Annotated in this window: 74 protein-coding genes (1 of these 74 cut by a window edge); 41 read left to right on the top strand and 33 right to left on the bottom strand. The window is 64.1% G+C overall.

The annotated features are described in order from the left end of the window. Nucleotides 1-218: 218 nt before the first annotated feature. Nucleotides 219-1991 (bottom strand): acyl-CoA dehydrogenase C-terminal domain-containing protein, encoded by a 1773-nt coding sequence (locus ISP15_RS09715; protein ID WP_404547067.1) that lies wholly within the window; start codon nucleotides 1989-1991, stop codon nucleotides 219-221. A 36-nt stretch (nucleotides 1992-2027) separates the two neighbouring features. Then, nucleotides 2028-2525, bottom strand: coding sequence for a hypothetical protein (locus ISP15_RS09710; protein WP_404547066.1), 498 nt, complete (start codon nucleotides 2523-2525; stop codon nucleotides 2028-2030). Between the two features lie 218 nt (nucleotides 2526-2743). Here ISP15_RS09710 and ISP15_RS09705 point away from each other — a divergent pair, with 218 nt between their 5' ends. Next, nucleotides 2744-3211, top strand: coding sequence for an SET domain-containing protein (locus ISP15_RS09705; protein WP_404547065.1), 468 nt, complete (start codon nucleotides 2744-2746; stop codon nucleotides 3209-3211). 82 nt (nucleotides 3212-3293) lie between these two features. Beyond that, a complete protein-coding gene (locus ISP15_RS09700) occupies nucleotides 3294-3842 on the top strand; it encodes a type 1 glutamine amidotransferase domain-containing protein (protein ID WP_404547064.1) in 549 nt (182 codons plus the stop codon). 87 nt (nucleotides 3843-3929) lie between these two features. Here ISP15_RS09700 and ISP15_RS09695 read toward each other — a convergent pair whose 3' ends face one another. Then, nucleotides 3930-4442 carry a GreA/GreB family elongation factor gene (locus tag ISP15_RS09695; protein WP_404547063.1) on the bottom strand — a complete coding sequence of 171 codons (513 nt, stop codon included), beginning with the start codon at nucleotides 4440-4442 and terminating at the stop codon, nucleotides 3930-3932. A 137-nt stretch (nucleotides 4443-4579) separates the two neighbouring features. Beyond that, the gene (gene fusA, locus ISP15_RS09690; RefSeq protein ID WP_404547062.1) at nucleotides 4580-6619 is read right to left on the bottom strand and encodes an elongation factor G; all 2040 of its coding nucleotides are present in this window, start codon (nucleotides 6617-6619) and stop codon (nucleotides 4580-4582) included. A gap of 424 nt (nucleotides 6620-7043) precedes the next feature. Between fusA and ISP15_RS09685 the strand changes: the two genes are divergently transcribed. Together ISP15_RS09685 and ISP15_RS09680 are read left to right on the top strand one after the other, a co-directional pair. Next, on the top strand, nucleotides 7044-7916 hold the full coding sequence (locus ISP15_RS09685) for a hypothetical protein (protein WP_404547061.1): 873 nt from the start codon (nucleotides 7044-7046) through the stop codon (nucleotides 7914-7916). 535 nt (nucleotides 7917-8451) lie between these two features. Continuing rightward, a complete protein-coding gene (locus ISP15_RS09680) occupies nucleotides 8452-10386 on the top strand; it encodes a hypothetical protein (RefSeq protein ID WP_404547060.1) in 1935 nt (644 codons plus the stop codon). A 132-nt stretch (nucleotides 10387-10518) separates the two neighbouring features. On the opposite strand, the gene ISP15_RS09675 is transcribed toward ISP15_RS09680, so the two are convergent. The 3 genes from ISP15_RS09675 to ISP15_RS09665 are packed head-to-tail and all read right to left on the bottom strand — an operon-like array spanning nucleotide 10519 to nucleotide 14683. Further along, a complete protein-coding gene (locus ISP15_RS09675; protein WP_404547059.1) occupies nucleotides 10519-12774 on the bottom strand; it encodes a xanthine dehydrogenase family protein molybdopterin-binding subunit in 2256 nt (751 codons plus the stop codon). Beyond that, the gene (locus ISP15_RS09670) at nucleotides 12771-13304 is read right to left on the bottom strand and encodes a (2Fe-2S)-binding protein (RefSeq protein WP_404547058.1); all 534 of its coding nucleotides are present in this window, start codon (nucleotides 13302-13304) and stop codon (nucleotides 12771-12773) included. Before ISP15_RS09670 ends, ISP15_RS09675 begins: the two co-directional genes overlap by 4 nt. 53 nt (nucleotides 13305-13357) lie before the next feature. Further along, complete coding sequence (locus tag ISP15_RS09665) at nucleotides 13358-14683, bottom strand: APC family permease (RefSeq protein ID WP_404547057.1); 1326 nt, start codon at nucleotides 14681-14683, stop codon at nucleotides 13358-13360. A gap of 722 nt (nucleotides 14684-15405) precedes the next feature. Between ISP15_RS09665 and ISP15_RS09660 the strand changes: the two genes are divergently transcribed. Continuing rightward, nucleotides 15406-16026 carry an outer membrane protein gene (locus ISP15_RS09660; RefSeq protein ID WP_404547056.1) on the top strand — a complete coding sequence of 207 codons (621 nt, stop codon included), beginning with the start codon at nucleotides 15406-15408 and terminating at the stop codon, nucleotides 16024-16026. Nucleotides 16027-16081: 55 nt separating this feature from the next. Here ISP15_RS09660 and ISP15_RS09655 read toward each other — a convergent pair whose 3' ends face one another. Together ISP15_RS09655 and ISP15_RS09650 are read right to left on the bottom strand one after the other, a co-directional pair. Further along, nucleotides 16082-16957: a PhzF family phenazine biosynthesis protein gene (locus tag ISP15_RS09655; RefSeq protein ID WP_404547055.1), complete on the bottom strand. Its 876-nt coding sequence runs from the start codon at nucleotides 16955-16957 to the stop codon at nucleotides 16082-16084. Nucleotides 16958-17083: 126 nt separating this feature from the next. Continuing rightward, nucleotides 17084-19012 (bottom strand): S53 family peptidase, encoded by a 1929-nt coding sequence (locus tag ISP15_RS09650; protein WP_404547054.1) that lies wholly within the window; start codon nucleotides 19010-19012, stop codon nucleotides 17084-17086. Nucleotides 19013-19520: 508 nt separating this feature from the next. On the opposite strand from ISP15_RS09650, the gene ISP15_RS09645 reads away from it, so the two are divergent. From ISP15_RS09645 to ISP15_RS09605, 9 genes are all read left to right on the top strand, one after another. Further along, nucleotides 19521-20144 carry an outer membrane protein gene (locus ISP15_RS09645; RefSeq protein ID WP_404547053.1) on the top strand — a complete coding sequence of 208 codons (624 nt, stop codon included), beginning with the start codon at nucleotides 19521-19523 and terminating at the stop codon, nucleotides 20142-20144. 143 nt (nucleotides 20145-20287) lie between these two features. Continuing rightward, nucleotides 20288-21802 (top strand): fumarate hydratase, encoded by a 1515-nt coding sequence (locus ISP15_RS09640; protein ID WP_404547052.1) that lies wholly within the window; start codon nucleotides 20288-20290, stop codon nucleotides 21800-21802. Nucleotides 21803-22164: 362 nt separating this feature from the next. Next, on the top strand, nucleotides 22165-24777 hold the full coding sequence (locus tag ISP15_RS09635; protein ID WP_404547051.1) for a bifunctional aspartate kinase/diaminopimelate decarboxylase: 2613 nt from the start codon (nucleotides 22165-22167) through the stop codon (nucleotides 24775-24777). A 637-nt stretch (nucleotides 24778-25414) separates the two neighbouring features. Continuing rightward, nucleotides 25415-25885, top strand: a complete 471-nt coding sequence (locus ISP15_RS09630) for an endonuclease domain-containing protein (protein ID WP_404547050.1) — start codon at nucleotides 25415-25417, stop codon at nucleotides 25883-25885. Between the two features lie 23 nt (nucleotides 25886-25908). After that, nucleotides 25909-27273, top strand: a complete 1365-nt coding sequence (murL, locus tag ISP15_RS09625) for a UDP-N-acetyl-alpha-D-muramoyl-L-alanyl-L-glutamate epimerase (RefSeq protein ID WP_404547049.1) — start codon at nucleotides 25909-25911, stop codon at nucleotides 27271-27273. Further along, nucleotides 27273-28631, top strand: coding sequence for a UDP-N-acetylmuramoyl-L-alanine--D-glutamate ligase (gene murD, locus ISP15_RS09620; RefSeq protein WP_404547048.1), 1359 nt, complete (start codon nucleotides 27273-27275; stop codon nucleotides 28629-28631). The genes murL and murD overlap by 1 nt, the downstream gene beginning before the upstream one ends. Before the next feature lie 520 nt (nucleotides 28632-29151). Next, nucleotides 29152-31095 (top strand): ATP-dependent DNA helicase, encoded by a 1944-nt coding sequence (locus tag ISP15_RS09615; RefSeq protein ID WP_404547047.1) that lies wholly within the window; start codon nucleotides 29152-29154, stop codon nucleotides 31093-31095. Between the two features lie 145 nt (nucleotides 31096-31240). Next, entirely contained in the window at nucleotides 31241-32677 is a 1437-nt protein-coding gene (locus ISP15_RS09610) for a sugar porter family MFS transporter (protein ID WP_404547046.1), read from the top strand. A gap of 305 nt (nucleotides 32678-32982) precedes the next feature. Then, nucleotides 32983-34596 carry a S15 peptidase family protein gene (locus tag ISP15_RS09605; RefSeq protein ID WP_404547045.1) on the top strand — a complete coding sequence of 538 codons (1614 nt, stop codon included), beginning with the start codon at nucleotides 32983-32985 and terminating at the stop codon, nucleotides 34594-34596. 51 nt (nucleotides 34597-34647) lie between these two features. Here ISP15_RS09605 and hemE read toward each other — a convergent pair whose 3' ends face one another. The 4 genes from hemE to ISP15_RS09585 form a co-directional block, all read right to left on the bottom strand. Next, on the bottom strand, nucleotides 34648-35718 hold the full coding sequence (gene hemE, locus ISP15_RS09600; protein ID WP_404547044.1) for a uroporphyrinogen decarboxylase: 1071 nt from the start codon (nucleotides 35716-35718) through the stop codon (nucleotides 34648-34650). Beyond that, a complete protein-coding gene (locus tag ISP15_RS09595) occupies nucleotides 35719-35982 on the bottom strand; it encodes a hypothetical protein (RefSeq protein WP_404547043.1) in 264 nt (87 codons plus the stop codon). A 175-nt stretch (nucleotides 35983-36157) separates the two neighbouring features. Then, nucleotides 36158-37261, bottom strand: coding sequence for a 3-dehydroquinate synthase (gene aroB, locus ISP15_RS09590; RefSeq protein ID WP_404547042.1), 1104 nt, complete (start codon nucleotides 37259-37261; stop codon nucleotides 36158-36160). Further along, nucleotides 37258-37800 carry a shikimate kinase gene (locus ISP15_RS09585; protein ID WP_404547041.1) on the bottom strand — a complete coding sequence of 181 codons (543 nt, stop codon included), beginning with the start codon at nucleotides 37798-37800 and terminating at the stop codon, nucleotides 37258-37260. Before ISP15_RS09585 ends, aroB begins: the two co-directional genes overlap by 4 nt. 28 nt (nucleotides 37801-37828) lie before the next feature. Between ISP15_RS09585 and ISP15_RS09580 the strand changes: the two genes are divergently transcribed. Beyond that, nucleotides 37829-38671 (top strand): SDR family oxidoreductase, encoded by an 843-nt coding sequence (locus tag ISP15_RS09580; RefSeq protein ID WP_404547040.1) that lies wholly within the window; start codon nucleotides 37829-37831, stop codon nucleotides 38669-38671. A 95-nt stretch (nucleotides 38672-38766) separates the two neighbouring features. Here the strand turns inward: ISP15_RS09580 and ISP15_RS09575 are convergent, their stop codons facing one another. Together ISP15_RS09575 and ISP15_RS09570 are read right to left on the bottom strand one after the other, a co-directional pair. Then, the gene (locus tag ISP15_RS09575; RefSeq protein ID WP_404547039.1) at nucleotides 38767-39462 is read right to left on the bottom strand and encodes a response regulator; all 696 of its coding nucleotides are present in this window, start codon (nucleotides 39460-39462) and stop codon (nucleotides 38767-38769) included. Nucleotides 39463-39929: 467 nt separating this feature from the next. Next, on the bottom strand, nucleotides 39930-40760 hold the full coding sequence (locus ISP15_RS09570) for a kinase (RefSeq protein WP_404547038.1): 831 nt from the start codon (nucleotides 40758-40760) through the stop codon (nucleotides 39930-39932). A 287-nt stretch (nucleotides 40761-41047) separates the two neighbouring features. On the opposite strand from ISP15_RS09570, the gene pdxH reads away from it, so the two are divergent. The 3 genes from pdxH to ISP15_RS09555 all read left to right on the top strand — a co-directional run bounded on the left by pdxH (nucleotide 41048) and on the right by ISP15_RS09555 (nucleotide 42982). Beyond that, nucleotides 41048-41635: a pyridoxamine 5'-phosphate oxidase gene (gene pdxH / locus ISP15_RS09565; RefSeq protein ID WP_404547037.1), complete on the top strand. Its 588-nt coding sequence runs from the start codon at nucleotides 41048-41050 to the stop codon at nucleotides 41633-41635. Nucleotides 41636-41643: 8 nt separating this feature from the next. Further along, entirely contained in the window at nucleotides 41644-42084 is a 441-nt protein-coding gene (locus tag ISP15_RS09560) for a secondary thiamine-phosphate synthase enzyme YjbQ (protein ID WP_404547036.1), read from the top strand. A gap of 88 nt (nucleotides 42085-42172) precedes the next feature. Beyond that, nucleotides 42173-42982 (top strand): ABC transporter substrate-binding protein, encoded by an 810-nt coding sequence (locus tag ISP15_RS09555; RefSeq protein ID WP_404547035.1) that lies wholly within the window; start codon nucleotides 42173-42175, stop codon nucleotides 42980-42982. A gap of 249 nt (nucleotides 42983-43231) precedes the next feature. Here ISP15_RS09555 and ISP15_RS09550 read toward each other — a convergent pair whose 3' ends face one another. Both ISP15_RS09550 and proC read right to left on the bottom strand, forming a co-directional pair. Continuing rightward, nucleotides 43232-43807 carry a YggT family protein gene (locus ISP15_RS09550; RefSeq protein ID WP_404547034.1) on the bottom strand — a complete coding sequence of 192 codons (576 nt, stop codon included), beginning with the start codon at nucleotides 43805-43807 and terminating at the stop codon, nucleotides 43232-43234. Nucleotides 43808-43819: 12 nt separating this feature from the next. Beyond that, complete coding sequence (proC, locus tag ISP15_RS09545) at nucleotides 43820-44641, bottom strand: pyrroline-5-carboxylate reductase (protein ID WP_404547033.1); 822 nt, start codon at nucleotides 44639-44641, stop codon at nucleotides 43820-43822. Nucleotides 44642-45071: 430 nt separating this feature from the next. On the opposite strand from proC, the gene ISP15_RS09540 reads away from it, so the two are divergent. Both ISP15_RS09540 and ISP15_RS09535 read left to right on the top strand, forming a co-directional pair. Then, nucleotides 45072-46109, top strand: a complete 1038-nt coding sequence (locus ISP15_RS09540; RefSeq protein ID WP_404547032.1) for a type IV pilus twitching motility protein PilT — start codon at nucleotides 45072-45074, stop codon at nucleotides 46107-46109. A gap of 107 nt (nucleotides 46110-46216) precedes the next feature. After that, nucleotides 46217-47386, top strand: a complete 1170-nt coding sequence (locus ISP15_RS09535; RefSeq protein ID WP_404547031.1) for a PilT/PilU family type 4a pilus ATPase — start codon at nucleotides 46217-46219, stop codon at nucleotides 47384-47386. A gap of 126 nt (nucleotides 47387-47512) precedes the next feature. Here ISP15_RS09535 and ISP15_RS09530 read toward each other — a convergent pair whose 3' ends face one another. The 4 genes from ISP15_RS09530 to ISP15_RS09515 form a co-directional block, all read right to left on the bottom strand. Further along, nucleotides 47513-49285, bottom strand: coding sequence for a hypothetical protein (locus tag ISP15_RS09530; RefSeq protein ID WP_404547030.1), 1773 nt, complete (start codon nucleotides 49283-49285; stop codon nucleotides 47513-47515). A 164-nt stretch (nucleotides 49286-49449) separates the two neighbouring features. After that, on the bottom strand, nucleotides 49450-50376 hold the full coding sequence (locus tag ISP15_RS09525; protein WP_404547029.1) for an aspartate carbamoyltransferase catalytic subunit: 927 nt from the start codon (nucleotides 50374-50376) through the stop codon (nucleotides 49450-49452). A gap of 36 nt (nucleotides 50377-50412) precedes the next feature. Beyond that, on the bottom strand, nucleotides 50413-50844 hold the full coding sequence (gene ruvX / locus ISP15_RS09520) for a Holliday junction resolvase RuvX (RefSeq protein ID WP_404547028.1): 432 nt from the start codon (nucleotides 50842-50844) through the stop codon (nucleotides 50413-50415). After that, on the bottom strand, nucleotides 50841-51398 hold the full coding sequence (locus ISP15_RS09515; protein WP_404547027.1) for a YqgE/AlgH family protein: 558 nt from the start codon (nucleotides 51396-51398) through the stop codon (nucleotides 50841-50843). Before ISP15_RS09515 ends, ruvX begins: the two co-directional genes overlap by 4 nt. A 164-nt stretch (nucleotides 51399-51562) precedes the next feature. Between ISP15_RS09515 and ISP15_RS09510 the strand changes: the two genes are divergently transcribed. Then, nucleotides 51563-52153, top strand: a complete 591-nt coding sequence (locus ISP15_RS09510; protein WP_404547026.1) for a flagellar basal body-associated protein FliL — start codon at nucleotides 51563-51565, stop codon at nucleotides 52151-52153. A gap of 15 nt (nucleotides 52154-52168) precedes the next feature. On the opposite strand, the gene ISP15_RS09505 is transcribed toward ISP15_RS09510, so the two are convergent. Further along, complete coding sequence (locus ISP15_RS09505; protein ID WP_404547025.1) at nucleotides 52169-53029, bottom strand: energy transducer TonB; 861 nt, start codon at nucleotides 53027-53029, stop codon at nucleotides 52169-52171. Between the two features lie 384 nt (nucleotides 53030-53413). Next, nucleotides 53414-54370 carry a glutathione synthase gene (gene gshB, locus ISP15_RS09500; protein ID WP_404547024.1) on the bottom strand — a complete coding sequence of 319 codons (957 nt, stop codon included), beginning with the start codon at nucleotides 54368-54370 and terminating at the stop codon, nucleotides 53414-53416. 370 nt (nucleotides 54371-54740) lie between these two features. On the opposite strand from gshB, the gene pilG reads away from it, so the two are divergent. The 7 genes from pilG to ISP15_RS09465 all read left to right on the top strand — a co-directional run bounded on the left by pilG (nucleotide 54741) and on the right by ISP15_RS09465 (nucleotide 66659). Continuing rightward, on the top strand, nucleotides 54741-55097 hold the full coding sequence (gene pilG, locus ISP15_RS09495; RefSeq protein WP_115477719.1) for a twitching motility response regulator PilG: 357 nt from the start codon (nucleotides 54741-54743) through the stop codon (nucleotides 55095-55097). A gap of 286 nt (nucleotides 55098-55383) precedes the next feature. Beyond that, a complete protein-coding gene (locus ISP15_RS09490; protein WP_404547023.1) occupies nucleotides 55384-55755 on the top strand; it encodes a response regulator in 372 nt (123 codons plus the stop codon). Nucleotides 55756-55762: 7 nt separating this feature from the next. Beyond that, on the top strand, nucleotides 55763-56308 hold the full coding sequence (locus ISP15_RS09485) for a chemotaxis protein CheW (RefSeq protein WP_404547022.1): 546 nt from the start codon (nucleotides 55763-55765) through the stop codon (nucleotides 56306-56308). A gap of 107 nt (nucleotides 56309-56415) precedes the next feature. Then, nucleotides 56416-58449, top strand: coding sequence for a methyl-accepting chemotaxis protein (locus ISP15_RS09480; protein ID WP_404547021.1), 2034 nt, complete (start codon nucleotides 56416-56418; stop codon nucleotides 58447-58449). A gap of 83 nt (nucleotides 58450-58532) precedes the next feature. Next, the gene (locus tag ISP15_RS09475; RefSeq protein WP_404547020.1) at nucleotides 58533-64496 is read left to right on the top strand and encodes an Hpt domain-containing protein; all 5964 of its coding nucleotides are present in this window, start codon (nucleotides 58533-58535) and stop codon (nucleotides 64494-64496) included. After that, nucleotides 64489-66186: a chemotaxis protein CheB gene (locus tag ISP15_RS09470; RefSeq protein WP_404547019.1), complete on the top strand. Its 1698-nt coding sequence runs from the start codon at nucleotides 64489-64491 to the stop codon at nucleotides 66184-66186. The genes ISP15_RS09475 and ISP15_RS09470 overlap by 8 nt, the downstream gene beginning before the upstream one ends. Continuing rightward, the gene (locus ISP15_RS09465; RefSeq protein ID WP_404547018.1) at nucleotides 66183-66659 is read left to right on the top strand and encodes a chemotaxis protein CheW; all 477 of its coding nucleotides are present in this window, start codon (nucleotides 66183-66185) and stop codon (nucleotides 66657-66659) included. The genes ISP15_RS09470 and ISP15_RS09465 overlap by 4 nt, the downstream gene beginning before the upstream one ends. Before the next feature lie 63 nt (nucleotides 66660-66722). On the opposite strand, the gene ISP15_RS09460 is transcribed toward ISP15_RS09465, so the two are convergent. Continuing rightward, nucleotides 66723-67457, bottom strand: a complete 735-nt coding sequence (locus ISP15_RS09460; RefSeq protein WP_404547017.1) for a 16S rRNA (uracil(1498)-N(3))-methyltransferase — start codon at nucleotides 67455-67457, stop codon at nucleotides 66723-66725. 136 nt (nucleotides 67458-67593) lie between these two features. Continuing rightward, nucleotides 67594-68958 carry an adenosylmethionine--8-amino-7-oxononanoate transaminase gene (locus tag ISP15_RS09455; protein WP_404547016.1) on the bottom strand — a complete coding sequence of 455 codons (1365 nt, stop codon included), beginning with the start codon at nucleotides 68956-68958 and terminating at the stop codon, nucleotides 67594-67596. A gap of 122 nt (nucleotides 68959-69080) precedes the next feature. On the opposite strand from ISP15_RS09455, the gene ISP15_RS09450 reads away from it, so the two are divergent. The 6 genes from ISP15_RS09450 to ISP15_RS09425 all read left to right on the top strand — a co-directional run bounded on the left by ISP15_RS09450 (nucleotide 69081) and on the right by ISP15_RS09425 (nucleotide 73823). Further along, nucleotides 69081-69857 carry a type II secretion system protein N gene (locus ISP15_RS09450; RefSeq protein WP_404547015.1) on the top strand — a complete coding sequence of 259 codons (777 nt, stop codon included), beginning with the start codon at nucleotides 69081-69083 and terminating at the stop codon, nucleotides 69855-69857. Beyond that, nucleotides 69854-70636 carry an inositol monophosphatase family protein gene (locus ISP15_RS09445; protein WP_404547014.1) on the top strand — a complete coding sequence of 261 codons (783 nt, stop codon included), beginning with the start codon at nucleotides 69854-69856 and terminating at the stop codon, nucleotides 70634-70636. The genes ISP15_RS09450 and ISP15_RS09445 overlap by 4 nt, the downstream gene beginning before the upstream one ends. A 34-nt stretch (nucleotides 70637-70670) precedes the next feature. Next, complete coding sequence (gene nudE / locus ISP15_RS09440; protein WP_404547013.1) at nucleotides 70671-71228, top strand: ADP compounds hydrolase NudE; 558 nt, start codon at nucleotides 70671-70673, stop codon at nucleotides 71226-71228. Beyond that, a complete protein-coding gene (gene cysQ, locus ISP15_RS09435; RefSeq protein ID WP_404547012.1) occupies nucleotides 71225-72046 on the top strand; it encodes a 3'(2'),5'-bisphosphate nucleotidase CysQ in 822 nt (273 codons plus the stop codon). The genes nudE and cysQ overlap by 4 nt, the downstream gene beginning before the upstream one ends. After that, on the top strand, nucleotides 72043-72849 hold the full coding sequence (gene mazG / locus ISP15_RS09430) for a nucleoside triphosphate pyrophosphohydrolase (RefSeq protein ID WP_404547011.1): 807 nt from the start codon (nucleotides 72043-72045) through the stop codon (nucleotides 72847-72849). The genes cysQ and mazG overlap by 4 nt, the downstream gene beginning before the upstream one ends. A gap of 185 nt (nucleotides 72850-73034) precedes the next feature. Further along, complete coding sequence (locus ISP15_RS09425) at nucleotides 73035-73823, top strand: DUF4097 family beta strand repeat-containing protein (protein ID WP_404547010.1); 789 nt, start codon at nucleotides 73035-73037, stop codon at nucleotides 73821-73823. On the opposite strand, the gene ISP15_RS09420 is transcribed toward ISP15_RS09425, so the two are convergent. The 4 genes from ISP15_RS09420 to ISP15_RS09405 all read right to left on the bottom strand — a co-directional run bounded on the left by ISP15_RS09420 (nucleotide 73824) and on the right by ISP15_RS09405 (nucleotide 78863). Further along, nucleotides 73824-74948, bottom strand: coding sequence for an SLC13 family permease (locus ISP15_RS09420; RefSeq protein ID WP_404547009.1), 1125 nt, complete (start codon nucleotides 74946-74948; stop codon nucleotides 73824-73826). Between the two features lie 31 nt (nucleotides 74949-74979). Continuing rightward, complete coding sequence (locus ISP15_RS09415) at nucleotides 74980-75612, bottom strand: glutathione S-transferase family protein (protein ID WP_404547008.1); 633 nt, start codon at nucleotides 75610-75612, stop codon at nucleotides 74980-74982. Nucleotides 75613-75702: 90 nt separating this feature from the next. Continuing rightward, the gene (locus ISP15_RS09410; protein ID WP_404547007.1) at nucleotides 75703-78186 is read right to left on the bottom strand and encodes an ABC transporter permease; all 2484 of its coding nucleotides are present in this window, start codon (nucleotides 78184-78186) and stop codon (nucleotides 75703-75705) included. Further along, nucleotides 78183-78863: an ABC transporter ATP-binding protein gene (locus ISP15_RS09405; RefSeq protein ID WP_404547006.1), complete on the bottom strand. Its 681-nt coding sequence runs from the start codon at nucleotides 78861-78863 to the stop codon at nucleotides 78183-78185. Before ISP15_RS09405 ends, ISP15_RS09410 begins: the two co-directional genes overlap by 4 nt. Here ISP15_RS09405 and ISP15_RS09400 point away from each other — a divergent pair. The 3 genes from ISP15_RS09400 to ISP15_RS09390 all read left to right on the top strand — a co-directional run bounded on the left by ISP15_RS09400 (nucleotide 78862) and on the right by ISP15_RS09390 (nucleotide 81320). Further along, a complete protein-coding gene (locus ISP15_RS09400; protein ID WP_404547005.1) occupies nucleotides 78862-79485 on the top strand; it encodes an arylesterase in 624 nt (207 codons plus the stop codon). The two genes, ISP15_RS09405 and ISP15_RS09400, sit on opposite strands and share 2 nt — an antisense overlap. A 97-nt stretch (nucleotides 79486-79582) precedes the next feature. Further along, the gene (locus ISP15_RS09395; protein WP_404547004.1) at nucleotides 79583-80314 is read left to right on the top strand and encodes a response regulator transcription factor; all 732 of its coding nucleotides are present in this window, start codon (nucleotides 79583-79585) and stop codon (nucleotides 80312-80314) included. A gap of 19 nt (nucleotides 80315-80333) precedes the next feature. Further along, nucleotides 80334-81320: a sensor histidine kinase gene (locus tag ISP15_RS09390; protein ID WP_404547003.1), complete on the top strand. Its 987-nt coding sequence runs from the start codon at nucleotides 80334-80336 to the stop codon at nucleotides 81318-81320. 200 nt (nucleotides 81321-81520) lie between these two features. Here the strand turns inward: ISP15_RS09390 and ISP15_RS09385 are convergent, their stop codons facing one another. Then, on the bottom strand, nucleotides 81521-82876 hold the full coding sequence (locus ISP15_RS09385; RefSeq protein WP_404547002.1) for a 3-oxoacid CoA-transferase subunit B: 1356 nt from the start codon (nucleotides 82874-82876) through the stop codon (nucleotides 81521-81523). Between the two features lie 170 nt (nucleotides 82877-83046). On the opposite strand from ISP15_RS09385, the gene ISP15_RS09380 reads away from it, so the two are divergent. Beyond that, nucleotides 83047-84090, top strand: a complete 1044-nt coding sequence (locus ISP15_RS09380; RefSeq protein ID WP_404547001.1) for an isoaspartyl peptidase/L-asparaginase family protein — start codon at nucleotides 83047-83049, stop codon at nucleotides 84088-84090. A gap of 161 nt (nucleotides 84091-84251) precedes the next feature. Here the strand turns inward: ISP15_RS09380 and ISP15_RS09375 are convergent, their stop codons facing one another. The 3 genes from ISP15_RS09375 to ISP15_RS09365 all read right to left on the bottom strand — a co-directional run bounded on the left by ISP15_RS09375 (nucleotide 84252) and on the right by ISP15_RS09365 (nucleotide 87868). Further along, nucleotides 84252-84839 carry a response regulator transcription factor gene (locus ISP15_RS09375; protein ID WP_404547000.1) on the bottom strand — a complete coding sequence of 196 codons (588 nt, stop codon included), beginning with the start codon at nucleotides 84837-84839 and terminating at the stop codon, nucleotides 84252-84254. A 116-nt stretch (nucleotides 84840-84955) separates the two neighbouring features. Beyond that, the gene (locus tag ISP15_RS09370; RefSeq protein WP_404546999.1) at nucleotides 84956-86233 is read right to left on the bottom strand and encodes an ATP-binding protein; all 1278 of its coding nucleotides are present in this window, start codon (nucleotides 86231-86233) and stop codon (nucleotides 84956-84958) included. 84 nt (nucleotides 86234-86317) lie between these two features. Then, complete coding sequence (locus tag ISP15_RS09365; protein ID WP_404546998.1) at nucleotides 86318-87868, bottom strand: peptide MFS transporter; 1551 nt, start codon at nucleotides 87866-87868, stop codon at nucleotides 86318-86320. 250 nt (nucleotides 87869-88118) lie between these two features. Between ISP15_RS09365 and ISP15_RS09360 the strand changes: the two genes are divergently transcribed. The 3 genes from ISP15_RS09360 to ISP15_RS09350 all read left to right on the top strand — a co-directional run. Next, a complete protein-coding gene (locus ISP15_RS09360; RefSeq protein ID WP_404546997.1) occupies nucleotides 88119-88493 on the top strand; it encodes a diacylglycerol kinase in 375 nt (124 codons plus the stop codon). A 118-nt stretch (nucleotides 88494-88611) separates the two neighbouring features. After that, on the top strand, nucleotides 88612-89256 hold the full coding sequence (locus ISP15_RS09355) for a LemA family protein (protein WP_404546996.1): 645 nt from the start codon (nucleotides 88612-88614) through the stop codon (nucleotides 89254-89256). A gap of 1 nt (nucleotide 89257) precedes the next feature. Next, nucleotides 89258-89292: the 5' portion of a TPM domain-containing protein gene (locus ISP15_RS09350; protein ID WP_404546995.1), read on the top strand. 838 nt of this gene lie beyond the right edge of the window; the window shows 35 of its 873 coding nt (coding positions 1-35); it begins with the start codon at nucleotides 89258-89260; its stop codon lies off the right edge, out of view.

Raw genomic sequence — 89292 nt, 5'->3', positions numbered from 1 at the left:
TTGAGGAGCGAGGAAGGGATGCGGACAGACAGAGCTGGCCCCAACATGTTGAATTTAAAGCGATGGGGTGATGACCAGAAGGCTCGCAGAGTGCGCCGCGCGGCTTGGCAAGACGGCCAGTCTTCCCGGCGCCGCACAACCCACTCTGCGAGCCTTCTGGACATCATGCCGCCTGCGTAGCATTGATCAGAGCATCCCCAGGAAGAAAACCTTCCCGCCTACGCCATCGCCGGCAAGGTTTCAACGCCCGCCTCGATCGCCGCCTTATGCATCTGCGTGCGCGGCAGGATGCGTGCGAAATAGAACGCGGCGGTGTCGCGCTTGGCCTGCTTGAACGACGGCTGCTGCGAACTGCCTGCGGTAGCGGCGGCGGCGCGCGCCCAGAAATAGGCGAGGGTGATGTAGCCGCTGTAGTAGAGATAATCGTTGGCCGCCGCGCCGAGTTCTTCCGGATTGGCCTGCGTGCGCTGCGCCAGCTTGAGTGTGAGCTCGCCCCATTCCTTCGCCAGCGTGCCCAGCGGACCGAGGTAGGCACGCAGCGTTTCATCGCCCGCATGCTGCTTGCAGAACGCGCCGATCTCGGCAAGGAAATGCTGCAGGCCCACGCCCTTGAGCTGGAGGATCTTGCGGCCGAGAAGATCGGCGGCCTGGATGCCGGTGGTGCCCTCGTATAGCGTGATGATGCGGGCATCGCGCACGAACTGTTCCACGCCGTTCTCCACGATGAAGCCATGGCCGCCGTATACCTGCAGCGCTTCCTTGGTGCATTCCTGCGCCAGCTCGGTGACCAGGCCCTTGGCGATCGGGATCAGGAAAGCGAGCAGTTCGCTGGCTTTCCGGCGAGTAGCTTCATCGCCGCCGCGCGCTTCGATGTCGGTCTGCAATGCGGCGTACAGCACCAGCATGCGCGAGCCTTCCACGAAGGCGCGCTGGGTCAGCAACATGCGGCGCACGTCCGGTTGCACCAGCAGGTTATCGGCCGGTTTATCGGGGAATTTCGGACCGGAGAGCGAGCGCGACTGCAAACGCTCGCGCGCGTAGTGGAGGCTGTTCTGCAGCGCGCGCTCGGACAGCGCGAGTCCTTGCACGCCCACCGACAGGCGCGCGGCATTCATCATGGTGAACATCGCGGCCAGGCCTTTGTGCGGCTGTCCGATCAGGTAGCCTTCGGCGCCGTCGAAATTCATCACGCAAGTGGCCGAGCCACGGATGCCCATCTTGTGCTCGATCGCACCGGCATAGACATTGTTGCGCTCGCCGAGCTGGCCGTCCTTCAGCGTGAACTTCGGCACGATGAACATGGAGATGCCACGGCTGCCGGCGGGCGCGTCCGGCAGCCGCGCCAGCACCAGGTGAATGATGTTTTCCGCCAGGTCGTGTTCGCCGGCGCTGATGAAGATCTTGGTGCCGGTGATCGTGTAGCTGCCGTTTTCGCCGGGTTCGGCGCGGGTCTTCAGCAGGCCCAGGTCCGATCCGGCCTGCGGTTCGGTCAGGCACATGGTGCCGGTCCACCGTCCGGCGACGATCGGCTTGAGGTAAGTGTGTTTCTGCTCGTCGGTGCCGTGTATTTCCAGCGCATGGCAGGCACCTTCCGACAGCAACGGATACAGGCTCCACGAAAGATTGCCCGACTGGAACATTTCGGTGGTGGCGATGCCCATCACCGAAGGAAGCGCCTGGCCGCCGAAGGCTTCGTCCATGGTCAGGCCGGCCCAGCCACCATCGGCGAACTGGCGGAAGGCTTCCTTGAAGCCCTTGGGCGTGGTGACGGTGCGGGTGGCTTTGTCGTAATGGCAACCTTCCTCGTCGCCTGGTGCGTTGGTCGGCGCCAGTACCTGCTCGCTCAGCTTGCCGGCTTCTTCCAGCACCGCGTCCAGCAGGTCGCGGGTGTGGCCTTCGCCTGCCTGCAACTGGGTGAGAACGGCTTCGGCGCCGAGCACGTCGAAAAGTGCGAAGCGCTGGTCGTCGAGAGGGGCCTTATAGAGCGTCATGGCTAAATCCTTCGTGGGACATGTGCGGTAATGCGGTCAGCGGTAGGTGTTGGCGATGCCGGGGACCGGTGAAAGAAAATCGTCGTGCTTGAACGGGAAGTCGCGCGGGTTCTTGTCGTCCGGATGGTCTTCCAGGTTTGGCGTGCAATGCACGATGCCGCTCAGCGCGTAGCCCAGCGAACCGGCGCTGCCCTTGGCGGCCACGGCCTGCAGTGCCTTGCTCATCGCTGGCGTCGGCAGCACGTCCACGTCCAGTACATCGCCGGCAAAAGACGGGATCTGCAGGTCGAACGCAGCATGCACGCGCACCGGAATGCCCTGCGCAACCTGCAGCTGCCCTTCGATCGATTGATAATCCATGCCGGTGTAGCTGTTGTTCTGGATGCGCAGGGTGAGTTTCCAGGCGCCGTCCGGCTGCACGCGCATCTGCTGGATGGTGATGTTGGGGGGGAATACGCTCTGGCGCTGGGGCCCGCAGGCAACCAGTACGCAAGCCAGCATGGTCAGGGCCAATCCGTGCAGCAGTCGTTTCATGACGTCACCTCAAACGATTGTTTGAATATAGCAGGGCAGGGAATCGAAGGGTAAAGCGGGGAAGCGATCGGGGCCTTCCTGCCTTTGGGCCATGTCGTTTCCGCTATCCCGTTTCTGGCCTGTGCAAATGCGTGGCGTTGGCCTCCGTCATTTCCGATTCCCTATTCACGCTCCCGCAGGCATCATTAGGAATTGCCTAACTTCCTATCCGGTTGCCCATGACCCGTCGCATCGTCGCCCGCCGCTCTCCCATCCACGGCAATGGCGTGTTCGCCACCGCTCCGATCAAGAAGGGCGAGGAAATCATCGAGTACAAGGGCACGCTGATGACCCATGACGAAGCCGACGAGATGTACGGCGACGGCGGGGAAACCGGACATACCTTCCTGTTCACGCTCAACGACGACTACATCATCGACGCCAACCGCAAGGGCAACGTCGCGCGCTGGATCAACCATAGCTGCGATCCCAATTGCCAGGCCTTCGTCGAGGAAAACGAAAGCGGCAACTCGCGCAAGGACCGGGTGATCATCGAAGCACGCCGCAACATCAAGCCGGGCGAGGAGCTTACCTACGACTATGGCATCGTGCTGGAGGTTCCGCATACTGCGCGCCTGAAAAAGCTATGGGTATGCCTGTGCGGATCGCCCAAGTGCACGGGCACGTTGCTCAAGCCCAAGCGCTGATCACGTCGCGCTCACTGCGGACATACGCCGCGTGTATCGCGGCCCGTGCAGACTGCTGGCTCCCGCATCCTGGAGTCAGCGCATGAACGGTAACAAGTCCCTGGCCGGCAAGAAAATCGCGGCCCTTGCCACCGACGGTTTCGAATACGCCGAACTCACCGAGCCCAAGCGAATGCTGGAAGAAGCCGGCGCGACGGTCGAAGTGATCGCTCCTGGCGACGTCAAGCAGATCAAGGGTTGGAAGGATGGCGACTGGGCCGATGCGGTCAAGGTGGATCGCTCGCTGGAACAGGCCGATGCCAATGACTACGAAGCGCTGCTGCTGCCCGGCGGCGTGATGAATCCGGACAAGCTGCGCGGCAAGGCCGAGGCCATCTCGCTGGTACGTGCCTTTGGCGAAGCGGGCAAGCCGATTGCGGCGATCTGCCATGGCCCATGGACCTTGATCAATGCCGGACAGGTCAAGGGCCGCACCATGACCTCCTGGCCAACGCTGCAAAAAGACCTGGAAAACGCGGGCGCGCATTGGGAAGACCGCGAAGTGGTGCGCGACGGCAACCTGATCACCAGCCGCAAGCCCGACGACATTCCGGCGTTCGGCAAGGCTTTCATCGCATTGCTGGCCGCCTGAGCGATTGCGTCGCAGCTAATGATTTTTTTCGGCTGCGGGAACTTGCCCTGCAGCCGGAGCGGCCTGATCCACATCCGGCAGCAATCATCAGCGGTGTGCGCCATTGCCATATTCGATGCGCACTACCTCGATCGTCATGTCACCTGCCGGACGTTGCCAGCGCACTTCGTCGCCCACGCGCGCGCCGATCAGTGCACTGGCCAGGGGCGACACGTAGCTCACCCGTCCATGTTCGGCATCGGCCTCGTCTTCGCCGACAATCTGCCAGCGCTGTTCGCCTTCGCCGCCGTCCACGGTAACGATGGCGCCGAACGCGACGCGGTCGCGCGGCTGTTTGGATAAATCCACCTCGATGGCGCTCGCGGCACGGGCGTTGAGATAGTGCAGCTCGCGTTCGAGCGTGGCCCGTGCGCTCTGCCGGGCCGGCGCATCGCTCTCTTCACCAGTTGCCAGCTCGTCGTGCTGTGCTTGCATGGCGGCCAACCGTTCGCGTAACTGCTGCATGCCGTGTGGCGTCACGTAATTGGGATGATCGGATGGCCATGCGGGCAATGCGTGCTCGGCGTCGCCATCATGTTCGTTAACGAAGGCGCGGTTCATGCGGCCCTCCTGCATCGTTGTAGTGGCTGTCCGCATGTCGGCCTGTGGCACACATACGCGGCGCAGGCTGGCAGGCATATGGAAAAAGCCGGGCGAGGGTCATGCCGCCCGGCCTTTTCGGTGACTGGGCAGGACCATCAGTCGTCGTCCAGTTTGGGCTTCCATGCCTCGCTGAGCTGCCGTTGCACGGGAGGCGGCACCGGCTCGTAGTGGCTGAGGTCCAGGCTGTAGCGGCCGCGGCCGCCGGTCATGGCTTTCAGCTCGGTGGGATAGTCGGTGAGTTCGGCCAATGGCGCCTGCGCCTTGATCACCCGCTCGCCGCCGCGCCTGGCGTCGGTGCCCATGATGCGTGCGCGCTTGCCGGCCAGGCCGCCGGTGACATCGCCTACATTCGGTTCGGGAATAGACACTTCGACGTCCACGATAGGTTCCAGGACGATCGGCCGCGCCTTGTTGATGGCGTCGAGAAATGCCTTCTTGCCGGCGCTGACAAAGGCGACCTCTTTCGAATCGACAGGATGGTATTTGCCGTCGTAGACGGTCACGCGCAAGTCTTGCAGCGGATAGCCGGCCACCGCGCCGGTTTCCATCGCCTGCCGCACGCCTTTCTCGATCGCGGGCAGGAACTGGCCGGGAATCACGCCACCCTTGACCGCGTCGACGAATTCAAACCCCGCGCCGCGTTCGAGCGGATCGACGCGCAGGAATACTTCGCCGAATTGCCCCGCGCCGCCAGTCTGCTTCTTGTGGCGGTGGTGCCCTTCGGCGGAACCGGCGATGGTTTCCCGATAGGCGATGCGCGGCGGATGGGTGAGCACTTCCATGCCGTAGCGCTCCCTCATGCGTTCCAGCATGATCTTCAGGTGCAGGTCGGACAGGCCGCGCACCACTGTTTCGTTGAGTTCCTTGTGATGTTCCACGCGGAAGCACGGGTCTTCTTCCGACAATCGCGCCAGCGCGTGCGAAAGCTTCTGTTCCTGGCCCTTGTGCCGGGGCTCCAGCGCCAGGCCGAACATTGGTGGCGGAAACGGCAGGGGCGCGAGATGGATAAGGTCTTCGTCGTGCGAATCGTGCAGCACCGCATCGAAATGAATGTCTTCTATCTTGGCAATGGCAGCGATGTCGCCGGGAATGGCCTGTTCCATTTCCACGTGTGTTCTGCCATTCAGGCGGAACAGGTGGCCTACCTTGAACGCCTTGCGGTTGTCGTCGATGAATAGCTGGCTGTCGCGGCGGAGGGTGCCCTGCCACATGCGAAAAACGCTCAGCTTGCCCACGAACGGATCGTTGATGACCTTGAAGACGTCGGCGATGACGTGCGATTGCGGATTCGGATCGATCGCGATCTGCCGGTTCTGTGCGTTGCGGAACGGCGGTGGATTGGCTTCGGCGGGATTGGGCAGCAGGTGATCGAAGATGTCCAGCAATTCGCCCACGCCCACGCCCGCCCGCGCGCTGACGAAACAGATCGGCACCAAGTGCCCTTCGCGCAGGCATTGCTCGAACGCATCGTGCAACTGTTGTGGCGTGAGTGCTTCTTCGCCGGCATCAAGGTACGCGCCCATGGTGGATTCGCTGATTTCCACCACTTGATCGAGAATCTGGCGGTGCGCGTCGGCGAGCGAAGAGAAATCGGTCGCGCCATCACGATGAAAAAAGCAGTCGAGCACCTTGCCGGCGCGGTCGGCGGGCAGGTTCACGGGCAGGCATTCGTTGCCGAATTCTTCGCGCAAGCTATCCACCAGTTTTTGCAGGTCTACGCTTTCAGTGTCGATCTTGTTGATCACGAGCAGGCGGGCGAGACCGCGTTCGCGCGCGTGTTCCATCATGCGGCGCGTACCGTGCTCGATGCCATTGGCGGCATTCACCACCACGGCGACGGTTTCCACCGCGGCGAAGGTGCAGAGCGTAGCGCCGCGGAAATCCTCGTGGCCGGCGGTGTCGATCAGATTGATGTGGCAATTGCCCCGATCGATGCCGGCGACGCAGCTATCGATGGAGTGGCCGCGCGCCTTCTCCTGTGCGTCGGTGTCCGACTGCGTGCTGCCGCGCTCTACCGCTCCCATGTTCTGGATAACGCCACCGGCATGCAGCAAGGCCTCGAACAAAGTGGTCTTGCCGACGCCAGCGTGACCGGCGAGCGCGACGTTGCGGATGTTTTCCGTGCGGTAGGACACGATGCGACCCTCCTTTGAAAGAGGCGCGGAGTCGTGCGTATGAAAACTGTCGCATGAGGCCGCGCGTTAGCGGGCCGTCATGGTCGTCCTTTGCGGGCGGGACGCGGGGCGGTCATGGCGGGAGCGGCGGGTGCCGCCGGCATAGCCTTCTCTGATTACTGGGGAGGGTCAAGTTGCAGTGCGAAGACGGCGCATGCATGGACGTTAACGCGGTGTGATTCGCCGCGGCGCCTGCCCAGGAACCTGCGGCCACACATAAGGTCTGTGTGGCATCGTGCCTGCACAACGGCCACCGGGCGGTGGCCGGCCATGACACCGAGGACGGCTTATCGAACGCCCTGATCAGGTCGAACATCACCGCTGGTTCTCGCCATCTCCCGAACGGGATCGCGGACTGGCGCCGTTCGACGGCCCCACGCGCGCCATGCTGCACGAAGTACGCTGGCGCAAGTCACCGCGCGATCGTCGCCTGCTGTGGACAGGGCTGGCGATGACGCTGGTTCTGCATGTCTTTTTCGCGGTAGCGGTGTGGTACGAGATGAGGCCCGGCAGCCATGCACAAGAGGCGGTAAGAGTGCAGGTGGATAACGCGATCCAGGTGCGCTTCATCACGCGCCGCACTGGATCGTTGCCTGCGGCGCCACCGCCGATAGCTCCGCCGCCGTTGCCGCATCCCGCGCGCGAGGCGGTTTCGAAAAACGCGATGACGCTGCATTTGCCCGCATCGCGGCCATCGGTTGCCACGCCGCCGCCTGCGCCGGCAAGTTCCGCTCGTCCGCCGGTGCTGTTCGATCGCACCGGACGCATCATCCTGCCTGCAAACGCTGCCAGCGCTGCGGCCGCGCCGACACCGGATTATGTACAACGCGCGCCGCAGGGCGATACGCAGATCATGCATGACCAAAGCCCGGTCAAGTACCGACCGACGGCGCTGGATCCGTATTGGCGCAAGAACACCAATGCGATCGATGACGCGCTACAGAAAGTGGTCGAAAAGACCACCGTGAAGAAAACCATCCAACTGCCCAAAGGCATCCGCATCCACTGCGGCATTTCGCTGGCGGCTCTCGCCGGTGGGTGCGGTGGCGATCCGCCGCCACCGCCGCCATCCAACGACGGCGACGAACGCCTGAACATGGCGCCGCCGCCACTGGTAAAGGGCGCGCCTGCCGCGCCGAAACCGGATGTCGCCACCTGCATTGCGGATTACAAAGCGGGCAAGCCATTGCCGTATGGCTGTCCGGTGGATACGCCAGCGCGTTCGGTGAAGATCCAGCAGTCGGCACCGCGGCATTGATTAGGCGAAAGCGCACCTCGCTTTTCCTCCTCTGCCCTGTTGGGCCCGCGGGGGAGAGCACATGGATGTGCTCGGGTTTGAGGAGCGGGGAGAGGATCGAGGTGAGGGGGACAATCTTGCGGCATTGAAACGAAGCGCGCTCTGGCTGGGTTCAACGCAAGAGCCGCCCCTCACCCCAGCCCTCTCCCCGGAGGGGAGAGGGAGCCAACCCGCAAGCACGCTGCTTTTCTCCACTGCGAAAGCGCCTCGCTTTTCCTCCTCTGTGGGGCACGCGGGGAGAGCACATGGATGTGCTCGGGTTTGAGGAGCGAGGAGAGGATCGAGATGAGGGGCAATCTTGCGAAGGGGTTGAAGCGAAGCGCGCTCCGGACTGGGTTCAACGCAAGAGCCGCCCCTCACCCCGGCCCTCTCCCCGGAGGGGAAAGGGAGTCACCCGCAAGCGCACTGCTTTTCGTTCTCTTTCCGGAAGCAAAGCGAGCAGCGCCAGGAAGCGCGCGCATCAAGAAATTCCGCCACGCCGTTACACTGGCGCCATATGCCGCCATCGCCCCCGGATAAGCCTGCATCCTCCTCACCGGTCGTTTCGATCAAGTCGCCGCGCGACGCGACGACCTGGGCACTGGTGTATCGGCGGCGCATCCGCGAAAAGCCGCGCGACCGTCTGTTGAAACTGGCAGGTGTGCTCGGTGCCCTGTTGGTGCATCTGGTATTCCTGCTCGGGGCGATCCTCGGTTCGCCTTACGAGTTGCCGCCACCGCCGCCCGAGCCCCAAGGCAATTCGCTGCTGGTGCGCCTGATCCAGAACAAGCCGCAACCGCCGCCGCCGCCACCGATTCGCGGGGTGCCGCCGAAAAAACATGGACCAACGCATCGTGGCAACACTGCGCAGATCGTGCACGCCACCCATGAAGCATCCACGGCGGCACCGGTGGTGGCCGTGGCGCGGCCCGTTCCGGCACCCAGACAATTGCCGGTGGTGGCGCAGACCAACCAGGTCGCCGCGGAAAAACCGCGGCCGGTCGCTGCGCCGTTGCCGCCGATCACCTTGCCGAAACCATCCGCACCGCCGATCGAGCAGCCAGTATCGAGCGGATTGCCGCCGCCGGCGCTTTCCCTGCAGGCCGTGCCGGCGCCGCAGCCGGTTCCGCCAGCGTTCCAGCCTGAGCCCGTGCGCAAGGCGCAGCCGGAAGGCACGCAACCGATGCCGCCGCTGCCTTCGTTGGCACTGCCGACGCAGCCGGCGCAATCGGCATTGACCATCACGCCTCCGCAGATGGCGGTGGAAAAACCTACGCTTGCGCCCATGCCATTGCCCAGCGTGGCGGCTGTCCAGCCGAGTCCGTCGACTGCCGCGCCGCCTTCGCCTTCCTTGCAGTCCGTACCCTTGCCGGCCCTGGCAGCGCCAACGGTCAACTTGCAATCCTCGGTGACGCCGTTGGCTGTGCCGAGCGTGCCGCGCACGGCGCAGCAGGTGCTTGGACCCACTTTGCGCGCCCAGCCACCGCAGTTGGCAGCCATCGCGGTGACACCGGCCATCGCGCCGGCTATAACGCCATCCGCGCCTGCCCTGACCATTTCCGCACCCAAGCTGGCCGTACCCGACTTATCGCTACGGCCGCAATCGAGTCCTGCGCCGTCGGCAACGCCTTCCGCAGCGCCAGCACCCAGCAAGCCATCGGAATCGCCGGGCAAGGACGAGACATCGGCATCGTCCCCTCCGGCGACCAGCGCATCGCCATCGAGCGCGTCGTCGAACGAAGGCAGCGCAAGCGTCAGCAGCGCGTCCAATGCAACGCCCGAGGGAAGCGACAGCGCCACTCCGGGACAGCCTCACGGCGTTATCCAGCCTTCCGAAAACAACGGCCAGGGCACGCAAGCGTCGCCTTCCATAGGTACCGGCAGTACGGCAGGTGCGCAGGGCGGCGGCACGCCGGGTACGCCAAATGGCACTTATATCCAGCTCAAGCCGCGCGGCGATACCGCGATCATGTCGCACAACATCAACTTGCCCAAATACCGGGCGACCGTATTCGATAAATATTGGACGCCCGAAGGCGAAAGCTCAGTCGACACGGCGTTGCGCCACGCAGTCGAAAAAACCACGGTAAGCCATACCTTCAATCTGCCGCAGGGCGTGCGCATCAAATGCACGGTGATGCCATTGCTGCCCTCTGCGCTGTTCGGATGCAGCAATCCCGATCCGCCGGCGGCGCCGTTGCCGCAGAAGACCTACGATCGCCTGAACCTGCCGACCGCCAATGCCTCCGTGCCCAAGCTGCCGGCGGTTGCCGCCAGCACCTCTGCGGCGGCCGCGCCGGTGACGCTGGACAACAGCGCCGAGTGTGCGGCGGCGCGCATCAGCGGTGGGCCGATGCCGCCGAATTGCGGGCCTTCGGCGCCGGTGAAATCCTTGCGCCCGCCGGTTCCGTCATCGAACTCGTGGGTGCCGGCCAGCGATCAATTCCATTGAACGCCAAGCGCTCCCCGCGAGGGAGACAGGGCGAGCAAGCTTGTTGTGGAGTGATACCCACAAAGTGGACTTCGATGCCGCTTTTTTCGCGATGCGGGTGCTGCCCCTCCTGGCGCGGAAGCACGCCGCGGCTCACAACAGCCGCAGCAGTTCCTTCATCAGCGGCAAGCGCCGCACGCGCACCGCGCTGACGCGGAATACCGCATTGGCGAGCGCTGGCGCCGCGGTCGGCATGGCGAGGAAGCTCGCTCCGGCGGGATCGCCTTCGCCCGGCACGGTGATCACTTCCACCGCATGCGGCAATTGGGCCATGCTGGCGAGCGGGTAATCCTTCCAGCTGTTCTGCTGCACCTTGCCGTCCTTGACGGTGATCGCGAGGTTGAGCGCGGTGGACAGCGCATCCAGTGTCGCTCCCGCCACCTGGCCCTCCAGGCCCTTCGGATTGATGACGCGGCCCACGTCCACCGCGCAGACGGCACGTTCGATAGTCAGCTTTTCGCCCTGCATGGATACTTCGATCGCGTGTGCGACGTAGGCGCCATCCGTATGCCAGCAGGCCAGGCCAAGCCCGTTCACCGAGCGCAGCCAATCGCTCCAGCCGATGCGGTCGGTAACCATTTTCAACACGTTGGCAAGGCGTGCCGTATCGATCGCGCCAGCGCCCTGCAACGGCACCAGTCGCGGTTCGCCGATCAGGCGCAGGTGCGTGACCAGCGGATCTTCCTTGAGCGAATGCGCGATCTCGTCGATGAAACTGCCGACGGCGAAGGCATTGCTGACATCGGGCATGCCGCGATGCGGGCCGCGCGGGATGGACGAGGTGAGGCTGAACCAGTCGCTGCGATAGTTGGGTACCAAGCCGGCCGGAAACTGGTTCACGCCCACTTCGGAGGTCCACAGGTGATCGCTCGGCACGCCGCGGCCGGTCAGTGCCGACGCGCTGGCAAGCCGCTGGTTCCATGCGATGAGGTGGCGCTTGGCATCGATGATCGCGTTGAACTTGTGCACGCAGCCGGAGCGGTAGAAATCGTGCGTGAGGTCTTCGTCGCGTGGCCAGAAAAGTTGCAGCGGCTTGTCGACTTCCTTGGCCAGCAACACCGCCTCGGCCACGTAGTCATGATCCAGGCGCCGGCCATAACCGCCGCCGATGCGCGGCACGCGGATGTCGATCTGGTCCGGCGCCAGGCCGGTCAGCCGCTGCACCACGGTCCATGCCTGCTGCGGCGATTGCGTCGGCACGTAGAGCGTGGCGCTGGTCTTGTCCAGCCGCACCAGGCAGTTCATCGGTTCGCTGGTGGCGTGCGCCAGCCAGGGCTGGTAGTAAATGGCTTCGACACGGCGCGCGGCCTTGCGACGAGCTTTATCGATATCGCCATCGTCGCGCACGCGCGTGGTGGGCGCGCTGTCGCTGTTGAGCAGCGAGGTGGCTTGTTGCTCCAGCGCGGCCGTGCTTTCGCTGCCGCTGGCGCCGGGTTTCCAGGTCAGCTTCAGCGCGCGCCGCGCTTGCAATGCCAGCCAGGTCGATTCGGCAATCACCGCCACGGCGGGCGCGATCACGGTCTGTCCTGGCGGCAGCTTGGGATCCGGCTTGAGTTCGACGACCTTGAGTACGCCCTTGATGGCCAACGCCGCCGTACTGTCCAGCCCGGTGAGCTGACCGTCCGGCCAGGGGCAGTGCGAGAGCACCGCGACTACCGTGTCGCCAAAATGCTGGTCGAGCGAATAGGGCGTCTGGCCGGTCACGATGGCACGCGCGTCGACATCGCCCGCAGGCTGGCCGATCAACGTGTAGCGATCCGGGGATTTCAGGGCGACGGGACTTTGCGGCGGGGCGATTTTCGCGGCGGCCGCGGCCAGCGCGCCATAGCCGGCACGGCGGCCATCCGCAGCGATGACCGAGCCTTTTTCCGTGCGCAGGCGGTCGGCTGGCACGCCGAACTGCTGCGCCGCGGCCTGCATCAGCAGCCAGCGCGCCAGCGCGCCGGCCGAGCGCAGGTCGCGCCAGGCGCGCGGTATCGAATTGCCGGTGCCGCCCACCTGCTGGCCATAAAGCCAGCGCGGTCTGCCGTTGTTGTTGGCGACGCCGAGTCCCAGCGGCAGCACGCGCACGTGTTGCCAATCGGCATCCATTTCGTCGGCGATGATCCGCGGCAACGATGTGGCGACACCGGTGCCGGTGTCCGGATCGCGCGCGCCGATCAGCACGCTGCCATCGGCATCGACACGTACATACAGGCCCAGGCCGAACAGCGCGTCGCCGAGCATGTCCGGCGGTACCGTGGCATCGACGGCGGCGCGCGCGGTGCGGATGCCCACGATGAGCGCGCCGGCGCTGCCGGCGAGTACCTGCAGGAAGCGGCGGCGAGAAAGCCTCACGGTGCCGCTCATGCCTTCGCTCCCTGCTTCATGGCGGCGGCGGCACGCTTGATGGCGCTGCGCACGCGCGTCTGGCAACCACAGCGACAAAGGTTGGGCAAACTGTCGATATCGCCATCGGAAGGATCCTTGCGGCGGTTCAGGAGATCCATCGACGCGATCAGCCAGCCCGGTGTGCAATAGCCGCAGCCGATCGCATCCTCATCGATGAAAGCCTGCTGCAGCGGATGCAAAGTGCCTTCGGTGCTGGCCAGGCCCTCGACCGTGGTGACCTGCTTGCCGTCCAGCTTGCTCATCGGCATGCCCATGGCCGAGGTGGCTTTGCCATTTACCAGCACCAGGTCCGCACCGCCTTCGCCGTGCTCGCCGCCGTACTTGGTGCCATCCAGTTGCAGCACATCGCGCAGGTACCACAGCAGGGGCATTTGCGGGTCGCCGGTATGGCGGTAATGCTCGCCGTTGATCTGCAGCCCGATGCCAGGGCGGATCGCGACCGGGGTAACCTCCCCCTTGGTTGCCAGCGCGGCGTGGTCTTGCGCCATCGGATGGTCTCTCCTGACTAATTACCGGCGCATTGTGGCATTGCCGTAAGAATTTAGGAGCGTAGCGGGCTGAACAGGCGCCGCCAGATCAGGTAGACCGGAATTCCCGCCGCCATGATCGCCAGGCCGATGCCGGTGTTCACGAGGCTTGTACGCAGGCTCTGTACCACCACCAACGCAATGGTGGCGATGAAAATCAACGGCAGCAGCGGATAGCCGGGTACCCGGAACGATGCGTCGCCTGGCTGGGCATGCCGATACCAGAACAACGTGCTGACGCCGACCGCGCAGGCAAGCCAGTCGCCGAAGGTGGCGTAGTCGAGCAACTGGCCGTAGCTGCCCGACAACACCAGCACGATCGACCAGCCGGTAAGCAGCAGCAGCGCCAGATTGGGCGTGCGGTGGCGCGGGTGCAGGCGCCCCACGCTGGCGAAAAACAGACCATCCGCGCCCATCACCTGCAATACGCGCGCGCCTGCGACCAGCGTGATGTTGCAAAAGCCGAAAGTGGAAATGGCGATGCCCACGGCGATCAGCTTGGCGCCCGCCGAACCGAACACCTTGCCCATCACGTCGGCAGCAGGCGTGTGGCTGAGCGCCAGGCCGCCGTGACCGAGCACGGCGAGATAGGCCACGTTGACCAGCGCATAGATGGCGATCACGCCGAGCATGCCCAGCATCAGCGCGCGGGGCAGCGTGCACTGGGGCTCGCGCACTTCGCCGGCCAGGTTGTTGAGGTAGGTAAAGCCAGAGTAGGCGAACAGCACCGGCAGTGCGGCGCTCATGAAACCGACGCCGCTGCGCGAGGAATCGTCCGCCAACAGCGCCGCACCACCGGCACCGGAGCCGGCAAGGTACAGCCCGCACACCACTAGCACCGCGACCGCCAGCAGCTTTAGCAGGGTAAACAGGTTCTGCATCTGCACGCCGAATTTGAGGCCGAACAGATTGATGCCGGCGACCAGCACCAGCGCGCCGGCCGCCAGCGGTGTCGCCATGCCCGGCGGCAGTCCGAATACGGAGGCCGCGTAGCTGGCGAAGATAGTAGCCACCGCCGCGCTGGAGCCCGAGTAGATCACCAGCAGCATGGTCCAGCCGAACAGGAAGCCGGCCAGCGGACCGAATGCTTCGCGCAGGTAGACATAGCTGCCGCCGGCATGCGGGCGGCGCGCGCCCAGCTCCGCATAGCACAGCGCGCCGATCAGGGTCAGCACGCCTGCGCCCACCCACATCAGCAGCAGCGCCAGGCCGGATTCGGTGCGCTGCGCGGCAATGCCGGGATTGAGGAAGATGCCACCGCCGATAATGCCGCCGACCACGACCAGCGCCGCATCGCGCAGGCCGATGCTGCGCTGGTAACCGGTATTCGGTGACGTCATGGGAAAGCCCTGGAAGAAAAGCCAGAGCATGGCAACGGAGTTGCGATCCGGCAAGTATGGGGTGTTCTTCAGCCGGAAAGCCATCCTTGCAGGCACTTCGCTTTTCCTCCACTCCCCTGCGGGGCACGCGGGGAGAGCACAGGGATGTGCTCGGGTTTGAGGAGCGAGGAGAGGATCGAGGTGAGGGGGACAATCTTGCGAAGGCATTGAAACGAAGCGCGCTCTGGCTGGGTTCAATGCAAGAGCCGCCCCTCACCCCAGCCTTCTCCCCGGAGGGGAGAGGGAGTCAAACCGGCCAGCACGCTGCTTTTTCTCAATCTTGCGGAAAAGCACCTCGCTTTTCCTCCTCTCCCCCTGCGGGGCACGCGGGGAGAGCACAGGAATGTGCTCGGGTTTGAGGAGCGAGGAGAGGATCGAGGTGAGGGGGCAATCTTGCGAAGGCACTGAAACGAAGCGCGCTCTGGCTGGGGTTCAACGCAAGAGCCGCCCCTTACCCCAGCCCTCTCCCCGGAGCGGAGAGGGAGTCAAACCCGCTAGCACGCTGCGGGCGCCAACGCGCAGGCGTTGCGGACTCCGTCACAGTATCTACAATGTCGCGCGGCCTTCGCTCGATGCGCTGGTTGCAAGAGTTTGCGTTAGCGCATTAGCGCGCGCATCTCAGGGAACGGTTCGATCGTTGTGTTTTTTTATCAACATCACCCAATAATCTATCAGGGGCTTCAATGAACAAATGGATTTCCAAGGCGGCCGTCGGTGCCGCGCTGGTTGTTGCATCCAGTGCGGCGATGGCAGTGGATGGCAATTTCTTCGTCAACGGGGAGGCCGCGGGTTCTGATGTGAACATCAGCAACTTGCAGGGTCGGGATCAAACGAGTGCGGCCGGGGCTTTGCGCCTTGGCTACCTTTGGAATGCCGGCGCGGTTTCCTGGGGCGTGGAAGGCGGCTATGTGGACCTCGGCAAAGTAAACGGCAATGACAATTACGCCGTAGAGAATCTCGGCGGCCCGTATGATCCCGTGCATGTCAGCATCAAGACGCACGGCGAGATATTGGGCGGCAATTTCAAGTTGCACTACGGCGATTACGGCTGGTTCCTGTCCGCACGTGGCGGCTGGTTCCATTCGCAGACCAGCGGGCGGGCAAACGACCAGCTTGGCTATGCGTCAGTTTCGAGCAGCAGCACGGGCGATGGCGTTTACGCGGGGGTTGGCCTGGGCTACGACTTCAACCGGCATATCGGGATCAGCCTGAATTACGACTTTTTCCAGAGTCGCGCGAATGGCATCTACGACGGCCATTTCAACACCAGCATGTACGGCGGCACGTTCGAATACCGGTTCTAGCCGATACGGTAAGCGTCGATCGCAGCAACGGCCGCCAGCGTGCGGCCGTTGTGTTCTACAGTTCAAGCTCGCCACGAATCAGCACGACGCATTGCCCGCCGATGGTGACGGCCCCCGTCGCCGGATCGTGCGCGACGTCGACATAACCGTCGCGCTCCACCTCGCGTCCCTGGCTGGCGCGATAGTGCGTGCCAAATGTGGTGTCGCCGCTATCGACCAGAAAGGCCATGATTCCGGCATTGACGCTGCCGGTTACCGGATCTTCGGGTATACCGTCGGCCGGACAGAACGCACGCACCGCCATCGCGGTTGCGCCCGCCGACTCGCGGCCGAACACGCTGACGCCAATGGCGCCGTGGCGTTCGCATAGCGCGGCAATGGCATGCAGGTCGGGCTGCAAGGCGCGCACGTGGGTGGCATCGGGCAAGCGGCAAACCCACCAGCGCGGGCCGTTATCTACCAGCCGTAGCTGCGTTTCGTCCAGCCCGGTGTGCAAGGTCGTGCCGAGAGCGTCACGCAGGGCCGCTTCCACACGCTGCACTTGCGCGCGTGGCGCCTGCACATGGATGGTTCGCGCCGGGCCGTAACCGTCAACACGGACCGGCAGCAAACCGGCGGCGCATTGCTGCACCAGCGAGGCCTTGCCCGCTGCGACCCGTCCGGCTTCCACGGCGACATACGCACTGCCGACGCTGGGATGCCCGGCGAATGGCAGCTCCTGGCGCGGCGTGAAAATGCGCACGCGATAGTCCGCGCCGGGTTCGGTCGGCGTGAGCAGGAACGCGGTCTCGGAAAGATTCGTCCAGCGTGCGAAGGCACGCATGGTGACTTCGTCGAGGCCATCGCCATCGATGACCACTGCCAGCGGATTGCCTTGCATCGGCTGGTGCGAAAAGACATCGAGCTGCATGAAACGGCGTGTCGATGGCATGGGGATGCCTGCGTGGGAATGATCGGGCATCGTATCCGCTACGCGGTGCGCGTATCAAAGCGAGCATCCAGAAAAAAAGGCCCGCGCGCGAACGCACGGGCCGATTTTTGGAACGATGCTGCCTGCTCAGAATCCGCTGCGCAGGAAAGCATCCAGGTTGCTTACGTCCAGCGAGCCGATGCCCGCACCCTGGTTGTAGCGCGGCGCGCCATCGTAGAACCAGTTGTCGCCGGCACGCACACTGTTGAAGGCCGAGAAGCGACCATAGCCGAACACGTTCTGGATCGCGTAGACCTGCGGATTCCACAAGCCGATGCGATGGCCGGTGCTCTGTCGCAGCAGGGCGGTAATGCCATTGAGCTGCGGCGCCACGAAGCTGGTGCCGCCTTCGCCGCTGTTCAAACCGCCATCGTAGGTGGATACGAAGATGTAGCCCGTTTCGGGATCGGCATTGAGCGCAATATCCGGCACATTGCGTCCGGCAAACCGGCTGGGCAACTTCAGCAACGTGGTCGGGCCGGCGCTGGGATCGTTGTAGACCAGCGACTGGTTCTTCTCGCTGACGCGAATGCCATTGGTGAACACCTGGTAGAACGGCGTATGCCAGTACACACTCACGCCGCCGCCGCCGCCGGTTGAAAACAGGTCCACCACGTTCGGGCCGATATAGGTGTCGAAGTAGTTCTGGATATAGTCCCAGCCCCACACGCTTTCCTGCTTGATGGATTTGGTCGGGCCGGTGCCAAAGGCGTAGCTGTAAGGCAGGGTGGTGCCGCCCGCGGCGGTGATGTAGGGATCCGACGCCGGCGAATCGACGGTAAGCGGTGCGGTGTAATCGCCCACGTCCGTGCCGGCGCCAAGGTCGCGCACGGTGTCGTAAGCGCCGGAGTCGCCGGACGCGGCAAACAGCGATTGGCCTTGCACCGCCGCTTCCAGGAAGATGTCGTGGAACGCGCGCAGGTCGCCGGCGTCGCTGGTGTCGGTATCGCTGGCTCCATCCACGTTCAGCGCGGCGAAATTGAAGATTTCCGGCGAACCCCAGCTGGTGGAAATGCTGTCTGCGATGTTGTCCGATACAGCCTGCGCGAAGGCATCGACATAGCCATTGCCCGCATTCGGTGCGTCGTACACGATGATGTTGGCATCCGGCGCAACGCCGCCGGACTGCTCGACGTCGATCGAGGTTTCGCCGCTGCCGTCGTCGATCGCGCCGCCGCCATCCACGTGTACTTGCTTGATGCGGTTGGGCTTGGTGGCCAGGCCGATATCCGACCAGTACGTGGTGGCATCGCTGGGATAGAAGTTCGACAGCGTCACGATGGCGACCGTCGCGCCCTTGCCGAGCACGCCACGCTTGTACAGCGGATTGATGTCGTAGAAATTGGCGACATCGCCCACGGTGTAGCTGCCCGGCACGCCCGATGCAGTGGGATTGCCGCTGGAACCGGTGGTCGTCGCGCTCAATGCGTCGGCCTTCGCAGGCGGATGGTTGAGCGAGGCAAAGCTCGGCGCGGTCAGATGATGCGGGCGATAAGTACGCTCATTGCTCAAGCCACTGGCGGCATCGACCACGTCGGCGATAGCCGACGGAATCTGCGGCGCGGAGGCTGGCTTATGGAACCGGCGGCCACTCTGGCGAGATACATAATTATGGATCGAAGTCTGGAACAGCGCGCCAACCTGGGCCGCGGTGCCGGTGGCACGGATCGCCAGGTTGCTGGGTAGCACCTCGCTGCTCAGCCCCTGCTTCTGCAGGTAGGACTGTACCCGCGCGATCGCGTCGCTGGTGGCGCCATACTGCTGCGCAAACTGGCTGGTGGTCAGGAACTGCTGGAAGTGCGCACTGCCAGGCGTCACGGTCTGCTTGATGTAATCCTCCAGCGCCGCCTGGTTGCGCAGCTTCAATACCAGCGTCACCTGGATGGTCTGGTTGGCCGGCGCAGCACCGGCATCGACGGCAGGGGTGGCATTGGCCGCCAGCGCGCCGGTGCTCAGGCCGGCCAGCAGCAGGCCAAGGGATAACGGAAGCGACTTGCGTTGCAGCTTCGCGAACATGGTGTTCCTCCGGATAGGCACAGCGACCCGCACGCATGCACGGCGAGGGCGATGGAATGCCATGCCTTGCGCATCCGGACGAAGCCGTTGGGCATTTGGCTGAAAAACTCTTCTTCCCCGCGACGTCGTCCGTCTCCCCTGACGACTGGCGTTGCGCCGCTCAGTGAGCCTATAGCGCTCCAGGGTATCTATGGAAGTGCCTGCGCGGAATGTAGGTGATCTCTAATTTCATGTCAGCGAAAAAGCTGAGCGGTCTGTTGCGGGAATCAACCGGCAAGGCGCTGGCGGGGTTTCCGCTGTAGTCCTTGGCGATTGTTGCGCGTGCGCGGGCGTCATGCTCGATAGATAAGGGGAATTTGTGTGGGTCTATTCCTACATGCTCGCTGGATATGTCTTTAGGCAGCGGCGATTTGATTGGATACATTTCGCGAAATATTCACACCAGTGGCATGCGGAACACAGCATGCAGCTCGATGGATACGTCATCACATCAACAAGGAGTACGCTCATGCGCAAGTTTGCAACGGTCGCCGTCGCGCTGGTTCTCGGTTCGGCTTCGGCTGCGGCCTTCGCGGACGGTAATGCCTTCGTCAACGCCGACGCTGGCGCTTCCAATTACCAGATCAGCAATCCGTTCACCGGTTACGACAACAAGTTCAGCAAGCACGACACCGCCGGTGCATTGCGCGTGGGCTATCGCTGGAAGAGCGTGGTCGACTATGGCGTGGAAGTGGGTTATGGCTTCCTGGGCAAGGCCAGTGCCCGCGGCTTCGACGACGGTGTCGGCGGCGAGCGCCAGACCGTGAAAACCCGCGGCTGGCTGCTTGGCGGCAACCTCAACTACAACATCACCGAGCAATGGTACGTTTCCGGCCGCGCCGGCTGGTTCCGCGCCCATAGCGGCTATACGGATACCTTCAATGCGTCCTCGCCCGCGTTTGCTTCGGCCAGCCACGAGCTTCGCGCGCATAGCACCGACACTGGCGAATACCTCGGCTTCGGCGTCGGCTACAACATCAACCAGGCTTTCAGCGTCGGCCTGGCCTATGACGACTACCACATCCCGGCCAACGCCTTCTACAAGAGCACCCGCATCGGGATGTACACGGTGCAGGGCGAATACCGCTTCTGACCGGTCCTGGCAAACGCTTGCTTCCTCCGGCCGCCTTGTGCGGCCGTCTTTTTATGTCGGGGACCGATTGCGGCACAATAGGGCGGTTGTGTCCCGCGAGTGCAAGGCTCGCCGGGCCTTTCCTCCCAGTCGAAGCAGCCGCCATGACCACCATCAAGCAAGACGATCTGATCCAGTCCGTCGCCGATGCGCTCCAATACATCAGCTACTACCATCCGGTCGACTACATCACCAACCTCGCCCAGGCCTACGAGCGCGAGGCATCGCCCGCCGCCAAGGACGCGATGGCGCAGATCCTGATCAATTCGCGCATGGCCGCCGAAGGCCACCGCCCGCTGTGCCAGGACACCGGCATTGTCACCGTGTTCCTGAAGGTGGGCATGAACGTGCGCTGGGACGCCACGATGTCGTTGGAAGACATGGTCAACGAAGGCGTGCGCCGCGCCTACAACGATCCGGACAACAAGCTGCGTGCCAGCGTGCTGGCCGATCCGGCCGGCAAGCGCAGCAATACCAAGGACAACACGCCGGCCGTCATCAACGTCTCGATCGTGCCGGGCGACACCGTGGATGTGATCGTGGCGGCGAAGGGCGGCGGCTCGGAGGCCAAATCCAAGTTCGTGATGCTCAACCCGTCCGACTCCATCGTCGATTGGGTGCTCAAGACCGTGCCGACCATGGGCGCCGGCTGGTGTCCGCCCGGCATGCTGGGCATCGGCATCGGCGGCACCGCCGAGAAAGCGATGCTGTTGGCGAAGGAAGCGTTGATGGAGCCGATCGACATCCAGGAACTGATCGCGCGCGGACCCGGCAATCGCGCGGAAGAATTACGACTGGAGCTGTACGAGAAGGTCAACGCCCTGGGCATCGGCGCCCAGGGACTGGGCGGCCTCACCACCGTGCTCGACGTTAAAGTGAAGGATTACCCCACCCACGCGGCCAACCTGCCGGTGGCGTTGATTCCCAACTGCGCCGCCACCCGCCATGCCCATTTCACCCTGGACGGATCCGGCCCGGTGGCACTCGATCCGCCCTCGCTGGAAGACTGGCCGAAATTGACCTATGACGCCTCCAAAGGTCGCCGCGTAAATCTCGACACCGTGACGCGCGAGGAAGTCACGAGCTGGAAACCAGGCGAAGTGCTGCTGCTCAACGGCAAGCTGCTGACTGGCCGCGACGCCGCGCACAAGCGCATGGTCGAGATGCTGAACAAAGGCGAGAAGCTGCCCGTCGATTTCAACGGACGCTTCATCTACTACGTCGGCCCGGTCGACCCGGTGCGTGACGAAGTGGTCGGCCCGGCCGGTCCGACCACCGCCACCCGCATGGACAAGTTCACCGAGCAGGTGCTGGCGCAGACTGGCCTGCTCGGCATGGTCGGCAAGGCCGAGCGCGGCCCGGCCGCGATCGAGGCGATCAAGCAGCACCAATCGGTATACCTGATGGCGGTAGGCGGTGCGGCCTATCTCGTTTCCAAGGCGATCAAGGCCTCGCGCGTGGTCGGCTTCGCGGACCTCGGCATGGAAGCGATCTACGAATTCGAGGTCCAGGACATGCCGGTGACGGTGGCGGTGGATTCGGCGGGCACTTCCGTACACAAGACCGGCCCGCGCGAGTGGCAGGCGAAGATCGGGAAAATCCCTGTCCTTGTCGAATAACTAATGCTTCCTGTCCTCCTGCCCCCCTCTTCCCGGAGGGGAGAGGGAGAAAGCGGAAGCACTTCCTGCGCCTTCTCCCCTCCGGGGAGAAGGCGGGGATGAGGGGCCAACCTTGCCGCCATCCCGCCATGCTAAAAACGCTTCGATTTTATTTACCGCAAGTGGTCGCCTCACCACGACCTTCTCCTCGCTTCTCAATGTCGGGCATATCCGTGTGCGCTCCCTGCATGTCCCAAGGGAAAGGGTGCAGATCGCGCGGGCATTTAGCCGTCCAAATCCTTATGCCTCATCGCCGGTTGCATTCAAGCTGATGCGGCGCAACACTGGCAGGATTGTGCTCCCGCAACCCTGACAGAGAAACCGTGACCTCGAATGCCTCCGCGCCGCTGACCGCCGGCGCTCCCTGGATCGTGATGAAGTTCGGCGGCACCAGTGTCGCCACCCTGCCGCGCTGGCAGAACATCCGTGAGCTTATCGCCAGCCGTCGTGCCGAAGGCGCGCGCGTGCTGGTGGTCGTGTCCGCGCTCACCGGCATCACCGACGCACTCAAACAGGTATGCGTGGAGGAAGAGAAAGGCAAACGCATCGCGGCGGCCCGTGCGATCACGCAGCGCCATTACGACCTGCTCGACCATATGCAACTGGCGGTTCCCGAGGCACTCGGCGCACGGCTGGCGGAACTGGCGAGGTTGGCCGAAGAAGGCCCGGCGCTGCTCGGCGAACTGGCCTGGTCGGCGCTGGTGCAGGCGCATGGCGAATTGCTGTCCAGCGCTCTGGGCGCGGCATTTCTCAGTCACAGCGGCTTGCCCACCCGCTGGATCGATGCGCGCGACTGCCTGGCCGCGGTGGCGTTGCCCAACCAGAACGAGCGCACCAGGCTGCTTTCGGCCATGGTGGAGGCCAGGCCCGATCCGGCCTTGAGCGAACGTCTGGCGGCATGGGGCGAGGTGTTCATCACGCAAGGGTTTATCGCCCGCGAAGCGCAGGGGCGCACGGTGCTGCTGGGCCGTGGCGGCTCGGATACCTCGGCGTCGTATTTCGGCGCGCTGCTCAAAGCCCGGCGCGTGGAAATCTGGACCGACGTCGCCGGCATGTTCACCGCCAATCCGCGCCAGGTTCCCAGCGCACGCCTGCTGCAGAAGCTGGATTACGAAGAAGCGCAGGAAATCGCCTCCACCGGGGCCAAGGTGCTGCATCCGCGCTGCCTGTCGCCGCTGCGCGAACCGCGCGTGCCGATGCTGATCAAAGACACCAACCGGCCCGAGCTGGAAGGCACGGTGATCGGTCCGGAAGTGCGCGAGCACGCGCCGAGCGTGAAAGCGATCAGCGCGCGCAAGGGCCTCACGCTGGTATCGATGGAATCGGTCGGCATGTGGCAAGAGGTCGGCTTCCTCGCCGACGTGTTCGCGCAATTCAAGCAGCACGGATTATCGGTGGACCTGATCGGTTCGGCTGAAACGAACGTCACCGTGTCGCTGGACCCCACCGAAAACCTGCTCGATTCCGATGCGGTCGCGGCACTGGCGAGCGATCTTGCCAAGGTCTGCCGCGTCAAGGTGATCGCCCCCTGTGCGGCCATCACGCTGGTCGGGCGCGGCATGCGCTCGATGCTGCACACGCTTTCCGGTGTGCTGGCGGAGTTTGGCCAGTTGCGGGTGCATCTGATTTCGCAATCGTCGAACAACCTCAACCTCACCTTCGTGGTAGACGAAAGCGTGGTCGACGAACTCATACCGCGCCTGCACGAGATGCTGATCGCTGCCGGTGCCTTGCGCACCGATGACAGTAGCCTGTTCGGGTCGAGCTGGCAGAACCTTTACGGTCGCGGCGAAACTGCTGCCGTGGGGGATGCCTGGTGGCGCCAGCAAAGCCGCGATCGCTTGCTGGCGCTTGGCGCGCAAGCTACGCCACGTTATGTCTATCACCTTCCGACCGTGCGTCAGCAGGCGCGCCAGCTGACGGCGTTGACCGCGGTAGACCGACTGCATTACGCCGTCAAGGCGAACACGCATCCAGCCATCCTGCGCGCGCTGGCCGAGGAAGGCTTCGGTTTCGAATGCGTGTCGCCGGGCGAATTGAAAGCGGTGATGGCGGCAGTGCCGGAGACGGCACCCGTGTTGTTCACGCCGAACTTCGCGCCGCGCGAGGATTACGCCTGGGCACTGGCTACGCGCGCGACCGTCTCGCTCGATTCGCTCTATCCGTTGGAACATTGGGGCGAAGTTTTCCGCGGACGTGAGATCGTGTTGCGTATCGATCTTGGTCGCGGACTGGGCCACCACGAGAAAGTGCGTACTGGTGGCAGCGGCAGCAAATTCGGCCTGCCAGTCGATCAAATCGATGCGTTCCTGCGCTTGGCCGATGCGCACCACGTCACCGTGCGCGGACTGCACGCGCACCTGGGTTCGGGCATCCTCGACAGCAAGCATTGGGGCGAGGTCTATAGCCAGCTCGCCAGCCTGGCCGAACGCATCGGCAGCATCACTTTCCTGGATATTGGCGGTGGCCTGGGCGTGCCGTCGCATCCCGGCGAAGCACGGCTGGACATGGCTGCGTTGGAAGAGACGCTGCGCAACGTCAAATCGGCCTATCCGCACTACCAGCTATGGATGGAGCCGGGCCGTTACCTGGTGGCGGATGCCGGCGTGCTGATCACGCGCGTCACCCAGCAAAAGGGCAAGGGTTCGTGGCGCTATCTCGGCGTGGATACCGGCATGAACAGCCTGATCCGTCCCGCGCTGTACGACGCCTGGCACGAAATCGTGAATCTCACGCGCCTGGAGGAGGCTGCCACGGCGCTGTACCAGGTGGTCGGCCCGATCTGTGAAAGCGGCGACGTGATCGGTTCCGACCGCCGGTTGCCGGAGGCGCAGGAGGGCGATGTCATGCTCATTGCGCAAGCGGGTGCTTACGGCAAGGTCATGTCCTCGCCCTACAACCTGCGGGATGAGGCGGAAGAGATCATCCTGGAATGACCTTCGCTTTCTTTCCCAAGTGGGAGGAACGCCCGGAGCTTCCCGCTTTTCTCCCTCTCCCCGCTGTGGGGAGAGGGGCCAACCTCGCGTTGAATAAACATCGAAGCAAGGCTTTGCTTGTGGCCTTTCGCAAGATTGGCCCCTCATCCCAACCTTCTCCCCGGAGGGGAGAAGGGGCAGGCACCTTTTCCTTGCAGGGAAAACGGCCGGAGCCTTCCCGCCTTTCTCCCTCTCCCCTTTGGGGAGAGGGTCGGGGTGAGGGGGCAACCTCGCGTTGAATAAACATCGAAGCAACGCTTTAGCTTGTGGCTTTTCGCAAGATTAGCCCCTCATCCCAACCTTCTCCCCGGAGGGGAGAAGGGGCAGGCGCCTTCTCCTTGCAGGGAAAACGGCCGGAGCCTTCCCGCCTTTCTCCCTCTCCCCTCTGGGGAGAGGGTCGGGGTGAGGGGACAATCTTGCGATGAATGAAAATCGGAGCGTGTTCTCTTCTGCCAAACCTTGGCGAGAGCCGCTCCTCATCCCAACCTTTTCCCCGGAGGGGAGGAGGGGCGAAGGTTTGCCGCCTTTCGCTCTCTCCCTGTCGCAGAGGGCCGGGAAGAAGGTGCGGTCTAAGTCAAGTAAGGAGCAACACTTCAGGATGAAGCGCATGTATGTCGATCGAGCGCGCCGATTGCGCCGCACTATGACGGATGCCGAACGGTGTTTATGGCGGCATCTGCGCAACCGGCATTTCTCGGGCTGGAAGTTTCGCCGCCAGCACGAAATCGACCGCTACATCGTCGACTTCGTCTGCCCGGACGCTTTCCTGGTTGTGGAGCTGGACGGCGGGCAACATGCCGAAACGGTGGCGGCAGATGCCGAGCGCACCAGGCGGCTCCAAGGCATGGGTTACCACGTGCTGCGTTTCTGGAACAATGACGTGCTGATGAATACCGAGGCGGTGCTTGGGGTGGTTCTGGAGGCTTTGGCTAGAGCGGCCCCTCACCCAACCCTCTCCCCGCAGGGGAGAGGGAGTAAAAGAGCACATGGTCACTCTTGCCCTAAAACTGCTCTTCCCCCTCCCTTCGGGGAGAGGGCCGGGGTGAAAGGCCAACCTCGCGCCATGTGAGACATAAACCCGGAGCTTTTCGCGTGACCAACCCGATCCAACCCCGCCTGACCCAGGCCTTCCGCTTCGTCCGCTGCAGCTATGCCGAGGGTGTGGCCGAGCTGGTGTATGCCTTCGATCAAGGCGAGGAACTGATCGAGCGAATCCGCTTCCCCGCCGCCCCCGCGCTGCCGGCCGAGCGCAAAGAGGCTTTCGATGCCGCGCTCAAGCTGCTGCACTTGTTCGCCGGTGTCAGCTATTACAAAGCAGGCGTACCGCCGAAGATCGAAGTGGCCGATGGTCCGCTCGATTCCGCTACCGCCGAGCTGCTGGATGCGCTGTATCTGCATGGCCTTGCCGAATTCGCGTATCGCAATGGGCTCGATCTGCGTGGACGCATTCACTTCCCTCGCAGCGCTTCTTCCTCTTCTGCGCAAAGCGGGGAGCGCGCGCTCGCGAAAACATTGCACCTTCCTCCACGGACCCTCGTCCCCATCGGCGGCGGCAAGGATTCGCTCGTTGCCGTCGAAGCTATCAAGCAGATCGGCGGCGAAGCCACCGCGGTATGGGTCGGCAATTCTCCGCTGATTGCCGCCTGCGCCGAACGCACTGGCCTGCCAACCCTCAACCTCCAGCGCGAACTCGCTCCCGGCTTGTTCGAATTGAATCGCCTGGGCGCGTGGAACGGCCACATCCCGGTTACCGCAGTGAATTCGGCGATCCTCGCGGTCGCCGCCGTCTTGTATGGTTACGACAGCATCGCTTTCGCCAACGAACGCTCCGCTTCCGCCGCCACGCTGGAATACGAAGGCCAGCAGGTGAATCATCAATGGAGCAAGGGCTACGCATTCGAGCAAATGCTCGGCGACTGGCTGCACACGCATATCGCGACCGATCTCGATTATTGCTCGCTGCTGCGCCCGTATTCAGAGCTGGCGATCACCCGTGCCTTTGCCAGGCTCACGCCATATTTCGACGTGTTCTCCAGTTGCAATCGCAACTTCAAGATACTGGGGCCGAAACCGGCCGATCGCTGGTGCGGGCAATGCCCCAAATGCCATTTCGTGTTCCTCGCGCTCGCGCCGTTTTTGCCCAAGCCACGGTTGCTTGGCATTTTCGGACGCAACCTGCTCGACGACGAAAGCCAGGCGGCCGGATTCGATGCGCTGCTCGAATACCACGATCACAAGCCATTCGAATGCGTAGGCGAGGGTGCCGAGGCGCGTGCGGCGATGTATTCATTGAGCCAGCGGCCCGAGTGGCAGGAAGATGCGCTCGTCGCGCGCTTCCGCGCTGAAATCCTGCCGCAGCTGGACGTGGGCGAACTCGCATTGGAACCATGGCTGCAAGCTTCCAGCGACCATCGCGTGGCTGCGCGCCTGCGCGCCGCGCTCGCGGCCATCGGCTGATGCGTATCGCTGAACTTGCCGCAAAGCGCGTCGCGGTCTGGGGTTTCGGACGCGAGGGACGCGCCGCCATTCGTGCCTTGCGCCGGCGCGCGCCGCAACTGGCGCTGGCGCTCTATTGCAGCGAAGCCGAAGCAGCCCAGGCGCAGGCATTCGACGCCGCCGTGCGTGTCTATCCGCTTGAGCCCGATGCCGTCGCGCTCAGCGCCTATGATGTGGTGATCAAGTCGCCCGGTATCTCCGCCTATAAGCCCGCGCTGGTCACCGCGCAGGCGCAAGGCACGCGCTTCACCTCCGGTACGGCGATCTGGTTTGCGGAAAATCCGCAGGCGCGTGTCGCCGCGGTGACCGGCACCAAAGGCAAGAGCACCACCGTCGCATTGCTCGCGCATCTGGCCCGCGCACTGGGAATGCGCACCGCCTTGGCCGGCAATATCGGCTTGCCGTTGCTCGAACTGCTGGACCAACACGCCGAACTATGGGCGGTTGAACTATCCAGTTTTCAGACCGGCGAAGCCGGCCCGCTGGAGCTGGGTGTGATCACCAGCCTGTACGAAGAACATCTCGACTGGCATGGCTCGCGCGAACGCTACGTAGCCGACAAACTCAAGCTCGCCGACGTATCGCGCCGCTTGCTGGTGAATGCAGGGCAGCCCGCGTTGCTGGAAAAAACCTCCAGCCATCCGCATCGCTTGTTGTTCGGTCAAGCCGAAGGCTGGCATGTAGCGGAAAACGTCATCCGTCGCGGTAACGCCGATATCTTTCCCTTGCAGCGCATGACCGCGCCCGGCACGCACAACGCGCTCAATGCCTGCGCCGCGCTGGCCGCGCTGGAAGCGATGGACTTCGACGCGATCGAAGCCGCCGCGGCACTCGCCAGCTTCCGTCCGCTGCCGCATCGCCTGCAGGCATTGGGCGAAAGCGCTGGCCTGCAATGGATCAACGATTCGATCAGTACCACGCCGCAAGCCACGCTTGCCGCTTTGGATAGCCTGCGCGAGCGCGAAGTCACCGTGATCGTGGGCGGCCATGATCGCGGCCTCGATTGGAGCACCTTTGTCGGTGCAGTGGCATCGCGCACAGCGTTACGCATCGTGGCCCAGGGCGAGAACGGTCCACGCATCGCCAGCGCCCTGCGTTCGGCGAAATCAGGCGTGCCGCTTGGCGACGTCGACAAACTCGCCGATGCAGTCGAGATGGCGCGCACGATCACCCCGCCAGGCGGCACGGTATTGCTTTCGCCGGGCGCGCCGAGTTTCGATCAGTACCGCGACTATGCCGAGCGTGGACGGTGCTTTGCTGACATGGCGGGATTCGACGGGAAAGCGATCGCGGACATCGAAGGGCTGGGGATTGGTTGAGCTATTGCTTTCACTCCCTCTCCCTGCGGGGAGATGAGAAAAGCGTCGCTCCCGCCTTGCTTTCACGCCCTCTCCCCTTCGGAGAGAGGGCTGGGGTGAGGGGCCAACCTCGCCCGAAGAGTCATTCAAAACATCGCTCCGATATGCAGCGAGGCCAGATTGTCCCCTCACCTCGATCCTCTCCTCGCTCCTCAAACCCGAGCACCTCCGTGTGCTCTCCCCGCGTACCGCGAAGGGGAGAGGAAGAAGAGCACCACTCTCCACTCTCTTTCCCCTCTTGGAAGAGGGCTGGGGTTTGCATCGCGTGCACTGGCGGCCCGGCCCAGGCCGCGCTGGCCGACGAAGCCGCTCGTGGCGAGGACGATCTGCACCAGGCCAGGCACGATGCTCCAGGCCAGCATCTGCAGTTCGATGGCATGGCGTTTCTCCGTGATCGTACTGATGTGAATGGGATGACGCGCTTTCGCTGGTTGCGCGTGAATCGGTATCGCACATGACGGCCCTGCGCGATACTGCGACTATGACCGAATCCGATGATATCGGCGCGCTGCTCGGTGCCGATGGCCCGTTTGCCCGCGAACTGCCGAATTTCGCGCCGCGTGCCGCACAGCAGGCGATGGCGCGGGCCGTCCAGCACGCCATGGCCGAATGCGAGACACTGATTGCCGAGGCCGGCACCGGCACCGGAAAAACCTATGCCTACCTGGTGCCCGCCATGTTGTCGGGTGAACGGGTGATCGTTTCCACCGGCACCAAGGCGCTGCAGGACCAGCTGTTCTTCCGGGACGTACCCAAGGTGCGTTCGGTGCTCGGCGCGCGCGTGAAGGTGGCCTTGCTCAAGGGACGCGCCAATTACCTGTGCCTGTATCGCCTCGACCAGACCGTGCGCGAGGGGTCCGGTTTCGACCGCAACCAGGCGACGCAGCTGGCGGCGATCCGCGCGTGGTCCGCACGCACGCGGCGCGGCGATCGCATGGAACTGGCCGAGGTGCCGGAAGATTCGCCGCTGTGGCTGCGCGTAACCTCCACGCCGGAAAATTGCCTTGGCGTGGAGTGTCCCTTCTACGACGACTGCCATGTGATCGCCGCCCGTCGCGAGGCGCAGGAGGCGGATCTGGTGGTGGTCAATCATCACTTGCTGTTTGCCGACCTTGCGTTGAAGCAGGAGGGTTTCGGCGAAATCCTGCCTGGTGCGCAGGCGTTTATTCTCGACGAGGCACACCAGATCCCGGAGCTGGCCGGCCAATTTTTTTCGCAGAGCATCAGCGCGCGCCAGCTTACCGAGCTGGCGCAGGATGCATTGGCCGAATGCGCAGGTGTCACCGGCGCGATCGGCCTGCTGCTGGAACCGATCGAAGCCTTGCAGGAAGCCGTGCGCAAGCTTCGCCTGAGGTTGGAATCGCTGCCCGCGCGAGGTGCGTTCCACGATCTGCTCAAGGGCGATGGCGTGCCGCCGGCGCTGCGTGACCTGGGTGAATTGCTGGCTGCGTTGACCGACGTGCTTGCCTCGCAAGCGGAGCGTTCGCGCGGTTTCATGAACGTGCATGATCGCGCCGCCGGCCTGAGCGAACGCCTGGACCGCATCACGGAAGAACATTCCGAGCAGGATGTGCGCTGGTATGAACTGTTTCCACGCGGTTTTGCGCTGCATGCGACGCCGCTGGACCTGGCCGCGCCGTTGCGCGCGATGCGCGAGCGCACGCATGCGGCGTGGATCCACACCTCGGCTACCCTGTCGGTAGCCGGGCATTTCGATCACTTCGCCCGCCAGCTTGGCCTCGATGATCCGCAGGCATTGAGCCTGGAGAGCCCGTTCGACTATGCGCGCCAGGCGCTGTGCTACATCCCGGAAAAGTTGCCCGATCCGGCCGCGCGCGATTACACCGACCGCGTGATCGATGCGGCGATGCCGGTGCTGGAAGCTTCCGATGGCCGCGCATTTCTTTTGTTCACCTCGCATCGTGCCTTGCGTCGCGCCGCCGAATTATTGGCCGACCGGGTGCCATGGCCGCTGTTCGTGCAGGGCAGTGCACCGCGGCATCAGTTGCTGGAGGAATTTCGCGCCAGCGGCCATGGCGTGCTGCTCGGCGCGGCCAGCTTCTGGGAGGGCGTGGATGTGGCCGGCGAAGCATTGTCGGTAGTGGTGATCGACAAGCTGCCGTTCGCCGCGCCGGACGATCCGGTATTGCAGGCGCGCCTGGAAGCGCTGGAGCAGATGGGCGTGAATCCTTTCATGGGTTGGCAGGTACCTTCGGCGGTGATCGCGCTCAAGCAAGGCGCGGGCCGGCTGATCCGCGACGTGCACGATCGTGGCGTGCTGGTGCTTTGCGATCCGCGCCTCACCAGCAAGGGATATGGCAAATTGTTCCTGGCCAGCCTGCCGCCGATGCCACGCACGCGGGAGCTCGCGCAGGTGCGACGCTTCTTCGATGAACATCAGTCATGCGGGGCCGTGCAGTCTTAGGCCAAGCCTGGGCGGTTTGGATGATCCGGCATTCCCGTCTACGATGCCCAGGTCAGGGATGCATACGTATTCAGGCGGACAGCTTTCGTGCCTGCACGCAGAATCGGCCACCATTCGACACCATCATGCGGGGAGCATGATCCCAATGAACCTAGATACCAGTACGCAGGCAAGCGCGTCGCAAGGGGAAGAGGCGCGCACCACGGCGAGAGTCGTGCTGATTGCCGCCGCCGCCGCCATCGGCGGATTCCTGTTCGGCTTCGATACGGCGGTCATCAACGGCGCCGTGGACGCGGTGCGCCATGGCTTTGGCCTCGGCGCGGGCCAGATCGGTTTCGCGGTGTCGTGCGCCTTGCTCGGTTCGGCATTGGGCGCGTGGTACGCCGGTCCGCTGGCCGATCGCCTGGGCCGCGTGCGCACCATGCAGGTCGCCGCGTTGTTCCTGGTGCTGAGCGCGATCGGCTCGGGGCTGGTGCACGGTGTGTGGGATCTGGTTCTCTGGCGCGTTGTCGGCGGCATCGGCGTGGGCATGGCATCGGTGATTGCGCCGGCCTATATCGCCGAGGTGTCGCCGGCGCACGTGCGCGGACGCCTGGGCTCGATGCAGCAGCTGGCGATTGTGCTCGGCATCTTCGTGGCCCTGCTCAGCGATGCGTGGCTGGCGAGCACGGCCGGCGGCGCATCGCACCTGCTGTGGCTTGGCCTGGAAGCGTGGCGCTGGATGTTCCTGCTTGCTGCATTGCCGGCGCTGATTTACGGCGTGCTGGTACTGGGTGTGCCCGAATCGCCGCGGTACCTGGTGGCGCGTGGCCGCCTGCCGGAGGCACGCACGGTATTGGCGAAAGTGCTGGACTTGCATAGCGACAGCGCGCTCGAAGCCAAGGTCAGCGACATCGCGCACAGCTTGCGCGCGGAATACCGGCCCAGCTTGCGCGACCTGCGCGGCCCGCGCGCCGGCCTGTTGCCGATCGTATGGACTGGCATCCTGTTGTCGGTGTTCCAGCAGTTCGTCGGCATCAACGTGATTTTCTATTACTCCTCCACGCTGTGGCACTCGGTGGGTTTCAGCGAGGCCGATTCGTTTTCGCTCACCGTGGCAACGTCGGTGGTGAATGTATTGGTGACATTGGTGGCCATCGCACTGGTGGACAAGATCGGACGCAAGCCATTGCTGTTGATTGGTTCGGCCGGCATGACGCTTACGCTGGGCTTGATGGCGTGGTGTTTCTCGCAAGCCACCGGCAGCGGCGCGGCGCTGAGTTTGCCGGCGCCATGGGGAGTCACCGCGCTGGTTGCGGCCAACGCCTATGTGGTGTGCTTCGGTTTGAGCTGGGGACCGATGGTATGGGTACTGCTGGGCGAGATGTTTCCCAACAGCATCCGTGCGATTGCCTTGGCGGTGGCCGCGGCAGCGCAGTGGATCGCCAATTTCGCCATAACCAGCACTTTTCCGTGGCTGGCACAGATCGGATTGGCGTTCGCGTATGGCTTGTATGCGCTGTTCGCGTTGGTGTCGCTGCTGTTTGTCATGCGTGCGGTGCGCGAGACGCGCGGCATCGAACTGGAAGATATGCGCGCCTGATCGTTGGCATACGTGCCACGCTCCGCATGACGGCGGATGCGCGAGTCATCATCGCTTACGCGCGCGATAAGTAATAAAAAAACAGGGACAGGTACGTTGCCGTGTCATGCGCCCGCATGGCGCATAACACGGTTGCGACGCTTAATTTTCAAGTCCTGCTTTGACTTCCATCAAATCCTGATGCGCCAAGTCACGACTGTTCACGCAAGCATCACCTGGGTGAGCGCACATGTGCGCGTCGCCATGCATACGTGTGCGCATGTGCGGGGGATCACATCTGTCTCAAAACATCAGCGGAGGGTGTTATGCGAGCTATAGCGACCTTGTTGAGCGTTCTGGTAGCGGCGATGGCGGCAACCGCACCGGTGGCGGCCCAGAGTCTTCCCGGCACGGTGACATCGATTCCAACACCGGATGGCTATCAACTCAATGCGTATGTTTCGGTGCCTGCAGGGCAGGGAAACGGACCATTTCCCTTGGTGGTGATGCCTTCCAGCTGGGGCTTTTCATATACGGAATACGTGGGCGAAGCCAATCTGTTGGCGAGTAACGGATACGTCGTGATCAGCTACAGCTCGCGCGGCTTTGGTACCGGTTGCGCGTTGAATCCCGAGTGCGGCTACATCGATATCGCAGCGCCGCTGACGGTGGGCGATGTCAGCACGGTCATTACCTGGGCGTTGAATCACACGCCTTCCAATCCCCAGGCGATCGGCGTGTCCGGTATTTCCTATGGCGCGGGAACCAGCCTGCTGGCGGCCGAGAACGATCCGCGGATCAAGGCGGTGGCTTCCATGAGCACCTGGGCGGACTTGGCCGCATCGCTCGACGCCAACCAGACGCCGAGCCAGCAAGGCATCGCGCTGTTGTCTTTTTCCAGTTACATGGGCAAGCCCGGAACACTCATATCGCAGGTGAACCAGGATGTGCTTGCGGACAATTACCAGGCAGCGGTGAGCGCGGTGTTGGCCGATCCTTACACGCCAGGACGTTCGCCCATCACCAACATCGCAAAGATCAACGCCAACGGCCCGGCCGTTTTCGTCGCCAATGATTTCGAAGACAGCCTGTTCGTGCCAAGTCAGCTGATCAATTTCTATAACCAGCTTACCGTGCCGAAAAGGTTGATGTTCTCGCATGGCGATCACACCACTGCCGAATTGCTGGGCGCGGCAGGACTTCCCAACGAGGTCTACAGTGCCGTCAATTCGTGGTTCGATCATTACCTCAAGGGCATCAACAACGGCATCGATGCCCAGCCGCCAGTGCAGCTGAAATCGCAGACCGGTGTATGGAGCGACTTCGCGAACTGGAACGCGGTGCAACAGGGCGCGGTGACATATAACCTGACCAAGCCGGCTTCGTGCGGCCTGCTGTACCAATGCACGGGCAGCCTGTCGAGCGGTTCCGGCGGCAACTGGCAATACAACGTTACCGGTGGCTATCTGACCGCCGCTACCACGGGCGTGGTCTTGCTCAGCGGTGCGCTGACCGGTTATCTGGATCTGCCTCCCCCTGTGGCCCTCTCGCTGGTCAACCGCTGGAATGCAGGGGTATGGGTGGGGCCGGTGGCGACGCAAACCGAAAACCTGCTGGGCATGCCGTCGCTGCAGGTGACGGTGACGCCTGCAAGCAATCAATTCACCCTGGTGGCGTACCTCTACAGCGTCAACGCATCGGGTATCGGTCAGCTGATCACCTGGAAGCCCTATACGCTGGCTAACGCGGCGGTTGGCGTGCCGCAAACCATCGACATGAACCTGGAAGCGACCAACTGGGAGATCGACCCGGGCGATCAACTCGCGCTGGTGATTGCCACGGACGATCTGCGTTATGCCGGCGTAACGCCGTTCAACAGCAGCTTGACGTTCAGCGCTTCGGCGGAGACGCCTTCGACGTTGACGGTGTCCTTGCACTAATGTCCTGCGCTCCATTCCCTCTCTCTCCAGAGAGGGAATGGAGCAGCTGCGTTAGGGATCGCGCAACTGGCGGCCATAAGCGTGCACTTCATCCACCAGCACCTTGACGTGCTCGGGGTCGACTTCCGGCGTGATGCCATGGCCGAGATTGAAGACATGGCCCGGATGGTTGCCATAGCTGTCGAGCACGTTGCGCACTTCGCGGCGGATGGTATCCGGACTGGCGCGCAGCACGGCCGGGTCGAGATTGCCTTGCAGCGCCACCTTGCCATTGACGGCGCGGCGCGCATCGGCGAGTTCGATGGTCCAGTCCACGCCCAATGCGGCGCAGCCCGTATCGGCCATGGCGGAAAGATGCGCCTGCGCGCCTTTCGAGAACAGGATCACCGGCAGTTCGCGCGCGTGCGGGTCCGCCGCCAGCGCGTCGACGACCTGAGCCATATAACGCAGCGAGAATTCGCGGAACGCGGCCGGACCCAGCAGGCCGCCCCAGGTGTCGAACACCATCAGCACCTGCGCACCGGCTGCTGCTTGCGCAGCCAGATATGCGGCCACGGATTGTGCCAGCGTGTCGAGCAGCGTGTGCGCGAGGGACGGATCGTTCCAGCACATCGCCTTGGCGCTGGCGAAATCACGTGAACCGTGGCCTTCCACCATGTAGCAGGCCAGCGTCCACGGGCTGCCGGAGAAGCCGATCAGCGGCACGCTGCCGTCGAGTTCCCGGCGGATCACCCGCACCGCATCCATCACATAGCGCAACTCGGTTTCCATGTCCGGTACGCCGAGTTTGTCGACCTCGGCGCGAGTGCGTACCGGACGGGCGAATTGCGGTCCTTCGCCTTGTGCGAACGAAAGGCCCAGGCCCATCGCGTCGGGAATGGTCAGGATGTCGGAGAACAGGATCGCCGCATCCAGTTCGAAGCGCCGCAGCGGCTGCAACGTCACTTCGCAGGCCAGTTCGGGACTTTGCGCCAGCGCCATGAAACTGCCGGCCTTGGCGCGGGTGGCACGGTATTCGGGCAGGTAGCGGCCGGCCTGGCGCATGACCCATACGGGAGTGGTATCGACGGGCTCGCGGCGCAGGGCACGCAGCAAGCGATCGTTCTTCAAGGCAGTGTGCATTTATCGGCGTCCATAGGGGCCGTCCAGCCCCTGGGCAAACATTACGCGGAAGCCGCGCTTGAGTTGGGCATCGCGCATTTTCTCGAAGGCGGCGATGGCCTCATCGCGTTCCAGGTATTGATCGCGCTTGAGCGTGGAGCGCCCGCCCTGGGTGCCGGATTCACGGTATAGCGTCCAGCCGCCAAGCAGATCCTGCTCCAGCACGATCTGTACATAGCGCGGCGCTTCGGCCGAGGCAGGCATGGTTTGCAAATAGAGGCGCATGGCGTCCATGTATGACGGTACGGCTACGACACCGCAGGTGCGCCATTCTAGGGCCTGTTCGCGCCCTTCGCGTAGCCCGCGTCAGCGTTGCGTGGCGATCATGCGGCAGCGTGCGGTGCAGGCCTGGCTGGTTGTCAGGGCAAGCCGCACGCTGCCGCATGGCGGCCACGCAACGTTAATCCGATGCGATGGCTTCGCGCAGGACTGCCAGCACGTCTGCTTCGTCAACGCCGGAAACGATCTCTGCACGCCCAATGCCCCGCCACAGGATCAGGCGTAGCGCGCCGGCCGTGTTCTTCTTGTCCAGCCGCATCAGCGCCAGCAACCGCTCGGCTTCGAAGCCGGGCGGAACGCCGGTGGGCAAGCCTGCCGCCTTGAGCAATCCTTGCAGGCGCAGCGTGTCGGCCTGCGCGCTCATGCCCAATCGCTCGGACAGCCGCGCCGCCAACAGCATCCCCACGGCGACGCCCTCGCCATGCAACAGGGTGGTGTAGCGGCCGGCGGTTTCCAGCGCATGGCCGAAGGTATGGCCGAGGTTGAGCAATGCGCGCTCGCCTTGTTCGGTCTCATCACGAGCAACCACGCCAGCCTTGTAGCGCACCTTGGCGGCAATGGCCTGGATAAGGGTGCTTTCGTCGCGCCGCGCCAGGGCCTGCGCCTGCCGTTCCAGCCATTCGAAGAACACCGCGTCGCCGATCGCAGCCCCTTTGATGACTTCTGCCAGGCCGGCGCGATATTCGCGCTCGGGCAAGCTGTCCAGGGTACCGATATCGGCGACCACGGCGCGCGGCTGATGGAAGGCACCTACCAGGTTCTTGCCGGCAGGAAGATTGACACCGGTTTTACCGCCGACCGAAGAATCGACCATCGCCAGCAGCGTGGTAGGCATCTGTATGAAATCGATGCCGCGCATCCAGCATGCCGCGGTGAAGCCGGCCAGATCGCCGACCACGCCGCCGCCGAGCGCGATCACGCAGGCATCGCGCGTGGCACCAAGCATCGCCAGCGCCTCGAGCGCGTTGCCGACATGGGCGAAAGTCTTATGTGTTTCGCCGTCCTCGAGCAGGAAGGATGACCACTGCAAGTCGCCAAGCCCCTGCGCAACGCGCTCCAGGTAAAGCGGCGCGACGGTGCGGTTGCTGATCACCAGCGCATGCCGCCCGCGCAAAGCGGCACGCCAGCGGGCGCGGTCGTCGAGCAAGCCGCGGCCGATCCATACCGGATAGCTGCGCTCGCCCAGCGTGACATCGATGGTTTCGCGTGCAACGTTGCTGGTCATGCTGCTTGCCGGTTCCAATGTTGATCGATCAGGGCGATGCAGCGCTCGCTTGCCGCGACAACGCCTTCGTGTTCGCCGCCCGGTGGAATAATCAGGTCGGCGATGCCCTCGTACAGTGCGGTACGCGCGATCGCCATCGCTTCGAGCTTGCGATGGCGATCGGCATCGGCGAGCAGCGGGCGGGTGGTGTCGTGGGCAAGGCGCTGCAGTTGCAACGGCACCGTGGCCTGCAGCCACACCACATAACCACGCTCGGCCAGATGGCGGCGATTGGCCGGGTCGAGCACGACGCCCGCGCCACTGGCGAGCAGCACGCCATGGCGGCGGCTACACTCGTCCAGTATTGCGTGTTCCCGGCGACGGAAGCCGTTCTCGCCCTCGATGTCGAAGATAGTGCCGACGGAAACGCCGGTAAGGCGTTCGATTTCCTGGTCGAGATCGAGAAACGGCATGGCGTAGCGCGCGGCAAGCTGGCGGCCGATCGAGGTCTTGCCGGCGCCGGTCGGACCGACCAGGAACAGGTTGCACGAGGGATTCATGCGTGGATTTTAGCAAGCGGGTGGATAGATGTCCGAACGGGTATTGATCGCCGGCTGCGGCGACCTGGGTTATCGGGTGGCCCGGTTGCTGCTGGCACGCGGCGAGAAGGTCTATGCATTGCGCCGTCATCCGCCCAGGCAGGACGATGGCTCGCTGTGCTGGCTGAAAGCCGATCTGGGTCGTCCGGAAACCCTTGGCGCGCTTCCGGCAGGTATCACTCAGCTGGTTTACCTGCCGGCACCCGATGCGCGGGCGCAGGAAGCCTATCGAACGGTCTTCGTCGATGGCCTTCGTCATCTCGTTGGCGCTCTCGACAGCAGATATCTGCAACGTGTGCTGTTCGTTTCCTCCAGCGCGGTGTACGGCGATCACGCCAGCGAATGGGTGGATGAAGCGACTCTCCCGGCGCCGCGGGATTTCAATGGCAGGATCCTGCTTGAGGCGGAGCAATGGCTGGCGGGCCAGCCGTTCCGTTCCGTGGTACTGCGTCTGGCCGGCCTTTACGGCCCGGGACGCCTGCAGTTGATCGAACGCTTGCGCGCAGGCACGGCGGTGGTGCCACGCAAAGCAGTGCATTGGACCAACCGCATCCACGTCGACGATGCGGCCGCCGCGATCGTGCACCTGCTCGATCTCGCACAGCCGCAGGCGTTGTACCTTGGCGCGGACGATACGCCCCTGCCTATCGATGTGCTGTACGACTATCTCGCCGAGGCAAGCGGGGCACCGCAAGTTGCCGAAGGGCAGGCACCGGCATCGATAGGCAGCAAGCGACTCAGCAATGCACGTTTGCGTGCCAGCGGTTTCCGCTTGCGCTGGCCGGATTCGCGTGCCGGCTATCTGGATCTGCTGCGCTCAAGCAGCAATTGAAAGGTGTGCTGCGGACATGTTGCATGTTTCGCTCGCCAGGGCAGCGCGGAACCCAGGCGTGCCCGTGGCGTCAAGCGGCGCGATTGGCAGCAGGTTCAACGATCCGGGTCGCCGAAGGATTGCCCATGCGCGATGCCCGGCTCGATCACGTGGGAAGTGAGATGTTCGTCGATGCCGTATTTGATCAAGTCGGCATCGCGTGCAAGACCGAGCTTGCGCATGGCGCTCATTTTCTGCGTGCTGACGGTCTGCTTGCTGCGATGCATGCGCTCGGCAATCTCGCTGACCGTAAGCCCGGAGACGAAGAGCCGCACCACTTCCAGTTCCCGCACGGTGAGATCGCGGGCACGCAGGCCTTGGTTGCGGCCATCGATGCCGTGCGCGGTGACGATAGCTTCGATGGTGGGCGATAGATAGCGCTTGCCCGCGACCGCGCAATAAAGCGCGGCCGTCAGGTAATCGAGGGAATCGGCCTTGCTCAGGATGCAGTTAATGCCCTGCGTCATCAGCGAACGGATGACGCCGGTGTTGTTCATCATGGTCAGGGCGATAAGCCCCACGTTTGGAAAGCGGCGCCTGAGGAATCCGAACAGGGTGATGCCATCGCCGCGGCTGCCGCCCGGCATGGAATAATCGGTAATCACCACGTCGACCGGATACCGCAGCAGCAGTTCCACCAGTTCGGTGGAGTTGCTTGCCGAGCCGACCACCTTGACGCCGGGATGCTGTCGCAATTCGTGCGCCAGTCCGGCGAGCAGCAATGGATGATCATCCGCGATGACAACACTCATCGAAAGGCCATGCGTGGCTTTGTGCTGAGAGTCTAGATTTTCGTTGGTAGATTTCACCGACGCCGTCCTGCGCGATTGGGTTGAGAGTCTTTCCGTGACATTGCCGATCTGCATCGGCGTTAGGAGAGGTCCTGCCATGTTCGACGATGCTGCGGAGGCCCTTCGATCTTGCGGGAATCGGCTACCGCCGGGTGCGGCCTTCGATGCTTTTTGAAGGTTGTCGTCACAGGCAATGGATTATGGTTTTGGACGACAAGCCCACCAATAGGAATATTCCTAAAACATCGGGCCGTATGCTCGCAAAGCTTGTCCCGGCGGGCCTGGGTTCATGCTTGAGGCGCGTTTCGGGTTATGTGGACCGATTTCGTTCGCGTGCCCATGGCTGTTGTCGTCAGCTGTCGACCAGGCATGCTGCCAGGCGTTGTAACCGGCGCGGGGACATGTACAGCATGCAGCTTATGCAAGCTTCAATTGTGGTTGAGACCCATGACGTGCCGGCCGGCGTCGTATTCTACGCAGGTATCGGCCAGCACAGGCAGGGTGGCGAGCGCGTGCCGGCTGAGGCGCTCGAACAGGGCCAGGAAATGTTTCATCGCTGCGGCATCCATCGCCAACGGAGCCTTGCGCGCAAGCAGCTCTTTTTCCGTTTCGCCACGCCAATGGCGGACCACGTCCCAGTTCGGCGCCTGCAGCACCACCAGCGCATCGAGTTTGCGCCACAGCGGCTGGTAGGCGCGCAGTTGCTTGTTGACCCAATGCCGCCAGCGGCCATCCTGGTCTTCGGTGCGTTCCAGTTCGTTGACCGGCTGTTCCAGCGCGCTGTCCAGCTGCGGGCGCAGGCCCAGGGCCCAGCCTTCCATGACGACCAGCCGCGGCGGCCGCACTATGCGCGGCCATCGCGACGGTGGCATGCGCGTATCGCGGCCCTTGTCGAAGCGCGGCCATGTCACGGGCAATTTGTCCGATGCATGCGGCAGCGCAGCCAACACGGAGAGCAGCAGTTCGATCTCGTGCGTGCCCGGCACGCCGCGCGTGCGTAACAGGGGATGGACCTGGTGTGCCAGTACGTCCCGCTCGCTGCGCGAATAATAGAAGTCGTCAAGCGATAGCACATCGGTGGGCCAGCCACGGTGTTCGGCCTGGGCCTTGATCACCCGCGCCAGGGTGCTCTTGCCGCTACCCTGCAATCCTGACAGCCCGAGCACGTAAGGCCGGTGAGTCCGCGCGATGCGGCCGGCGTAATGGTCCAGCAGGTGCCCGGCGAGCGCCTGATTCTGCGTGCTAGCATCAGGAAGCATTGGCATATGCGAAGAAGGCCGAGCCGAGGGTTGTCAGCCCGCATGGCGAGCACGAGCGAGGGAGTGTACGTCGATACACGATCGAGTGATGTTTCGTCCGCGGAGGCAAGCCCGCCAGGTCCGGCCGGCCGCCCTGCGACAGCCTCCGCGTGGCGGCCGTGCGGCAATCGGCGCCACGACTTGCCGCCTGGTGGCCAGGGCAAGTCGGCGCGGCCTGCTTTGCGTGTGCCAATGCACCCTCTCTCATCGCGCCATCATGACGTGCGCTGGCTAGTATTCAAGTACCTATGCTGAAACCCGAGATCCTAGACACTTTCAACACCTTGCTGGACCAGGCTGTGGCCAGCGGCGATCCCGAGCCGACCGCCATGAACCTTTCCAGCGTCGATGCCGCGGGCCGTGTCAGCTCGCGCATCGTTTTGCTCAAGGGCGCCGAGCTGCGCGGCTTCCGTTTCTTCACCAATTACGACAGCGACAAGGGCGTGCAGCTCGAAGCGCATGCCCAGGTGGCCCTCTGCTTCCATTGGAAAAGATTGCGTGAAGGCGTGCAGGTGCGGGTAGAGGGCACGGCGCGCAAGTTGCCACCGGAAGAATCCGACGTGTACTTTGCCAGTCGCTCGCGTGGCAGCCAGATCGGTGCGTGGGCATCGCTGCAATCGCAGACGTTGCCGCTGCGCGATATGTTCGACCAGCGCGTGGCGCACTACGAGCAGCAGTTTGCCGGACGCGAAGTACCGCGCCCGCCGCACTGGGGCGGCTATGTAATCGAGCCGGACATGATCGAATTCTGGTACGGGGCCAACTTCCGCTTGCACGAGCGCGTGCGCTGGGATCGCCACGGCCAGACCTGGACCAGCCGTTTACTTTATCCATAGGCCTTGCCATGAGCCGAGCCACGCCCGCAGAGCATGTCGCACAGCACGGTTTCACCGTGCATACACGCGGGCGCGGTTTCAGCGAGATCAGCGACAAGGTGGCCGGGCTGGTTGCGGCCAGCGGCGTGCAGACCGGTATCGTCAATGTCTTCACCGCGCACACCAGCTGTTCGCTGCTGATCAGCGAAAACGCCGATCCGAGCGTGCGTGGCGACCTGGAGCGCTGGTTCGCCCGCGCGGTACCCGATGGCGATCCGATCTTCCAGCACGATGCCGAGGGTCCGGACGATATGCCGTCGCATGTGCGTGCCATCCTCACCGGCGTCAGCCTCACGATTCCCGTGCATGGCGGCAAGCCGCAGCTCGGAATGTGGCAAGGTATCTATCTGTGGGAGCATCGGATGGACCCGCACCAGCGCAAGGTAGTGGTCACCGTGCTCGGCCATTGACCGACCCGCGGGAAAGAACGCGATGGCGCAAGCTCGTGTCGTCGATTCTTGGCCGCCCGCTACCTTGCCGAACTAGCCCTGGAGTCCCATGCCCGTCCACGATTCTTTCCCCCGGCGCATCGTCTGCCTTACCGAAGAGCCTACCGAGGTGCTCTATGCATTGGGCGAAGAAGCTCGCATCGTAGGCATCTCCGGCTTCACCGTGCGCCCGCCGCGCGCGCGCAAGGAAAAGCCGAAGGTATCGGCCTTCACCAGCGCCAAGGTCGGCGAGATCCTGGCGTTGCAGCCGGACCTGGTGATCGGCTTTTCCGACATCCAGGCCGATATCGCGCGCGAGCTGATCCACGCGGGCATCGAGGTATGGATCAGCAACCATCGCAGCGTGGACGGCATCCTCGCTTACATACGCCGCCTTGGCGCGATGGTGGGAGCATATGAAAAGGCCGAAGCCTATGCGCGCCGGGCCGAAGCGCATCTGGCCGACGTGCGTGCGGCGGCGGCGCGTTTGCCGCGCCGGCCCAAGGTTTATTTCGAGGAGTGGGACGAGCCGATCATCACCGGCATTCGCTGGGTGGCCGAGCTGATCGGCATCGCGGGCGGCAATGATGCGTTTCCCGAGCTGGCGCGCGAGTCGCTGGCAAAACATCGCATCCTGGCGGATGGCGGAGAGGTGGTCCGGCGTGCGCCGGACATCATCTTCGGCTCATGGTGCGGCAAGCGCTTTCGTCCCGAACGTGTGGCCGCGCGGCCAGGGTGGGATGCAATTCCCGCCGTGCGCAATGGGCAGGTGCACGAGATCAAGTCGCCGATCATCCTGCAGCCGGGCCCGGCGGCACTGTTCGATGGCCTGGATGCGATCCATGCGGTGATCGCCGCATGGGCGGTGCGGCCGCATTGAAGGCCGCATTGAAGTAGGTGCGCTCACTTAAATCCATTTCTGTTTGGATGCCTGGGTGTGCATGTCGTGGGTTGGGCCATTGCCCACGGCGTCCGAAAGCGCCGCAGGCAATGGTGCACCCAACGCCATGCATAGCCATGCGCCTAGACGGAAACGAGCTTAAATGAGTGCCATTGGAAGGCGATACTTGACCAGTGTTGCCTTGATATCGCCGGTACCCAGGCGGGCACAGCGCCGATCCATATGTCCTCATCCACCTTGCGCAAGTCGTGCACCGATATCGAAGATCGGTGCGACGAGCAGAATCCGCGCCAGCAGCAGCACGATCACCACCACGGTCGGCGAAAAATCGATATTGCCCGCAACAAGTTTTCCACGCAGCGGACGCAGCACCGGCTGCACGATCGTGCCGGCAAGCCGTACCAGGGGCTGGTGCGGATCGGCCGAAAGCATGCTGAGCAGTGACCAGATGAAGATCACCACGATATAGAACAGCAGCACGAAATCGAGCAGGTCGGCCAGCGACTCGATCAGCAAGCCAGGCAGGAATGGCATCGCGCCGGCCAGCAGGTCGATCAGCACGCGCTCGATCAGCAACGCCAGCCACACCATCAGCAAGGCGGCCAGATTGATGCGCCGCCAGTTCGGCAGCAAACGGCGAACCGGCGCCAGCACCGGATTGGTATAGCGATAGATGAACTGGCTGAGTGGATTGTGGAAATCGGCGCGGTTGGCTTCGGCCAGCAAGCGGAACAGGAACAAAGTGGCGATCGCGCTGAAGACAACCTGGATCAGCAGGGACAGGGCATTAAACACATAGGGCATGGATGCATTCCTTCATGACTTGTCCAGGGCGGCCGCCAGCTCTTCGCCACGGCGCGTGGCGGCGGCCACGGCACGGGCCACGATGCGCGGCAGCTGATCGGCGCTGAAACTTTCCAGCGCGGCTTGGGTGGTGCCGTTCGGCGAGGTGACGCGCTGGCGCAGCACAGAGGGTGCCTCGTTGCTCTCCACCAGCATGCGTCCGGCGCCAAGGCAGGTTTGCGTGGCCAGGATGCGCGCCGTTTCGCGCGGCATGCCCTGCGCGACCGCGGCATCCTCGAGCGCTTCGACGATGGCGAAGAAGTAGGCTGGCCCGGAACCGGACAGCGCGGTAACCGTATCCATCAGCGCCTCGTCATCGATCCAGCGGGTGATGCCGACCGCGTCCAAGATGTGCTGCGCCTGCTCGCGTTGCTGCGGCGTCACGCGCAGGTTGGCGCACAGTCCGGTCGCGCCGGCACCGATCAGGGCGGGCGTATTGGGCATGCAGCGCACGATCGGCAGCAGGCTGCCGAACCAGCGTTCCAGCTGGTCGATGCGCACGCCGGCGGCGATGGAAATCAATAGCGGTCGATTGCGCTGCAAGGTATCGCGCAACTGCGCATGGATGGCCGGCATGATCTGCGGCTTCACCGCCAGCACCAGCACCTCGGCATCCGCTACCGCCAGTTGGTTATCGACAAAGGTCGCCACGCCAAAATCGCGGCCCAGCGATTCACGCGCTTGCGCCTGGGGCTCGGCGACGCGCAGGTTGGCGGCGGCAGCGCCGGTCTTGAGCAGGCCGCCAATCAGGCTGCGTGCCATATTGCCGCCACCGATGAATGCTATTCGGGTCATGGTGCCTTGGTCCGGCGTTGTTCCAGGTGACATACCTTACCGGAGCGGCCATGAGTATGGCTCTCCCTCTTGGGCAGGATTGAGGCGAGGGGGCAGGCTCGCGGTGATCCGTATCAAGCGCTCCGCCTGCAGCCTGCCCCAATCGGGCGCCCCGCAGGCGGAAAAGCAAACGGCAACGCGGCCGGCGCCCGCACGGTCGCGGTTATGTGTGCACGCTCGCATTTGATGATCGCCACGGGCCTGCTGCACCAAGAAACACTGGCTGTCCGCCCGCTGCCCCGAGTAGTATCGGTCGAGCAGCAAAAGGGGACCGGGGGAAAGGCAAGGCGGGCATGCGCCCGCTGCCGGCGCAGCCATCCGAGGTGACCGCCCGTCGTCCTGTTTGCGGCACGCATTTTCATACCGACGATCGGTTGAGGGGATACATCCGATGGACATCGCCGAACTGCTGGCCTTCTCGGTGAAGAACAAGGCGTCCGACCTGCATCTGTCGGCCGGCCTGCCGCCGATGATCCGCGTGGATGGCGACGTGCGCCGCATCAATATTCCGGCGCTGGAACACAAGCAGGTGCACTCGCTGATCTACGACATCATGTCGGACAAGCAGCGCCGCGATTACGAGGAATTCTACGAGTGCGATTTCTCGTTCGAGATTCCCGGCCTGGCGCGCTTCCGCGTCAATGCCTTCAACCAGAACCGCGGCGCGGGCGCGGTTTTCCGTACCATTCCTTCCGAAGTATTGACCCTGGACGATCTCGGCTGCCCGAAGATCTTCCGTGAACTGATCGAGCAGCCGCAGGGCCTGATCCTGGTGACCGGTCCGACCGGTTCGGGCAAGTCGACCACGCTGGCGGCGATGGTCGACCACATCAACAAGAACGAATACGGCCACATCCTCACCATCGAGGACCCGATCGAATTCGTGCATACCTCGCAGAAGTGCCTGGTCAACCAGCGCGAAGTGCATCGCGATACGCACGGCTTCAACGAGGCGCTGCGTTCGGCGCTGCGCGAGGATCCGGACTTCATCCTGGTCGGCGAGTTGCGCGACCTGGAGACCATCCGCCTGGCGCTTACCGCCGCGGAAACCGGACACCTGGTGTTCGGCACCCTGCATACCAGCTCGGCCGCCAAGACCATCGACCGCATCATCGACGTGTTTCCCGCCGGCGAAAAGCCGATGGTGCGCTCGATGCTGTCCGAATCGCTGCGCGCGGTGATCTCGCAGACGCTGCTGAAGAAAGTCGGCGGCGGCCGCATGGCGGCGCACGAGATCATGGTCGGCATTCCGGCCATCCGCAACCTGATCCGCGAGGACAAGGTGGCGCAGATGTATTCCTCGATCCAGACCGGCCAGCAATACGGCATGCAGACGCTGGACCAGAACCTGCTCGACCTGGTCAAGCGCGGCGTGATCGCGCGGCAGCAGGCGATCGGCTATGCGAAGAACAAGGAAGTGTTCAAGTGATGACCCCGGGAATGGGAAGCAGGGGCAGGGGATAGCGAAGCAAGCGTGTCTTGCCCTAGCTATCCGCCGCGCTCCGTTCCCTGTTCCCTTCCCATTGGGAGCTCGCCATGAGCGAATTCGATTTCACCTCGTTCCTGAAACTGATGGTCCACAAGAAAGCGTCGGACCTGTTCATCACGGCCGGCGTGGCGCCTTCGATGAAGGTGCAGGGACGCATCGTGCCGATCACGCAGAGCCCGCTGTCCACGCAGCAGGCGCGCGACATGGTGATCAACGTGATGACGCCGGCGCAGCGCGAGGAATTCGAGAAAACGCACGAATGCCAGTTCGCGATTTCCGCGCAGGGCGTGGGGCGATTCCGCGTGTCCTGCTTCTACCAGCGCAACTGCGTGGGCATGGTGCTGCGCCGGATCGAATCGAAGATCCCGAGCATCGAGGAACTGGGCCTGCCGCCGGTGATCAAGCAGCTGGCGATGACCAAGCGCGGCATCATCATCTTCGTGGGCGCGACCGGCACCGGTAAATCCACCTCGCTGGCGTCGATGGTCGGTTACCGCAACCAGAACTCGACCGGCCACATCATCACCATCGAAGACCCGATCGAATACGTGCACAAGCACGAAGGCTGCATCATCACCCAGCGCGAACTGGGCATCGATACCGACAGTTGGGAAAACGCCCTGAAGAACACGCTGCGCCAGGCGCCGGACGTGATCCTGATCGGCGAAGTGCGTACCCGCGAAACGATGGAATACGCGATCAACTTCGCCGAAACCGGCCACCTGTGCCTGTGTACGCTGCATGCGAACAACGCCAACCAGGCGATCGACCGCATCCTGCATTTCTTCCCGGAGGATCGGCGCCAACAGCTGTTCATGGACCTGTCGCTGAACCTCAAGGGCATCGTCGCGCAGCAGTTGATACCGACGCCTGACGGCAAGGCGCGCCGCGTGGCGATGGAGGTGATGCTGGGCACGCCGCTGGTGCAGGATTACATCCGCCAGGGCGAAATCCATAAGCTGAAGGAAGTGATGAAGGAATCCACCAACCTCGGCATGATGACCTTCGACCAGAGCCTGGTGACGCTCTACCAGGCGGGCGAGATCAGCTACGAGGACGCACTGCGCCACGCCGACAGTTCCAATGAGGTGCGCTTGCGCATCAAGCTGTCGCAGGGCGGTGACGCGCATACCTTGTCGCAAGGCCTCGAAGGGGTCGAGCTGGAAGAGGATCGCAGCAACCAGAGTGGCCTGGGCGGCGGTTTCCTGCGACGTTGACGCTACCGACCCTGCTTACGCGAATAGTGCGAACAGGTCCCAGGCTTTCTCCCCGCGAGGGGCGGGAATAAAAAAAGGAGCCGATATCTGGCTCCTTTTTTGTTGCAGCTTTCGTTGGCGCGTGTGTTATTTGAGCTCGGTATGCGTGGTGATCACCAGGCCCTGGTCTTCCATTCGCACGTTCGCGCCGATCGCCTTGATGTGGGCCGCTTCCGATTCCATGGCGGCGAACTGCGCCTTGGTGCTGGCTAATGCTGCCGCCGTGTTTTTCTGGTCATCCTGTGCGTCGGCATCATCCGGATTCATGGTGGCGGCCGTCGCCGCGGCGGTTTCCGCGCGCTGCTCCAGCAAATGGATCCAGCTGCCATACATGTCGCCATCCAGATGCACGCGCAGCAGCTCGCCAGCATCGCCGCCCGGCTGCTTGAGCAGATCGGCCAGCTTGCCGTTCTCATCCGCGCCTACGGCGAGGCCGAGCGATTTGTCGCCCATGGCCGCCCAGCCCGGTTCGCCCAGCGCATTGGTGAGCTGCGCGGGGAGGGCAGCCGGCTGGCCGTTGCCGGTGAGTTTCAAGCCGGCGATCAGCGGGCTGGTGACTTGCGCCATCGCCAGCAGGCCGGCCGGATTGTTGGTGCCGATCACCACGCGGCCGGAAAACTTCGGCATGCCGCCGCCGGGGTTGGCGGTATAGCTGTCGAGCGCCACATGCAGGCCAAGCAGATCACCGATCGGTGGCACGGCTGCCTTCTGGACGCTCTCGCCCAGGCTGCTGAAGCTGTCGTTGAGGTTGTCCAGCATCGGGCAGGTAAATGGCTTGGCGGCGACCGCATCGGCTTGTGCGCCCCAAAATGTGCGCAACTGCGCCATCGGCAGGGCAAAGCTCAGTTCGAACGGCGCGGTCGGGTCGGTGCCCAGGCCGGGCAGCTCCACTTTCAGGCCATTGAAGGCGCTGACGATGTCGCTGGCCAGCGATACGTCGAAGCGTATGTCGCGATGCTTTTCGTCCAGCGTGGTGTAGCCCATGCTCACCTGCGGGATGCGCGCGGCAATGCGTGCGGCATCGGTCTGGCAACTGGGCGGCATCTGCATCAGGTTTGCCACCGGTTCGCCGGTCTTGGCCGATTCGCTTTCGGCGCGCGCCTTGAGCAGCGTTTGCGCCAGCGGATCCTGGCCGCCGGCCACCAGCGGCAACAGGCGGGTGAGGTCGACGTCGCCGACTGCCCACTTCGCATAGCCCTTGGCCTTGGCCAGGTCGGTCAGGCGATCGGTGTCCTGCAGGCTCTTGGCCGGGCGGTCCAGCCCCAGCGCCTGGCGCAGCATGGGTTGTGAGGCGTCGTCCGGCAGCATCGCCAACACGGCCTGCTTGCCGACCACCGCGATGACGAATTGCAGGTGCGAGGCCGGCGCGACGTAGCGCTGGTAGTTCTGCGTGCCGATCGCGACCGTGTCGAACTTCTTGCCATAGTCGCTCTGGAGCTTGGCAACGAAACCGTCGAATGCCTTGGCGTCGGCCAGTTGCATGCGCAGCACGGGCGACAGGCCCAGGCCATAGAAAGCGATATAGCCGTTCGCATCGACGCCGGTTTCCTGGATGACCTGCTCGGCCGTCTTGCCGTCGAATTCGCCAGCCACGGTGCGCAGATACTTGGCCATGTCCGGATCGCTGGTGGCGAGCTGGTCGGCCTGCGCTTTCATCTGCGCGACCTGCGAGGGCATTTCCGCATCCACCTGGGCCAGGATGGCCTGGCGCGTGTCGTTGTCGAGCACGTCCAGATTAGCCAGTACGTAGGGCGTGTCCGCCGGCGCAAAGGCCAGGGGGGCATCCTTGTCTTTGTGCGAGCAGGCGGCCAGCATCAAGCCTGACAACGCCAGCGCCAGCACGCGCTTGGTCATACGCATAATCGTCCCCGGGGTGTAGTTATCGCGAGCATTATGCCTGCTTTGCCGTATTGCCGCCGTCGCCGCCGCGCGTCGTGCGTGTCGACGATCCGTCGATGATGCCGGCGTGAATACGGCGGGCCCAGGCCCATGCTTCACAGGAGCCCGCACCTGCGCGCCGCGGTTCAGCGCGCCAGCATCTCGCCCAATACCGCCATGCGCACGAAGACGCCGTTGCCCACCTGCTCGAGGATGCGCGACTGCGGTCCATCGGCGACTTCCGGGGCGATCTCGATACCGCGATTGATCGGGCCCGGATGCATCACCAGGCAGCCGCGCGCGGCCAATGCCAGGCGGCGGCTGTCCAGGCCGTACTGGCGGAAGTACGCCGCCTCGTCCGGCAGGTCGATGCTGGCCATGCGTTCTTTCTGCAGGCGAAGCATGATCACCGCGTCGGCGCCCTCGATCGCCTGGTCGAAATCCTCGTAGAAGGTGCAGGCGGGAAATTCACTGGCATCCGGCATCAGGGCCGCCGGACCGCACAATCGGATTTCCTTGGCACCCAGTTTGGCCAAAGCATGCACGTCCGAGCGCGCGACGCGGGAATGTTTCACATCGCCGCAGATCGCCACGATCAATCGGCTGAAGTCGGGGCGGTGCTGGCGAATGGTGAGCGCATCGAGCAAGCCTTGGGTCGGATGTGCGCGGTTGCCGTCGCCGGCATTGATCACCGACACGCCGCTCATCGCATGACGCACCAGTTCGTCGGGGGTGCCGGACACCTTATGCCGCACCACGATCGCGTCCAGGTGCATGGCTTCCAGCGTATGCAGGGTATCGAACAGCTCTTCGCCCTTGCTGGTGGACGAAAAGCCGATATCGAAATTGATCACATCCGCGCCCAGTCGGCGCGCAGCCAGTTCGAACGAGGTGCGCGTGCGCGTGGATGGCTCGAAAAACAGATTGAGGATAGTGCGTCCGCTGAGCAGGTCCAGTTTGCGGGTGCCATGCGCGCAGGCGTCGCGCATGGTGATGGCGCGATCGAGCAAACGCTCGATGCAATCGCGCGGAAGATTTTCCAGCGTGGTGAGATGGCGCAGGCGTGGGCTCATGGTGACCGTCTGTGTTGTTGTTTTAGGTTTGGAATATCAAGCCGCGCCGGTTTCCTCGCGCAGCCAGCGCTCGAGGATGACGGCGGCGGCTTCGGCGTCGATCTGCGCGGCGTCGCGGCGGCGCTTCAGGCCGGCGGCGCGCGCGTCGGCAAAGCGCTGCGCAGCTTCGCGCGAGCTATGTCGTTCGTCGATCAACACAACCGGCACGCGGTAACGTTCGCGCAGGTACTCGGCGAAGCGGCGCGCACGCCTGCTTGCCGGCTGTTCCTCGCCGTCGAGCGTCAGCGGCAGGCCCACCACCAGGCTGTCCGGCAACCACTCGCCGCGCAGGGCATCGAGCGCGGTCCAGTCGGGCTGGTCCTCGCGCATGGCGATCGTGCCGAGGGCGCGTGCACTGGCGGTAACGCGATTGCCCACTGCGACGCCGATAAGTTTGCTGCCGACGTCGAAGCCCAGGGCGCAGCTCATGCGTGGCCCGCGTAGCCTGGCAATTGCAGCGGGTCTACGCCGACCAGGCCGGCCGCCGCGCTCCAGCGTTCCTCCAGCGGCGTGTGGAACACCACGCGCTCGTTGGCTTCGGCGGTGAGCCAGGTGTTGTCTTTCAGTTCCTGCTCCAGCTGGCCGGCGCTCCAGCCCGCGTAGCCCAGCGCCATCAATGCCTGCCGCGGGCCTTCGCCCGCCGCCATCGCGATCAGGATGTCGCGCGACGTGGTGACCGACCATTCGGCGTTGATGCGATAGCTCGATTCCCAATGCCCATGCTCGCGATGCAGCACGAAGCCCCGTTCCTGCTGCACGGGACCGCCGATCAATACCGGGGCGTCGGCCAGTTCGTGGTCGGTGCAATCGAGCTTCATCTGGGCGAGCACATCGCCGAAGCGGTATTCGGAAAGCTGATTCACCAGCAACCCCACCGCGCCATCTTCATCGTGCTGGCACAGGAACGCGACGCCGCGTGAAAACGGAGGTTCGGCCAGGCTGGGCATGGCGATCAGGAATTGTCCGGCGAGAGTGGGAGGCATGATGGGTTGCATGGCGGCATTGTAAGCACTGTGGCGTACCGCGTGTGTTGTCGAGGTATGGCAACCGTCGTGCTGAATGGGGACCGGCGCAGGTTATCGCGATGTCATTCGTGCGTGATGCGGGCCATTATGCTGGCCCGTCACTGTCAACGGAGCGTGTTCCAATGAAGTCCACATCCTGGCTGGCATTGTTCCTGGTCGCCTTGTTGCTGCCGGCCGCCGCCACGGCCAAACATGTGCGACCAGACAGCGGCCTGGCCGACGCCACGGTGATGATCATCCGCCACGCCGAAAAGCCGGAAAGCGGCGCGGGCCTGGCTCCGGAAGGCGTGGCGCGGGCACAGGCCTATGTCGGATATTTCGAGCATTTCACGCTCGATGGCGAACCGATGGTGCCCAATGCGCTGTATGCGACCGCCGATTCTCCATCGAGCATGCGTCCGCGCCTGACCATCACGCCACTAAGTCGGGCGCTGGGCCTGCCTATCGACGATCGGTTTACCGACAAACAGACCAGGGAACTCGCCGAGAGCCTGCGAACTGACCCGCATGGAGACCACGTGCTGATCGCCTGGCATCACGGCGAGCTCCCCAAGCTGGTCCGCGACCTGGGCGGCGATCCGACGACCTTGATTCCCGGCGGCAAGTGGCCTTCGCAAGTATTCGGATGGGTAGTGGTGTTGCGTTACGACCACCGGGGGCGCCTGGTCTCTTCGCAGCTGATCCATGAGCACAGGATGCCCGACGATCGCTGAGACGTTGCGCTCGCGCTATCGCGTCTTCAGCACGTCTCCCGGCTGGAACTGCCAGGTCCGCGTGATGTAGAGGATATCGACCTTTTCCTTGGGATCCGGCGGCAATGGCGGAAACGGGGCGCATAATTTCACGATCGCCTCGGCGGCTTTGTCGAGCAGCGCATGGCCCGAGCTTTGCGTGATGTCGATGCTACGCACTGTGCCGTCGCGGTTCAGGCCGACGGTAAGAATTACATCGCCATGCAGCCCTTGTTCGCGGGCCTGCTCGGGATAATTCAAATTGCCCACGCGCTCGATCCGGTCCACCCAGCCGCGCATATAGGCAGCGTAGGCGTATTCCCTGGTGCTGGCCGAGATGAATTTCTTGTGCGGCCGCTTGGCGTAAGCCTGACTCTGCTGGCGCACTTCGGCGGCAAGCTGCGCGGCTTCCTGTTCGACGCGCGCTTCGTCGGCGTCGGCGGGGGTATCGCGCGCGTCCTTGTCGGTATCGCTGTCGACGCTGAAACTGGCGCTGCCGGTCGTGGTCAGCATGCGCTGGCTGGTCGCCTGCTGCGGCGAGGGAGTGGCAGCATCCACATGCTGTGGCGCAGTGCCGTTGTCGGGCTGTGGCAGCAGGCCGGAGAACGGCTGCGAGGGCCGGCTGGCCTTGTCGCTGTCGCCGCCGCCCTTGTTATTGGCCTGGGCCAGGAAATCGGCCTTGTCCGGCGCGTCGTTGTTGGCCACGTTGACCAGGGTGATATCCAGCGTGGGCAGCGCCGGCCGCGTGGCGACGTAGCCGACGCCAATGCCGAACAGCAGCAGGCCGTGGACCAGCAGCGAAAAGATGAAGGTGGCCCCGAGCTTGTTATCGCCGGGGCGGCGGACAGCGGCATTCACGCAGGATGTTTCTCTAGGGATGCTCTGATCAATTCTACGCAGGTGGCATGATGTCCAGAAGGCTTGCAGGTTGTGTTGCGCGGCGCCGGGAAGACTGGCTGTCTTGCCAAGCCGCGCGGCGCAGCCTGCAAGCCTTCTGGACATCACCCCATCATTTTAAATTCAATACGTTGGGGCCGTGGCTGTCTGTCCGCATGCCTTCCTCGCTCCTCAAAGCCGAGTGCATCCATGCACTCTCCCCGCGTGCGGCCCGTCGTCTCGACAGACAGCCAGTCTGCCTTCCTCGCTCCTCAAAGCCGGGTACATCCATGTACCCTCCCCGCGTGCGCCGACGGCCCTGTGGCCTGCGAACAGACAGCCACGGTGACACCTGCGTAGCATTGATCAGAGCATCCCTAAAGCATCAAACAGCATCCCGGCGATATTAAGGCCGAACTGCTGGTCGAGTTCGCGCACACACGTTGGCGATGTGACGTTGATCTCGGTCAGGTAATCGCCGATCACGTCCAGGCCGACGAAGCGCAGGCCGCGACGGCGCAGTTCGGGAGCGACCTCGGCGGCGATCCAGCGGTCGCGGTCGCTCAGCGGGACGCCTTCGCCGCGCCCGCCGGCGGCGAGGTTGCCGCGGAATTCGTCGCCCTGCGGAATACGCGCCAGCGCATAGGCTACCGGCTCGCCGTCGACCAGCAGGATGCGCTTGTCGCCGGCGCTGATTTGCGGGATGAATTTCTGCGCGATGGCGAACTGGCGCCCGTGGCCATGCGCGTCGCCGCCAAGCAGGGTTTCGAGCATGGAATTGAGATTCTTGTCGCCGGCCTTGACGCGGAAGATGCCGCGCCCGCCCATGCCGTCCAGCGGCTTGAGCACCGCATCGCCGTGCTCGGCCACGAATGCGCGCAGTTCCCGCGGATCGCGCGCGACCAGGGTCGGCGCCATGCACTGCGGAAACTGCGTGGCGAACAATTTTTCGTTGCAATCGCGCAGTGCGCGCGGATCGTTGATCACCTGCACGCCGCCGCGCTGGGCCGCTTCCAGCACCATGGTGTCGTAGATGAACTGGGCGTCCACCGGCGGATCCTTGCGCATCAGCACCACGTCCAGCTCGCGCAGATCGGTCCAGCGGGCTTCGCCGAGCTCGTACCAGCCGGCCGCGTCGTCCTGGACCGACAGCGACCGCAGCCGAGCCCAGGGCGTACCGTCGCGCAGGGCCAGGTCGCCCTGTTCCATGTAGTAAAGCCGGTGGCCGCGGCGGGCTGCTTCCAGCAACATGGCGAAGCTGGTGTCCTTGGCGATCTTGATGGCGCCGATGGGATCCATCAGCACGGCGACCGAACGGGGCATCTGCGGGTTCCAGTGGGCGGTGGGGCATGCATGGTCGCCGAGGTGGTCGGGGGGCACAAGGGCGCCCACCGGATCGGGCGCGCTCGCTTTCCCCCTCCCCATTCACATAGGTCATCGCATCCGGGGCGATAAGGGCCGCTGCCACAACGTTTTTTTCTTGACGGAAGAGCCCGCAGGCAGTAAACAGCAACGATGGAACGCCCTGACGAAGATCAGGCGCCGAAGAAGTGTTTTACGCAGGATTTTTTCATTCGCATCAGGCGGCGGCCCTTGGTCGCTTGCCGGGTGTCGTACCTGAGCCTGGGGCAGGCCGCAGGGGGGTTAAGTGAACTTGAACGTAGGTACGAACGGCTTGGCCGGTCTGAAGGTCATGGTCATCGATGACTCCAAGACCATCCGCCGCACGGCGGAAACCTTGCTTAAAAAGGAAGGCTGCGACGTGCTGACCGCCGTCGACGGTTTCGAGGCGCTTGCCAAGATTTCCGACCAGAAGCCGTCGATCATCTTCGTGGACATCATGATGCCGCGGCTGGACGGTTATCAGACGTGCGCGCTGATCAAGAACAATCCGCAATTCCGGGCGACGCCGGTCATCATGCTGAGCTCGAAGGATGGTTTGTTCGACAAGGCGCGCGGCCGCATCGTCGGCGCCGAACAATATCTCACCAAGCCGTTCACGCGCGATGAATTGCTGGGTGCCATCCACCGCCATGTCAGCACGGTCTGACGCCAGTGACCGACATGAGCCGTCTTTCCCATTCCAGGCGCCCCGCGTCGCAGCTGGCCAGTCGCCAGGCGGCGGTGCGTGGCGCTGACAGGCTGCCGGCGCAAGTCGCGCGCTGCCGCCTGGCGTCTCGGGTGCAACCCTTCGGGCCGGGTTTGTTTGCCCGCGGGGCGGCGTCATCAATCAGTTGTATATCGACATACACTTCTTCGTTCTTCCTTGCCCTGCGCGCAAACCCATCCCGGCGCGAGGTGTCTGGAATATGAAAGACGGCTCAAAAGGGGGAGCTGTGGCCAATATCCTCATCATCGACGATTCTCCGACCGACGTGCGCGTGTTCACCACGCTGCTCGAGCGGGCAGGTCATCGGGTCGATGCCGTCAACAACGCCGAAGACGGCATCGAGCGCGTGCGCGCCACGCAGCCGGACCTCGTCATCATGGACGTCATCATGCCCGGCATGAACGGGTTCCAGGCCACGCGCACGCTTACGCGCGACCCGGCTACCGCCGGCGTGCCGATCGTGATCATCACCACCAAGTCGATGGAGACCGACCGCGTGTGGGGCATGCGCCAAGGCGCCAAGGCGTTCATCACCAAGCCCGTGAACGAAAAGGAGCTGCTCGCCTGCATCGACGAGCTGCTGCCGAACGCGGCATGAGGCGAGCATGAACGCGACCGTTGCCCAGACACCTTTCGAAATACTTGCGCGCTACGAGCGGCTGTCGCTGGCGCATGCGTCCGGTTCCCAGGAGCGGCTGGAAGCACCGGGCCTGTGGCGCGGCATCGGTTATCGCGCCGGCAACCGGCTGTTCGTCAGCGGCATCGAGGAAATCAACGAGTTGCTGGCCGTGCCGCCCTTGACGCCGGTGCCCGGCACGCGGCCATGGCTGCTCGGCGTGGCGAACGTGCGCGGCAACCTGATGCCGGTGATCGACCTGGCGCGTTTCCTGTTCAGCGAGCGCACGCAGCACTCCGAGCGCACGCGCCTTCTGGTGGTGCGCCAGGGCAGCGGCAACGTGGCGCTGCTGGTGGACGAGGTATTCGGGCAGCGCACGGTGGACGCCGAACAGCGACGCGACGCCGAACGCGAGGACGACCCGCGCCTGGCGCGCTTCGTCGACGACCGCGTGGACGTGGACGGGCAGCGCCTGGCGCTGTTCAGCATGGGCAAGTTGGTGCGTGCGCCTGATTTCCGCCAGGCAGCCGCCTGATGGCGCGCGGCGTTACCGACGCGAGTAAGCAACGCAGGGCGCAAGCCCCGGAATTCTTGGCCGGCATGGTTTGCAGCCGGCGCGCAGTAGACGGATGAGGTGAAGATATGAGCACTACAGGGGGCGTCGGCAAGGAACGGGGATATACCATCCTGATCGTCTTGCTGGTGGTGTCGATCGGCTTTGCGGCGATCGACTTCGTTCTACTCAACCTCAAGAACGGCGAAGACCGCCAGGCGGTCGCGCTGACCACGCAGATCCAGGTGCTGTCGCAGCAGACGGCCAAGTACGCGCTGGAAGCGTCGGGCGGTAACGCCGACTCCTTCGCCGAGCTTGAGAACGCGCGCGACACCATCGACTCGGCGGTGCAGCGGCTGGTCAACGGCGATCTCAAGACCGGCATGAAGCCCTACGCGGACAAGAACACCACCGCTACGGGCCGTTCGGTCAGCAAGCTGGCCGATGCCTGGAAAGCGCTCGACGGCGATATCGGCAAGATCCTTTCCAACAAGGCCGTGGTGCTCGATTCGACGCAACGCGCGGACGATCTTTCCAAGCAATTGCCGCTACTCAATTCCAACATGGAGCAGGTGGTCAACATCCTGCAGCAGCGCAAGGGCAGCAGCGCGGACGAGATGCTCGGCGCTTCGCGCCAGATGCTGACCGCCGACCGCATCATCCGCCGCGTGCAGGAGGTACTGCAGGGCGGCGAATCCGAGCAGGCTTCCGCTGACGGCCTGGCCCGTGATGCGCAGTCCTACGGCGAAGTGCTCAAAGGCCTGCTGCAAGGCAACCAGGGCATGGGCGTGCAGCAGCTGGGCGATGCCAATGCGCGCAAGATCCTGTCCCAGATGCAGGGCGACTGGGACACGCTGAGCGAACCGGTTTCCAAGCTGGTGGCCGCCGCCAGCAACATTGCCGAAGTGAAGAGCGCCGGCAACCAGGCCTCGCTGGATTCGCAGAACGTGCTGTTGCGCGCGAACGACCTGGCCGAACAGATCGGCCAGCTGCCGCTGCGCCGCTTGTTCCCGAACGTGGGCTGGGGCGTGGTCGGCGCGATCGGCGCGGTGGCCTTCGCCATCCTGCTGGTCATCCAGCTGGTCGGCGACCAGCGCCGCCGCTTCCGCGAAAGTACTGAATTGAACCAGCGTAACCAGGAGGCGATCATGCGCCTGCTGGACGAAATGGGTTCACTCGCCGAAGGCGATTTGACCGTCAAGACCACTGTGTCCGAAGACATCACCGGCGCGATCGCCGACTCGGTGAACTACGCCATCGACGAGTTGCGCACACTGGTGACGACGATCAACGAGACCTCCGAGCAGGTGTCCTCGTCGGCGCAGGAAACGCAGACCACCGCGCGCCACCTTGCCGACGCCGCGCAGAACCAGGCGCACCGCATCAGCACGGCGACCACGGCGATCAACCAGATCGCCAGTTCGATGGACGATGTGTCGAAGAACTCCGCCGAATCGGCCGACGTGGCCGAGCGCTCGGTGCAGATCGCCTCGCACGGCGCCGAGGTGGTGCGCGAAACGATTTCCGGCATGGATTCGATCCGCGACCAGATCCAGGAAACCTCCAAGCGCATCAAGCGCCTGGGCGAGTCTTCGCAGGAGATCGGCTCGATCGTGGAACTGATCAACGACATTGCCGAGCAGACCAACATCCTGGCCTTGAACGCCGCCATCCAGGCCGCCTCGGCTGGCGAGGCGGGTCGCGGTTTCGCGGTGGTGGCGGACGAAGTGCAGCGCCTCGCGGAACGCTCCGCCAGCGCTACCAAGCGTATCGAAACCCTGGTGCAGACGATTCAGTCCGATACCAACGAAGCGGTGAACTCGATGGAGCAGACCACCGCCGAAGTGGTGGCCGGTGCGCGCAAGGCGGAAGACGCCGGCAGCGCGCTGGGCGACATCGAGCGCGTGTCGCACGATCTGTCCGCACTGATTCAGAACATTTCCACTGCCGCGCGCCAGCAATCCATTGCTGCGACGGATATTTCGCAATCCATGAACGCGATCCAGGAAATCACCTCGCAGACGTCGCAGGGCGCAAGCCAGACGGCGGAATCGATCGGTTACCTGGCTCAATTGGCAAGTGATCTGCGCCGCTCGGTAGCGCACTTCAAGTTGCCAGGTTGAAACGGGTTGTCACTAGGCCATAACAAGAGGGCAACCTCGACGGTTGCGTTCTGCGCAAGAAGCGCAGCCGCTGAGGGGGGCGCATGAGACTTCAAGACCACATCGATTTCACAACCCTGCAGTGGGTCAAGCCCGAGCTTGACGAGACGCTGGCACTCGCGCGTCAGGCGCTTGAGTCCTACGTCGACAACCCCGGCGAGCGGGACGTCATGCGTACCTGTGCGGACAACCTGCACCAGGTGCAAGGCACGCTGCGCATGGTCGAGCTTTACGGCGCGGCAATGGTTGCCGAAGAGATGGAGACGCTGGCCATCTCCCTGCTCGAAGACCACGTGCGTCATCGCGAAGATGCCTATGCCGCGCTGATGCGCGGCCTGATGCAACTGCCCGATTACCTCGAACGCCTGTCCAGCGGCCATCGCGATGTGCCGGTGGTGCTGCTGCCGCTGCTCAACGAACTGCGCGCCAGCCGCGAGCAGGAAGCGCTGAGCGAAGCGGCCCTGTTTACGCCCAATCTCGATGCGCCGCTGCCGGCCCAGGCGCCGGTCAGCGCCGAGGACGCGGCAAGGCACAAGGGCGAAATCGCCGAACTGCGCCTGCGTTTCCAGCAGCAACTCCTGGCCTGGTTCCGCGGCCAGGGCGGCGCGAACCAGCTTGCCGGCATGCGCCATACGCTGGCGGCGATCGGTGCGCGTTGCGCCACGGTGCCCGGCCGCCGCCTGTGGTGGATCACCACCGGCGTACTCGAAGGCCTCGATCACGGCATGCTCAAGAGCTACGCCGCCGATGTGCGCCAGCTAATCGGCAAAGTCGACCGCAGCATCCGCCAACTGATCGAGCAAGGCGAAGCAAGCCTGCAAGGCGGCGATGCCGATGACCTGGCGCGCAAGCTGCTCTACATCGTGGCGCAGTCCAAGCAGCGCAGCCCGCAGATGCTGCAGCTGGCGCAGACCTATAACCTGGACGGCCTGGTTCCCGATGCAAGCGAGCTGGAACATGCCCGCGGCTCGATGGCCGGCCACAACCGCGCCCTGCTCGATTCGGTCTCGCGCGCGCTGAAAGACGACCTGCTGCGCGTGAAGGAATCGCTCGACCTGTTCCTGCGCCAGCCCGACGCCGATCCGGCGCAGCTGGGCGCGCAGGCCGAAGTGCTCGAGCGCGTCGGCGATACGCTAGGCATGCTCGCGCTCAACGTGCCGCGTCGGGTGATCAACGAACAGCGCCGCGTGCTGGAAGAAGTTGCCAGCCGCTTGCGCAGTCCGGATGAAGAATCGTTGCTCGACGTCGCCGGTGCGCTGTTGTACGTGGAAGCATCGCTGGACGACCACATCGAAAGCCTGGGCGCGGAGCATCCGCCGGCCGAGGAACATACCGCGACCATGTTGCCGCGCAGCGAGGCGCGCCACATCCTCGCCACGCTGATGAACGAAGCCGTCGCCAACGCCGGCAAAGTGAAGCACGGCATCGTTGCCTTCGTGGAATCCGGCTGGCAGCACCAGCAACTGGATGGCATGCCGGCGCTGATGGACGAAGTGGCTGGCGCGATGCGCATGCTGTCCTCGCCGCGTCCGGCGCAAATCGCCGAAGGCGTTGGCCGCTTCATCGGTAACGAATTGTGCGTGGACCAGCGCGTTCCGAGCAGCGCGCAGATGGACCAGCTGGCCGATGCGCTGGCTGCACTGGAGTACTACCTGGAAGCCGCCCGCGAACACCGCGGCGGGCTCGAACATATCCTGGATGTCGCCGAGCACAGCCTGGGCGGACTCGGCTATTGGCCGCCGCCGTTGGCCAAGGCGCTGCCGGAGCCGGTCGTGGAAACGCGCGCCGAGGTACCGGCACCGGTGCTGAATGAATCGGTCAGCGTCGCCCATGGCGATGACGCGAGCGAATTGTTCCTGGGCAGCAGCGAAACGCCGCCGCCGGCCATGCATGACCTCACCGGCCTGCACCTGGTCGAATCCGAAAGCGGCGCGCAGATTCCGTCCTCGGCGTTTGACGACGGCGACGACTGGATCGAGATCGAGGAAGAAATCGAGGAGCAGGTTGCCGTCGCCGATCCGTTGGCCGCGACCGCCAGTTTCCAGGCCAGCACCGAAGGCATCGACGACGACATCCGCGATATCTTCCTGGAGGAAATGCAGGAAGAGATCAGCAATCTGCGCAGCGCGCAGCAAAGCTGGATGACCGATCCCGGCCAACTGGCCGATCTCACGCCGATTCGCCGGTCTTTCCACACGCTGAAGGGTTCGGGCCGGCTGGTCGGCGCGAGCGTGCTGGGCGAATTCGCCTGGCGCGTGGAGAACATGCTCAATCGCGTGCTGGATGGCAGCATTCCGCCGCACGAGGGCGTGCAGGCATTGGTCGGGCATGCCATCGAGGCCTTGCCGCAATTGCTTGCCATGCTGAAGGACGGCGTGGTGCCGAACGCGCCGCTCAGCGCGATCATGCAGGCCGCCGACCGCCTTGCGGCCGGCGAGCAGGCCAGCGTGGAGCAATACGCTGCTGGCGCCACCGAAACCGTGCGCCGCGTGGTGCGTCGCCGCGTGCCGCGCTCGGCGGCAGCGATCGATGCCGTTCCCGCCGCCACGCATACCGACTCTTCCGTCGCCGCCGCGCAGGTGGCACCTGAAACGGCGCCGTTCGAGCTGACGATCCACGAACCGGTACTGCCGCCGGTCGATCCGGTGCTGCTGGAAATCCTGCGCAGCGAAGTCGCGCAATACCTGCAAACGATTCGCAACGCGGCGGATTTCGCCGAGAGCGAACTACCCGTCGACGATAGCCTGTTGCGTGCCGTGCACACCTTGCACGGTGCCATCGCCATGGTCGATATCCCGCTGCTGATCCAGCTGCTGTCGCCGTTGGAAAGCCTGCTCAAGCGCTTGCGCGCCGCGGGTCAGCCGCTGTCCATCGAAGGCGTCCGGCTGTTACGCCAAAGCGCCGACGTGGTCGACGACGTGATGGCGCAATTCGACGCGCCGCATCCGCGCCTGCCCGATGCGTCCGCGCTGATCGCGCGGCTGGGCGAGTTGCGCGACCACCAGCCCGAACCACAGATGGCGCACGTGGTGTTCGAACCGCGCGCGCTGCCGGTCGAGCCGGTGCAGCCGCGTACCGAGCATGTCGCGCCCGAGGAAATATTGCCCGCGCAGGGCGAGCCTGTCTCTGCGGAGCCGGCGTCGTCGCACGAAACCGTCGACGGCGGCCAGGCGCCTGCGACCGAGGACTACGAGGCCGAACTGCTGGCTGCGCTTTCCGCGCACGAGGCGGATGTCCCGGACGAGGCAATCGATGAACAGCCGGCCGTTCGCGTCACGCAGGCGCCAAGCACCGAGGACGAAGAATTTGCCGCGCTGCTTGCCAGCCTCGACGCCATGGAGGTCGATGATGGCGCGGCGCCAGAGCCGACCGATGATGCCCTCGAGATCGGGCATCCTCTCGACGTCGAGCCGGTCGCGGCGAACGAATCCGCGGCGAACGAATCCGATGAAGCGCAGCCTGTAGCGAGCGACGAATCCGCGCCGAGCCATGCGGACGAGGAAGCGACCGGGCGCGAGATCCCGAGCGAGGAACCTCTGCAGGCCCTGGGCGAGGAAACCGTTGCGCCCGTGGCGCACGAACCGGCGCCGGCCGCTGCCGACTTCGTGCATGAAGCCGCCGAACCGGCACTGGCCGGCGAATTGGTCAGTTTCGGTCACATCGATCCGGACCTGCTGGAAATCTTCAGCGAAGAAGCGCGCGAAATTCTCGACGATGCCGACGGCGTGCTCGCCAAGTGGCACGGCGAACCGACGGACGTCTCGCATATGGCGGGGCTGCTGCGTGCACTGCATACGCTCAAGGGTGGTGCGCGCATCGCCGGCGTCACGCCGATAGGTGATTTGAGCCACGCGATCGAAAGCCTGCTGGAGCGTTCGCAGAACATCGACCCGCAGCGCACCGGTCCGCTGATCGGCACGCTCGAGGCCGCTTTCGACCAGATGCACGGGCTGGTGCAGCGTGTCTCGCAAGGCAAGGCCATTGCTTACCCGCATGCAATGATCGAGCGCCTGCACGATGGCGTCCAGGCCGGGCAGGACGCCAGCGCTGACGTCTCCGCACCGGAGCCCGCGTCGCCCTTGCCGGAGCTGCAGCTGCCTTCGCTGCTGCCTGCCGAAGATGCGGGGCAGGACGAAACCGCCCGTACCGCGCAGGAACAGATCCGCGTCCGCGCCGATCTGCTCGACAACCTGGTCAATAACGCCGGCGAAGTGGCGATCTATCGTTCGCGCCTGGAACAGCAGGTATCGGCATACCGCTTCAACCTGGTCGAACTCGAACAGACCGTCGCGCGTCTGCGCGGCCAGCTGCGCATGCTGGAAATCGAAACCGAAGCGCAGATCATCGCGCGCTTCCAGCGCGAGCACCGCGAAGCGGGTATCGGCGTGTTCGACCCGCTCGAACTCGATCGCTTCTCGCAGCTGCAGCAGTACTCGCGTGCCTTGGCCGAGTCGGTGTCCGACTTGGTGTCGATCCAGAACATGCTCGACGAACTTACCCGCCAGGCGGAAACGCTGCTGATCCAGCAGTCGCGCGTGAGCTCCGAATTGCAGGAAGGCTTGTTGCGCACGCGCATGCTGCCGTTCGACACGATGGTGCCGAACCTGCGCCGCACGCTGCGCCAGGCCGCGCTGGAAGAGGGCAAGAGCGCGCAGCTGTACGTGGAAGGCGCGCACGGCGAAATGGATCGCAACCTGCTCGACCGCATCAAGGCGCCGTTCGAGCACATGCTGCGCAACGCCGTGGCGCACGGCATCGAATCGCCGGAAGAGCGGCGCAAGGCAGGCAAGCCGGACGAGGGCGCGGTACGCATCCGGGTCGCGCGCGAAGCGACCGAGGTGGTAGTGCGCGTCAGCGACGATGGCCGCGGCCTGGATCGCGAGGCGATCCGCAAGCGTGCGATCGAGCGCGGTCTGCTACGCCAGGAAACCCGCCTCAGCGATGACCAGTTGCTGGCCCTGATCACCCAGACCGGCTTCTCCACCGCCAGCACCGTCACCCAGCTTGCCGGCCGCGGTGTGGGCATGGACGTGGTGGCCAACGAAATCAAGCAACTGGGCGGCTCGCTGGCGATCGAATCGCGGCAGGGCGAAGGCACCACCTTCGTGCTGCGCCTGCCATTCACCCTGGCGGTGACCCAGGCGATCCTGGTACGCATCGGCGAATCCAACTTCGCCATCCCGATGACCTCGGTGCAGGGCGTGGCGCGCATCAGTCCGGATGAATTGGCGCAGCGGATGGCCCAGGACGAGCCGCAGTTCGAATACAACGGCGAGGATTACGGCATCCACGACCTGGCCGAGCTGCTCGGCCTGGCGTCAGGCCACGTGGGCGAAGAAGAACAGGTGCCGTTGCTGCTGACCCGTTCTGGCGAACTGCGCGCTGCGATCCGCATCGACGCGGTCATCGGTTCGCGCGAAATCGTGGTGAAGTCGGTTGGCCCGCAGGTAAGTTCGGTGCCGGGTATCCTCGGCGCCACCATCATGGGCGACGGCTCGGTGCTGGTCATTCTCGACCTCGCCCCGCTGGTGCGTCACGGCCTCAACCGCCGCGAACAGCGCCTCGCCGAGGGCCTGGACCACGCGACCGTGGCACCGCTGGTGGAGGATGTGCGCACACGTCCGCTGGTGATGGTGGTGGACGATTCGATCACCATGCGCAAGGTCACCGGCCGCGTGCTCGAACGCCACGAATACGAAGTGGAAACCGCGAAGGACGGCCTCGACGCGATCGAGAAACTGCACGAGCGCGTACCGAACCTGATGCTGCTCGATATCGAGATGCCGCGGATGGATGGCTACGAGCTGGCGACGCAGATGAAGGCCGATCCGCGCTTCCGCCACGTGCCGATCATCATGATCACTTCGCGCACCGGCGAAAAGCATCGCCAGCGCGCCTTCGACATCGGCGTCGAGCGGTATCTGGGCAAGCCCTACCAGGAAGCCGAATTGCTGGCGCAGATCAGCGAAGTACTGGAGCTGCATGCGCAGGAGCCGGTAAATGAGTGAGAAGAACATTGCCTTGTTCTTCGACGATGCCGAGCTGGGTAGCCATCTACGCGCTGCGCTCTGCGAGCATGGCGCGCGGATCGCACACGAAGGTCCATTGAGCAGTTTCGACGAGTCCACGCTGCGCCATGCCGGCGTGGACGTATTGGTGGTCAATCTCGACGACGCGGTGGACGATGCCGCGCTCGATCGTATCTACGGACTGATCGAATCCGGCGACATACCGGTAGTGTTCAACGACGCGCAGGCCAGCCGCGCGCTGGACGGCTGGGACCGTGCGCGCTGGGCGCGCCACCTGGCGGCCAAGGCGCTGGATGGCAGCAGCATCGATCCGCCGCGCCCTGACCATGCCCGCGAAGTGGCGCCGCCGGCCGTGCCGGATATCCCGGCGCAACCCCACGCAACGGTGCCGCAGCCGGAGGCCGAGGAAACGGTGGTCGAGGAACCGGTGGCAGAGGAGCCCGTGCCGGAATTCGTTGCCGCCACCGACGACATGACGCTGGAGCATGCGGCGTCGAGTGCCGATTCGGAAACGCTCGCCGCCGAACTCGAAGCCTTGCTGGCGTCGGATGAAGGCCCGGGCCATGTGGAAGACGAATTCGGCACGGGCCTGAAATACAGCGAGGGCGATGCATTGCCGCCGCTGCACGATGGCCATTTTGGCTGGCGGGACGATCCGCCGGCCCCGTCGCACATCGCATTGCCGGCCGCCGAGTCGCTCGAAGCGGCCGCGCCGCAGGCCGAGAACTCACATGCCGTGGCGCCGGCGTTCAACATCAACCTGGACCATCTCTCGCTTACCTCGCTCGACGAAGAAATCACGCCGCCCGTATTGGAAAAGGCGTCGCTGGCGCAGCAGACGCCTGGGCACTCCGCACCGGAGTGGGGTTTCGTCGAGGAAGACGACCTTTCTTCCGCCAAGGATGCGAGCGAAGCGGGGTCGAACTTCGGTATCGAAAAAGTCAGCGCCGCCGATTATCTGGCGCCCGACGCCGAACTGCCGGAAGGCAACGAGCCGCCGATCGAGCCGGGCATGAGCCTGGAACTGGTATCGATCGAGGAAGCCGTCGCGCCCAGGCAGGCATACGAGCCCTACGAGACGCACCTGCACGAACTGGACACCGCGTTCGCGCGACTGCTGGTGTTGGGTGCGGCGCGCGACAGCCACGCTTCGCTGTCGGCTTTCCTCGCCGCATTACCCGACGATATCCGGTTGCCGGTCCTGTTGACCCAGCATCAGGGCAGCCGCACCGCCGAGCAGTTGGCCGAGTCGCTGGCCGCGCATAGTGCCCTGCCGCTGAAAGTGGCGGCGCCCGGCATGCGCGCACGGCTTGGCGAAATCGTCGTGGTACCGCGCGGACAGCAAGTGCGCATCACGCGCGACGGGAAGGTCGAGCTTACCGCGGCCAACGAAGATGCCAACGAACAGACGCCTTCCATCGACAGCAGTTTCACGATGGCGGCGAACGTATTCGGGCGCGACGCGCTGGCCATCGTGTTTGCCGGGCGGGCGACTGATGCCGTGGCCGGCGCCCAGGCCATCCACGATCGTGGCGGGCAGGTGTGGGTGGAATCGTCGGGCAACGATCAATACTCCGATATGGTCAATGGCGTGCTGGCCGAACGGCTCGCCAGTTTTTCTGGTTCGCCGCGCGAGCTTGCGGGGCGCCTGGTCGAGGACTTCCGATGAGCGAACAGCCGTTACCCCGTGAAATCCGCTGTGTGCTGGTGCCGGTCGGCAATCTGCGCCTGCTGCTGCCGAACGCCACCGTGGCCGAGGTGATTACGCTGGCCACGCCCGAGCCGATCGCCGGCGCGCCCGAATGGTTGCTCGGACGGATCGCGTGGCGTGGCTGGCGGGTACCGCTGGTTTCGTTCACCAAGCTGGCCGGCGCGCAGGAAGGCGACGCCGACCTCAGCGTGCGCGTAGCCGTGCTGAAGGCGTTCGGCGGGAACGCCGAACTGCCGTTCGTGGCGGTGGTTACACAAGGCTTCCCGCGCCTGACCACGCTCAATGCCGAGCTGATCATTCCCACGCACGACGGCAAGCCCCTGCCGCGCGGGGTGAAGGCGCAGGTGCTGGTACGCGACGACGTAGCGATGATTCCGGACCTGGAAGGCATCGAAAGCGAAGTGACCGAGCTGCTGCAGCAGGCGAGCTGATCTGCGCGCAGCCAATGGCCGGGCGACCTCGCCACGGCCTGCGGCGTACCGCCTCGAGCGGCGTTACATGTCGCCGTGCAACGCCTGTAACGCCGCCAGTGCGGCCAATCCCGCGGTCTCCGTGCGCAGGATGCGTGGTCCCAGGCGCAAGCCATGGAAACCGGCTTCGCCCAGCGCGGCGACATCGCGCTCGCCAAGGCCGCCCTCGGGGCCGACCACCAGCAATCCGCCGCCTTCGCCAAAGCGTAGTTCGCGTGGCCGCAAGGTGCCTTCCGGCAGCAGCGCGAGGCGCTGCGTACCGTCTTCGGCCAGGTTGTCCAGCCAGGATGACAATGCTTGCGCGGGCGCTATGTCAGGCACGCGCACGCGGCCACTTTGCTCGCACGCACTGGCGGCGACCGCGCGCCAATGCGACAGCCGTTTTTCAGCGCGCGCCGCGTCGAGTTTTACTTCGGAGCGCTCGGTGAACAGCGGCACGATGCGGGTGACGCCCAGCTCGGTGGCTTTCTGCACGATCAGGTCCATCTTCTCGCCGCGCGCCACGCCTTGCGCAAGGGTGAGTTGCAATGGCGATTCGTTGGCGATCTGTTCGCGATCCTCGATGCGCGCCACGACGTCGCGCTTGCCGATGGCCACCAGCGTGGCGGCATAGTCGTAGCCGTCGCCGTTGAACAGGGTGAGGCTGTCGCCGGCATTCATGCGCAGCACGCGCGCCACGTGTTCGGCGGCTTGCGGCGGCAATGCCAATTCAGCGGCTACGGCCAGCGGCTGGTCGATATGGATGCGGGTGCTGCGCATGCGTCTGCTTGCTTGATCGGTGAGCGGAGAATACCGCGCGCCAGGGCCGGTTGTTGATTCGCCTGAACACGCCAGGCCGTCTTTATGGCCGGCCTTCGAGCGGACCGACGGGGTAAACAGCCCGCTACGAAACGAATCAGTCCCTTATGGCCAGCGCGATGCCTTCGCTTGCCACCTCGACCAGATGGTCGATCTCGTCTTCGCTCACCACGTAAGGCGGCATGAAGTAGACGATGTCGCCTAGCGGGCGCAGCAGCGCTTCGCGTTGCAGGCCATGCAGGAAAACGCGCAGGCCACGCCGTTCTTCCGCTGGAAAGGCGCGCCGCGTGGCCTTGTCCGCCACCAGTTCGACAGCCGCGATCATGCCTTGCTGGCGCACATCGGCGACATGCGGATGATCGCGCAACGGCGCCAAGCGTTTTGCCAGGTGGGCGGCAAGCACGCGGTTGCGCTCCAGCACCGGTTCGTCGCGAAAGATCGCCAGCGTTTCCAGCGCGGCGCGGCAGGCCAGCGGATTGCCGGTATAGCTGTGCGAATGCAAAAAAGCCTTGCCCGCACTGTATTCGGCGTAGAACGCCTCGTAGACACGCTGCGTGGTCAGCACCGCGGAAAGCGGCAGGGTGCCGCCGGTCAGCCCCTTGGACAGGCACATGAAATCGGGCGCGACCTGCGCCTGCTCGCAGGCGAACATCGTGCCGGTACGGCCAAAGCCCACCGCGATTTCGTCGGCGATGAAATGCACGTGGTAGCGATCGCACAGCGCGCGCAATCCGCTCAGATAACTGGAGTGGTACATGCGCATGCCGCCAGCGCACTGCACCAATGGCTCCACGATCACGGCACAGGTTTCGTGCGCATGGCGTTCCAGCAGCGCGTGCATCGCTTCCAGCCGGCGCGTGGCGGTTTGTTCGGGGGATTCGCCCGCTTCGGCGCCGTAGGTATCCGGCGAAGGCGCCAGGAGCGGCGTGAGCAGCAGCGGCGCATACGTCTTGCGATACAGCGCGACATCGCTGACCGACAGGGCGCCGAGCGTTTCGCCGTGGTAGCTGCCGGTGAGCGCAATGAAGCGGGTCTTCTCGCCATGACCCTGGTTGAGCCAGTAATGGAAGCTCATCTTCAGCGCCACTTCGATCGCGGCCGAGCCGTTGTCGGCGAAGAAAACCTTGTCCAGCCCGGATGGCGTGATCTGTACCAGCTGTTCGGCCAGCTCGATCGCCGGCGGATGGGTAAAGCCGGCAAAAATGACATGCTCCAGTGTGCGTGCCTGCTCGGCCAGGCCCGCGGCGATACGCGGGTTGGCATGGCCGAACAGATTGGTCCACCACGAACTGATGCCGTCCAGGTAACGGCGGCCCTCGGCATCGATCAGCCACGCGCCTTCGCCGCGGACGATCGGCACCATCGGCACCTGTTCGTGGTCGTGCATCTGGGTGCAGGGATGCCAGATGTGCCGCAGATCGCGCCGCGCAAGGGCGGCATTGGCGTGGGGAGTGTGGGTCATCCGGCTATGATCGATGCATCGGCCGGTGCGACTCAAGGGCGCCGGCGTGTTTCCCGTCGTTCGGAGCGTACTGGGCAAGTCGCTTCTGGATGACGGGCGGAACGTCATTTGGAATCGGCTTGATGAAACGCTTGCGTGTGGTGCTGGCCGGCTTGGCGGCATTCGTTCTCGCCTTCGCGCTGCTGGTGTGGTTCATGCCGGCGCGATGGGTGCTGCCGTGGCTGCGATCGTCCTTGCACGGCGTGCAGTTCGAACAGCTTGAAGGAACATTGTGGAACGGCCGTGCGGGGCAGGTGTCGATGGCGGACGGCACCCGCTTGGGCCGCGTTGCCTGGACCCTTTCGCACCGTGCGCTGATCGGCGATATCCAGCTGGGATTGAAGCTGCAACAGCCGCAGTTGCAAGTGCAGGGCTGGATGCATCGCATTTCCGCCACGCAGCAAGCGTGGCGCGACGTTACCTTGCACCTGGACATGGCGATGCTTGGCGTACAGCCGTGGCTGCATGGCCAGCCGCAGGGGCAGTTCGACCTGCACATCCCGCACGCGCAATGGCAGGGCGACTGGCCGATGCAGCTCGATGCACAGGGCAGCTGGTCGCAGGCTGCCGTGGATACCGGACAAGGACCGGTGCGTCTGGGTGTGCTGCGGCTGGCGATCATGGGCCAGTCGGGTGTGCTGCATGCCACCCTCGACGACGATGGCCACGGACCCTTGCGGACGGCTGGACGTCTATCTTTCAGCCCGCTTGGCTGGGATCTTCGGCTGGACCTCAAGCCGCGCAGCGATGATCCCGCCTTGCTGCGCTGGTTGCATGGCCTGGGCACGCCGGCGGCGGACGGCACGCTTGAACTCCGCTATCGTGGCGGTCTGGCCCAATTCGGTACGGGAAAAGCATGAGCGAACAGCAGTGGGATGCGGCGCTGCGCGCGGCGCGCGAGGCAGCGGATGCCGCGGCCGAGGTGATCCGGCATTACTGGAAACGTGGCGTGGATGTGGAGATCAAATCCGACGCCACGCCGGTGACGGTAGCCGATCGCGAAGCCGAGCAAGCTATTCGCGCCGTGCTCGCACCGGCCTTGCCGGGCGCGTCGATCTATGGCGAGGAATTCGGGCTCGATGGCGATCGCGATGGCCTGTTGTGGCTGGTCGATCCGCTGGATGGCACCAAGAGTTTCGTGCGCCGCACGCCGTTTTTCTCCACGCAGATCGCGCTGATGCATCGCGGCGAACTGGTGCTGGGCGTCTCCAGCGCGCCGGTCTATGGCGAAACGATGTGGGCCTGTGCCGGCGCTGGCGCCTGGTTCCAGGGCGAACGTGCGCAGGTGGCGCGGACCCTGGCCATGGACCAGGCATCGCTATCGATCGGCAACGTCAAAAGCTTGACTGGCGATGCGCGCTGGTCCGCGCTGGGCGCGCTGATCCGCGACAGCAACCGCATTCGCGGCTACGGCGATTTCTGCCACTACCATCTGCTTGCGCGCGGCGGACTGGACCTGGTGATCGAATCGGACGTCAATATCCTGGATATCGCCGCGCTGGCGGTGATCGTGCGCGAAGCCGGCGGGGCGTTCACCGATCTCGACGGGAAGGCGGTGAACCTCGATACCCGCAGCGTGCTGGCGGGTACGCCGGCGATCCATGCCCAGGCGCTGCAACGTCTTTCCCGTTCCGCATAAGGAAGGGACCGCCAAACCCCGCTACAATCGGCGCATGCCACGCTATCCGCTCATCCATGCCACACGCGATTCGGACACCAGCAGCTTCCTGCGCGTCGAACAGGTGGACTTGGAATTTTCCAACGGCGAGCACCGCACCTACGAACGCCTGAAGGGCCACGGTCTTGGCGCGGTGATCATCGTGCCGATGCTGGATGACGATACCGTGCTGCTGATACGCGAATACGGCGTGGGCCTGGATCGCTATGAACTGGGCCTGCCGAAGGGCCGGCTCGATCGCGACGAAACGGTCGAGCAGGGCGCCAATCGGGAGTTGAAGGAAGAAGTCGGCTATGGCGCGCGCAAGCTGAAGATCCTGCACAACCTTTCGCTGTCGCCCTCCTACATGACGCACATGGCGCACGTGGTGCTGGCGCAGGATCTCTACCCCGAACGCCTGCCGGGCGACGAGCCGGAGCCGCTCGACGTAGTGCCCTGGAAACTGGCCGAACTGCATACGCTGGTCTCGCGTGACGACGTCACCGAAGGCCGCTCCATCGCCGCGCTGTTCCTGGCGCGCGAATACCTCGCCGGACGCCTGCCACCAACGTGAGCGATAGACCCGAACTTCCCTTGCTGCATGCGATCGGCATGCTGGCGCGCCACGCCGGTGAAGCCATCATGGCCGTCTACCGCGAAGACTTCGATGTGGCGGTGAAGGATGACCTTTCACCGCTCACCGCGGCCGACCTGGCGGCCCAGAAGGTAATTGCCGCCGGCCTTGCCCAGCTCGATCCGCGGTTGCCCGTGGTCTCGGAAGAGGCCAGCCAGTTGCCATGGGAGCAGCGCCGCACGTGGTCGCGCTATTGGCTGGTCGATCCGCTCGATGGCACCCGCGAATTCGTCAAGCGCAACGGCGAATTCACCGTCAACATCGCGCTGGTCGATCACGGCCAGACGGTGATGGGCGTGGTCCTGGCGCCAGTCACCGACGAACTGTTCGCCGCCGCGCGCGGTCATGGCGCATGGTGGCAGGTGCAACGGGATGCCGAATGGGAGCGCATCTTCACCCGCCAACTGGCGCGTCCGCCGGTGGCGGCCGGCAGCCGCTCGCATGGCGGATCGGAAGAGGCGGTGATGCGTCGCCTGCTTGGCGATGATTACCTGCTGCAGCCGCTGGGTTCCTCGCTCAAGTTCTGCCTGATCGCGCGCGGTGCCGCCGATGCCTATCTGCGCCGCGGCCCCACCAGTGAATGGGATACCGCCGCCGCCCAATGCGTACTGGAAGAAGCCGGCGGCGCGGTGCTGGATCTCGCCGGAGTGCCGCTGCATTACAACCGCGGCGAGTCCCTGCTCAATCCGGAATTCCTTGCCGTGGGCGATGCCGGCATCGACTGGATCATGCGCCTGCGCGAAGCCGGCCTGCCGTGAACACCGCGACGCGCCATCGGCTTGCCGATCTGCTCGCGATCATGGCGCGCCTGCGCGATCCGCAGCACGGCTGCCCGTGGGATGTGCAGCAGGATTTCAGCACCATTGCGCCTTACACCATCGAGGAAGCCTACGAGGTCGCCGACGCCATCGATCGCTGCGACTGGCAGGATTTGCGCGACGAACTCGGCGACCTGCTGCTGCAAGTGGTATTCCATGCGCAGATGGCGAAAGAGCAGGGACTGTTCGATTTCGATGATGTGGTGCATGCGATCAGCGACAAAATGCTGCGCCGTCATCCGCATGTGTTCGGCGACGCGGTCTACGCCAGCGGCGAGGAACAGAAGCAGGCGTGGGAGCAGATCAAGGCCAGCGAACGCGCCGCGAAGGGCGATGCGCAGGACGATAGCGCGCTGGCCGGCGTCTCGCGCGGCCGGCCGGCATGGCAGCGCGCATGGACACTGCAGCAACGCGCCGCGACGGTCGGGTTCGAATGGCCCGGCCACCGTCCGGTGATCGAAAAGCTGCACGAGGAACTGGCCGAAGTCGACGCCGAATTTGAAGCCGGCGCGGATCCGTCGCGGCTGGAAGATGAGATCGGCGACGTGCTGTTCGTGGCGGTGAACCTGGCGCGGCACGCCGGCGTGGACGTCACGCGGGCGCTCAAGCACGCCAACGCGAAGTTCGAGCGGCGCTTCCGCTGGATGGAACAGCGGGCGGCCGCCGACGGCAAGCCGCTTTCGGCATTGACGTTGGCGCAACAGGAAGCGCTCTGGCGACGGGCCAAGACGGAAGAGCTGTAACGCCGCGGCTTTGCCGGTCGCTTTTCCGCCTCCCGGTCGCCATCCAGCGCGGGCGCAGCCGGCGCCGGATCCATGCGCCAAAAGGCATCTGGTCCGCGTGGCGGTCCGGCCGCAGACTGGCCCTGTACTCAACCTTTTCTGGCTGGCGGGCATCTCATCACCCATACACCGTCTGGAGATTTCGCATGCGTCGCACCCTGGTACCGCATACATTTGTCCTACTGGCCCTGTTGTCGCTGCCGTTGGGCGCCGCGGCGGAGCAGTGCCGCTATTCCGCGCCGCGCAACCTGCACGATGACCTGGCGGGTGTGCGCGGCGTGCAGATCGAATTGCACAGCCACGACATCCATCTGGTCGGCAGCGGCCATGCCAACGGGCTCGAACTTACCGGACACGCCTGCGCTTCATCGCAAAGCGCGCTGGACAACCTGCAGGTTACCCAGCACCGCGAAGGCGATCAGTTGATCGTCGACGTGGGCGGCGAGCACTCGTTCACCATCAGCGTATTCGGCGTTTCCTACGAATACCTCGATCTGCAGATGCAGCTTCCGGCGCAAATGCCGGTGACGGTCAACGATGGTTCCGGCGATGCCTACATCAGCGGCTTGACGCAGCTTACGGCGCAGACCGGATCGGGCGACCTGCATATCGACCATGTCGCCGGCGAAGTGTCGGTGACCGCCGGCTCGGGCGACGTGGAAGTGTCCGAGATCGGCAGCCTGCGCGCGGGTTCGATCGGTTCGGGCGACCTCAAGGCGCGCGTCGTGCACGGCAACGTAAACGTTGGCAGCGTCGGTTCGGGCGATGTCACGCTGGATCACGTGGACGGCAGCGTCAACGTCGGTACGCTGGGGTCGGGCGACCTGGAGGTCAACAATGTGCGCGGCGACCTTATCGTAGGTGCGAAAGGCAGCGGCGACGTCAGCCACAGCAACATCGGCGGCAAGGTAAGCGTGCCGCGCGACGACGACTGATCAGGACAGCAGGCGCGTCACCAGGTAGACCAGCGGCGCGCAAACCAGCAGGAACGGCACCGATACCTGGTGGAACAGCCGCATTGAATGCGGCTGTTTGGCCAGCCGCAGCGCGATCAGGTTCGCCAGCGATCCGATCACCACGCCAAAGCCGCCGACGTTGACGGCTACCGCCAGCGCCAGGGCGTCCTGCGCACGATCGAGCAGCAGGACCGTGGCCGGCACGTTGCTGATCAGCTGGGAGCTGGCAATGCCGCCGAGATAGAGCGCCAGCGGCTGTTTGAAATCAATGCGGCCAAGGGCGTGGTCGATAAGCGGCAGTTCCGCGAAATGGCCCAGGCCAAGAAAGATCGTCGCGAAGGTCGCCATCAGCAGCCAGTCGATGCGCGCAAGGCTGCGCCACGAAAACAGCGCGAACGGAACCACCAGCAGCATGGCGCCGAGTGGGGCGTGGCCGTGTTCCATCATCAGCACCATCATGGCAAGGCTGATCACGGACAACAGCGCCAAGGAGACTGATCGCTGCTGCTGGCCGAGCCGGTCCGCGTACAGTTCCACGCGATGCTTGGGCAGCCAGGCCACAGTAAGCATCGCAACCAGCAAGAACATCACCGCGGCGGCTGGCAGCAACGCCGCGACGAAATGCAGGAACGGCAGCTGCGCGTGCTGCCAGATCAACAGATTCTGCGGATTGCCGATCGGGCTCAGGGTGGAACCGGCGTTCACCGCAAGCGCTTCCAGCACGGCCATGCGCAGGATCGGCAAGTTGGACATGCCGCCGATCGCCACCGTCAACGGCACCATCAGGAACAGGCTCACATCGTTAGTCAGCACCATCGACAGCAGCGCGGTCATGCTGACCAGCAACAACCCCACGCCGCGCAAGGAATGCATGCGTGCGACCAGCATGCCGGCGAAGCGTTGCACCATGCCGCTATCGCGGATGCCCTGGATCGCGATCAGCAAGCCGAGCAGCCCGCACAGCGTGGGCCATTGCAGCCAGCGCCGGTAATGTTCCCATGGCTGCGGATCGACGCACGCCAGCACCAGCGTGAGCGTGGTGAACAGCAGCAACAGCCATTCGTGTTGCAGGCGGTTGAGCCAGGGGTGGGTGGCTGCGGCCATGGCGGTCAGCCTGCGTAGTTCCGGGTCAGGGTCACCGCCACTCGGTCAAGCCTTCCAACTCGTAAAGCCGCTTCCAACTGGGGCGTGCGCGCACGAGATCGGCCAGCCGTTTCAAGGCGGGCCATTCGGTCGCCGGACGCGGCATGTTGCGCGACCAGCGCATGAGCATGGTGAGCAGCAGATCCACTCCGGAAAATTCAGCGCCGAGCATGTAGGGCCCGTGTGCCAGCAGGTGTGCTTCGAGCCGGTCCCACACGTTTTCGATGTTGTGCTGCAAGGCCGTGCGGATCGCCGGCGGGTGTTCGTCGGCGCCCAGTTCGTGCGGGTAGAACCAGTATCGATAGGTGGACATCAGCGTGTTGCTGAGGAACACCATCCATTGCAGCCATGCATCGCGTTCTGGCGTGCCGGCCTGCGGTATCAGCCTGGCTTCCGGATGGCGCTCGGCCAGCACGGTGAGCAGCGCGCCCGATTCATGCAGCGCTCGTCCATCCACCAGCAATACCGGAACCTTGCCGCCGGGATTGAGCTGCAGATATTCCGCGCTGTGTTGCGCATCCTTGGCGAAATCGACCAGTTCGAGCCGATACTCGGCGCCGATTTCCAGCAAAGCCAGGTGTACCACCATGCTGGCGGTGCCCGGCGAATAATAGAGCGTGTACATGCGCGGACTCGTGGCGGAGGAATCCGCATCCTACCGGGTTGCGCCGCAAGGAATGAGTGAGGGATTGCGTGCTTGCGGCGTCTCCCGTCGCTATTCGGCCCGCAGCAGGCGCATCGGTGGCGTATGCGTCACTTTGCGCGTGCCGGCCAATCCCAGCAGCATCACTACCACTGCCGCCGCGAAGGCAGAAAGGAGCAGCGGCAGCGGCTGCGGCACGAAGTCCTTGAGATGGAACACGCTGCGCCCCAGCCACCAGCCACCCACCATGGCGCCCATCGACGCGGTGATACCGGCAATCAAGCCGAGCAGGGCGAATTCGCAGGCGGCGGCGATACGCAAAAGTCCCCGGCGGGCGCCCAGCGTGCGCAGCAAAGCCGCTTCGTGGCGGCGTTCCTGTCCGCTGCTCGCCAACGCGGCAGCCAGCACCAGCGCGCCGGCAAGCAGGCTGAAACCCAGCACCCAGCGCACCGCGCCCGTCACCCGTTGCACGATCTCGCGCACGCGGTCGAGCAGCGCGTCCACGTCCACCAGGCTGAGATTCGGGTAAGCGCGCGAAAGCCCCGCCAGCGCCGGGCTGTTGCCGCGCGCCAGGTAGAAGCTGGCGAGCCAGGTGTGCGGCAGCGCGTTGGCGTGCATTGGATCCACCAGCAAAAAGAAGTTCACGCGGAACGAACCCCAGTCCACATGGCGGAAGCTGGTCACGCGCGCCTCGAGTTGGCCTTCGCCCACGTCGAAACGCATGGTGTCGCCTAGCTTGAGCGCGTACATGTCGCGCCACATGGTGTCCACCGAGACTTCGGCGGTCGGCGGGTTCGATGCAAACCAGTGGCCGGCGATCACGCTGTTGTAGGGCGGCAACGTATCGGCCCAGGATAGGCGCAGTTGGCGATCGCTCCATTGTTTGGCGCGTTCGTCCTTGAAATGCAGGGTATCGATCGACTTGCCATTGATCGCGGTGAGCTTGCCCACCGCCAGCGGCATCATGTTGAGCTGGTTTGCGCCGAGGCGGTCGAGCGCCTTGCTGAAATCGGCGCGCTGGTCGTCCTGCAAGTTGAGCACGAACCAGTTTGGCGTATCGCTGGGCAGTTCCTGCCGCCAGCCATCGAGCAAGGCGGGCGCCACGACGGCGAGCAGCAACAGGGCAGTGAGCCCCAGGCTCAGGGCGGTCGCCTGCACGATGCTCAAGCCGCGTCGCCGGGCCAGGGCCGCCATGCCCAGCCGCAAGGCGGGGTGGCCGCCCGGTGCGATGCGTCGCGCAAGCCACAGCAGCAACGTCGCCAGCAGTGCGGCGACCACCGCCACCCCCAACAGGCTGGCGGCAAGAATGCCGGCGAGCGTGGCTGAGCCGCTCAGGGTCCAGATCAGCGCCAGGGCGACGACAGCGGGAATCAGGTACAACACATCGAAGCGGCGGATGCGGCGCGCCAGGCTGGCCCGGAATACCGCCGCCGGCGGCACATCGGCAAGCCGTACCAGCGGGGGCAGGGCGAAGCCAAGCAGCACGGCAATGCCCATGCCCGCGGCGGCGAGCGACGGCATCAGGGGCAATACGGTCGGTACGCCGGAAAACAGCTGGCTGGCGAACATCCATGTGGCTTGTGCGCACGCCAGCGCAAGCAGTACGCCAAGCAACGCCGCCGGCAAGGCGAGCCCGCCCAGCGTTCCCAGCAGCAGACCCAGCACGTGTCCGCGCGAAGTGCCTAATGCACGCAGCAAGGACACTTCGTTGGTCTTGCGTCGCGCGTAGCGTTGCGCGGCCAGCGCGATCGCCACGCCGGACAGCAGCGCCGACAGCAGCGCGGTAAGGCGCAGGAAGGCACTCGCGCGATCGAACGCGCTGCGCATCCGTTCCTGGGTTTGCTCGGGCGTGATCAGTTCGCCACCTTGCGGCAAGGCAACCGATTGCGCCCATCGCCGCCAGCGTTGCACCGCGTCCGGTTCGCCGGCCAGCAGCAGGCTGTGCCGCGCGCGGCTGCCCTCGCCGAGCAGTCCGGCCTGTTGGGCATCGCCCAGGTTCATCATGGCGCGCGGCGCCATCGCCACCAGTTCGCCGCCGTCCGGTTCCTGGATCAGCTCGCCCGCGATGCGCAGGTCATGGCCGCCAAGCTGCACGCTATCGCCCACCTGCCGGTGCAGTCCTGTCAGTGCGCGATGATCGAGATAGACCGTACCGGCTGCCGGACCATGGGCGATGGTCTGCCGTCCACGTACATCGCCGACCAGCAGCGTGCCACGCAAGGGATAAGCCCCGTCCGCGGCCAATACATCAAGCAGTTGGCTCTGCTGCTGGGCGAAGGCGACGCTGGGAAAGCTCGCCGTGCGCGTCATGGCCAGGCCGCGTTGCCGGCCTGCCGCCGCGAAGGTGGCAGGGATAGCCTGCGGCGCGGAAACGCCAAGGTCGCCGCCGATCAGTTCGGCGGCGCTGGCCAGCACGCCGTGTTCCATGCGCGCGGTAAGCGTGGCGACCACGCCCAGCGACACCACCGCAAGCACCAGCGACGCGGCCAGCGTGCGCAGCTCCGGCAGGTGCCATTCACGACGCAGGCTGCGCAGGGCGAGCAACAGGATCTTCATGGCGACTCCAGCCGGCCTTCCTGCAATTCCACGCGCCGCACGCAGCGCTCGGCCAGCTGCTGGTCGTGGGTGACCAGCACCAGCGTGGTCTGGTGATCGCGGTTCAGGGCGAACAGCAGGTCGCATACGTGTCGACCGGTACGGCGATCCAGGTTGCCGGTGGGCTCGTCCGCGAACAGGATGCGCGGTCCATGCACGAAAGCGCGTGCGATCGCCACGCGCTGCTGCTCGCCGCCGGAAAGCTGGGCCGGATAGTGCCGGCGCCGCGCGGCGAGCCCGACCGCTTCCAATGCTTCCCGCGCCCGTTCGCGCGCGGCAGGGTTGCCTTCCAGTTCCAGCGGCAGCATCACGTTCTGCTCGGCGGTAAGCGCGGGCAGCAGATGGAACGACTGGAACACGAAGCCGACCAGGCGCCGGCGCAGGTCCGCGCGCGCTTCCTCATCTAATTGTTCCAGCGCATGGCCGTCCAGCTGGATGCTGCCATGGGTCGGCGTATCCAGACCGGCAAGCAAGCCCAGCAGGGTGGTCTTGCCTGAGCCGGAAGCACCCACGATGGCAAAGCTCTCTCCGGCGTTCACCTGCATCGTTACGTTGCTGAGGATATCCAGCCGCCCTTCGGGGCCATTCACCGACTTGCTAACATCCCGGACCTCGAGAACCGGACGAGAATCACTCATGCGTCGTTTCCTTTGTCTGCTTGTTCTGCTTTGCGGTATCGGGGTAGTGCAGTCGTCCGCCCGAGGCGCTGCACCGAAACATCTACTGGTGCTGGGCGATTCGTTGTCCGCCGCGCACAACATCCCGGTGGAAGCCGGCTGGGTGCATCTGCTGGAAGTACGTCTCCACGACATGGAGCCGGGCTGGACGGTGATCAATGCCAGCATCAGCGGCGAAACCTCGCTGAGCGGACGCAACCGCCTGCCGGCGCTGCTGGCGCAATACCATCCGCGCGTAGTGGTGATCGAACTGGGCGCCAACGATGGTTTGCAGGGACTATCCCTGGCCAATCTGCGCGGCAATCTCGCCGCGATGATCGATGCGGCCCAGCATGCCGGCGCCAAGGTGCTGTTGCTGGGCATCGAGTTGCCGGTGAATTATGGACCGCAGTATCGCGACGGCCTGCGTGCGGTCTATGCCGACCTGGCGCGCGAAAAGCACACGGCATGGCTGCCGTTCCTGTTGCAAGGCGTAGCGTTGAATCCCGCATTGATGCAGGAAGACGGCCTGCATCCGGTGGCCGCCGGCGAGCCGCTGGTGCTGGACACGGTCTGGCCGCAACTTAAACCATTGCTGAATTGATGCGCCGCGACGTTTTCATCGGGTCAAATTCACATCGTGCTTACCCCCTTAGTCGTTAGCCTTCACAAATGTGAAGACCCTGGGCGACGAGGCGATTATGAGTTCACGAGACGAGCATGCCGGGCTGATCCTGTTGGTGGAAGATAACCGCCAGATAGCGGAGATGGTCGGCGAATTCCTGGAGCGTCGAGGTTACTCCGTTGATTTTGCTCAAGATGGCGTCAGCGGACTGCACTTGGCGGTATCCAATAGCTATGACGTGGTAGTCCTGGACCTGATGCTCCCGGGGATCGATGGCCTGGACGTCTGCCGCAAGCTGCGCGGCGATGCCAAGAAGTCCACACCGGTGCTGATGTTGACCGCGCGGGACACCCTGGAAGACAAGCTGATCGGCCTGGAGGCCGGCGCGGACGACTATCTGGTGAAGCCGTTCGAAGTGCGGGAGCTGGAGGCGCGCCTGCGTGCGCTGATCCGCCGCGATCGCCGCCAGGTTTCCAGCGAAGTGCTGACGGTGGGCGATATGACCCTGGATACCGCCACCCTGCGGCTGACCCGCAGCGGCCAGGAGTTGACGGTCTCGCCGATCGGCCTGAAGCTGCTGGCGATCCTGATGCGCGAATCCCCGCGCGTGGTCAGCCGGCGCGATATCGAACGCGAGATCTGGGGCGACACGTTGCCCGACTCCGACACCTTGCGTTCGCATCTTTATAACCTGCGCCGGGTGATCGACAAGCCGTTCGACCGGGCCCTGCTGCATACGATCCATTCGGCCGGTTATCGTTTGGCCGATCTCGACGCCGAGACCACCACCGTCAGCCATATCGCTTGACCGCCTGACCGATACATCCATGACAAGGGGTGCGCCAACTCAACGCGCCGCGCCTGTGCGCGGCGGCTTTCAACGCCGGTTGATGCTGATCTTCGGCATGCAACTCGTGGCGGTGGTGGTGGCGTGCCTGATGGGCTATTACAACGTGGCGCCGGCGAGCGCGGTGCTGCTATTGATCGTGATCGTAAGCGCACTGGCGTGGCTGGCGGCGGAGCGCAGCTGGCGGCAGGTACGCAAGCTTGCGCAGTGGGTCGGTGACTGGAAGGAAGGGCAATCCGACTTCGATGCGCTGGGACAGGACCACCTGCTGCGCCCGGTGGATGCGGATGTCGCGACGCTGGCGCGCGGTTTCCACAACTTCGCCAGTCGCATCGCGGGCTACAACGAACGCGAACGTAATTTCACCCGCGATGCCAGCCACGAGCTGCGCAGCCCGCTGACCGTGATCAAGATGTCCACCGACATGCTGTCGGACGAATCGAGCATGAGCGAATTCGGCCAGCGCTCGGTGCAACGCATCCGGCGCGCCACGCGCGAGATGGAGGCGCTGGTGGAGGCATTGCTGATTCTTGCGCGCGAAGCGGACAACGGCCAGGGCGAGCAGGATTTCGTGGTGAACGAAGTGCTGCGCGACGAACTGGCCGATGCGCGAGAAATGCTGCACGGACACCCCATCGAATTGCAGTTCGAAGAGCCCGCGGCCTTCGCCTTGCACGGATCGCCGCGCGTGTTCGCGGTGCTGTGCTGGCAATTGATCCGTCACGCCAGCCAATACACCGGGCAAGGCACCGTGCTGGTAACCGTGTTGCCCGGCGTGGTCAGCGTAAGCGCTGCCGCTGGCGTGGCGCACGATCCGCTGACGACCGGCCAGCAGGGATTCGAATATGCCATCGCGCGCCGCATCAGCGAACGCTTTGCGTGGCCGCTGGACTTGCACGTGCAGGGCGGTAATCGATACGTGGCGGAAATCCGCTTTCCGCAGCCATTGCCGGTCCCGGCGATTTGATGCCTGCTTACTGGCCCTCTTAAGCTGGAGAGGGGCTGTTCTCGACGGGGTGCCGGCGCCCTCTCCCTCGCGAGGGAGAGGGTTGGGGAGAGGGGCAGGCGAAGCGAGATATAGATCCTCGCGTCTGAACTATCGTCCGCGAATCATTTCACGCACACCGCTTCTTCCAACTGGAGCGCGCCGCTTGCTGCACGTGCGAGTCAACCCAGCGACGAATGAACCTCGAACGCGCAACCGGTTTTCGCTTTTACATCCTCCACCGTCACGCCCTCTTGCAGTTCGATCAGCGTGAGGCCTTTGCCTTTCGCCACCTCGAACACGCATAGGTCGGTGATGATGAGGTCCACCACCTGCTTGCCGGTCAAAGGCAGGTCGCACTGGTTCTTGATCTTCGGCGAACCATCTTTCGCGGTGTGTTCCATCAGCACCACCACGCGCTGCACGCCACTGACCAGGTCCATGGCGCCGCCTGGGCCTTTCACCATCTTCCCCGGCACCATCCAGTTGGCGAGATCGCCGGTGCAGGACACTTCCAGGCCGCCGAGGATCGACAGGTTGATATGCCCGCCGCGAATCATCGCGAACGAATCGGCGCTGGAGAAATAGCTCGCGCCAGGCAGCGCCGTGATGGTCTGCTTGCCGGCGTTGATCAGGTCGGGATCGATGTGCGCCTCGTCCGGAAACGGGCCGATGCCGAGCAGGCCGTTTTCCGATTGCAGGGTGACGTCCATGCCTGCGGGAATGAAATTGGCCACCAGGGTCGGAATGCCGATGCCAAGGTTGACGTAGAAACCGTCGCGCAACTCCTTCGCCGCGCGTCGTGCCATGGCGATGCGGATCGGGCTCTCCTTGCCAGTATTGGCGCCGGCAATGGTGCGGAATTCGATGCGCTTTTGGTAGCTCTCGCCCTTGATGACACGGTCGACATAAATGCCAGGCACGTGGATCTCGTCAGGCGCGAGTGCACCGACCTCGACCAGTTCCTCCACTTCGGCCACGCAGACCTTGCCGCACGTGGCGATCATCGGGTTGAAGTTGCGCGCGGTCTTGCGGAACACGAGGTTGCCGAGGCGGTCGCCCTTCCAGGCCTTGACGATGGAAACGTCGGTATGGATGGCCTCTTCCAGCACGTATTCCTTGTCGCCGAAACGCCTGGTTTCCTTGCCTTCCGCCAGCTTGGTGCCATACGCCGTGCGCGTATAGAAACCGGGAATGCCGGCGCCGCCGGCACGCAGTTTCTCGGCCAGGGTGCCCTGCGGCACCAGATGAAGTTCCAGCTCGCCGGCCAGCACCTGGCGCTCGAATTCCTTGTTTTCGCCCACGTAGGAGGCATACACGCGCTTGACCTGGCGCGTCTTCAGCAGCGGACCCATGCCGAAGTCGTCGACGCCGGCATTGTTGCCGACAATCGTCAGCCCCTTCGTGCCCGCGGCGAGCAACGCGCCGATCAGGTTTTCCGGGATGCCGCACAGGCCGAAACCGCCTGCCGCAATGGTCATGTCATCGAACAGCAGGCCATCCAGAGCCTTGGCTGCGTTTGCATAAACCTTATCCATGAGGGTGCCTTCATGCGGGGAACAGATAGCTGCGTAGGATATACGACGGATCGGCGCTGCTGCCGCAGGCTTGCGTGAAACATCGAAATCCTTGATGGAAGGCTGTGCCATACGGCTGAGCACGGCACGACCGCTGGCTATACTCGCCCAAAGGCCTGGGGAGCTATCTCGTGAAGTCGTCCTGCTTATTCGTTGCCTTGGCTGCGCTGGGCGTGATTGCCGCCGCGCACGCCACCACACCGGTGCTGGTGATCCATGGCGGCGCCGGGGTCATCCGCCGCGACATGACTCCCGCCAGGGAAAAGGCGGTGCGGGCGGCGATGACCAAGGCCTTGCAGGACGGCTATGCGCAGCTGAAAGCCGGCAAGCCGGCGATCGACGCGGTAACCACTGCGATCACCGTGCTCGAGGACGATCCCAACTTCAATGCCGGCAAGGGCTCTGTATTCACGCACGACGGCAAGAACGAGATGGATGCCGCGGTGATGGATGGCGATACCTTGCGCGCCGGATCGGTGGCTGGCGTGCATCGGGTCAAGAATCCGATCCTGCTGGCCCGCGCCGTCATGGAACATTCCCAGCACGTGATGCTGGTCGGCGACGGTGCGGAAGCCTTCGCCAAGGAGCAGGGCATCGCCCTGGTCGACCCTGCGTATTTCCGCACCGATGAACGCTGGCAGCAGTTGCAGAAGGCCTTGAAGGAAGACGCCGAAAAGAAGCCGCATGCCGATCCGGATACTGCCAGGCATTTTGGTACGGTCGGTGCCGCGGCGCTCGACAGCGAGGGCCATCTCGCCGTGGGAACCTCCACCGGCGGCATGACCGACAAGCGCTGGGGCCGCGTCGGCGATTCCCCGATCATTGGCGCGGGCACCTATGCCAATGCCCAATGTGCCGTCTCCGGCACCGGCTGGGGCGAGTTCTATATGCGCACCGTGGCCGCGCACGAGATCTGCATGAAAGTCTCGATGCTGGGCGAGCCGATACAGCGAGCCGCCGCGGAAGTGATCAACCAGGAAATTCCCTCGATGGGCGGCAACGGCGGCGCCATCGCGCTGGACAATAACGGCAACATCGCCATGCCCTTCAATACCGACGGCATGTTCCGTGGCTGGATCGGCGCGGACGGCGTCGCGCACGTGGCGATCTACGACAATGAGCCCGACCCATCGAACCAGCCACCTGCGCCGGCGCAGTCCTCGTCCGCCGAGTAGCGCAAGGAATTTTCCGAAACGCCGGCGGCAAGGTGGCGTGCCCGCAGCGCATTCGACAATTCACGCCAGCATCTGCAGGTGGCTGGCGCGCGGCTCGACTATCGGTTGAACAATGGTTTTGCGATCTGCATGCCGCCTGCGTACCATTGATCAGAGCATCCCTAGCCGTTTTGTTCCGGCCGTTCGCGCACCGGATGCTTGCTCAGTTTGCGTTGCAACGTGCGGCGATGCATGCCCAGGCGGCGTGCGGTTTCCGAGATATTGCCGTCGCATTCGGTGAGTACGCGCTGGATGTGCTCCCATTCCAGGCGACGCAGGGCCAGTGGTGCTTCGGGCGCATCGATGACTTCGTCGTCGCCCTGCTGTGCGCTTTCGCCTTCCAGCAAGGCGCGCACGACGGCATCGGCATCGACGGGCTTGGACAGGTAATCGTGCGCGCCGCGCTTGATCGCCTCCACCGCGGTGGCGATCGAGGCGTAGCCGGTAAGCAGCAGGATGCGCATATCCGGCACCAGTTCGTGCAATTCCGGAATCAGCCGCAATCCATTTTCGTCGCCGAGCTTGAGATCCAGCACGCAGTGGCGTGGCTGGAGTTTGCGCGAAAAAGCCCTCGCTTCATCGGCGTTGCCGGCGCTGACCACTTCGAAACCGCGTGATACCAGCGCCCGGGTGAGTACTCGTACAAACGTGGCATCGTCGTCCACGATCAGGAGCGGGCGCGTGGAGCTGACTTGGTTCGATGGGATCATGACTACTTCCGGCGTATTTGCCGGGCTATTTTGCCGGATATGCAGGCTATGTGCTTGTTGCACAGCCGGGTGCGACACTGGCGCAGGGTGATGGCAGTGCCGTGATGGATCCCGGATCAAGCTTCGGCGATGACCGCCAGCGGCAGACGCAAGCACATCTGCGCCCCGTTTTCCGTATTGGTGGCGATCAATTCGCCAGCCAGTCGTTCAGCGGTGGCTTCGGCGAGCGCCAGACCAATGCCGAGGCCGCTTTGCTTGCCGCTTTCACCGATGACGGCGGCGGTGCCGGTAAGGGCGAAGCCAGGGCCGCGGTCGCGCACGATCCATTCCAGCCATCGTTCATGACGGCGCACTTCCAGGGCCACGCTGTTTGAATCACGCAATGTCGAAGCGTCGACGGCATTGTTGAGCAGGTTGAGCAGTGCATGGCGCAAGCCGGGAGGCGTTCGCAGCACGACTTGTTCGAGGTTCGCGTCGACGCGCAACTCAAGTTCCGCTTCCGGACGCAGCAACTGGAAGCGCTCGACGCAGCCATGGACGAAGGCAGGCAGCGCCAGTCGTTCGAATTCCTGCGACAACTGCGCTTTTCCGAAGATGACCATTTCACGCAGGATGGTGCGGCAGCGTTCGACCTGACCTTCAAGCAGCAGCAGATCCTCATCGAGCGCGGCATCGGCCGCATGTTCGCGCCGCAATTCGGGCAACAGCGTGCGCATGGTAGACAGGGGCGTGTTGAGTTCGTGCGCCGCGCCCGCCGCCTGGGTAGCGATCGCCAAAATGCCTTCATCGCGCAGGGCGCGCTCGCGCACGCGCTGCACTTCCAACTGCTGCAGCCGCATGGCCGTGGCCAGCCGGTTGATGAAGAAGCCAAGCAGCAGCGCGGTAATGGCGAAGTTCACGCCCATGCCGGCCACGTGCAGCGAAAAGCCGTGGTCGCCGCTCATCAGGTCGTTCATCGGTAGCGGCACGTACCAGCGCAGCAGGATGAAATAGGCCGCGCCGGCAAGCGCCGCAACGGCAAGCAGCGCGCGCACCGACAGCGCGGCAGCACTGAGCGCGATGGGAACCAGCAACAGCGTCACGAACGGATTGCTGGCGCCGCCGGTGAAATACAGCAGATAACCAAGTACCCAGGTATCCGCGGCGACATGGCAGACCGTTTCCCACTCGCGCACCGGCCATGGCTGGCTGATGCGCCATGCGGCGAAGACGGCGAAGACGGCCAGCAGGTCGATGCCGAGCAGCAGCGGCAACGTGGGTATGTCGATCTGCATCCACCACGAGCACACCATCACCGCCATGCTCTGGCCGGCGATGGCGCACAGGCGCAGCCATACCAGCGTGCGCGTCAGCGCGAACGGTTCGATGTGCTGCTTGGGCTGGCGTTGCGGCATGAATCGAAAGACAGGTATCGAAGAGGGAAGGGCGAGCGTCTGCGCGCGCTCGGCTCGCCCATGCCCGGGTATACGCGCTGCCTCTTACGGCGTGTTGAATTCCTCGCTGCGCACGGCCGGTAAAGGATCGTGATTGGTCGCGGGATCGGAATGGCTGGCCGATAGCTTGTTCATCAGCGGCAGCATGGCCACGGCGACCAGCGTGCAGCCCACGCCTACGAAGCCGAGGATATTGAACAGATGCGTGTAAATGGCCAGCGATTCCAGCGGATCGGTAATGTTGTCCGGGATGTGCGCGATGTTCGCCACCACGCTGCCCAGGTACTGGGAAATGCCGACCGCCACGAAGTAGGCACCCATCATGAAACCGCCCATGCGCTCGGGCACGTAGCGGGCGATCATCGCCAGTCCCAGGCCGCTGACCAGCAGTTCGCCCAGCGAATACAGGCCGTAACCCCAGACCATGATCCACGAGGAAACCTGGCCGTTCACAGCCGACCTGGCGCCGACGCCGTACATGAAAAAGCCCAGCGCGACCGCCGCGAAACCCCAGGCGAACTTGGCCGCCACCGATGGATCCTTGCCCAGGCGGCCGAGCGAGTTGTAGATGAAAACCAGCACGGGGCTGAGGATCACGATCCAGATGGCATTCAAATTCTGGTATTGCTCGGGAATCCAGGTGAACAGATGCGCGCCGAATACGTCGAACGAAAGGTCGACGTTGCGTTGCGCGAAAAGATTCAGCGACGTCGCCATCTGCGCATAGAAGATGAAGAAGAAAATGGTCTGTACCGTCAGCACCAGCGCAGCGGTCAGTCCGGCGCGTTCGCTCGGCTGGCTGGAGCGGATCAGGTGCACGAAAATGCCCAGGATCACGGCGCCGGCCGCGTACACGCACCACTTGGCAACGGTCTCGCTCTGCAGGATGAACGCGGAGATGAAGACGGTGGCGAGTCCAACCAGCAATACCGCGGTGAGGCGTTTGAGATCTACCGGGCGGTCGTCGCTGGGTGAGCCGATGTGCGCCAGCGTGCGTTTCATCAAAAGGTAATTGATCAGGCCAAGCACCAGGCCGATCGAACAGACGCCGAAGGCCGTATGCCAGCCCATCGAGTCGCCGTATTTTGCGGCGACGACATCGCGGATCCACGGTGTCGCCGTCATCGAGATCATCGAGCCGACATTCACGGCCATGTAGTAAATGGTGAAAGCGCTATCGATCCTGGTTTCGTCGCCCTCGTAGATCTTGCGCACGAGATTGCCGGCGTTCGGCTTGAAGAATCCATTGCCGACCACGATCACGCCCAACGCCACGTAGGTCATGTATGCGTTGTCGGAAGGCACCCAGAGCATGGCGTAGCCAATGGCAAGAATGACCGCGCCCATGACCATCGTGCGGCGCGTGCCAATCAATTTGTCGCCCACCCAGCCGCCAATGGCCGGGGTGGCGTAGATCAATGCGGCGGCGGCACCCCAGACGAGGTTGGCCTTGGTGTCGACGAAGCCGAGCTTCTTCATCATGAAGGTGACCATCAACACCTGCATGCCGTAGAAGCCGAAGCGCTCCCACATCTCGATCAGGAACACGGTGCTGAACGAGCGGGTTTGTGAAACGGGTCGAATCTGAGTTGCCATGGATAGTTCCGTGCACGTGTACTACGAGGCCGACATCGACCTGCTTTTTCAGTGCCTTCAGCGGGCACAATCGGCGAAGGTTAACCCATCCGCGATTAGCTTGAAGTTGCAATGCGGCAAGCAATGTCTTGCGGCGGCCGGGGCGGCCGGCTGCTTATGGCATCATGACGCGCCTGTCGCCGCCCCTCCGGAGCATCGCCCGTCATGCTGAAAAATGCCTTGCTTTCCACATCGGCGGGCCGTTCCAGCCATGCCCGGTAGTGGTTTTCGCGGCGATCCGCGCCAACTGTGGCGAGCTTTGTGCTGGTCGATGAAGGGCCTGCGGGCCGGCTGGCGGCATGAGGCATCGTTTCGGCTGGAAGCGATGCTTGCCGTAGTCCTGGTTCCCGTCGGCTTGTGGGTAGGGAACGGAGCACTGGAGAAGCTCGCCCTGGTATCGCCGGTGATCCTGGTGCTGTCGGTGGAGCTGCTCAACTCGGCCATCGAGGCGGTGGTCGACAAGGTCAGCCCGGAATTCCACGAGCTGGCGGGGCGGGCCAAGGACATGGGCTCGGCAGCGGTGTTCCTGTTGCTGGTGCTGGTGGTGCTGTGCTGGGGGCTGATCCTCGGGCCGCGCTGGATCTGAAACGGCAAGCGGTCCGCTCCGCTATCGCCAGTCCGCTGGACAATCCCATGTAGGCCAGGCGATTGCATCCATGTAGGCCAGGTGTTGCAATGGCCACTCACTGGAAGGGAGCGTTCCGATGAATACCTTACGGGTTATCGTGCTGATGTTGCTGGTCGTGATGCTGTCGGGTTGCGGATACAACGCAATCCAGAAGCAGGACGAGGCGGTGAAGGCGCAGTGGTCGGAGGTACTCAATCAGTATCAGCGCCGCGCCGACCTGGTGCCGAACCTGGTCAATACCGTCAAGGGCTATGCCGCGCATGAGGACAAGGTCTTTACCGAAGTCGCCGATGCCCGTTCGCGGGTAGGCAGCATCCAGGTGACGCCGGAACTGGCGAACGATCCGGCGGCGCTGGCCAAGTTCCAGGCCGCGCAAGGCCAGCTGACCGGTGCGCTGTCGCGCCTGATGGCGGTCAGCGAAAACTATCCGAACCTCAAGGCCGATGGCCTGTTCCAGAACTTGCAGGCGCAGCTGGAAGGGACTGAAAACCGCATTACCGTCGCACGCAATCGCTATATCCAGGCGGTGCAGCAGTACAACTCGATGATCCGCACCTTCCCCAACAATCTCACCGCAAAAATGTTTGGCTACCAAGTGAAGCCGAACTTCAGCGTGGAGAACGAAAAAGCCATTTCCACCGCGCCGACGGTCGATTTCGGCACCGGCGCGCCGGCGGCCAAGGCACCTGCCAGCCCGGCTCCCGCCACCTCGGCACATTGACATGATGCGGCGCTGGCTGCGCCTGTGGATGCTGCT

It is taken from the genome of Dyella jejuensis (assembly GCF_044904675.1).
Classification (GTDB): domain Bacteria; phylum Pseudomonadota; class Gammaproteobacteria; order Xanthomonadales; family Rhodanobacteraceae; genus Dyella_B; species Dyella_B jejuensis.
Note: the sequence above shows the minus strand (reverse complement) of the source record. Positions and strands in the feature narration are given on the sequence as shown.

Bases quoted from the DNA above. Each gene is read 5' to 3' on its own strand.
- ISP15_RS09715 (WP_404547067.1), bottom strand. From the start codon at position 1,991: ATGACGCTCTATAAGGCCCCTCTCGACGACCAGCGCTTCGCACTTTTC.
- ISP15_RS09710 (WP_404547066.1), bottom strand. From the start codon at position 2,525: ATGAAACGACTGCTGCACGGATTGGCCCTGACCATGCTGGCTTGCGTA.
- ISP15_RS09705 (WP_404547065.1), top strand. From the start codon at position 2,744: ATGACCCGTCGCATCGTCGCCCGCCGCTCTCCCATCCACGGCAATGGC.
- ISP15_RS09700 (WP_404547064.1), top strand. From the start codon at position 3,294: ATGAACGGTAACAAGTCCCTGGCCGGCAAGAAAATCGCGGCCCTTGCC.
- ISP15_RS09695 (WP_404547063.1), bottom strand. From the start codon at position 4,442: ATGAACCGCGCCTTCGTTAACGAACATGATGGCGACGCCGAGCACGCA.
- ISP15_RS09685 (WP_404547061.1), top strand. From the start codon at position 7,044: ATGCTGCACGAAGTACGCTGGCGCAAGTCACCGCGCGATCGTCGCCTG.
- ISP15_RS09680 (WP_404547060.1), top strand. From the start codon at position 8,452: ATGCCGCCATCGCCCCCGGATAAGCCTGCATCCTCCTCACCGGTCGTT.
- ISP15_RS09675 (WP_404547059.1), bottom strand. From the start codon at position 12,774: ATGAGCGGCACCGTGAGGCTTTCTCGCCGCCGCTTCCTGCAGGTACTC.
- ISP15_RS09670 (WP_404547058.1), bottom strand. From the start codon at position 13,304: ATGGCGCAAGACCACGCCGCGCTGGCAACCAAGGGGGAGGTTACCCCG.
- ISP15_RS09665 (WP_404547057.1), bottom strand. From the start codon at position 14,683: ATGACGTCACCGAATACCGGTTACCAGCGCAGCATCGGCCTGCGCGAT.
- ISP15_RS09660 (WP_404547056.1), top strand. From the start codon at position 15,406: ATGAACAAATGGATTTCCAAGGCGGCCGTCGGTGCCGCGCTGGTTGTT.
- ISP15_RS09655 (WP_404547055.1), bottom strand. From the start codon at position 16,957: ATGCCATCGACACGCCGTTTCATGCAGCTCGATGTCTTTTCGCACCAG.
- ISP15_RS09650 (WP_404547054.1), bottom strand. From the start codon at position 19,012: ATGTTCGCGAAGCTGCAACGCAAGTCGCTTCCGTTATCCCTTGGCCTG.
- ISP15_RS09645 (WP_404547053.1), top strand. From the start codon at position 19,521: ATGCGCAAGTTTGCAACGGTCGCCGTCGCGCTGGTTCTCGGTTCGGCT.
- ISP15_RS09640 (WP_404547052.1), top strand. From the start codon at position 20,288: ATGACCACCATCAAGCAAGACGATCTGATCCAGTCCGTCGCCGATGCG.
- ISP15_RS09630 (WP_404547050.1), top strand. From the start codon at position 25,415: ATGAAGCGCATGTATGTCGATCGAGCGCGCCGATTGCGCCGCACTATG.
- murD (WP_404547048.1), top strand. From the start codon at position 27,273: ATGCGTATCGCTGAACTTGCCGCAAAGCGCGTCGCGGTCTGGGGTTTC.
- ISP15_RS09615 (WP_404547047.1), top strand. From the start codon at position 29,152: ATGACCGAATCCGATGATATCGGCGCGCTGCTCGGTGCCGATGGCCCG.
- ISP15_RS09610 (WP_404547046.1), top strand. From the start codon at position 31,241: ATGAACCTAGATACCAGTACGCAGGCAAGCGCGTCGCAAGGGGAAGAG.
- ISP15_RS09605 (WP_404547045.1), top strand. From the start codon at position 32,983: ATGCGAGCTATAGCGACCTTGTTGAGCGTTCTGGTAGCGGCGATGGCG.
- hemE (WP_404547044.1), bottom strand. From the start codon at position 35,718: ATGCACACTGCCTTGAAGAACGATCGCTTGCTGCGTGCCCTGCGCCGC.
- ISP15_RS09595 (WP_404547043.1), bottom strand. From the start codon at position 35,982: ATGCGCCTCTATTTGCAAACCATGCCTGCCTCGGCCGAAGCGCCGCGC.
- aroB (WP_404547042.1), bottom strand. From the start codon at position 37,261: ATGACCAGCAACGTTGCACGCGAAACCATCGATGTCACGCTGGGCGAG.
- ISP15_RS09585 (WP_404547041.1), bottom strand. From the start codon at position 37,800: ATGAATCCCTCGTGCAACCTGTTCCTGGTCGGTCCGACCGGCGCCGGC.
- ISP15_RS09580 (WP_404547040.1), top strand. From the start codon at position 37,829: ATGTCCGAACGGGTATTGATCGCCGGCTGCGGCGACCTGGGTTATCGG.
- ISP15_RS09575 (WP_404547039.1), bottom strand. From the start codon at position 39,462: ATGAGTGTTGTCATCGCGGATGATCATCCATTGCTGCTCGCCGGACTG.
- ISP15_RS09570 (WP_404547038.1), bottom strand. From the start codon at position 40,760: ATGCTTCCTGATGCTAGCACGCAGAATCAGGCGCTCGCCGGGCACCTG.
- pdxH (WP_404547037.1), top strand. From the start codon at position 41,048: ATGCTGAAACCCGAGATCCTAGACACTTTCAACACCTTGCTGGACCAG.
- ISP15_RS09560 (WP_404547036.1), top strand. From the start codon at position 41,644: ATGAGCCGAGCCACGCCCGCAGAGCATGTCGCACAGCACGGTTTCACC.
- ISP15_RS09555 (WP_404547035.1), top strand. From the start codon at position 42,173: ATGCCCGTCCACGATTCTTTCCCCCGGCGCATCGTCTGCCTTACCGAA.
- ISP15_RS09550 (WP_404547034.1), bottom strand. From the start codon at position 43,807: ATGCCCTATGTGTTTAATGCCCTGTCCCTGCTGATCCAGGTTGTCTTC.
- proC (WP_404547033.1), bottom strand. From the start codon at position 44,641: ATGACCCGAATAGCATTCATCGGTGGCGGCAATATGGCACGCAGCCTG.
- ISP15_RS09540 (WP_404547032.1), top strand. From the start codon at position 45,072: ATGGACATCGCCGAACTGCTGGCCTTCTCGGTGAAGAACAAGGCGTCC.
- ISP15_RS09535 (WP_404547031.1), top strand. From the start codon at position 46,217: ATGAGCGAATTCGATTTCACCTCGTTCCTGAAACTGATGGTCCACAAG.
- ISP15_RS09530 (WP_404547030.1), bottom strand. From the start codon at position 49,285: ATGCGTATGACCAAGCGCGTGCTGGCGCTGGCGTTGTCAGGCTTGATG.
- ISP15_RS09525 (WP_404547029.1), bottom strand. From the start codon at position 50,376: ATGAGCCCACGCCTGCGCCATCTCACCACGCTGGAAAATCTTCCGCGC.
- ruvX (WP_404547028.1), bottom strand. From the start codon at position 50,844: ATGAGCTGCGCCCTGGGCTTCGACGTCGGCAGCAAACTTATCGGCGTC.
- ISP15_RS09515 (WP_404547027.1), bottom strand. From the start codon at position 51,398: ATGCCTCCCACTCTCGCCGGACAATTCCTGATCGCCATGCCCAGCCTG.
- ISP15_RS09510 (WP_404547026.1), top strand. From the start codon at position 51,563: ATGAAGTCCACATCCTGGCTGGCATTGTTCCTGGTCGCCTTGTTGCTG.
- gshB (WP_404547024.1), bottom strand. From the start codon at position 54,370: ATGCCCCGTTCGGTCGCCGTGCTGATGGATCCCATCGGCGCCATCAAG.
- pilG (WP_115477719.1), top strand. From the start codon at position 54,741: ATGGTCATCGATGACTCCAAGACCATCCGCCGCACGGCGGAAACCTTG.
- ISP15_RS09485 (WP_404547022.1), top strand. From the start codon at position 55,763: ATGAACGCGACCGTTGCCCAGACACCTTTCGAAATACTTGCGCGCTAC.
- ISP15_RS09480 (WP_404547021.1), top strand. From the start codon at position 56,416: ATGAGCACTACAGGGGGCGTCGGCAAGGAACGGGGATATACCATCCTG.
- ISP15_RS09475 (WP_404547020.1), top strand. From the start codon at position 58,533: ATGAGACTTCAAGACCACATCGATTTCACAACCCTGCAGTGGGTCAAG.
- ISP15_RS09470 (WP_404547019.1), top strand. From the start codon at position 64,489: ATGAGTGAGAAGAACATTGCCTTGTTCTTCGACGATGCCGAGCTGGGT.
- ISP15_RS09465 (WP_404547018.1), top strand. From the start codon at position 66,183: ATGAGCGAACAGCCGTTACCCCGTGAAATCCGCTGTGTGCTGGTGCCG.
- ISP15_RS09460 (WP_404547017.1), bottom strand. From the start codon at position 67,457: ATGCGCAGCACCCGCATCCATATCGACCAGCCGCTGGCCGTAGCCGCT.
- ISP15_RS09455 (WP_404547016.1), bottom strand. From the start codon at position 68,958: ATGACCCACACTCCCCACGCCAATGCCGCCCTTGCGCGGCGCGATCTG.
- ISP15_RS09450 (WP_404547015.1), top strand. From the start codon at position 69,081: ATGAAACGCTTGCGTGTGGTGCTGGCCGGCTTGGCGGCATTCGTTCTC.
- ISP15_RS09445 (WP_404547014.1), top strand. From the start codon at position 69,854: ATGAGCGAACAGCAGTGGGATGCGGCGCTGCGCGCGGCGCGCGAGGCA.
- nudE (WP_404547013.1), top strand. From the start codon at position 70,671: ATGCCACGCTATCCGCTCATCCATGCCACACGCGATTCGGACACCAGC.
- ISP15_RS09425 (WP_404547010.1), top strand. From the start codon at position 73,035: ATGCGTCGCACCCTGGTACCGCATACATTTGTCCTACTGGCCCTGTTG.
- ISP15_RS09420 (WP_404547009.1), bottom strand. From the start codon at position 74,948: ATGGCCGCAGCCACCCACCCCTGGCTCAACCGCCTGCAACACGAATGG.
- ISP15_RS09415 (WP_404547008.1), bottom strand. From the start codon at position 75,612: ATGTACACGCTCTATTATTCGCCGGGCACCGCCAGCATGGTGGTACAC.
- ISP15_RS09410 (WP_404547007.1), bottom strand. From the start codon at position 78,186: ATGAAGATCCTGTTGCTCGCCCTGCGCAGCCTGCGTCGTGAATGGCAC.
- ISP15_RS09400 (WP_404547005.1), top strand. From the start codon at position 78,862: ATGCGTCGTTTCCTTTGTCTGCTTGTTCTGCTTTGCGGTATCGGGGTA.
- ISP15_RS09405 (WP_404547006.1), bottom strand. From the start codon at position 78,863: ATGAGTGATTCTCGTCCGGTTCTCGAGGTCCGGGATGTTAGCAAGTCG.
- ISP15_RS09395 (WP_404547004.1), top strand. From the start codon at position 79,583: ATGAGTTCACGAGACGAGCATGCCGGGCTGATCCTGTTGGTGGAAGAT.
- ISP15_RS09390 (WP_404547003.1), top strand. From the start codon at position 80,334: ATGACAAGGGGTGCGCCAACTCAACGCGCCGCGCCTGTGCGCGGCGGC.
- ISP15_RS09385 (WP_404547002.1), bottom strand. From the start codon at position 82,876: ATGGATAAGGTTTATGCAAACGCAGCCAAGGCTCTGGATGGCCTGCTG.
- ISP15_RS09375 (WP_404547000.1), bottom strand. From the start codon at position 84,839: ATGATCCCATCGAACCAAGTCAGCTCCACGCGCCCGCTCCTGATCGTG.
- ISP15_RS09370 (WP_404546999.1), bottom strand. From the start codon at position 86,233: ATGCCGCAACGCCAGCCCAAGCAGCACATCGAACCGTTCGCGCTGACG.
- ISP15_RS09365 (WP_404546998.1), bottom strand. From the start codon at position 87,868: ATGGCAACTCAGATTCGACCCGTTTCACAAACCCGCTCGTTCAGCACC.
- ISP15_RS09360 (WP_404546997.1), top strand. From the start codon at position 88,119: ATGCCCGGTAGTGGTTTTCGCGGCGATCCGCGCCAACTGTGGCGAGCT.
- ISP15_RS09355 (WP_404546996.1), top strand. From the start codon at position 88,612: ATGAATACCTTACGGGTTATCGTGCTGATGTTGCTGGTCGTGATGCTG.